Source organism: Gilliamella sp. B3127 (assembly GCF_026536935.1).
In the GTDB taxonomy this organism is placed as follows: domain Bacteria; phylum Pseudomonadota; class Gammaproteobacteria; order Enterobacterales; family Orbaceae; genus Gilliamella; species Gilliamella apicola_E.
Genome location: NZ_JAFNNI010000005.1, coordinates 1 through 115,343, shown reverse-complemented (window position 1 = coordinate 115,343; position 115,343 = coordinate 1). Strand labels below are relative to the sequence as shown.

Genomic DNA, 115,343 nt, shown 5'->3' with positions numbered 1-115,343 from the left:
CTGATTCAACGACTATCAGCATTTGATATTTATCAGTTGCGCCTGAGTTTATCGCCTCAATACTGTCATCAATTGATTTCATCACTAATTTTGCATGCTCTGGCTTAGCCAAACGAATCGCAGATTTACGTAGTTCGTCGTTGGCTACAACATCATTAGCAACTAAAATCGTGTTTGCATCCATACTTTCGAACCATGAAACAACAACTTGACCATGCAATAAGCGATGATCAACGCGTAACAATTTAATCATTGGTGTACCTCCTAAGTGAAATCGACCACATATTTGGTATTACTAGCAAACTTATACTCGAGAGCAATCGGTTCGCTATTAGTATCAAAATAGTGATTAGAAATTTTAAATAATGGGTCGTTAATCTGGATTCGAAGTTGTTTAGCGAGCTCGGAGTTGGCCACAATCAGTTGCAAATCTTGTTCTAATTTATCGACTTTTTTCTTGCCTGAATTGATGATTTCGAGCGCAGATAACACTTTGATAATTGAAATTTGAAAATCGGGAAAGTTATTTAATGGCAGGACAAAAATCTCTTTCGTAATACTGTTTTTTGCCACTTCAAGGAAGCTAATGTAATAGATCAGTTCAGCCGGTTTTATTTTTAGTAATTGACTGTAATATGCACCTGCTTGTCTTAAGTAAGCTTCTTTGATTACTTTTTTGTGATTGGGGTAGATGTATGGTTTTATGATACCTGTCATCTCTAAAATATTTTGGGTCGAGAGCGTTGGCGCAACAAACAGACCAACTCCTTTTTTCCTAACCACCATATTTTGATCAACTAATCGATCTATTGCTTTACGGACAGTTGTTCGACTTACATTATAATCTTTTTGCAATTGCCCTTCGGGTGGTAACTCAGCACCAACGCCATATCGTCCGGTATTTATCTGCTCGAGTAATTGAGCGGCAATTTTTTCAAATAGCTTCATTTATGTTTTTCCTCATAATTGAAGATATTTTTGGCCGATAAGTGATACCGAAATCGGTTACCAATCAAATATTGTTCAGTATATTCAAATGGTTGAAAATTATTATCGTAACTATAACTTGATACTTTATAGATAGGTGTTCCTTCGGCAATAGCTAAATACTCTGCTTTATCTTCGGTCGCCGCTTCGTAGGTGATCTCTTCCCGTCCATGGCTTGGTGTAAAATGATAATGCTCTTTAAGGTATTCATAGAGCGAAATGTTATTTAAGTCCTGTTTTTCTAAATCGGTAAATTTTTCTGAAGGGAGATAATTGATTTCATAAGAAAGCGGTATTTTCCCCAATAGACGTTGTCTGATAATTCTAATTAGTTGCTGGTTAGATCCGAAAAAGGTACGCAATTGTGCGGGCATTTTTATAATTTGATTGGACAATACTTTTATTTCAATTTGAGCATTTTCTTCTTTTTGGATCTCTTCACTAAACGAAGACATTTTTAGCATATTGATTTCAAAAACATTGTGTTCCGGGCTGTAGTTATCTGTTTGAAACATATAACTTTCCATAGCTAAATCATGCAAGGCTTTCCTGACAGTTGTTCGGCTTACCTTAAAAAATTCCGCAAGTCCTCGCTCAGTCGATTTTTCCGTAATAATTTTAGGATTTGCTCTTATTTGCTCTTCAACATCGGTTTTAGACGCAATATCACGATATTCCAAAGTTCACTCTCCATTACTGGGCTTTTTTAATTCACAGATATATCTTAAATCACATAATATAGCTCAAAAAATAGATAAAAAAATACATGTTGTCAATTTTAAGTACCAAAAGTGTAAGGGAGATCACAAATTTTATGATAAATTTAATAAAATCAATTAAATGAATATTAATTAGGGTTGACAGTGGGGTAAAATAGCAGCAGATAATGCGTTAAATAAACACTATAAAGCAACTGTTTATATGCTATTGCTGAGAATACAAGCGATAAAGTGGATAATAAAAAAGCCTACTCATTGAGCAGGCTTTTTTATATAAGATTGGTCGGCGAGAGAGGATTCGAACCTCCGACCCACTGGTCCCAAACCAGTTGCGCTACCAAGCTGCGCTACTCGCCGTTAGATGTTTCATACTTTGCATAAATGGGGTGGCTAATGGGATTCGAACCCACGACAACTGGAATCACAATCCAGGGCTCTACCAACTGAGCTATAGCCACCATATGAAGTAGGACGAAATATTACGCATAAAAAATAATATTGTCCAGTATATTTTTTAAAAATAATGCTAATTGGTTATATTAAAAGCGCTTAAAGTCTATTCTTTTACCATCAGGGATAACATTAGACTTTATGCGACATAATATCAATTATCTGAGTATCCAATGCTTTCATACTATTACTTGCAATCGCCCCTAGATTATTAATGGTCGTTTCAACACTATCACAAACAATGCCTTCATTACCGGTTACTCGAATCCGATTTAAAGCCATCAATACAGCTTTAAATCCAGATGAAACCGATGTTGACACTTTCATTGCACAACTATTTGACGCACCATCACATATTATTCCAGACAAATCACCAACCATATTGCATATTGCCATATCTACTGGCTCATATTGCTCTTTTCCAAGCAACCATGCCATACCAGCAGCAGCTCCCATTGCAGCCGTTGATGCGGCACAAAGTGCTGATAAAGGTGGGAATTTGCTATGTATATAGATCGCAATAGTATGAGATAAAATTAATGCTCTAGCTAATTGCTCTGGCGTCGCATTTAAATAATCGGCGACAACAACTACCGGCATAGTTGCTGTTATCCCCTGATTACCCGATCCGGAGTTACTCATTGCAGGTAAAGTCGCACCACCCATTCGTGCATCAGATGCTGCTGCGGTGCGAATCATCACTTTGGACAGCAAGTCATCTGCTAACAATCCTGTTTTTGTTTGTTCATACAATGTTGCAGCAATACTTAAACCATATTCTCGCCTTAATCCTTCTTGTGATAAAGCATTGTTTAATTCTGCCGAATGTAAAATAAATTCGATATCATCAAAATTAGCTTGCGTTGCAAACTCATATATCTGTTTGACTGACATATGGTTTATGATCGACTCTTGTTTAGATTCACCTTGTGTTCTTTTATCTGCTTTGAAAATAGTTTCACCATTTTTTTCGATCAAAATTACGTTAGTATGTGAGTTTTCGATGCATACCCTAACATGATCGGTATTCGTATAAATATTGGCTTCAGAATAAATAGCAGTATTATTATCAGCAATTTGTACATTAACTTTATGTTCACTAATTAACGTTTTAGCCTGATTAATTTGTTTTGGTTTAATATTTTTTAATACTTCAAGGCCAGCTTGAGCATCGCCACCTATTGCCCCAATTGCTGCGGCAATAGGTAATCCAACCATACCGGTACCTGGGACAGTAACACCCATGCCGTTTTTCATTAAATTTGGCGAAACAAAAGCCTCAATACGATTAATATTATTTTTATCAATATATTTAGCTGCAACAGCAGCAGCCAAAGCAAGCGAGATAGGCTCAGTACAACCAAGAGCCGGTAAAACTTCGTGTTTCACCAATTGAATTAATTGTTGCCAAGTTAGTTCCATTTATTATCTCCATATAGCTAACAATAAGTACTGAAACCTTCAATTTATAAATAATGCGACTATTTTATTCTATTTAACTTGAAAACTGAATGTACTGCTCACATATTACATAACAAGTTAGTTAAAAAATATTAATGAAACATAGCTTTTATTAATAAATTACATCACTACTAACAGTTCCTTATTCAATCGTTTTTTGATTGAAATATACACTATAAAAATAGAGTAAATCTAAATTTCTATACTTAGTTGCATAGTAAATAAATTAATCAGGAATAGTTCAAAATATGTAATATTTTAGTAAATCCACCTGACTTTTTTTTTATTATTGCAATAATGTAACTATCTAAAATTAAATAATAATGGCGACGTATGATAAATATTTTATTAATTGATGATGATGTAGAATTATCACAAATGCTTAGCGAATATTTAACCAATGAAGGTTTTAATATTAAAAGTGTTTATTTGGGTAAAGATGGTATTGATGAAGCGCTTTCAGGTAAATACCGTGTAGCAATTTTAGATGTAATGTTACCTGATATTAATGGAATTGATGTCCTTAAAAGCATTCGTCAACAATGTAATATGCCAGTAATTATGCTAACGGCTAAAGGTGATAATATTGATCGCGTGTTAGGGTTAGAATTAGGTGCTGATGATTACATTCCAAAACCATGTTATCCACGTGAATTATTAGCTAGATTACGAGCGGTTTTACGTCGTTTTGATGAACGTTCGGTTGAATTAGTCGATGATAAAAAATATCACTTTAATGGTTTAACCTTAGATATTCCTCAGCGATTATGCACTTGGAATGGTCAACCTATTGATTTAACGTCTACCGAATTTAACTTATTAGTTTTACTTGTGAAACATAGTGAGCGAGTGGTAACTAAAGAAGAATTATCTGAAATTGGGCTTGGTCGTGCACGAGAGCTTTATGACCGTAGTGTAGATGTCCATATCAGTAATATTCGCCAAAAATTACATCAAGTCGCACAAAATGATGTAACCATTGAAACGATAAGAGCCGTTGGTTACCGTATTCGTTAATGTAGGTTTGACATGAATCGTCGATTATTTTGGAAAATTCTGATTATCTTTTGGATAATCTTTTATCTTACTTTCCAATTAACTTGGATTGCTTTCTCTTATTATATAGAGAATAAAAATCAACGATTCTTAAATCATATGCCAACTAAAGTGGATATGATTGCACAATTACTACATGTTGCTGGTGAAGATGAGACTCTCAATTTTATCGCACATCTCCCCGAACGTGAGCGAGTTTTATTGTCGATAAAATTGGTCTCTCCTCAAAATGATCAAGTCAATATCATCACAGATGAATTAGAATCAACCAGTTATTTATATCAAAGGATGGCGGTTGCGCCAGACGGAACACTTTACTCGGTATCATTTAAAGACGATAAAACAGATCATAGCAATAATAGGAAAACTTTATTCAATATGCCAACTCCCATTGTACTAATGGGGATATGTGTTGGGTTAGTATTCAGCCTATTTTTAGCATGGAACTTAACCAGACCAATGAAGTTATTAAGGCAAGGGTTTTTTAGAGTTTCTCAAGGCGATCTTTCTGTCCGCCTATTCAAAAAATTAAAACCTCGTCGTGATGAACTTAGCGAATTAGGTAAAGATTTTGACATGATGGTTGAACAGCTCAATATCTTAATTTCTGATCGCCAAGCACTACTCCATGATGTTTCACACGAACTTAGAACGCCACTGGCCCGTTTGCAGCTTGCCATCGGCCTTGCACAGCAAAATAAACAAAACATAGATACTTCATTAGCTAGGATTGAGTTAGAGTCGGAACGCCTAGATCAATTAATAGGTGAAATTTTGAATTATTCACGCGCAGAAATGAATAATCGAACCGATGAATATTTTGACTTAAAAGAGTTAATTGGTGTTGTTGTTAATGATGCTAACTATGAAGCAAATCATCAATCTATTGAAGTAGTATTTAGCATATCATCGATTTCACATTCTATTGTTAAAGGTAATTCAGAACAAATACGACGAGCGATTGAAAATATTATTCGTAATGCTATCCGCTTCTCTAAAGCCGGTCAGACTGTTGAAGTATCGTTAAAAGAAGCTGGAAAATATTTACAAATAGAGGTTAAAGATCGCGGTCCTGGTGTAGATTCAAGTAAATTATCAAGCATTTTTGAACCTTTTGTCCGTATTCAATCAGCACAATTAGGTAAAGGCTATGGACTAGGCTTGGCGATTGCAAGAAAGACCGTTATTATGCATAACGGTACTATTCAAGCTAATAATCGAGATGGCGGTGGTTTAGTGGTAACAATAAAACTACCTTATTGGCGAAAGCACTAATAACATTCTGAATTAACAGTTAAAACATACTCTTTTACAAGGCTTTCAAGTGTAATTTTATCATAGCCAGTAAAATTCAAATTTTTCATAATTGTTTGTGGATTAGTTTCAAGTATCGCCTTATATTCAGCTATATATTGCTTAGCAATTGGTTTATAAGACCAGTGCCACTCTTCTGGTAAATATCCACCCTTTCTTCCTTCATTAAATGGCTGGCAAAAACCATATTTTGGTAAGTTTTCACGAAGCCATTGATACAAAATAATACCCTTTTTATCATTTTTAAAATATTCAGATGACACGCTGGTAATATCAATATCTGTTCCCCAATGATGCCTTGATGTGCCAGGCATTGAAGATAATTTTAAAATTTCTTCGGCAATTTTTTGTGGCACTTTTAACTTAGGTAATAAGGCGTCCCATTTACGTTGCCAAATGCCATTTTGATACGTGTAATTACGTGTTGCACTCACAACTATAAACGGAATATCTGGATAAGATTTTTTAAAATCGTTATAAGCTTTAATTAGCTGCTGAGTGGGCTCTTTTTGAAGATACATGCCTTTTTTATTTACTGGTAATATTGTTGAATCCAGAGCAATAAAATCGCTGTCTTTTTTCTCATCAAATTGGCCAGTAAGTTTATTTAATGGAATTGATTGTGCCATAGCAAATGTTGAACATAAAAGTAGAGTTAAAGTTTGAGTAAAATTGGCAATTGTCTTTATTATTTTTTTCATCATTCAAATTGTAATTAATATTATATTAGCCAGATAAGGTGAAAAACAGTATAATCCTTTCCCTAAAAATTGAAATAGCCATAATGTGTAAAAACGAGGCAATATGTTAACACCAGCTACACAAAAATCGTCTGGCGATTGTTCAGATGTGACAACCAATCAAAACACCACAAATCCAACCAACGAAAAAATTAACTTACTTAACTTCACTAGACAGCAGTTAAGAGAGTTTTTTATTTCCTTAGGGGAAAAACCATTTAGAGCTGATCAAGTGATGAAATGGATCTATCATTTTGGGATAGATGATTTTGATCTGATGACCGACATTAACAAAAAGCTCCGTGAACAACTAAAAAAATTAGCTGAAATTAAAGCACCTAAAATTGCTCTTGAACAGCGATCATCGGATGGTACCATTAAATGGGCGTTAGATGTGGGTAATAATCAGATGATTGAATCGGTTTATATCCCTGAACGTGATCGAGCAACTTTGTGCGTATCATCACAAGTGGGCTGTGCGCTTGAATGTAAATTCTGTTCAACTGCCCAGCAAGGTTTTAATCGCAATTTAACCGTTTCTGAAATTATTGGCCAGGTTTGGCGAGCATCAAATGCGATTGGTGTCACAGGCAAATTAGCCGATCGGCCTATCACGAATGTTGTTATGATGGGTATGGGTGAACCTTTACTTAATTTATCTAATGTTGCACCAGCAATGGAAATCATGTTAGATGATTTTGGTTATGGTTTATCAAAAAGACGGGTCACACTTTCAACCTCTGGCGTAGTACCAGCATTAGATAAATTGGCAGGAATGATTGATGTTGCTTTAGCTATTTCACTTCATGCACCAAATGATGAAATCCGAAGTGAAATAATGCCAATTAACCAAAAATATAATATGGCAATGCTACGTGATTCAATTTTACGTTATCTATCAACATCAAATGCTAATCACGGTAAGGTGACAATTGAATATGTTTTACTCAATCAAATCAATGATAGTGTTGAACATGCGCATGAACTGGCAAAATTCTTAAAAAATGTGCCTAGTAAGATCAATTTAATTCCATGGAATCCATTCCCTGGAGCACCTTATTCTCGTTGTTCAAATACCCGAATTGATCGCTTTATGAAAACATTAATGGGTTATGGATTTACGGTTATTGTTCGTAAAACACGCGGTGATGATATTGATGCGGCTTGCGGGCAACTTGCTGGAGAAGTGGTTGATCGTACTAAACGCACACTGTATAAGAAACAAAACCTTATTCAACAATAAAAAGGAGTTGTGGATGAAAAGCGTATTAATTGCATTAATTAGTATGTTAATACTAGCTGGCTGTCAAACAAATGCTCGTGAAGAATTTGATCCTGAAGCAGCGGCACTCGCTAGAATGCGATTGGGGTTAGGCTACTTAACTAAAGCCAATGAATCCGAGGATAATGTTAAAGCTGCACATTACAATCTAAAATTAGCCGCTCAGTATTCACCCAATAATCCACAAGTGATGCTAGCAATGGCAATGTTTGATCAGCATGTTGGTGAATATAATGAAGCAGAAATGATCTACAAACGTATTACATTAATGCAACCTGGTAATGGCTTATTTCATGTCCATTATGGATCCTTTTTATGTGGCAGGAATCGTTATCAAGAAGCCAAAGAACAATTTAGCAAAAGCCTAGAATTTGATCGACACCGCTGGAAAGCCGATACCTATGAGCAATATGGTTATTGTGCGATTCAAAATGGAGATACAAAAACGGCAGACCTTATGTTCAAACAACTTTTTGAATATGATTCAAACCGCCGAAATAATGTAATAAAAACAGCAGAATTTTATAAAAATAAAGGCGATAAAAAGATAGCTAACTATCTATTTTTAATATCAAAAAAATAAATTATAAAAATTAAAATAAAAATCATTAGAAGCAAGAGTAAATATCATGAGTTTTTGGGCTATTTTATTATTAGCATTAGCCATGTCGACTGATGCATTTGCGGTAGCGGTTTGTCGTGGCGTTTCGCTTAAATCAACACCCTTTTTCGGTGCATTAAAAGTAGGCGTTTTATTTGGCTTTATCGAAGCTATTACCCCTATACTAGGCTGGTTTATTGGCTATATTGCACTTCAATATATTGAAAACTGGGATCATTGGATCATTTTTGCCGTCATGCTTTTGTTAGGTCTTAATATGATTTATCATAGTTTTAAAGAAGAAAACGATGAAAATGACGACCAAAAACCCCTCTCCTCAAAATCATTTCTAATATTAGTCCTTACGGCTATTTCAACTAGTATTGATGCTTTTGCAATTGGTGTTGGATTAGCCCTTGCTAGTGTCAACATCTACTTCGCTTCAACAATGATCGGGTTAGCGACTTGTATTATGGTTACCATTGGGTTATTGCTAGGTAAAAAAATTGGTTGTTTAATTGGGAAAAAAGCATCATTTATTGGCGGTATAGTGCTTATCATCATTGGTTCAATAACACTTTACCAGCACTTAACAAGTTAATTTTGAATATTTTATATAATCAATCGCTTTAGGTATAAAAAAACCACTCACATAACGGAGTGGTTTTTATTAGGAGAAACAGCAGAATTACATCATTCCGCCCATTCCACCCATGCCGCCCATACCTGCAGCAGCACCTAAATCAGCTTTATCATCTTTAGGTAGATCAGTAACCATACATTCAGTTGTGATCATAAGACCAGCAACAGATGCAGCATATTGTAATGCGCTACGAGTTACTTTAGTTGGATCTAAGATACCCATTGCGATCATATCGCCGTACTCTTCAGTTGAAGCATTGTAACCATAGTTACCTTTACCACCTTTAACTGCGTTAACAACAACAGATGCTTCTTCACCACAGTTAGTCACGATTTGACGTAATGGCGCTTCCATTGCACGAAGGGCAACTTTAATACCTACGTTTTGATCTTCGTTTGCACCTTTAAGGTCTAAAATTGCAGATGCAGCACGAACTAACGCAACACCACCACCGGCAACCACACCTTCTTCTACCGCTGCGCGAGTTGCATGTAATGCATCTTCAACACGTGCTTTTTTCTCTTTCATTTCAACTTCAGTTGCTGCACCAACTTTAATTACTGCAACACCACCTGCTAATTTAGCTACACGTTCTTGAAGTTTTTCTTTATCGTAATCAGAAGTTGATTCTTCGATTTGTTTACGAATTTGTTCAACACGTGCACTGATTAAAGACTCTTCACCAACACCATCGATGATAGTGGTATTGTCTTTATTGATAACAACACGTTTAGCTTGACCTAGATCTTCTAAAGTTGCTTTTTCAAGCTCTAAACCAATTTCTTCTGAAATTACAGTACCAGCTGTTAAAATAGCGATATCTTGTAACATTGCTTTACGACGGTCACCAAAGCCAGGTGCTTTAACTGCGGCAACTTTAACAATACCACGCATAGTGTTCACAACTAAAGTTGCTAATGCTTCGCCTTCAACATCTTCAGCAATGATTAATAGTGATTTACCTGCTTTAGCAACTGCTTCTAATACTGGTAATAATTCACGGATGTTAGAGATTTTTTTATCCGCTAATAAAATATATGGGCTATCTAATTCAACCGTTGCTGTTTCTGGCTTATTGATGAAATATGGTGATAAATAACCACGATCAAATTGCATACCTTCAACAACATCAAGCTCGTCTTGTAAACCAGTACCATCTTCAACAGTGATAACACCTTCTTTACCCACTTTTTCCATTGCTTGAGCAATTAAAGTACCAACAGTTTCATCTGAGTTAGCAGAGATTGTACCTACTTGAGCAATCGCTTTAGAATCAGCACATGGTGAAGATAATTTTTTAAGCTCTTCAACTGCTGCAACAACTGCTTTATCGATACCACGTTTTAAATCCATTGGATTCATACCCGCAGCAACCGCTTTTAAACCTTCATTAACAATAGCTTGAGCAAGTACTGTTGCGGTAGTTGTACCGTCACCAGCGGCATCGTTTGCTTTTGAAGCCACTTCTTTAACCATTTGTGCTCCCATGTTTTCGAATTTGTCTTCTAATTCGATTTCACGAGCAACTGACACACCATCTTTAGTAATAGTTGGTGCACCGAATGATTTATCTAATACTACGTTACGTCCTTTTGGACCTAAAGTTACTTTAACTGCATCAGCTAATACATTGACGCCTTTAAGCATTTTAACGCGAGCGTCATTACCAAATTTTACATCTTTAGCTGCCATTTTGTATTTCTCCTAAATTCTGTCTATAAATTAAATTATTTGCCAATTACGCTTGAACAATGGCTAAAATATCGCTTTCAGATAAGATAAGCACTTCTTCGTTATCAATTTTTTCTGTTTTAACGCCATATCCTTCATTGAAAATAACGATATCACCAACTTTTACATCTAGTGGTTGAACTTGACCATTTTCTAAAATGCGACCATTACCAACAGCTAAAACTTCACCACGTGTTGATTTACCCGCAGCTGAGCCTGTTAAAACAATACCGCCAGCTGATTTTGACTCTACTTCTTTGCGTTTAATGATCACACGATCATGCAATGGACGAATTTTCATTAGTTATCTCCTAGCACTAATATAAATTAAATAATTATTAACAATAAATCATAAAATTATGATCTATATAATATAGTGAACATTAAATGGGGGTTGTTTTAAATTCTTCAAGAGAATAACATTAAAAAATTTTTTAATTGATTAATTATTAGTCATCTTTACGCTCAAATTCACCCTCAATTACATCATTAAGTTGCGCATTGTTGCTAGAAGAAAATGATCGAACTTTGAAAGGAAATTTTTTAACAATAAAGCGAACAATATAATCTTGAACGCGTGGAATTAACAAAATCCCGCCAAGCATATCGGTTAAAAAACCAGGAATTAGCAATAAAAAACCCGCAAAGAGTAAGGACACACTCTTAATAATTTCATCTTTAGGGTTTTGATTATTAGCGATTTTTTGTTGCATAATACTTAGGTTATTTAAACCCTGCTTTTTAATTAAAGAAAACCCAATAATCGAAGTGGCAATAATACCAATTAAAGCAAGAAAAACACCTATTGAATCAGCAACTTTTATAAAAAAGCTGAGTTCCAAATAAGCATAAATAAAAAAAACAATAAATCCAAAGACTCGCATATAAAATTCCTCTAAGTATAGAGTGATATTATGTCATAATAAGTTACTAATATAGTAATAACTAGTTAAATTTCAACCAAACAGTAGAGTTTTTTTAAAATATCTTATAAAAAGGATTGACGGATAATCGCGAATCGTGTTTAATACACCTCCATTGTTGCCCGGATAGCTCAGTCGGTAGAGCAGGGGATTGAAAATCCCCGTGTCCGTGGTTCGATTCCGCGTCCGGGCACCAATTACGAAAAAGGAACACCAGCGAAAGCTGGTTTTTTTGTGTCTGAAATTCCGCTAAATAAATATATTCTCTATCTTTTTTAAGCATTTCCGTTGTATTACCAGTGATAGTTATGATGCTAGATAGCTTGCTTTTATAAATCAATTAAAAAAGTATATGAATTAAGAACTGTCTTGAGCTGATTATAAACTCCAAATAATAGATTTTGTTTGTAATATGATAGTTTGAAAGATTGTGTAACGACGATTTACAATCGTTGTATCGTAATACAATGGCACATCTAAGATCTGCTCAAAGAATATCTGCTTGAATTATTTTTTATACCCAAAATCTCGCCACTCTCATCTTCCTCCACACCTATATATCTATTTTTGTTATAACTAAATGCAAAATAATCGTTTTCGCATCTCACCATAATTTGGTCTAATTATTTCATATTTTTATCATTACTAATCCAATACATTAGTAGCGTAGCATGAGGTGTCGAGTGAAAAATTTACCTCTTTTTCAAAAATTATATAGGCATGGGATCAGCTTAATCTTATTGGCAATTTGCACTTTTATGCATCAAGCGCAAGCAATTGAATTACTTAATGTGTCTTATGATCCCACGCGAGAGCTTTATAAAGCATATAATCAGGCTTTTATCGAGTATTGGCAGCAGCAAACCGGTGAACGGTTGACGATAAATAATTCGCATGGTGGGTCTGGTAAACAGGCACGTTCGGTCATTGATGGTTTGCAGGCTGATGTGGTTACGCTTGCGTTAGCGAGTGATATTGATGCGTTAAACCGTTATCAAACTAACATATCACCTGATTGGCAAGCTAGGTTGCCAAATAATAGTGCGCCTTACCATTCAACTATTGTCTTTTTAGTGCGTAAAGGTAATCCAAAACAGATTTATGATTGGGGTGATCTCATAAAAGATGATGTTGAGGTAATAACACCCAATCCCAAAACCTCGGGTGGGGCTCGTTGGAATTTTTTGGCGGCTTGGGCTTATGCTAAAAGTACCTATGGTAACGATGAACAAGCTCAAGACTTTGTCACCAAATTATATCAACATGTTCCGGTTTTAGACACAGGTGCCAGAGGCGCAACCATTAGCTTTGTACAGCGAGGCTTAGGTGATGTTTTAATTTCTTGGGAAAATGAGGCTTATTTGGCGTTAAGAGAGCAAGGTGGCGATCAATTAGAAATTATTATGCCCTCATTATCCATTTTAGCTGAGCCGACTGTGGCTTTAGTCGATAAAGTTGTTGATAGCAAAGGTACACGTAAGCAAGCGCAAGCTTATTTGGAATACTTATATAGCGATCCGGCACAACACATCATTGCCAAGCATTTTTACCGTCCTGTTAATCCTGATGTCCTTAAACAATATGCTGATCAGTTTCCTACTATTAAGTTAGTTACGGTTGATAACGATTTTGGTGGATGGCAAACAGTGCAAAAAAAATTTTTTAGTGATGGGGCCATCTTTGATGCAATTTATGCTGAGATAAACTAATTACTACTTATTCTGGCGATGTTATGTGTGTGCTCACTTAGCTTTGCGGTATAAAGGTGAATGTTATGAAAGTTGCAAGCATTAAACAACAACGGATCATCCCAGGTTTTAGCTTAACGTTAGGTTATACTTTAACCTTTCTTAGCTTGATTGTGCTTATTCCGTTATTAGGTTTGTTTCTTTATTCAACAAAGCTGTCTTTTGAGGAGTGGCATCGGTTATTAGTCAGCAAACAGTTTTTATTGGCATTAACTCTTTCATTAAGTACCGCATTTATCAGCGCCGGTTTAAACAGCTTTATTGGTTTACTATTGGCTTGGGTACTGGTGCGTTATCGATTTCCAGGACGTAAGATAATGGATATCTGTATTGATATCCCGTTTGCCTTACCAACAGCCGTTGCTGGCATTGCGTTAACCGCAATTTATGCCAAAAATGGGCCAATTGGGCAATGGTTCAGTTTTAAAATTGCTTATACCCCCATTGGCATTACCTTAGCGCTGTTATTTGTTACATTGCCGTTTGTTGTGCGTACTTTGCAACCGGTGATGGCTGATTTACCACGTGAACAAGAAGAAGCGGCGAGTTTGCTTGGTGCATCGCCTAGGCAAATTTTTATGCATATTATTTTACCTGCCATTTTACCTGCTTGGCTAACGGGGTTTACCCTCGCTTTTGCTCGTGCTATTGGCGAATATGGTTCAGTGGTCTTTATTGCCGGTAATATTCCATTTAAGACCGAAATATTACCGTTATTAATTGTCTCAAAACTTGACCAATATGCTTATGATGCCGCTGCCGCGATTGGCGTAACGATGTTACTAATTGCTTTTGTATTGTTATTAATTATGAACAGTTTACAGCGAAAACTTAACCGCAAGATTAATAAAAACCATTAATATAAGATTATGCCGATATTACAATCAATAACAGAAAAAAAGAGAGTAACCCGTTTACAGCTATTGCTAATCTTGTTGGCGGTATTGCTGTTTTTCGGACTTTTATTGTTGCCACTAGTTGTGGTGCTCGCGCAGGGGCTAGCTAATGGTGTAAATGCATTTTGGCAAGTGATTATTGAGCCAGATACCTTATCCGCTTTTAAATTAACACTGATTGCCGTTGGTGTAGCGGTGCCATTAAATGTGATATTTGGTGTATGTGCAGCTTGGGTCATAACTAAATATCAATTCAAAGGCAAACAAATATTAGTCACATTAATTGATTTACCGTTCTCGATTTCCCCCATTGTTGCGGGTTTAATCTATGTATTGCTATTTGGCGCACAAAGTGCGTTGTATCCGTTTTTGCAGGCGTGGAATATTCAAATTGTCTATGCGATTCCAGGAATTATCTTAGCAACGATTTTTGTATCCGTTCCTTTTGTGGCAAGAGAACTCATTCCGATAATGGCGTTACAAGGTACTCATGAAGAAGAGGCCGCCAGCGTCCTTGGTGCAAATGGCTGGCAAATTTTTTTCCACATTACTTTACCCAATATTAAATGGGCCTTAATGCATGGTGTTGTTCTTTGCACCGCTCGCTCACTCGGTGAATTTGGCGCGGTATCGGTTGTTTCTGGGCATATTCGTGGTTACACCAATACCTTACCGCTTCATGTTGAGATTTTATACAATGAATACAATATTGTTGCCGCATTTAGTGTCGCTATTTTGCTATTAATTATGTCGCTTGCGTTACTCTTGATTCGTCAATGGATTGAAAGGCGCTTAGCCAATGAATGTCATTACGGGAACTAAGAGGTAGATATGAGTATTACACTACACAATATCAATAAAAGTTTTGAACACGTTAATGTCTTAGAAAATATCAATTTCAGCATAAAAAAAGGTGAATTAGTTGCACTATTAGGCCCATCTGGTTGTGGAAAAACAACTTTACTGCGCATTATAGCGGGTTTAGAAACTGCCAGTTCAGGGCAAATCTATTTTGCTGATAGGGAAGTAACTAAGCTGAGCGCCAAGCAACGAGATATTGGTTTTGTCTTTCAAAATTATGCGTTATTTCGGCATATGAATGTAGCTGAAAATGTGGCATTTGGACTAAAAATGAAACCAAGATCTGTACGATTAAATAAAACAGCAATTGATGAACGCGTTAATCAATTACTCGAATTAGTGCAACTTGACCATTTTGCCAAACGTTATCCAGACCAACTGTCAGGTGGTCAGCGTCAGCGAGTTGCGTTAGCGCGTGCGTTGGCTTCGAAACCTAATGTGTTGTTGCTTGATGAACCATTTAGTGCTTTAGATGCTAAAGTCCGTAAAGATTTAAGGCGTTGGTTGCGTGATTTTCATCATGAACTCAATGTTACCAGCATCTTTGTTACCCATGATCAAGAAGAAGCACTGGAAGTTGCTGATAGAATAATTTTAATGAATCAAGGTCACATAGAACAAATAGGTACCCCTGCCGAAGTCTATAAGCAACCAAAAACCGCCTTTGTTGCGCATTTTCTAGGGGATGTTAACCTTTTATATGGTTATATTGAAAATAATACATTAATCATTGGTGATTTTCACAAAGATATGAAGGAACAAGGTACCTGGCCTGATCAGTCTGCTATCGCTTATGTTCGACCTCACGAAATCAGTATTGCTAAAATTGCCCGAAAAAATGATATCCAAGGAGAAGTTGTACGTATACATACTGCTGGTCCAACCGTCTTTCTGGAAATTGCTGTAGCCGGACAACCAAAGCATATTGATGTATCTATTAGCTATCGACAATATGAACAACAGCAAGTTGAAATTGGTGATACTGTCTACTGGCAACCTGCACTCGTTAATATTTTTATGCAAGATGAACTATTAGAGTTTATGATTTAAGGAGAATGATTCCTATAAATTAAATCTGATAATCAAGTATTTTGGAATGAGTTTGCTCAATTAATGCATGACTTTTGATATCTTCCAGTGACAACTCTTGATTGCATAATTGAATAAAGCGCCAAATATAATTACGTTGTAATTTATGTCGTTTTAATCCTAGCCATGTAACATGTGATTCAAACAGATGTTTCGCATCCAATTCAACTAAATTGATATCATGATCAGGGTTATACATTTTATTACCTAAAATACCAATCCCTAAACCTAACTCAACATAAGTTTTAATAACATCAGGCTCCTGAACATTGAGCGAGATATTGGGTGTCAATCCGATAGCTGAAAAGGCTTTATCAATACTTTTACGAGGAAATATTCCTTGACGATAAGTGATGATAGGTAATGTTTGTAACATATCTAACGTCACTTTATCGACTTTAGTCAAAGGGTGATCTTTAGGAGTAACTATAGAGTAATGCCAACGATAAAAAGGGTAAATAGCAAGTGAACTGTTATCCACTCTTTCATTATCAATACCAATATCTGCTTCGCCAGAAAGAAGCTGAGAGATAATTTCACTAGATGATCCCTGATTGATAATGATATGAACTTTAGGAAAAAGCATTCTAAAAGATTTTATAATATTTGGGAGAATATAACGGGCCTGAGAGTGGGTGGTCGCTATCACTAATGAACCTTCATCAGTATTAGAAAAAATGGTTGATAACCGCTTAATATTATTAATTTCATTTAAAATTCGCTCGGCAATAACCACCAATTCTAAACCGGGTTCAGTCATGTTAATCAAGCGCTTACCTTGACGAATAAAAAGATCAATATTCAGCTCTTCTTCTAGCTCTTTGATATGTCGGCTTACACCAGACTGAGATGTGTATAAAGAATTTGCGACTTCGGTTAAATTATAATTACAACGCGCAGCTTCGTGAATAATCCTTAATTGTTGTATATTCATGACGATCTTCCTAGTAAAAATTACTTTATTCCCGTTATATAGTTGTATTATTTATGTGTAAGTTGCTGTATATAATTAATAACTAAAAAGTGAATTATTTAAAAAATTTCAGACCGCAAGCAAGCATAAGCAATATGATGAAACTGGTTATAAGCATTTTGTCTAATTTATAAATTATGCTTATTCGTAATTTTATTAGTAAAATTATGTACTTTGATAAGTAATTTCAGTATAAAAGAACGTATAAAAAAGACAAATATGATAAAGTAATAACCATATGAATTATGGCTATATATGCCTACAGTCAATAAACATAGTTTAAAATTATCAATCAACAACTTTTATACTTATCTCAATTCGCCTCTTGATAAAAATCGATCGCTGAATTGAGTACCGGTTTCACAATCTCATGACGAATAACAAAATCACCAAATCCTTCTTCTTTATTGCGATGAATGGACCATGCGGCAATAAGTGGTTCGAGTGCTAATAAAATCTCCTCTACATTCACGTTTTCTTTATATAAGCGAGGAATTCGCGTGCCTTCTCGATTACCGCCAAGATATAAATTGTAGCGACCAGGTGCTTTACCCACCATGCCCACTTCCGCCAACATGGCTCTGGCGCAACCGTTAGGGCAACCGGTTACACGCAAAATAATATAATCATCGGATAAGTGATGCTGACTTAACATCTGTTCTATTTTAGTTACAAACGTCGGTAAAAACCGTTCTGCTTCAGCCATAGCTAGTGGGCAAGTTGGGAAAGACACACAGGCCATGGAATATTTACGTTGTAATGTGACAGTATCGTCAAGCAAACCATATTGTCGTGCAATTTGTTCAATGGCTGTTTTTTGTTCTTCTGGAACATTAGCAATAATTAAGTTTTGATTGGCGGTTATACGCAGATCACCTTGATGAATTTTGGCAATTTCTGCAACGCCGGTTTTTAATGGTTTATTGGGATAATCAAGTAACCGACCATTTTCAATAAATAGCGTTAAATGCCAGTTATCATCAATACCTTTATACCAACCAAATTGATCACCTCGTCGACTAAAGTTATAAGGTTTACTACTTAGAAATTTACTTCCGGCACGTAGTTCAACCTCTTTTTTGAAGTTTTCCACGCCAACACGTTCAAGCGTATATTTAGTTTTGGCATTTTTTCGATTATTGCGGTTACCCCAATCACGTTGGGTGGTCACAACGGCCTCAGCAAACGTCAGTACTTTTTCGACAGGAATAAAACCAAAATCGTCGGCTTTGCGTGGGTAAGTTGTTTTATCACCATGCGTCATTGCCAAACCACCACCAACTAATACATTAAAACCAATCAGTTCGCCTTTTTCTGCTATTGCCACAAAGCTAAGATCATTAGCATGAACATCCACATCATTAATCGGGGGGATGACAACGGCAGTTTTAAATTTACGCGGTAAATAAGTCGAACTTAAAATTGGCTCACTATCGGGGGTAGAAAGCTTTTCACCATCCAGCCATATTTCAACGTAAGCACGGGTTTTCGGTAAAAGATGTTCTGAGATTTTACTTGCCCAATGATAAGCTTGTTGATGAACTTTTGATTCCACAGGATTTGAAGTACATAAAACGTTACGATTCACATCACCGGCAGTGGCAATCGAATCTAGCCCTATCTTATGCAACAGCTGATGAGCAGACTTAAGGCTTCGTTTAAACAGTCCGTGAAATTGGAAAGTTTGTCGAGTCGTGAGTCGAATACTGCCATATTTTGTTGCTTCAGTAGCAAATTTATCGATAGTCAGCCACTGTTTTGGGGTGATGATACCACCGGGCAGGCGGCAACGTAACATCATGGAGATCAGTGGCTCCAGTTTTTGTTCTGTGCGTTCTTTACGAATATCGCGATCATCTTGCTGATACATGCCATGTAAGCGAATTAGCTGAGAATTATCGCTGTTAAAGCCACCCGTTAAACCGTTATTAAGATCATCAACGATAGTGCCTCGCAAATAATTACTTTCTCGCTTAAATCGTTCAGAATCCGATAAAGGCAGATCAGAGACATCATTTTGTGGCGGTGTTAAATTGACTGTTTGAGTCAGGGTAACTGTTTTAGATTTGCTCATATTACATCACTCGATAAATTAATATTAGTTGTTGTATCTGTTTATCATTAGTAAACATCTCGTTGATAGCGCTTTTGACTTCTTAATTCATCCAAATAACTGATAGCTTGTTCTTGACTATATTGTGCTTGAGTCATCAAAATTTGTTGAAGCGCTAAATCAACCGCTTTTGCCATACGTTTAGCATCCCCACAAACATAGATAAAGGCACCTTCTTGTAGCCATTGCCAAATATCACTGGCTTGAGCAATTAATTTATCTTGTACATAGATTTTCTCAGCTTGATCTCGTGACCAAGCAAGATCGATGTGAGTTAACAGACCTTCTTTAACATAGCTCTGCCATTCCACTTGATAGAGAAAATCGGATATAAAATGTGGATTGCCAAAGAATAACCAATTCTTACCGGTAGCACCTTGACTCGCACGCTGTTGTAAGAACGCCCTAAAGGGGGCAATGCCCGTACCGGCAGCAATCATAATGATTGGTGCATGAGTATCATCAGGTAATCGAAAATTATCATTATGCTCAATAAAAATTTTGACTTGATCTTGATCAGCAATTTGATTTGCTAAGAATCCAGATGCGCCGCCCATACGGATCTTATCGTCGACCTGATAACGTACTACATTTACGGTAAGATGAACTTCTGAGCCAACTTCATCTTGCGCAGAAGCAATGGAATAGAAACGCGGAATAAGAGGTCGAAGCAATTCAACAAAGGTCTGTACCTCTATCTTGCCACGATAGCGGTTAAGCATATCAACCAGTGGTAATGTTTGACTCATTTCCAATAAGGCTTCTCGATCGCCAATTAAGGTAAGAAGTTCGGGATGTTGAACGGCTTGAGCGTATTTTTCAATAATGATCGGCGTATTTTGAGTCAATTCAACATATTCAGTCAGAACCGTTTTTAAAGCGATCTGTTGTCCATGATGTTCAACTGGCGTTTCACCTGCAAGCTGGGTGATACTTAGTATCTCCTCCACAAGTTCATTACTATTTTGATACCAAACACCTACCGCATCACCAGGTTGATAATGAAGATTCGAATCGGACAGGTCAAGCTCAATATGACGAATATCACGATCTGAATCGCGTGAGGTGATTTTTTGATTAACGTTAACGGTTGCAATAAATGGATTATCGCGGTGATAAAGGCTACTGTTAACGGCTATACTGGTTGAATTTTCTGTTGGCGATTGTGTGTTTGATAGTTGTAATTGACTAAGTTTATCAATCACTGCCTGTCGCCAAGAGGTACTTATGGTTTGAAAATCTGTATCAGCATCTACGCGTACTAGCAGGCGCTGAGCATCTAATTCAGCGAATCGTTGATCAAAGTCTTTAGCGGCTTGACAAAATTTTGGATAAGAAGCGTCACCTAAGCCAAAAACCGCAAACTGTAAATGAGTTAATTTAGGCGCTTTAGCTGCAAACAGATATTTATAGAGTGACAACGCCTCTTCCGGTGGCTCTCCCTCACCTTGGGTTGAGGTCACCAATATTAATATCTCTTCCTGACTGAGTTTTTTAGCTTTATATTCTCCTGCCGGCAGATGAGTCACCGCAATACCCAAACGTTCAATATCCTGACTTAACTCGTTAGCGACTCGGCGGGCATTACCGGTTTGTGATGCCGATATGATTGTGACTTTTTGCTCCGCTTGAGTCATATTGGAGGGGGGAGTGGTACTCGGTAAAACTTGTTCGACGGAACTTTTTTCCGCCCGTCCCCATAAATAACCCGATAACCAAGCTAGCTGCTTATCGTTGTAATTTTCAATAATTTTTTTTAATTCATCAAAATTAAAAGGAAATTGTTGTGTACTCATACGATGACCTTATCTGATAGCGTTTAGCTATCGTTAAATTGCTATTGGCTCGTAACCTTAACGTGCTATGGTAAATCCAACCAACTTAGATTCACTTACCTTTTGCCAGTAAAGTCTAATGTTGTTTATTTATAAAAAATCAAAAAGTTATTTTATGTAGACCGCACTCTCTACCTTGTGGTCCTTTAGTTGGATCGACGTAGTCCATTTCGTTAGGTAAATTATGTTTTTCGATATAATTCTGCATATCTTGACTCGTCCAATCGAGTATTGGGGCGATCTTAAATAAATTGTCCCCTGCTTTTGTTACAATATTGAGTTCTTGCCTTAGCGCAGATTGTTCACGGCGTAGTGCAGTAAACCACAATGTGGGTTTAAGCGTAGACAAAGCACGGTTAAACGGCTCAATTTTAACAATTTGTGTAAACTCGGTGTGTTCCGGAGTATCAAGTTCAGGTAGCCCGCCATATCGCACATTTAAATAAGCAGTCGTCCTTTGTGGGACAAAAATATGTAGATTAAGATTAAGTTGCTTAGTAATTTCATTGGCTACACGATAGGTTGCATTGGTTGCATAGCCGTTATCAACCCAAACAACCTTAATATTCGGATCGATTTGGGTAACAAGGTGCAAAAGTACTGCCTCATAAGGTCCAAAATGGGTACTGATAATACTTTTAACGGGAATATCTTGTTGTTTTTTCAGTGCCCATTCAATAATGGTTAACGGTGACTGATTTTGCAATTTTTGGTTAACTTTAGTTAAATCTAGCATGGCTTTTCCCTTTATTGATTTATGGATGATTAACTATTTAGCTGATTACTGATTTACCCATTGATATAACTCAGCAACGACTTCTGGCCGACTAAATGTTTCTGGTATCGGCTCTTTGGCTTGTAAACGCCGTCTGACCTCCGTGCCTGAAATAAGAACGTGATCAGCACTACCGTGTGGACAGGTTTTCGTTGATGCCATACCGTCACATTTATGGCAATAAAATGTCCAATCAATTTTAATTGGCTTAATGAGTAAATCGTTGTCTTGCAAATGGCTAAAGATCTCTTGTGCAGCAAACGGTGAGTAAAAATCCCCAACCCCAGCATGATCGCGGCCGACGATAAGATGACTACAACCATAATTTTGTCTAAAAAGGGCATGTAGTAACGCCTCTTTCGGCCCAGCATAGCGCATATCTAAAGGGTAACCGGAATGAATAACGGAATCTGGCACAAAGTAATTATGAATTAAACTATTAATTGCTTTAAGACGAATGTTGGCCGGTACATCGCCGGGTTTTAAGTTACCAAATAATGAATGGATAAGCACACCATCAAAAAGTTCTAACACGGTTTTAACTAAATATTCGTGTGAGCGATGCATTGGATTACGAGTTTGAAAGGCCGCTATTTTTTTCCAACCTAATTGATTAAAGCGTTCCCGTGTCTGTTGTGGCGTTAAAGCATATTGACCAAATTGTGCTTTAAAGCCATTATCGTGGAGAACCCGGACTTTACCACCTAAATTAACCGGTGGTTGAGCCATCAGCATTGCAACACCAGGATGGCTTGGATCTGTCGTTGTAAACACCTGATTAGCTTCATATTGTTTATCTGGACGATAAATGCTATCCACATTCAAAATACCGATTATCTGCCCATCTGGTGTTTTTAAAGCGATTTCATCACCTAATTTTAAGGTATCAGCTTGAGCATCGGTCACAGATACGGTTATGGGAATTGGCCAAAAAACCCCGTTCGCTAAATGCATATTATCGCAAACGCTACGCCAGTCCTCTTCTCGCATAAAGCCATACAGAGGTGTAAAACCCCCGATGCCTAACATCACTAAATCTCCAGTTTCACGACTGGATAAGGTAATGGCTGGTAAATTTTTTGCATATTGTTGCAGGGCTAGCCGTTCATCGTCATTAACCTGTAAAGGTTGTAAACTGTCACTAGCATGAGGCGCGATCAATCCCATAATGATTCCTTACCTATATTTTTATTAAATCTAATTAAAAGCGATTATCGATAAATAAGGAAATATCAATTTTATATACCATTATGCGATTTGTGCATATTCAAAGTTGATGGAAGATGTTATCACTACAATAAGATAAAAGTTATCGGAAGCCCAAAGCTAAAGTGTTATAATTAATTCGCATACATCAAGTTGAACGTATTTAATAAAATAGAAATATTATTAAATTTCTATATATAATTTTTAATCTCTTTTCAGATAACGAATTGTGATGTTGATAGCTTTGTGCTAGTTTTATTATTCATTATTAGTCATACATTCCTCTACCCAAGGTTTACTTATGTCAAATTCATCTGCAAAAAAAGTGGCGTTTGCTGCTTTTATTGGTACTACTATTGAATGGTATGATTTTTATATCTATGCGTTAGCATCGGTATTGATTTTTGGTCAGCTATTTTTTCCTGCTGATAATCAATTCGTGCAGATTTTAGGATCTTTTGCTGCTTTTGCCGTGGGGTTTTTATCCCGTCCTTTAGGTGCTATGTTATTTGGGCATATTGGTGACCGTTTAGGGCGTAAAAAATCACTTATTATCACTTTGCTTTTAATGGGGACGGCGACCACTTTTGTTGGGTTATTACCGTCTTATCAACAAGCAGGTATTTTGGCACCAACGTTATTGGTTGCATTGCGAATTTTACAAGGTGTTGCCGTTGGTGGTGAGTGGGGTGGTGCCGTGTTGATGACGAATGAACATGCGCCGAAAGGGTTGAAAAACTTCTTTTCATCCTTTGCTCAGTGGGGAAGCCCAGCAGGCAATATTTTAGCATTACTGGTTTTTTCTTATATTATTCGTTTACCTGTTAATGAACTGATTGATAGTGGTTATTGGCGTATTCCTTTTTTAGCCAGTGCTATTTTATTAATTATTGGCATTATTGCTAGAGTGACGTTAACCGAATCGCCGGTTTTTGTTGAAGCATCTAAAAAACAAGCGGACTTAAAGCAAGAGTCAGCACCGATTATTGAAGTATTTAAAAAAGCATTGCCATTATTAATATTAGCGATTGGTGCTAATGTGCTGTCATTTAGCGGTATCTTTTCCAATACCTTAATGATTGGTTATACTACTTTGGTACTTGGTGTCGAAAAATCAGTGATAGTCGATGCACTGTTTTGGATCGCTATTGTCCATTTTGTTGCTCAACCGTTTATCTCTTATTGGTCAGAAAAATTCTCGGCAACACGCTTTTTGATTTGTACAGCAATGTTGGCAATGGCATCGGTATTCTTGTTATTCCCGATTATAAATTCAGGCACAAAAACCAGTTTTATTATTGGGATTTCGTTAAATGTGATTTGTTACAGCGGCTTTTATAGTGTAATAGCTGGGTATTTAAGTCGTATTTTCCCTGCCAGAATGCGCTATACTGGGTTATCAATGAGTTATCAAGGGTGTGCGGCTATTTTTGGTAGCTTAATTCCGATGATAGGTGGTTATGTTATTTATACCTTCAAAAGTTTTTGGTTACCCTTAGCCTTGTTTTATTGCGGTTTAGCACTGATATCCATTATCTGCATCTACTTGTTAAGCAAATATCGTTATTATGATGAATAATAAGGTCAATATATGAAAACCGTTTTATCAATTCAGTCCAATGTTGTTTATGGTTATGCCGGTAATAAAGTGGCGACGCTAGCGATGCAATTACAAGGTGTCGAAGTGATGCCAATACACACCGTTCAGTTATCGAGTAATACGGTTTATCCACATTATGACGGCATTGTGCTGGGCGCTCAGCAAATCACTCGAATCGTCAATAGTTTAGAAAAAATTGGCGTATTGTCATCCATTGACGCCATTATTTCGGGCTATATTGGACTTGCCGAACAAGGTGAAGAAATCCTTGAAGCCGTAAAAAAGATTAAATTTTATAATCCTAATGCAATTTATATTTGCGATCCGGTTATGGGGGGCGACATCAATAAAGGCAGCTCTCTGCCACAAAATATTATTGATTTCTTCACTAAGCAAGCAATCAAATACGCTGACTATATCACGCCAAATTTATTGGAATTACAGATATTATCGAATCTGGAAATCAAAACCTTTAACGATGTGCTTAACGCCATAAAAACACTGCAAAATAAGCCGATTCAAGCCATATTGGTTAAAAATCTGCTGCATGCCGGTAAAACGACGGAATTATTTGAAATGATTTTAGCCACACCATCGCAAAGCTATCATCTGGCTCGACCATTATATGATTTTCCACACCGTCCATTGGGCGTGGGCGATTTAATTTGTAGTCTGTTTACTGCCCATTTAGTGAATGGACAATCCCAACTAACCGCCTTTGAACTCGCCGCCAATGCCGCCAATCACGTACTTGATATCACCAAACAACAAAATGCCCGAGAGCTCGCGATTATTGATGCTCAACAATGGATTAAACAGCCGGATTTGCAGTATCGCGGAACACCGCTTGCATTATAAGGCAATTAAGATCGGTATTATTGTCATTGGTCATAATCATTTTAGCTGCAAAATTTAATTAGTTTATTCTTGGCATAGAAAATGCATTCCTCAAAATGTTACTGTTAACAATTGAGGAACGACTAAAATGTGGAAAAGACACCCAATATTATTAAGTTTATTGCTTATTAATCCTTTATCTGGTGCTGCTGATATACCGCTATCAGAGACAGGAAAGTACTGTGATACCCCTTCCCGTTGTCTTAACCCGATAACTACCAATGTCATGGTAACGTCCCCCAATTATTTAGCGACTCAAGCTGGAATTGATATATTACGTAAAGGAGGCAATGCGGTTGATGCAGCGATTGCCGTAGCCTCAACGCTTGCTGTTGTTTATCCTCAAATGAACACCATAGGTGGCGATAACTTTTGGTTAGTCTACAACGCTAAAACCAAAGAACTAAAAGGGCTAAATGCCAGCGGTCGTTCTGGTAGTTTAGCCACGATAGACTATTATAAAAATCAAGGTTTCCATAAAATTCCCTCACGAGGTTATCTGGCAGCCAATACCGTTCCAGGGGTGGTTTCCGGTTGGGATGAGGCGTACCAATATGCATCCAAAAATATGAAAAATGCACTACCGTGGCGCACGTTATTCGCATCAGCAATTGATTATGCCGAACATGGATTTTCGGTTTCACCTAGCTTAAATTATTGGACAACAATCAATATTGATCCAAAAGACAAAGAGTTTCGGGAGTTACAGCGTTTTTCGGAATTTAAAAAAGTATTCTTAAAAAACGATGGGCAAGCTTACCAAATCGGCGAAATCCTTAAACAACCCGATTTAGCTAACACATTAAAAACCATAGCAAATAAAGGCGCTAAGGAATTTTATCAGGGTGATATTGCCAAAAATATTGTCAACGATCTGCAAAGCCATGGTGGTGTGTTAACTTTAGATGATTTTGCTAAGCATCGTGCTACATGGGTAGCCCCGATCCATGTTAATTATCGAGAATATACCGCCTATAATCTACCACCCAATACACAAGGTATGGCATCGTTAGAGATTCTAAATATACTCAATAATTTTGATATAAAATCGCTGTGTAACACCGGCGAAATTAAATCATTTTGCATTATTATTCCCTTTGAAAAACCAAGTATTAAAGTTTAAGGCATTTTGATTTAAATGGGTAGGTTACAGCAAAGATATTTGCAAGGTTTTATTATGGTTGTATAGTTTTTTCGTCGCTTCCTGCGACTCACCCTTCGGACCAACGGGCAAGCCGTTGTTCAAAAATGTTCCAGACACTTTTGTCGCCTCTAAAAGTGCGGATGAATTTATAACATTCGATGCTCAGGCGACCGAGGGTTTACAACGAAACCCTCTGGCTCCCAGTTCCATTTCACGTGGTGCGTAAGGGCGGGTTATTTAAGAGATTTAGTTTTTTTAGTTCATCTATATGCTAATAGCATGAGTTAGGAGCAAAGGTTAATAAATGGGTATTTTTACAGAATATTGTAATTCTTATATTTCAGTTTTTGTTATTTCTGTTCTTAAGATATTTATCACATTTTGACTATAAAACATTAATTCTTGAGCTTTCTTTTTTTGGGCCAAGCTATAATTTAAAGAATATAAGAAACCAGAATATTTTTGGTATAATTGCCGAATTTGCTCTGCATCATCATAAGTTACAATCCATTTATATTTTTTTAGTTTATCAATAGCTTTAAATAAACAGGCGTGATCATTTTCTTCATAGAAGTTAGTATATAAATCTTTACCTTGTTTAAAATAAGGGGGATCAAAAAAGATAAATGCTTTCTCAGTGGGTATTTTTTTTACCACTTTTTTGATGAAGACGGTTGCATCTAAATTTGTAAGCTTTATTTTTTTCTTGAAAGACGCTATTTTTTCTATTTTTTTTATCAAAGCTATTTTATTAAAACGACAGTCTATTTTATAGTTACCTAACTGCTGCCGTCCACCAATTGCACCAGCTTTAATAATTCCTGAGCGATTTGTCCTATTTAGGAAAAATGTTGAAAATCCTAGAGTTAGCATATCAATATTATCGCGTTGTGAGTAAATTTGTTTTTGCCTTTCCCACTCATCAATTGTGATTGATGTATCTTCAATTTTTCTTATAAAAGCGTCATGATTATTCAAAACTGAATGCCAAAATGCATAAATAGCTACATCATAATCATTAAGAATCAACTTATTTACAACTCCCTTTTCAAGTAAAGAAAGAGCAAGACCTGATCCACCGGCAAAAGGCTCAATATAAGTAATATTTTCCATTTCTTGTAAAGCGAAAAGCTCAACAATAAATTTTTCTAATTGTTTTTTCCCACCAGGGTAACGTAGTGGCGATAAACTCGATACCATTCTAATTCTCACAAAATTAAGCACGTTTTGCCTTGTTCAAACAATATGTATTAAGTATTTCTTATAGAATTGATTAAAAACTATAAATTTTTTAGATACTTTTATTCCAATACATTATATCCTTATATTATATATGATTGTAAGTAAAAAGAGATATAACAATTAATTAATAAATTTTAGGATAAATGTATGGGAAGAATCAATTACAGTTCTTGGGCTAGGTTATCTTTATCAGTATCTAATCTTAAACTTGACAAAGAAAATCCACGTATACCCACTTATGTTTCAACAAGAACAACAAAAGATATTTTATCATATTTATTTGAATATGAGAAAGTTGATAGATTAGCTGAAAAAATAGTTGATAAGGGCTTTATTAGCCATGATCCTATTTATGTGGTTAAGGAAAATGGAAGTTATGTTGTTGTTGAGGGAAATCGAAGAGTATCTGCGCTTAAATGTTTACTAGATCCATCTCTCGTTCCTTCTGCGTCTAAGAAGCGAAAATTGGAAAGATTAAAAAATAAATTGGGTCAGGATAAGATCGAAAAAATTGATGTGTATGTGGCTCCCTCACGTAAAGAGGTTCAAAATGTGTTATTTGAACTTCATGCCGAAGGGAAGTTACAATGGAATCGACAACAAAAAAATCAGTTCATTGCCAGCGTGGGAGTAAATAGTAATGAATCTATTGAAGAAATTGCTGCCCGTTTTAATGTTAAACCGTCAGAAATTCAAGATTCTGTTCAGGAATATTATTTGGAGAGATATTTTACTGAATTAAGTCTTCCAACTGATATTGAAGATAGAGCTTTAAATGCAAAGTTTAGTATTTCAATTATGTCTAGGTTAGTTAACTCATCATTTTTTAAAAGTTTGACAGGTTTCAAAATAGAAAGAGGAAAATTACAAACAACAATATCGAAGTATAAATTTGATTATTTACTTCGTAATTTTATAATTGATATCCTTAACAAAAAAATTGATTCTCGAAAATTAAACAAAACCATAGAAATTGAAAGATATATTCAAAGTATTTTTGAGCAAATTTCAGATGAAGAAAGTGATGAACCTGTTGATTATACTCCTCCAATAAATACAAGTTCTGATGTTAAATCAAAATCAAAAAAGAGAAATAAGAAAACTGCTAAAATGCTTATTCCACCAGAAAAACAATATCAAACAGGGCTTCAGAAATTAGATATTTTAATTGAGGAGGCTCAAGGTATGATATTGGATATGCATAAAACAGCCAGTGCATTATTGCTTAGAACGATTTTAGAATTAACTACTGTTAGAGTATTTGATATAAATAATAAAAAGGATCGATGCATTAATGAAAATAATGGGCGAGTCAAAAATTTATCAGATAACTTATCAGCATTAACCAAACAAAGCTCATGGTTTCAAAATCCAGCTTATCTAGCTGACCTTACTCGTTTTATATCTAAAAATAATTCTGATTGGAATAGTCTTGATTCTCTAAATAGATATGCTCATGGAGAATATACATTACCTGATAAGAATATTCTGCAAGCTGTTTGGATAATTACTGAACCACTTGTTGAGATGTGTTGTTCAAAAAATACATAATTTAACGATTGATAGTTTTTTTATTTTTGGGAAATAAAAATTGAATTAATTAATCTTTATTTTCCCAATCAACCCTTTTAACAATAATATCCATAATCTTCGCAATATCTTGAATTGATACACCTTTGTCTAAGAGTGCGGTTGCGGTAGCGAGTTCAAGTTTTTCTAGGCGTTCTTGTTTTTCTTTAGCTTTTTGTTGAGCTGTTTTTGTCTTATCCCTTTCAACCGCCAACTTCTCTTTAGAAATTAACTTTTCTTCTTTTACGAATACGTTCAACCACTTGATAAGTTGGAACATATTTTAGGCTTGGTTCTAACTCGTCCATAAGTTTAGCTCTGCGAAAACTAATATAGGATTTTGGGGTGATGATTAGGTGGTCGATTAGATCGATATTTAGAATACGGCCAACTTGAATGAGGCGATCGGTGATATCTTTATCGGCATCCGACGGCGTCAGCGATCCTGACGGATGGTTGTGAACTAATATCACGCGTGAGGCGTTTTTCATTACCGCAACACGAAATACATTCATCGGTTCAACATCGACCGATTTATAACCGCCAAGCGCAATCAGTTCGATGTACAGAATATAACCAGCTTGATTCATGCCAATCATCCAAAGATGTTCTTTTTCTTGGTCGATTTGGTTATCACGCAATAACACGCGTTGCATAATGCTATACACATCGTCCGTGCCTTCGTCATGCTTGGTGAGTTTTATACCCATCTTATCGCCTTGTAAAATCAGTTAAAAAATAATATAGCATATTCTGTTTAGGCTGGGCAGTTGTTAATTAAACAATTCCAAGAGTTTACTTTTTAGGCTATAGTGTTTGTGAAAATTATTGAGGAGTCTATACCGTTATAAGGAGCGTAATGATGTATCATGCAATTTTACCGAGTAAGCAACAGCCTGCTGCTGAGCGATTTTTGCAACAGTTGCCCAATTTCGTTGCAGCAAATCCTTTATACCAGCGCCTTAAACCGACATTATTGCTGATTGATATTGCTCCGTACACATTAACGGCTCAGCCCCACAGTTTTATTGCAGCTCAGTTCAACCTGTCACCACGATCAGCTCGTAGACGGGATAATGTTATTCGCCAATTGCTGGAACAGCATGAGCCTGACCTTTATCAAGCGGTATTAAACCTTGAGAAAACCACCCCTGACCAGGTCAGTCAGCAAGCGCAAGCATTTAAATCATGGCTTAAAGATTTGCTCAGTACAACCGTCATGCCTTGCGATTATTGCGAATCACCTCTGACGGTTCGTATTGGTCACCGCCTTAATTTTCGTTGCCGAAGCTGTCGACGTACGTTTAATCCGCTCAAAAAATATCAATTAAATCATTTATCTCATTGCGAACTGTGGTTGCCTTTTGTTGACTTATTGCTACAAGGTGAAACCCTCAAAACCGCTAATCAGCAATTAGGGATTAACTCCAATACCGCCGCTAAATGGAAGTCCTGTTTTCTATGGATAATGGAAAAGCAAGGGTTTTCCATATTGGCGAATTATTGCCGAGTAAAGCGACGCCAACGTTATCGGCAAATTTGGTTAGGCATATAAACTGATGTGATTTTTTTACAGATTAGTGAATTAAATTTTAACATTGGCATCAATGATTCTAATGTTAAAATTATTGAGATGTGTATGCTACTTTAATGTAAATAATCATACTTAAGTAACACATTATCAATGATAATGAGTAATATGCATAAAGTACTTCATAAAATTAAGGAATAATGGAAATGGAAAGGGATAGACAAAATTATTTAATCTTCAATTCAAATGATTTACTGAAGTTATCACTAATTTGTTTTACAGTAATGCACGCTATTCGAATATTATTAGAAGCCCCATATGCTTTGCTAGTATTTAATAAGGGAATATTGTTATTTTGTGGTACTTTACTGATTTTAGTTCTAAATATTGTTTGTATAGTTATATCGTTATACGTTTTTTTTCGTGTTATTGTGCAAATATTTATTCCCCAAAGTGATATGAATCAAAATGATCATACTTCGATAACTTTTTTTAGTTTATTTTTATATGCACTAGGTCATTTATTTCTTTTGTTCCTTTGTATCTATTGTACAGGAGATACTGATTTCTTATTTTGCTTGGTTGTTACTTTACCAATATTGTTTTATTCATTTATCAATTTAATTGGTGCTGTATTTATTTTTATATTAAAAATAATTAAAAAAATCATTCTGTTTTTTATTGATAAAGAAGATAAATCAAATAAACGCAAATTTATGTTCACTCATTTTTTAATGAGTAAAAAATTCTGTTATTTCAACAAACTGCTTAATTATATAACGTTTTTTTCAATTTTTTATTTATTAATAGCTACAACTGTATTACCCATTGCTTTGCCATTGATTGGTATAGAATGGTTTATTATTGTTTGTTGGGGTTATCTTTTAAACATTATTGGCGCAATTATTCTTTATATGTTGTTTTGTCTTAGAAACAATCACCACGATGACAGAAATAAGGAAAAACACAACTAACCCAAACTATTCTATTTGTAAAAAATATTGAGGAGTCTATACCGTTTTAATATTTACACTGATTAATTTATTTTGCTAATAAGTAAGCTGTATCAAAAGTAGTTGATCTAAATTATTACAAATTTTAATTAATATGCAGGGGTATTTTTTATAATTGACATTAAATATTAAAAAATAATCAGCTTATAAGTAGATTGTAATCATTATTATCAATCTCTAAGCAATAAGAGTATAAGTGTTTATTTTTATAACAAACACTACACTATTTATCTACCAAACCATTTAATTCAAGAGATTTATTTTGAATCATTCCCTCTTTTTCGATGTATAAATTATAATAGATGCAACCAATACATAGCCTCATAAGGTTGCAACTCCATTTCTGGCTTTAATACAGTTTGGTTTTCATAATTACCTAGCAATCTTTGCCAATGACTATTTTCTAATGCTTTAGGTATTTGCCATTTAACCCTATTTTCGGTCAGATTGGCTATCACAAGTAACGTTTGATTATTCCAATGTCTGACATAGCACCAGCAATCAGCATTATCAGGCGTTAGATCTTGATAGTCACCGAAAATAAAGATCGGGTATGTTTTGCGTAATTTGATTAAGGTTTGATAGCAATAAAAGATTGAATTGGGATCATCAAGCGCTGCTTTAACATTGATTTTCGGGTAATTGTTTGCCACCTCAATCCAAGGTTTACCTTGACTAAATCCGGCGTTGGCGGTGTTGTCCCATTGCATTGGTGTTCGGCTATTGTCCCGTGATTTACTAGCAAGAATCGCTAACATATCAGACTCTGACACACCTTCGGCAATTTTTTCTTGATAAGCATTGATACTTTCCACATCTTTATATTGCGAAATATCGGTAAAATGGGGATTGGTCATCCCGATCTCTTCACCTTGATAAAGATACGGCGTGCCTTGTAGTCCATAAAGAATCATCGCTAGCATTTTGGCTGATTCGCTATGGTATTGGTCTTCATTACCTAAACGTGACACAATGCGAGGTTGATCGTGATTACACCAGAAAATCGCATTCCATGCCTTACCGTGCATACCCACTTGCCAATAGCCAAGTATCTTTTTGAGTTCAAGTAAATCAGGCTTAGCTAGCGTCCATTTTTCTCCATTTGGATAATCAATTTTTAAATGATGAAAATTAAACGTCATGGTCAACTCTTTGCCATCCAATGCGGCATATTTTTGACAGTTTTCAAGCGTAGTGGACGACATTTCGCCCACGGTTTTTAAGTCATTAGGTTGAAAAACATCTCGGCTTAGCTCTTGTAAAAATTCGTGTATTTTCGGGCCGTCCGTATAATATTTTCGCCCGTCACCATTCATGTCATCTGGAAAGTCTTGCTGTTTAGAGATCAAATTAATCACATCAAGCCTTAATGCATCGACGCCTTTATCCGCCCAAAATTGACAGACATTTTTAATCTCTTGGCGAACGGTTGGATTTTCCCAATTGAGATCGGCTTGCTGTTTTGCAAACAGGTGTAAATAGTATTGTTTGGATTGCTCATGCCACTGCCAGGCTTTGCCACCAAATTTTGACCGCCAATTATTAGGTTCTGAGCCGTCAGCTTTGGCGTCTTTCCAAATATAAAACGATCGAAAAGGGCTGGTTTTATCTAAGGCGGATTTAAACCATGGATGCTCTGTTGAAGTGTGGTTAAAGACCATATCCATCATAATCCGGATATCACGTTCATGTGCTTGCTTAACCAATAATTCAAAGTCATGCATCGTGCCATAAGCTGGATCGATATCATAATAATCTGATACATCATAACCATTATCAACTTGCGGAGAGGGATAAATTGGCGTTAACCAAATCGCACTAATGCCCAGATTTTTCAGATAATCTAATCGGCTGATAATGCCTAATAAATCCCCCGTTGAACTCGCACCACTGGCTTGAAAGCTTTTGGGATAGATTTGATAAATAGTACCATTTTGCCACCAAGGGATTTCGTTCGTATTCATTGTTTGCTCTTAATTTTTAATCTGACATGAATTAACCATTCAGTAATCGAATGGTTAACGGTTATTAAATCGTGTTTAGCGAATCTCTAATGTGCCTTTTTTCAATTTCAATTTATAAACAGCTGCTGTTAAAATAATTGGCACAACTATTGCCACCAACATAGCTAAGGCATAAATTCCCCAATAAACGGGTTGAATCGATAAGATGCCAGGTAATCCGCCGACACCAATACCATTTGATAACACACCATATAAACCACAGATTAATCCAGCACTAGCCGCTCCAATCATGGCGCAGAACATTGGGAATTTATAGCGTAAATTGATGCCGTACATAGCTGGTTCAGTTACACCTAGGTAACCTGATATTGCCGCAGGTATGGAAACTTCGCGCTCATTATGTTTTTTACTGATTAGAATGATGCCAACAACGGCTGAGGCTTGAGCAATATTAGATAAGGCAATGATTGGCCAAATCGGTGTACCGCCCATACTTTCTGTCATCTGCATATCGATAGCTAATGTAGTATGGTGAATTCCAGTAATAACCAACGGAGCATAAAAGAATCCAAAAATTGCCGAGCCAATGAAGGCATAATCACCAGTCATTAAATATTTAACCACATAAGCAATACCATTGCCTAACATTCGTCCGATTGGTCCTAAAAGAAAATGTGCAAGGACGACGGCTAATAGTAGTGATACGATTGGGACAATCACTAAAGTTAGGTAATTAGGGACAATTCTACGTAATCGAGTTTCAATCCATCCTAACGCTAAACCGGCAAAAATTGACGGTATAACTTGTGCCTGATAACCAACTTTAGCAATAGTAAACCAACCAAAATCCCACACTTCGGGAACGATTTTCCCCAGATTATAAGCAGTCATTAGTTGTGGGGAAACCAATGTTATCCCTAAAACGATCCCTAACACAGGGGAACCGCCCATTTTTTTGACTGTAGACCAACATATGGCTACCGGTAGAAAATTGAAAATCGCTTCACACGGTAACCAAAGAAAACTATGAATAGGTACCAACCAAGTATAAGTGTCAGTAAGCGGTTTATCGTTGATAGTTGGCATGTCACCAATCACATTACGCAAGCCAAGTAATAAGCCACCAGCAATCAGTGCGGGTAATAATGGGACAAAAATTTCAGCTAAATTTGAGATTAACCGTTCAAACCATGACATATTTTGTTTAGCTGCGGCTTTTGTTTGCTCTTTGGTCGCTTCGTCAATATTTAATTGTTCAATCAATAACTTGTAATAACTATCAACATCCGTTCCAATAATAACCTGAAACTGCCCGGCATTATTAAAGCATCCTTTGACAAAAGACAATCCTTCAATCGCTTCAACATTGGCTAATTTGGGATTAGCAAGCGCAAACCTTAATCTTGTCAAACAATGGGTAACACTAGCAATGTTTTCTTTTCCTCCAACAAGTTCAATCAATTGCATAATTGATTTTGTTGAAACTTTAGGTGCTTTTGCCATTGTTAAGTCTCCTTATTTTCAATTTAAGCCAAAATTTTTTAATTATTTTGACTCTAATTTGGTAACAATTAAGCATAAATTGAATTATTATTTAAATAAATGGGAACGTTCCCTTTTTGTGATAAACCTCACAATTTTAGGCAATATATCACTCAAAAATAGTTAAATGAGTACTTGGGAAGGAACCGTAATAATTTTAGGTTTTGCTCCACTTTGTAGTATTTGCAATAACTCGTTTGCAGCATAAGTACCAGCTTTATCAAAACCAAGATCGACAGTAATCGTTTTGGTAAACAAAAATTTAAGCAGCTCACTACTACCAATGCTAATAACAACAATATTATTGATATTTTTCTCAGATAAGAACTTATTTAGGCCTAAAGCAATTGAATCGGTAGCACAAATGATTGCTGTTGGTGAATCAACCAATACTGACTCGGCAAGCTCATAACCAGAATAATAGCTTAATTTGCCAAGCACCGCATTTGGCTTAAGTTTATGAGTATGACAAAAATTAGTGTACGCTTGGTAGCGTAATTCACCAGTAGTCTGATCTTGTTTAGTAATACCAATATAGCCAATTTTTTTATGCTTTTGATATAAATAGGTTAATGCTTTGTTTACCGCCCCTACATCATCATAACAAATGCAAGTATAATCAGAAAAAGGCCTAGCAATAACCACACATTTATCTTGCCAAAATGCCAGTCGAGAGCTATTCAATCCTGTAAAAGCAAAAATCACTACACCGTCAGCTTGCTTTTCTTTTAACATTGTCAGGTGTTCTTCGACTTTTTGCGGGCTAAATTGGCTCTCAATGATAATCGGATCATACCCATTTGCATAAAAAACAGGCAACATGTTTCTAACTGCATGATTTTCGGATATGGAATCTAGGCGAGTAACAATTATACCAATCACTTTATTACCATAACCACGCATTGCTCTAGCTGATTTGGATGGGGTAAATTGATATTGTTCAACAATTGCCATCACTTTGTTACGTGTCGATTCCTTCACCATTGGGTCGTGATTAATAACTCGCGAAACAGTGGATTTACTTACCCCGCTCAATTTGGCAATATCTTTAATGGTTAAATTCGGTGATGGCTTATTCATAATCAATTTTTAGAATGAAAATCAATTAAATCATAGTAATATAGTTTTAACAAAATGGCGATAGGGTGGCTAGTAAGTTAATATCAAAATTATTAACTATTACTTATTCTTCATTTATAATTGGATTGAGATTTTATAGAGAAATAAAACTTAACTGAATCAACAAAGCATTAATAACCTTATATAGACAATGAATTATGAAAAAATCATATTTACTTTTAGGTTACACGCTATTTTTTTTGAGTTTATCTGGCTATGCGTCTAGTGATGACACGAAGAATATAACAGAACAATTTAGATCAGCTTTATTATGTCAGTCAAAGCCTTTTGCCATAGAAGATAAAAAGATCATTGCTGAACTTGCAAAACAAAAAATTACTATAAAAAAACATGATAGTATAAATGAAATCGAATACTATTTTGGGCAACCTATTAAAGTTAAGAATGTATGGGTTAATATGATTCGTTATGAAAGCGATAATTTTGTCACATCTTTTTATGCTAAAGCCAAAGGTGATATGTACAAGTTCGCTAAATTGACTGAGGTTAACCCTATATTACGCAGCTGTGAAGAACCCATTCCTTTGGATGATACCGACATATTCCGAAAGGAAATTACCCCGATTACCGACAATAATCTCTACCCAGATACAATCGTTATTGGTCAGGATAAAGATTCAAAGCCGGATGAATTTTATTTCATATGTTCTAAATTTGAGGCTAATTAGCCATAATTTTTTTGCTTAATGAAGATCATGCTATTAGTTTACTAACATTACTTATGTATAAACCTATTTATTAGCACTTTGTTTTGATTTATAAGCACTTCCCCACGCTAACATAGCATCATGCACTTGTTTTAAACTTTGCCCGACATCGGTCAATGTGTATTCCACTTTAGGTGGTACTTGGGCATAGACTTTGCGGCTGATTAAGCCGTTTTTTTCCATTGTTCTTAGATGTTCGGTTAAGACTTTTTGAGATATACCGTTTAGTGATTTTTTTAATTCTCCAAAGCGTTTTGTACCTGTTAATAAATCACGAACGATTAAGACTTTCCATTTATCACCCATTAACATAAGGGTAATTTCGACAGGGCAAGGAGGTAAAATTACGTTGAGTGACATTAGTTAAAAATCCTTTAAATTCAATAATAGTATCATTTCGGTAACTATATTACTGCTTGGTACCTACTTTACAATAGATACTTAGAATATTAACCTAAAAATATCAAATTGTTAAAAGATTTTTCCAGTTTAAAACCTGAATCAAACAATACTTATAAATTAATAAAGGAGTAAAAAATGAAAATTGCGGTTATTGGTGCTAGTGGTAAGTCAGGTAGTCTGATAGTTAAAGAAGCAATTGCGCGTGGACATGATGTAACGGCGATTGTTCGTAATCCCAACGCTCATGTTGACCCTAAGGCAAAAATTCTAGTTAAAGATCTGTTTGATCTAACTTATGAAGATTTGAAACCTTTTGATGTCATTATTGATGCTTTTGCAGCATGGACACCAGAAACCCTTCCACAACATCAAACTAGCTTAAAACACTTAACTGATATTTTAAGCGGTAAACCTAATCGTTTATTAGTTGTTGGCGGTGCAGGTAGTTTATATGTCAATCCTGAGCATACTATTCGTTTAGTTGACTCTCCGGATTTCCCAGATGAATTTAAACCATTAGCCAATAACATGGCAAAAGCTTTAGATCAATTAAGAACTTGTAATGATGTAAATTGGACCTATCTAAGCCCAGCAATTGAGTTTATTGCTGACGGACCAAGAACTGGTCATTATATTGTTGGTGGCGAGCAAATTTTGGTTAATAGCCAAGGGAAAAGTCAAATTAGCTATGCTGACTATGCAATCGCGATGATCGATGAAGCGGAGAATGCAAAACACATTAAACAACGTTTTACTGTAGCTACTAAATAATATTTTCAAGGCCTTACATTAGTAGCGATAACCCAAAGGTTAACTTTAATGTAAGGCACATAATCTAATCTTTCTAATGTTTTATTCGATTTTCCTATCTAATCCCCCAAAATAGTGCAAAACAATGAGTCAAACAGATATAAATGGATCATTTTAGTGCAATTCCACTTAAAGAAAACAAAATCATGTCAGTTATGACTTACTTTTTGATTTAGTGGCACGTTTATTGCATAAATATAAAGATTATTATGAAAATTTGATAAAACAAATAATACTGATAATATGAATGATTATGTGTCTAATTTGTAATCAATTTAGTTGGGAAAATTATTATGCAGTACGATCTCATTATTAAAAATGGTCTTGTCATTCTCGAATCTGGCGAAACTTATACCGATATTGCAATAAAAAATGGCAAAATTGCAGCAATTGGCCCTAATTTAGTGCAAGCCGATGAAATTATTGATGCTAATGGCTTAATTGTTAGTCCCGGAATGGTTGATATTCATGTTCATATTAGTGAACCTGGTGGTGTTCGTCATGAGTGGGAAGGCTACATCACAGGAACAAAGGCATGTGCAAAAGGGGGCGTAACAACCTTTGTTGAAATGCCTCTGAACCAACTCCCGGCGACTACTAGTGGCGAAACTCTTCGCACCAAATATGCTGCTGGTGAAGGAAAACTTTATGTCGATGTTGCTTCTTATGGTGGATTAGTTCCTTATAACCTTACCAATAATGGTATTGCAGAACAAGTCGAAGAAGGTGTCGCGGCATTTAAATGTTTTATGGCAACCTGTGGTGATCCAAACCTTGACGGTGATTTTGCCAATGTAAATGATTACGCATTATGGGAAGGAATGCGCCAAATTTCTAAAACCGGTAAAGTGCTAGCTATTCATGCAGAAAATGCTGCAATTACTGATATTTTAGGACAACAAGCTAAAGCACGAGGCGAAAGTAAATTATCACAATATGTAGCAACCCGTCCTGCATTTACTGAGGTTGAAGCAATTCGTCGAGCAATCTTTTTCGCTAAACAAACTGGGTGCCCAATTCATATATGCCATGTCGCTTGTCCAGAAGGAGTTGAAGAGGTTATCAAAGCTCGTCAAGAAGGCATTAATGTGACGTGCGAAACCTGTATCCATTACCTCTATTTTACTACAGACCAATTGGATGCTATTGGACCAATTGCAAAATGTTCACCACCAATCCGTGATCAGCAAGCTCAAGAAGGATTATGGAAATATCTATTTGCTGGCCACATCATCACTGCGGTGTCTGACCATTCACCATGTACTTACGATTTAAAAGACAAAGCCAATGCCTTTGATGCTTGGGGCGGAATTTCTGGTGTTCAAAATAATGTAGATATTATGTTTGATGAAGCCGTACAAAAACGGGGTATGTCATTAAAACAATTTGCCGATATCATCGCTAAAAACCCAGCTGAAAGATATAACTTACCAACTAAAGGTTCAATTCAAGTAGGTAAAGATGCTGACATCATCTTTATTAAACCTCATTCTAGCTATGTATTAAAAGAGCAAGATCTCGAATATCGTAATAAATTTAGTCCTTATGTAGGACGACAAATTGGTGCACAAGTGGTTCAAACATTATTACGAGGCAAAACTATTTATCAAATTAATGCCGGTATTAATTCAACACCAAGAGGTGAATTTATTCGGCGTTAATAATGGAATTGAAACGACAGAAATAAGTAGGGAAGGAAAGTCATGAAGAATAATACAGCACAATCACCAAATACATCGATGCAGATTGATAGTTCTTTATTACCCAAATCTAGCAAAGATCGAACTATGAATCCTTTAGCCTATTCTTTTATGTGGATTGGCGATGGCATGAATTTGGGTAATATGACCTTAGGTGCAAGCTTAGTTGTAGCTGGTGTTGCCACCATGAATATTTTCCAAACTTTTGCCGCAACATTAATTGCAATATTGATTATCACGACAATTTTTGTTTTTAATGATCGCTTAGGATATCGCACAGGTATTCCTTATGTGGTACAACTTCGCATGTCATTTGGTATAAAAGGCGCTATTATTTCTTCATTACTCCGCGGTATTCCTGCTATTGTTTGGTATGGATTTCAAAGTTGGATAGGTGCAACTGCGCTCAATGAAATTATTAGAATATTATCTAATGATGGTTTTAATAATATATTTATCTGTTTTCTTATTTTACAATTTTTCCAAATCGCTTTATCGCTATATGGATTCCATGCAATAAAATGGGTAGAAACGTTAATTTCAATTGTTATTCTTTGTGCGTTAATTTATGTCTTTATTATATTACTCAATAATCATCAAGAGATTATTATAGACAAATGGGTAAATACCGAAGGGACTTGGGGATTACCATTCTGTGGCTTCATTATGATGTTTTTAGGTAATTACGCCGCAATTTTTCTTAGCGCAGCTGATTACTCACGAGAACTAAAAGCTGGCTTTAGTGATAGAAAAAGAGGGCTCCTCTATTTTCTACCAATTTTTGTTGCTTACGGTTTTATTATTACCATTGGTGTGATGTTGGCTTCAGTCACAGGTAACTCTAATCCAGTTAAAGCATTTGCGATTGTAGTAAATAATCCATATATCACCATCGTGGTATCATCCTTTATTGTATTAGGCACCATTGCTGTAAATATCGTTGCTAATATCATCCCACCAGCTTACGTAATTACGTTATTAACAAAAGCTAAATATAAAGTAGCAGTAACCATTACAGGATTATTAGCTATCGCTTCTTTTCCTTGGGTTCTTGTTCAGGATACCTCAGCAAAAGGATTAGGTTTATTTATTCTAATTTACTCCGCATTTTTGGGACCAATTGTGGCAATTTTGTTGGTGGAATACTATCTGTTACGTCGCCAAAAAATTGATGTAAATACACTATATGATAACAACGGTCAATTTGCTGGATTTAACCCCGCTGCTATTCTAGCGATGCTTATTGGATCAGCAGCTGCATTTTATGAAGTGAGCTTAACATGGATTGTCGGCTTTGTTGTTGGTGGTATAAGTTATATATTGCTCACCAAATTCTCATTTAAAAACTCACCTTTCAAAAAAGGGACAATATTTGAAAAAATAGATTAAATGACGATCAATATTGTGCAGTAAATTTATCATAATTCACTGCCAATTTGATATGTCACTTGGATCTTTCGGTTATCAGGTATTTCTAAATTAGATAACACGGCTAATTGAGGAAAATTAGGTCTTAAAAACTGGGAGAGCATAGCTCTTAATGTGTGATTAACCAATAAAACAGGCGGCGCTCCCATTGCATCTTGCTGATTTAATGCTTGTTTGAGTTGTTGAAGAATATGTTCTGCTAGTCCCGGTTCAACATTACTAGTATTTTGCAAAGCTTGCAGTAATATTCTTTCTAAATCAATATTTAATCCAATTACTCTTATCGGTTCCGTCCCAGGAAACCATTGTTGGGTAATCACACGCCCTAGCGCTATTCTAACAATACTGAGTAAATGATAGGCATCATTTTGATTTGGTGCCTGTTCACAAATCGTCTCAATAATTGTGCGCATATCACGAATCGACACTTTTTCAGAAAGTAAGTTTTGTAGAATTTTATGAAAAGTAGTTAAAGGCACTACGTCAGGAATAAAATCTTCGACTAATTTAGGAATATCCTGCTTTATTCGATCCAATAATTCTTGTGTCTCTAATCGTCCCAATAAATCACTGGCAAATTGATGTAACAAATGATTGAAATGGGTGGCAATCATGGTACTAGTATCAACAACAGTGTAACCCAATATTTGTGCATTTTCTTTGTCATTTTCATCTATCCAAACAGCAGGTAAACCAAAAGCTGGCTCAATAGTTTCAATGCCTTCGATAGTTTCGGTTACTGTGCCGGGGTTGATCGCTAACCATTTATTATTCATTATTTCGCCTTGACCAATTTCACCACCTTTTATAAAAATTTTATATTGATAAGGTGATAACGAGAGATTATCGCAAATATGAACTTGAGGCGGTAAAAAACCTAATGTTTGCGCAAACTTTTTACGCAAACTACGAATTCGACCAAGTAATTCACCATTTTGGTTTTGATCAACCATAGGAATGAGCCCGTATCCAACTTCCATCGCTAAGATATCTTCAATATTGACATCAGACCATGAAGCGTCAACATTTGTTGGCGCTACAACACTTTTTGGTGGAGTAGCAACTGTTTTTTCAACTTTCTTTTGTTTGGTTAACCACCAAGAAATTACTGATAATACCGCAGTAAACATTAAAAATACTAAATTTGGCATCCCTGGAATAAGTCCAAGCAAACCAATAACAACCGCAGTTAATATTAATACTTGAGGATTATTAAATAACTGTTTGAGCATTTGATCGCTAATGTTTTCTTGTGAGGTAACCCGAGTCACAATTACACCCGCAGCGGTAGAAATAATCAGTGAGGGAATTTGTGCAACTAGACCATCACCAATAGTCAATAATACATAGGTTTTACTCGCATCTGAAAATGTCATACCATGCTGCATTACCCCAACTAATAATCCACCAACAATGGTTATGGCCATAATTAGTAATCCAGCGATGGCGTCACCACGTACAAACTTACTTGCACCATCCATTGAGCCATAAAAATCGGCTTCTTGTGTAACTTCCGCACGCCGTGCTTTGGCTTCATCTTCACCAATTAATCCAGCATTGAGATCAGCATCAATTGCCATCTGTTTACCCGGCATACCATCCAACGCAAAGCGAGCACCAACTTCAGCTATCCTACCAGCACCTTTAGTGATTACCATGAAGTTGATAATCACTAAAATAATAAAGACAACAATACCAATAGCGAAATTACCGCCCACTAAAAAATGCCCAAAAGCCTCAATAACTTTACCTGCTGCATCACTACCAGTATGACCTTTTAACAGTACAACCCGAGTTGAAGCAACATTTAGAGATAGTCGTAATAACGTTGCAAAAAGCAGAACTGTAGGAAACGCTGCAAAATCTAAAACCCGCTTAGTAAACAAGGCAACAATCAAAATTATAATTGATAATGCAATATTAAAAGTAAAAAACAGATCCAATATAAATGCAGGTAAAGGTAATACCATCATTGAAAGAATCAATAAAATAAGCATTGGCCCTGTTAAAATTCGATAGTGACCACTTTTTGATAGATTTACTGATAATAAATTGGCTAATTTTGATTTCATCATAGAGATTTACTTTTACTCATTCACGGATAAAGATTCAGGGATCGGTATATTCGTTGGTTTTTGAGGCTTATCACCACCATGTTTATGCCAACGTTTTAATTGATAAACCCAGGCTAAAATTTGCGCAACGGCAGCATAGAGTTCGGCTGGAATGGTTTGTCCTATTTCACCATAGCGATATAAAGCCCGAGCGAGAGGAGGAGCCTCTAATTGTGGAATGCGGTGCTCTTGGGCAATTTCTTTAATTTTGATAGCGATATTGTCGGTACCTTTAGCTATCAGTTTAGGGGCAGACATAGTTTTATCATCATATTGTAGTGCAACAGCATAATGAGTTGGGTTAGTGATAATAACATTGGCTTTTGGTACATCTTTCATCATTCGACGTCTTGCTATTGCTTGTTGCATCTGGCGAATGCGGCCTTTAATTTGTGGATTACCTTCTTGCTCCTTGAACTCGTCTTTAATCTCTTGTTTAGACATTCTTAATTTTTTTAAATTACTCCAGATTTGATAAAAAATATCAAATCCAACCATAGGAATTAAAGCTAAAATAGTTAATATTCCTGAATAAATAAGCAGTTGCATAACGTTAGATAATGCACTATTTAAATACATATTTGGCAGCGAAAGCATATTTGGAAATTGATTGATTAGAAACAATGTCACGGCAAAACCGATTAAAACAACTTTAAGCAGGCTTTTAAATAACTCTGAAAAAATTCGAATACTAAACATTCTTTTAAATCCGCTAATCGGATTCAATTTACCAAAATTGGGTTTAATTGATTGCAAACTAAAAAGTAAACCACCAACTCCCATAGGTGCAATGATGGCAATAATGACTAATCCGAAAAAAATAGGTAAAATCGACCAAAATCCAGCGGTTAATAAATTAATTAAATTGAAAATAATTTGTTTATCATCATCTGTTCGGTATGCAACCAACATAGCGTGTTGAATAATTGTTTTTAAATTAGCAACAAAATTACTACCCATCATCCAAAATAATAGGATACTAACCAACAAAATAATTAACGATGTTAACTCGCGAGATCGTGGGATTTGTCCCTTTTCCTTGGCTTTTTTTAATTTGCTATCGGTGGGTTGTTCGCTTTTATCTAGATCACTATCATCAGCCATATCTTAATTAAATCAATTTTATTGCCTAATTACCGTTTACAGCACAGTATGAACGCAACTTGAGAAAGTTATTGGCTTAATAAGACCCTAATTTAATAGTTATTTATCTCGTTTACCGTGAAACAACTTCAAAATGATTAAACTTTAGCGCGTTTAGATGAAATAGTTTCTGGTTGTTGATAACCATTATGGGTATAAACAGCAGGATTATTCATGCCTTTCAAATAATTTATTGAATGTTGCGTTACGTTCATTCGGTTTTGAATAAGCACTCCGTTTTCCCGATTGATTTGAGCTAATCGCTGAGTCATTTTTGTGATAGCTTGCCATTTTAATGCTAACTCTTGTTTTTCACTATAAGGTGACTGAATATTGCATTGCTGACTAACTTTTAGTCTTTTTTCATCCAGTAATTTTAACTCAATGAGTAATTGGCTTTTTTGGTTTATAATCTCACTCAATTGATTTACTGAATTATTTTTAAATAATATTTGTTGTTCAGCTTCTAAAATATCTGACAGGGCTTGTAACATAACTGTTACATTATTAAAAATGTTATCTAATTCTAACATGACGACATTCCTTCAAAATCAATTAGATTTCAATATTTTCAAAAGTTTGCTTAATAATTTCATCGGCAATTTTATTTGGATTGATCACTAATCTACCTTCAGTAATGGCCTGTTTTATCTTTTCAATTTTACTAATATCGATATCATTTTCAGTTGAATGCAACATTGCTATAGTATTTTGGCTTAACTTAACATTTAACGTTAAGTTACTTGAGTTTTGCACAGATGCATTAGTTTTTTTATTTTGCTCATTTATACGATTAAGTACCCCTGATACGGCGGTAACCATTTTTGTTGCATCTATACTCATAAAATTCCTTCAATTAACGTTGAGGTTTATAGGGGAGGTTTAATCTAATTATCGGCAAAAATCAGAAAATCATTAATTTTATTTGTTTAAAATTGTGATACCTTTTTCTGTAACAACACCCTGAACAATATTGCCTGTATTAAGTTTGATATTTATTAATTCACCCAAGGCACCATTGCTTAGTGTTTTGCCATTAGCAGCAATTGAATATCCCTCACCATTAACAATTACTTTTACTGTTTGACCTGCTTTAACATGCCAATTTTTCTGTAACATTGAATTTTTAATAGGCTCACCATTATTAATATTTCTTAAAGCAATATGATTGATAACCTCTGATTTATTCAAAATTACAGCAGGTGGTAATTTATCTAACCGCCCAGATTGCATTTTCACTTGCTGCTCTGTCATTAATGTTCCTGCACTTATCGGCTGATTCGCCATAACATAACTCCCAGTAACAGCAACATAAACTTGAATATATTTAGTAATGTTTTCACATTTAGCAGTAATAGTTAAATTACCCCACTGCTTATTTTTATTTAAAATCGCAAATGTTGGTGAATCACAATTTAACTGAGGTTTCAAAGTGAGGTAATCAATAGCAATATTATCAATATTAGCTTCGCTAATTTGTTGATAGATTAGATTGCTAATCTGTTTTTCCATTGAGTTAGCCAAAGCTATTTTTGAGCTACACAACACACCTAAAAGGCTTATATATTTTATAAACTGAGACATATTTGTTCACAACATTATTGGTAACTAAATTTTACTTTATCAGCTAATTTATTGAATGTTGAAATAAGGGCAATTTTTATCGTTATTTATACGATGATTTTTTTTTGATTTGCTTAAAATTCTCTACATAAAAAAAGATGAGATGATTTTATGCTAAATAAATTAGATACTTTTGTTAACTTTCATCAACAAGCATTAAATGTTCGTGAAAAACGACAAAATATACTTGCGACCAATATTGCCAATAGTGATACGCCTAATTATCAAGCTAGAGATATTGATTTTAATATTGAATTAAAAAAAGCTATCAATAATCAACATACGCTTAATAATATAAAACTTAATATAACATCAGCAAAGCATATCCAAACCATCGGCTCAGCTGATTATCAAATTCTGTATCGTATTCCTTATCAATCATCTGCTGATGGTAATACTGTTGAAATGGATCAAGAAAGAACAGCTTTTATGGATAACAGTATCCATTATCAAAGTAATTTAACATTTTTAGGTGAACAATTTAAAAATGTAGTATCCGTATTACAGCAAGGATAACCATTATGAGCTTCTCTATTTTTTCTATCTCTGGTTCTGCCTTAATAGCACAAACTCAACGAATGAATGTTAGTGCGAGTAATTTAGCAAATGCTGATAGTGTTACAAGTACTTCAGGTCAAGCTTATCGAGCTAAACAAGTTATTTTCCAAGTCGATGATAACAATTATCCTAATAGCATAGCTGGAGTAAAAGTATCTGAGGTCATCGAAGACCCATCACCAATGAATTTAGTCTATGACCCTAAGCACCCTTTAGCTGATGAGAAAGGTTACATTCAAAAACCTAATGTAGATGTAGTGGCAGAGATGGTCAATACCATTTCAGCATCTCGTAGCTACCAAGCAAATGTGGAAGTCATTAATACCGTAAAAAGCTTAATGCTTAAAACACTTACCTTAGGGCAATAAAGGGGCTTAATTCATGGGTATTTCGAATGTACCAGTTTCAGAATCGTCAAATATGGCTAGTCCACAAGCAGTGAGGAAAGGTTCATCTGATGGTAATTCTAGTCAGGAATTACAAGATAACTTTTTAACATTACTTATTGCCCAAATGAAGAATCAAGATCCAACTAATCCAATGGATAATAGTCAGTTAACCTCGCAATTGGCGCAAATTAATACGCTAGCAGGCATTGAACGACTTAATACAACGTTAGGTATGGTTTCAGGCCAGATTGACGATAGTTTATCTGTCAATGCGAGCAATATGATTGGTAAAGGCGTTATGGTTCCTGGTAATAAAATATTAGTCGCAACTTCAGAAATAGATGGTTCAAAAAGTGATAAAGAGACCATTACTACGCCGTTTGGTTTTGAACTTATGCGTGATGCTGATTCGGTTGTTATCACCATAAAAGATGAAAATGGTAATGTTGTACGAGAAGTCGATCTTGGATCCATCCCTGCTGGTGTTAGCTCTTTTACTTGGGATGGAGAACTTAACGATGGAACTTTAGCTCCAGATGGTAGCTACACGTTTTCAGTTAATGCTACTTACGAGGGGCAAAAAGTCACATCAACACCATTAGCTTACTCTGTTGTTTACGGAGTAATTAATAGCAAAGTTAATAATAAAGTATTACTTGATTTAGGGATACTTGGTTCAATTAGTATTGACGAAGTACGTCAAATTCTTTAAAGGGGAATAAGTTTATATGGGATTTTCTCAAGCAATCAGTGGTATGAATGCCGCTTCTAAACAATTAGATGTTATTGGTAATAATATTGCCAATTCTGCAACAGTTGGCTTTAAAAGTGCTAGTATTTCATTTGCTGATATCTATGCCGGTTCAAAAGTAGGAATGGGTGTTAAAGTTGCTGCTGTTATGCAAAATTTTAATGACGGCACAACAACTTCAACCAACAACAGTTTAGATGTAGCGATTTCAGGTAATGGATTTTTCAGATTAGTTGATAGTAGTGGACAAATCTACTATACCCGTAATGGTCAGTTTCAATTAGATGCTGAACGTAATATCGTATCTGCTGACGGTTTCAATTTGACTGGTTATCTTGCGACAGGTACTCCACCACAAATTCAACAAGGTTCAGCACCGGGTCCATTAAAAATTTCACAAGAAATGTTAAATGCATCAGCAACCAATAAAGCTGCTTTGCAAACAAATCTAAATTCAAATAGTAAAGTTCCTGAAAAACAACCGATTAATGCAACAGATGCTGACACATTTAATTATTCAACTACTATCACCACTTATGATTCATTAGGTAATCAACGCAATGTTCAGCTTTTTTATGTAAAAACAGCAGATAACCAATGGGATGTTCATTACCTTGATAGTAGCGATCCTAATGCAACCCTACAAGCATTAGGAAAAATGGAATTTGATTCATCAGGCAAATTAATCAGCGATCCCGAAATGACTATCAATATTAATGGCATAAATGGATCAGAAGATAATAGCTTTACATTATCACTTGCAAACAGTACGCAACAAAATATGGGTAAAGAAGTCGGTAGCATAAAAACGCCTATCGTAGATGGTTATGCAGCAGGTGATTTAGTTGGTTATAGTATTAACAATGATGGCACTATTTATGGTGTTTATTCCAACCAACAAACCATGTTATTAGGTCAAATTGCCATGGCTGATTTTGCCAATGTTAATGGATTAGAGTCAGCAGGGAATAATAACTGGCGTTCAACACTTAATTCTGGTGGTGAAGTATTAGGCTCAGCCAATACAGGTACTTTTGGATCATTAGCCAGTGGTGCCGTTGAATCATCTAATGTCGATATGAGCCAAGAATTAGTCAATATGATTGTTGCTCAACGTAATTATCAATCTAATTCTCAAACCATTAAGACACAAGATCAAATTCTTAATACATTAGTTAATTTGAGATAATTTAAGGAATATTTATGGATCGCGTTATTTATACTGCCATGTCTGGTGCAAGCCAAACATTAAATCAACAATCCATAACCAGTCATAATTTAGCTAATGTATCAACAGTAGGCTTTCGTGCTCAATTAGCGGCAATGAAAGCCGTTCCTATTGTGGGTAATAGTATGCCAACAAGGACCATGGTTGCAGCAACCACGCCTACCTATGATTCAACAATGGGTGCATTTAATTACACTGGGCGAGATTTAGACGTTGCTTTATCAGAAGATGATTGGCTAGCTGTACAATTAGCTGATGGTAGTGAAGCATATACACGTAATGGTGCCATTCAAATTGATGAAAATGGCACGCTTAATATCCAAGGTCATCCATTACTTGGTGATAATGGCGTATTAACAGTTCCTCAGCGTTCACAGGTTAGTATCAGTGCCGACGGAACTTTATCAGCGTTAGGTGCAGGTGATAAACGCACAACCATTGCTCAAGTTGGAAAAATAAAGAAAGTTCACCTTGAACCTAATGAGTTGGTACGTGGCGATGACGGTTTTTTTCATGCAACACCTGTTAACAATCGTGGTGCAGTATTACAAGATAATCCTAACGCAAAGCTGATGTCTGGAGTATTAGAAGGCAGTAATGTTAATCCTGTTACTGCAATGGTGAATTTGATTAGCCATTCTCGTCAATTTGAAATGCAGATGAAGCAAATTACTACAGCAGATGAAAATGCACAAAGAGCCAATCAAATATTATCGTTAACATAATTAAAATAGGGAAAAGCAATGATTAAATCATTATGGATTGCAAAAACTGGGCTAACTGCACAACAAATGAATATGGATATAATTTCCAATAATTTAGCCAACGTTAGTACTGGTGGCTTTAAACGCCAACGTGCTGTTTTTGAAGATCTGTTATATCAAACTATTCGCCAACCTGGCGCTCAATCATCTGAACAAACAACACTACCTTCTGGATTACAAATTGGTACCGGTGTTAGGCCTGTAGCTACCGAACGAATCCATAGCCAAGGAAATTTAGAATTAACTGATAATAGCAGTGATATCGCTATTAATGGACAAGGTTTTTTCCAAGTTCTGATGCCTGATGGAACACTAGCTTATACTCGAAGTGGCGCTTTTCAAGTTAACCAAAATGGTCAATTAGTTACTGCTGCTGGTTACGAAATTCAACCAACCATCAACATTCCATCAAATGCGATAAAAATGACCGTGGCACGGGATGGTATTGTTAGTGTGACTTTAGCCAATCAATCAACTCAAGTGCAAGTTGGTCAATTAACATTACATACTTTTATTAATGACACTGGATTAGAAAGTGTTGGTGAAAATCTCTATTTAGAAACCGAAAGCTCTGGTGCTCCAACTGAAAATACACCAGGATTAAATGGTGCTGGATTGCTGTATCAAGGTTATATCGAAACCTCTAACGTAAATGTTGCAGAAGAGTTAGTTAACATGATTCAAGTACAACGTGCTTACGAAATTAACAGTAAAGCAATATCAGCGTCTGACCAAATGTTGCAACGTTTAAATCAGTTATAAAACTATGATAATGAGATATCTTTATATTTTAGTAATGATGTTATTAGTTGGTTGTAGCCAATTACCTAAAAAAGCATTAGTTGAAGGGCAAACCAGTATTGTTCCTCAAATACCAGAAATTGTTAATTCAAGTGGCTCAATATATCAAGCATCACAACCAAGTAGTTTTGGCTATCAACCAATGTTTGAAGATCGTAGACCTCGCAATATTGGTGATGTATTAACTATTGTATTACAAGAAAATGTGAGTGCGAGCAAAAGTTCATCTATTAATGCTGGCCGTAATGGTGGGGTAAATTTAGGTGTAAAAACTGTTCCTCACTTTTTAGATGGGCTAGTTGGTCGAGGCAAAGTAGATACTGATATCTCAGGCAGTAACGATTTTAAAGGTTCTGGTGGCGCTAATGCAAAAAATACATTTAGTGGAACCATCACCGTCACCGTTCAAGATGTCATGATTAATGGCAATTTAAAAGTAATAGGTGAAAAACAAATTGCAATAAATCAGGGAACAGAATTTATTCGATTTTCAGGCGTTGTTAACCCAAGGACAATAAGTGGTAACAATACCGTTATTTCAACTCAAGTTGCCGATGCTCGCATTGAATATGTAGGTAATGGCTACATTGATGAAGCTCAAACTATGAGTTGGTTACAACGCCTGTTTTTTAATCTTTCACCATTTTAATGAATCTGATTATGCTTAATATATTACGAACTTTTATTATTTTAATAATGATAGTGGGCACACCCTATAGTTATGCCGAACGAATAAGGGATTTAGTAACTATTCAAGGCGTGCGTGAAAACGCCTTAGTAGGCTATGGAATTGTTGTTGGGCTAGATGGTACTGGAGACCAAACTTCACAAACACCATTTACCATTCAAAGTATAACCAACATGCTTTCGCAATTAGGTATTACCGTACCATCAGGTAGTAACATGCAATTAAAGAATGTTGCTGCGGTAATGGTTACTGCTAAATTACCATCTTATGCACGAGTTGGGCAACAAATTGATGTTGTTGTCTCTTCATTAGGTAATGCCAAAAGCCTTCGCGGTGGCACATTGATTATGACGCCATTGAAAGGTGCCGACAATCAAGTTTATGCCATTGCTCAAGGTAATCTTTTTGTTGGTGGTATGGGCGCAAGCAGCAAAGGCAGTAGTGTAACAGTTAATCAAATGGCTGGTGCAACTATCCCGAGTGGAGCGACAATTGAGAGGGAATTAACAACCCGCTTAGATGAAAAAAGTTCCATTCACTTACACCTTAACCATTTTGACTTTACCATGGCATCAAAAATCGCTGAAGCAATTAACAAGGTACAAAAAAATATCGCAGTTGCTTTAGATGGTATGACGGTTAAATTGAACATGCCACAAGATAGTCAGGCAAGAGTTAAATTATTATCGAAGATTCAAAACCTACAAATTAGTGCTTCACCAATTTCAGCAAAAGTAGTCATTAATACACGCACTGGCGTGGTGGTGATGAATCAAAAAGTTCAATTAGACAATTGTGCCGTTGCTCATGGTAATTTGTCTGTGGTGGTCAATAACAAATTAAAAGTTAGCCAGCCTAACACTCCGTTAGCCGGAGGACAAACCGTAGTTGTTCCTGATGATGAGGTTAGCATCGAACAAGATGGCGGAGCATTACATAATTTAGCTTCTGGCGCTGATTTAAACCGAGTAATTAGCTCACTTAATTTATTAGGCGCAAATCCAACAGAATTAATGTCGATACTTGAGGCATTAAAAACCGCTGGTTGTTTGCACGCTGCATTAGAAACGATTTAAAGCATAATTATTATGAAAAACCTAGTTAATCAGTCTATTAATCGCTTTGCTTATGATTTTTCGAGCATTGGCCAATTAAGGCGTAACGCTGTTAGTGGATCAAGTGAAAGTGTCAAGCAAGTTGCCGATCAGTTTGAAACACTATTCGTCAATATGATGATGCAATCTATGCGAAAAGCCGTTCCTAATGGTGGATTATTTAATCAATCTGCAATGCAGTTATTTACTTCAATGTTTGATCAGCAAATTGCTCAACAGGCTGCCGGTAAAGGATTAGGTCTTGCCAATATTATTGCCAAACAATTAAATAATCAGCCAAATAGATCTATTACCCCACAATCTCAGGCTAATAATATAGAATTAGCACAATCTTTATTTAGTGATTCAAATTCATCGCCTGCGGCATTAGGTCAAATGCTTTACCAGCAAACGAATAAATTAACGAATACTAACGTCAAACCATTACCGGCAGCAGTTAATGATTCTGATAAAGACCATATCACGCAATTTATAGTCGAGTGGTTTGAACCAGCTAAAAAGGCATCCAAAATGTCAGGTATTCCTTATGAGGTTATCATTGCACAAGCGGCCTTAGAAACAGGTTGGGGTAAAAAGCAGATAAAAACAGCCGACAATCAACCAAGTCATAACTATTTTGGCATAAAAGCGACATCATCATGGAAAGGCAATTCAACTCGGTTAACAACACGAGAATTTTTAAATAACAATATGGTTAAGATTCAAGATGAATTTAGAGTTTATAAAAGTAAACAACATGCATTAACAGATTATCTTGATTTACTTACCAAAAGCCCACGTTATCGTGCCGTTGTTAACGCACCTGATGCAAGAACCGCAGCCAAAGCACTGCAAGATGCACACTATGCAACCGATCCTAACTATAGCGAAAAGTTAATTCAAATTATTAGTCGAATTGAAGAAATTGCTAGAAATACACCGCAAAAATCAATATCAGGTTTTAGACAAATTGCCTTTAAATAATAACTAAATAAATTAACTAAATTTTAATGAAGTTAATAAATAGGAGGCATAAGCCTCCTGTTTATTAACGATTTAAATAAGTGATGACAGAAAGTTATTTCATTTGAAATAAGGACATATTTTGCATATTCATAAAAGTATATTGAGCTGCTTGTAAATTCGCCTGTAACATCACATAATCTGCAATGGCTTCATACCAATCAACATCTTCAATTTGGCTAATTTGTGTCTGAAAATCAATGTCCAAGGTTTTACCTAGTGCAGTTAATCGTTCAACTTCCGACAACACATTACCACCTGCAGCCCTAACTGTTGAGATATTTTCAAACGAATTATCAACGCCTTGACTAGCTTTCGATAAACCTTCTCTGAATTGCGTAATCGCATCAGGGTCATTATCATCTAACCCGATTTGCAGTACTTCTAATGCATAGTCAATGCTAGCAAAAACATCACTTTCCACAGAACTATTGGCGCCTGACATAAAAATCTGATCACCAGTAAAACTTAATGACACTTCACGCGTATCATCAATAAAAATATTAATCGTTGTAGAACCACCGACATAATTAACTTTACCTGATTCATCCACAACAAAAGGAGGTGTATCATTTTTATTTCCAGCAAAGATATAATTGCCATTAGTGTCTTTAGCATTAGCTAACGAAATTAATTGATCTTTTAGTCCTTGTAATTTATTGGCTAAGTCACGTCTATTTTCATCGTTTAATGTCTCATTACCCGCATAAACTAGTGTCTCTTGAATTGATTGGATAACAGTATTAGCTTCTTTTAGTACTGTATCTTGGCGACTTAACGAGTTATTAACACTTTCACGAGCTGATTGATACTGAGTATTTCTTGATTGAGCCTGTTTTAAAATTAATGCTTGCGATGACCCCATAGGATCATCAGAAGGTGATAAGATTTTTTTACCGGTTGCTAAATGCAATCCTGATTTTTGCCATTTACTATTGGTATTTAAAATACTCGTTAAATTTTTTTGATACATTGCATTAGTACTAACACGCATATTTAAACCCTTCTATTATTTAGCTAAACCTAAAATGGTATCGAATATTGTGGTTGCCGCATCAATAATCTTTGCATTAGCTTGGTAATACTGCATATAAACCTGCATAGAGATATATTCTTCTTCAATATTAACGCCTGATATTGATTGATTTTGCTCATAAATTTCTTGAGTAATATTATGACTAGATTGCGCTGAAATTTTAGCTGTTTGCGTTTCACTTCCCACATAACTAACTAAGGCGTTATAAGCACTATTTAACGTTTTAGTGCCATTAATTAATTTTTCATTTTGTATATCAAGCAATTTAGCTACATTACGATTATCGCCATTACCATTTTCATCATCATTAATACCTGTTGCTAGTTTATTAACATCCTTAACTAGTAGCTGGAGTGATGATGCTACATCTGCAACAGGTTTAAGTAAGATACTATCACCCGCTACTGGATCACCATTTATTTCAATAGATAATCCATCAAACAATAATTTACCATCTTCAACTTGTGGGGTAATTTGCTTGTTATCAGATAATCTGGTTACGACCCAATCGTTACCATTAAACTCAATTTTATAATCAGATGCTTTGACGTCTGTCACTGAATTATAGTTAATTTTAGCAGTGGCATTACCTTGATTTTGGGCGTTAGCAATACTAGTTGGGCTATGATAATCAAATAATTTCTGACCTGGTTCGCCATTAATATCAACCCCTGACATGTGTACTTCATTAAATCGTTCTGCTAGATTTAACGCAATCAAACCTAATTGGTTGCGAGCTTCTAGGAGTGGTCCATCACGAAAAGCTAATAATCCATTTAATCGGCCTGATGCGATATTTTGACTTGATAGTTCTTGAGTCGCACCAGAATTATGAGTGTAAATAATTGTATTTAAAGCAGGATCATCTTTAGACGGCTGTACAGATAACTGAGTTGCCGATGACCCTTGCACTAAACTTAAACCATTAGGTAGTGAAATATTGTATTGTCCATTTTGCTCAGTAACGGTGATGCCTATCATCTCGCTTAATTCATTAACCAGTTGATCGCGTTCATCAAGCAATGCATTCGGCTCATGGCCACCACTTACTGCCTGTAATCTTGCTATTTTTTGGTTAAGATCAGCAATTTGTTGGGTATAAGAATTAATAGTATCAACATTATTAACAATTTCAGTATTGATATTGGCAATCTGATTTTTTAAATTCAATTCCGTTTTATTAAACTGACTGACTAACGAGCTAAGATCATTTATTACTGTTTGCTTGGAAGCGGCATCACCCGCATTTGAAGAAAGTTTATTTAAACTTGCAAACAGACTATTTAGTTGCGAGGAAATACTATTATCATTCTCCGCTAATAAATTATCGACTTTTGACAACTCATTGTAATAAGCCTTTATAGAGCCATTTTGTGATTGAGATTGACGTAATTGACCAACCACAAAACTATTATATGCCCGATTAACTGATGATACAGATACACCGTTACCAACAAAACCATAATTATATTTAGTGCCATTTGCTTGTTGCAAAATTTGTTGTTGACGATTGTAACCAACGGTATGCGCATTACTGATATTATTGCTTATAACATTAAGCATATTTTGCGCAGCATTTAATCCACTAATACCGGTATTCATCAATGAATTTGACATAAAAGCTCCTAAATATATTTAGTCAATAATCAAATTATTAACTTAAAGGGTTATTCTTATATCGGATAAAAAAGATAAAACTTTAGTTATTTTTAGAAAATAATTGAAATTTAATTTTTTAACAGGCTTAACCTGTGTAATTCCAATGCTATTTTTCAGATTTAGTTGCTTGTTTTAAAAAATCTATTCCCGTCATTGTATTTTCATCTTCAATATATTTTTGAGCTGACTTATTCAAAATTAAAATACTAATACGGCGATTAGCATCTTTACTATAATTAGGATTGTTTAAACCTACCGTATCAGCTAAACCAATAATTCGAATAATTTTGCTTGAATCTAATCCAGCAGCGATAAGTTCTCGTCTTGACGAATTTGCTCTATCAGCAGATAACTCCCAGTTACTATAACCTCTATCACCTGTTATATATTGACGCTCATCAGTATGCCCAGATAAGGTCATCTTATTGGGTAAATCGTTTATTATTGGTGCTAGAGCGTGAAGAATTTCTTGCATATTAGGATGAATAACTGCACTACCAACATCAAACATTGGTTTATCATCAGTTGCTAAAATCTGAATTCTTAACCCCATTTCAGTTAGTTCAACAATAAGATTAGCCGCTAATTTTTGCAGTCGAGGATCAAGTTCAAACGCCTCATAAATTTTACGAGCAGTTTCGATCAATTGATTTCTTTCAACTACATTGGGATCTATTGGTTGTTCATTTATTATGCTCTGTTGCTCTTCACCCAAACTTTTACTGACATCATCGCCACCACCAGGAATAGGGCTTTCGCTATCGCTAATATTTTTACCACCATTTTGACCTAGTATTAATGGCGTTCTGAAATATTCGGCAATTCCTTGTAATTCTTGCGGGCTGGATTTGGCTATCAACCACATGACTAAAAAAAGTGCCATCATAGCAGTCATGAAATCTGCATAAGCAATCTTCCACGAACCACCATGATGGCCACCGCCATGCCCTGACTTTTTTTTAGAAATAATTATTCTTACTGGCTTATCTTTCATTATTCATTATTTTCTGTTGGGTTAGCATTTTTATCTTTCACTTCTTGAATATATTTTTCTAATTCAAAGAAAGATGGTCGCTCATGCGAAAAAATAGTTTTTCGACCAAATTCAATACAAATCTGTGGAGCATAATCATGCATGCTGGCAATAAGAATAACTTTAGTACATTCTAAAATTTTTACTGTATCAGCATTCTTCTGTCTTAATAAAGCAGCTAGTGGCGAAACAAACCCATAAGCCAGTAAAATTCCTAAAAAGGTTCCAACCATAGCATGTGCAATAAGTTCACCCAACTCGCTAGCAGGCCTATCTGCTTGTGCTAATGTGTTAATCACTCCCATAACCGCAGCCACAATCCCAAAAGCAGGTAACCCATCGCCCACACTAGAAATCGCATCTGCAGGTTTTTCTAACTCATGGGTATACGTCTCAATTTCTTCATTCATTAATGCTTCAATTTCATAAACTTCCATATTTCCGCTAATCATTAAACGTAAATAATCAGTGATAAAATCGCATATTTGTGGATTGGCAAGAATAAGTGGATACTTTTTAAATAACTCACTCTCTTTTGGATTATCAATATCTTCTTCAATAGATAACCCCCCATTTTGACGTATCTTAGTTAAAATGGTGTACATTAAATTAATTAATGTTAAATAAAGAGTTTTATTATATTTTGATGTTTTAAATAAACTACCTAACGATTTAAGTGTAGCAATTATTGCTTTCTTTTCATTACTTACAATGAAAGCACCAATAGCTGTACCACCAATTATCAGAAACTCTAATGGTTGAAAAAGTACTGCCAAATACCCTCCACTTAGCACATAACCAACTAAAGCAGAAGCGATAACAACAATATATCCTATAATTATTAGCATTGGCTTTCCTTTATCTCTATAAAATGTAACTAAACTTTTTTAATTAATTGCTTATCTAAACCGTTACCTGATTTGCGGTGACTAAGTTGAATGCACTAGGTATTGATAAAACTTGTAAGCATTTTGCTTGGCTTTCTTTATGCGTTTTATTATTTTTTTCGGCCCTTGACGGCGGTTGGCATAAACTGCAAACAAAACTATTATGAGGCTGGTAAGCGTGTGTAATAAATCGCCCTTTACACTCTTTGCAACACGATTGCTGCATAACATTACTTTCAACAAATTTAACTAAAATCCATGCACGAGTTAAGCCTAAAACCGGCTCTTCATCGTGATGAAGAGAACATTGCTCTAAATAAAGTTGATAAGCTTTAACAATTGCATGAACTCCAGATTTAGTACCATGCTTGACTAAAAATCGGTAAGCATTATAAAACATGCTTGAATGAATATTAGGCTCCCAAGTCATAAACCACGTGGTAGAAAAAGGAAGTAAACCTTTAGGTGGTGGGCATCCTTGGATTTCTTTATATAATTTAATCAGCTTTCCACGGCTTAAATTGGTTTCACTCTCCAACATTTGAATTCTAGCGCCGAGTGTAATTAATCGAATAGCTAATTGGACTTCTTTATATTTTTGGATAATGCTTTTGCTACTCATTTTTATCATTTACCTACTTATTAATAGAATCTAAAAGTAAGCTTGATAGAAGGATCCCTGTATGCATCTGCTTTATATCACTAACGCGAGACTCTTCAGTTAATTTTTCCATCATTGCTGAATTTTTAAATCGAAATTGAAACGTTAATTGATTGGTTTCAGATAAAACCAACATTTGAGAAGCACTTAAATTACTCAAAATATCAGCGGTTTTTTCATCAATTCCTAATCGATACATTGCCATCACTTTATCTTTCTCTATCATCCTTTGGCTTAATAAAAGCGTTGAAAGATTTAAATGATGTATACATTTCAAAATATCGTCTTCTTGTATATTTCCCAATTTACTCACCAAAATTTATATTTTTCTCGCATAAAAAAATGCAAAATTAGTAAAAAACATCTTAATTCGTTTTTTTTCACTTAAAGTTACATTTTTAAAAGCAAAAGGTCAATAAAAAAATCATTTCGATTTATTTTCAATTTATTTTTTCATGTTTTACTGTTTTATTCTGTTTTTTATATATTAATTTTACTTTGTATTCGTTTTATTGCTTGGCTATGTAATTGACTTACGCGAGATTCGCTAATATCTAACACTTTTCCAATCTCTTTTAAATTCAACTCTTCTTGATAATAGAGCGCTAAAACCATTTTTTCTTTTTCAGGTAAGTTATCAATTTGTTGAACAATAATATTGCGAATTTCATCATTAATAATAAAAGCAAAAGGATTGTTATCGGAATCAGGCTCAATCAACGCATCCAAATTATCGCCGAGTTTTTTTTGTATCTCATCGTAAGAACAGATTTGGCTATAATTTGAATCTAATAACACCTTGCGATATTCAGTAAGAGACAATTGCAGATGTGCAGCTATCTGGTGATCATTAGGTGGGACACCTAAAATTTGTTCCAATTCATTAATGGCGTTAGTGACATCTTTAATTTTTTTTCGGGTTTGCCTTGGTAGCCAGTCACGACTACGCAACTCATCTAACATTGCTCCCTTTATTCTAGGAATAGCAAATGTAGTAAAAGTATAACCTTGTGCTGCATCATAACGTTTTATGCATTCTAATAAACCGATATAACCAACTTGTAACAAGTCATCAAGCTCAATCGTCGTTGGTAAACGAACAGCTAATTTCAACGCTTCATTACGAACTAAATAGATATATTGTTGCCAATCGATTTGATTCACTACACCCTGAGAGTTATACAGGTTATCACTCATTTCCTAAACCATTGTAAAAAATGCTAAGGAATATTATGACGATAATTGACTGAGTTAATGGCAAGAATAAAGTATTAAAAAATAGGTAATTAACATTATTAGCAATAATGGTATTAAAAAATACCATTATTACTATAGTATAAAAATTAAAGTAAAATTTTAGAGATATACTTTATTGTAATAAAGACAGTACAGATTGAGGTACTTGGTTAGCTTGTGCTAATACTGAAGTACCTGCTTGTTGTAAAATTTGACCACGAGTCATATTAGAGACTTCTTCAGCATAATCTGCATCTTCAATACGGCTACGCGCTGAGCTTAAGTTATTTACTGTATTGTTGATGTTAGTCACAGTTGACTCAAAACGATTTTGTACCGCACCAAGCTCACCACGTAATTCATCAATTTTTGATAATGCAGCATCAAGTGTTTTTAAAGGATCTGCTGTTGGGCTTGAAGAAACATTAAATGAAGCTAAACCGAGTTCAGTACTGTCAATTTTTTTCAAATTGATTTCAATAGTTTCACCATCATTTGCACCCACTTGTATTTTAAGTGTTTTATCAGCAGATAATACTTTAGTACCATTGAAATCAGTTTGTTTAGATACACGGTCTATCTCTTCTAAACGTTGATCAATTTCGTTTTGAATTGATTCTAAATCGCTTTGAGAGTTTGTACCATTTGCCGCTTGAACAGTCAATTCACGAATACGTTGAACGTTGTTATTAATTTCGTTTAATGCACCTTCAGTTGTTTGAGCTAAAGAGATACCGTCATTTGCATTACGTGCAGCTTGAGTTAAACCACGAATATTTGAAGAAAAACGATTAGCGATTGCTTGACCTGCTGCATCATCTTTAGCGCTGTTGATACGCATACCTGATGATAGACGCTCAATTGCAGTTCCAAGAACACTTTGAGAATTATTCAGATTGTTTCTTGCCATTAAAGACATAGTATTGGTATTAATTACCTGTGCCATTTTTATCTCCTTTAATATGATTAGTTAGATCAACGAGATATTGAAAATATTATTCAATACTTTTGCTGATGATTTAGTTATCGGTATTAAAAAAAGAAACTTTAATATTTTTTTAATTTTTATTTTATGTCGTCGAATAAAACCGAATAACTAATTAAGTTTGATAAAACGATCAGAGGTCCTAATACATTTTTATATGTAAATTAATCGGTAAAAAACAGTTGATAGCCTTATTTAATAAAGGCCGCGGCAAAAGTGCATAACCTACTATCTATTTAAATAATTGCAATATATTTACTAATAATAGAAATTATATTAGAAAGATCACTACTTAATTTTATTTTTAAATTACGACTGCCATCCTTAAAACCATTTAGAAAAACATTTAGCTTTTAACACTCTAAAATATCAAAGTTCATTGATTAAAAAGATAATTTATAACTCCAGTAGCGATATGTCACCTACATCTTTTTACAGTGCAAAATTGATATGGATATAACATTTATAATTGAATAAATAACTGGTTTTTGAATAGATAAAATCGTCTAGCAATATATGCATTGCCAAAACCTAATTATTTATTAATAAAAATATCTAAACTTTTTATTACATCAGTCGATAAAACAAGAGATGAAAGAATTTATAATAGGATAATAAAACATGGCAATGAGTATATTGGGGATTGGTTCTGGTATTGATTTAAATGAAGTATTAGATCAATTAGAAGCGGTAGAAAAAAACCGTCTTACGCCAATAAAAGCACAGCAAAAAACAATTAATAATAAAATAAGCGGTTTTGGCAAATTAAAAAGTGCATTATCAACATTTAATAGCGCAACAGCAAAACTACAAAAAAAAGAGCTGTTCCAAGCTAGAACGGTATCGGGCAATGACAACTACTTTACTACTAACGTAAGTAGCAATGCTCAATTAGGTAATTATGCAGTGAGTGTGCAACAACTTGCTAGCGCACACAGCGTTGCTACTAATACAATAAACGATAAACAAACAGCGTTAGGTAACAATAATGAAACGCGAACAATCACCATCGAACAAGCTAATGGTCAAAAATTAAATGTCACTTTAGGTAAAGATGAAACATCCTTAGAATCAATCGCAAATGCAATTAACCAAGCTAAAGTGGTTAATGAAGATGGCTCAATCAGTGAATCTCCCGTTAATGCAACAATTGTTCGTTCAGGAACCGATAGCTATCAACTGGTTATCACATCTAAAGAAACAGGTGAACAACAAACTATAACTTCGATATCATCCGATGATGAAAAACTCAATTCATTAGTTGGTTTTGATATTAATCAAGCTGATTCATCAGCAATGAGCGAAGTCGCTAAAGCGCAAGATGCTAAATTTAGTTTTAATGGTATTACCGTCAATAGTGCATCAAATACCGTTAAAGATGTCATCCCTGGCGTTGATATCACTTTAAAAGCAGTAACCACCACATCGCAAAATTTAACTATTAACGCAGATAACGAAAAAACCCAAGAGGCACTTAAAGAGTGGGTGGAGGCATTTAATCAATTACAATCAACGATATCAACCTTAACTCAATTTACTGCTAGTGATGCCAATTCAGATGAATTAAATAGTAATAATGGACCACTGGTTGGTGATTCAACACTACGTAATATAGATCAAAGTATCCGATCTATCTTTTCGAAAGGTCAAGCTGGTGAAATCTCTGTATTGGCTCAAATCGGTATCAATATGGATAGTAATGGCAAGCTAATTATTAAAGAAAACGAATTAGAAAAAGCCCTCAAAGAAAACAGTGAAGCAGTCGCCATGCTATTTATTGGTGATGGTGAAACGACAGGCATAGCTAACGAAGTATGTGCCAAAGTGAGTAGCTTCATTGATAGTGATGGCATGATTGATACCGCAACTAACGGCTTAAACTCAACCTTAAAATCATTAGATAAACGCTATGATCAAGTTAACAACTCTATTGACCAAACTATTGAACGTTATCGTGTACAGTTTACTAAATTAGATATCTTGATCAATGAATTAAATGGTATGAGCAATTACTTAACCACACAATTCGAAATGATGGCGAACATGAAAAAATAAGGAATATAAAAATGGGAGTTCAAGCTTATAAGCAAGTTAATTTAGAAACGAGTGTTAATCAGGCTTCGCCACATCAGCTTATTGTTTTATTATTCGAGGGCGCACTTAATGCTATTCGTTTAGCTGAGTTATATATAGAAAAAGGGAATATTGCAGGCAAAGGGCAAGCCATTTCGAAAGCAATTAATATTATAGATAATGGACTTAAGAGTTCACTTGATCTAGAGCAAGGTGGTGAAATTGCCGAAAATTTAGATCAATTATATCAATACATCAGTCAGCAGTTGGTTTTAGCCAATTTACATAATGATAAAGACAAACTGCAAGTCTGTTTTAATTTGCTTGATAACATTGCTCAAGCTTGGCGGGAGATAGCATAGTTATGGGAATATCAGTTTTAAATAATAATTTATTATTAGAACAATATGAAAAGCTTAATTATGTTGTTGAGCAAATGCTAATTAATGCACAAAAAGAAAACTGGGAATTATTAATCAGCTGGCAAGCTCAATACCACCAATTATCTAAAGATATCCAACTAATTGATACGATACCATCACCACAGCAAGATATGATTCGAATGTATATCAATAATATTTTGGGTTATCAAGAGCAATTAGAACAATTAATACATCTACGGCATGATGAACTTACCAGACTCATTGGCGAGCAGGTTAATTATCAAACTAAAATAGACAGTTACCAAAAAATTGCCAACCTAGCATAATTCACTAAGTAATCAAAAAAATAGACTAAAAATAATTGAGGAGCGGGGTTTTTAGCGATTTTAAAGTGCCAAAAACCCCGCTCCTCAAACTTTTTTTATTATTAATTTAAACTGGATAAAGTTATAAAAGGTGAATAATAGGCTGACTTTTTAACAGTCTTTTTAACAAAATAGATGAAAGCCAATTTTTGATAAAAATTGGCAGTTGATGAATGACGATTTTTAAACAAATAGAATAATTAATAAATTAAACATTCATATTCATGATTTCTTGATACGCCGCTACTAACTTATTTCTAACTTGTACGCCAAATTGCAAAGAAACCGAAGACTTTTGCATATTAACCATTACTTCATTTAATGAAACATTAGGTTCACCCATTTCAAAAGCTTTAGCTTGCTTACTTGCCTCAATTTGAGTTTGGCTAATTTTATCTAAAGCCATTTTTAATTCAGCAACAAAATTTTGCTCTTTACTTACCTGTTGATTCGAAGAAAAATCCAATTTAGTTGCCGGATTAAAAGCCTCGATACTGTTCATCATATTAATTATATTCATCTTAATAAAATTACCGCTTAAATTATCACAAAGATAACAATCTAAAAGCGATAACTAAAGGGTAAAGCATGTGCTTTTTTAGCTATTGATTTTTATAAATACACAGATAATAGACCCTAGAATTAATCTAACCTGTTTAGAATTAGGATACATATGGATAGCCAGTCAGTGGGTAACAAAGGCGAATCAATATTGAATAAGTTACCATTTATCAATCAATTAAAACAAAATCGAAAAATGCTGCTCCTTATTGTAGGAGTGATCGTAATTGCTATAAGTAGTATCACCTATTTATGGCTTAAGAGTGATGCTTACGGTGTGCTATTTAGTAATTTGAATGATAAAGATGGCGGTGAAATCATTAGCCAACTTGATAAGATGAATATTCCATATAAGTTTTCATCATCCGGTACAACGATCTTAATTCCCGAAAATAAAATTTATGATACTCGCCTACGAATTGCTCAACAAGGTTTACCTAAAGGCGGAGCTATCGGTTTTGAACTGCTTGATAAAGAAAGTTTTGGAATGAGCCAGTTCAATGAACAAATCAATTATCAACGAGCATTAGAAGGCGAATTATCCAGAACAATTTCAATCATTAGTAGTGTTGATGATGCCAGAGTGCATTTGGCTATGCCAAAACCCTCTTTATTTGTTAGAGAAAGAAAATTCCCTTCTGCATCAGTCGCATTAACTTTATTACCGGGTCGCTCGCTATCTCAAGGTCAAATTGACGCTATTATCCACTTAATTTCAAGTAGTGTGCCGGAATTACAAGCGGATAAAGTCACTATCATCGATCAAAACGGTAATTTATTGACTGGAGAAAAATACCGCGATACTAACGTTAATGTTGCCCAATTAGAATATAGTGAACGAATCGAAAATTTGGTGCGTGAACGCGTAGAAAAAATCATTATACCGATTTTAGGTAAACAAAATGTTAAAGTTCAAGTTAATGCTGACATTGACTTTAGCCGTCAGGAATCAACATCCGAAATCTATGATCCTAATAGCGATGTTAACAATCAAACCATTCGCAGTAAGCAGCAAGTTGAAAACCGTCAATTAGCATCAAGCAATGTTATTGGTGGTGTACCAGGGGCTTTATCTAACCAACCAGTACCAACACCAAGTGCACCAATTGATGGAGAGAATGAAGCAAAAGATAAAGACGACAAGCAAAAAATGTATCATTTACAATCCAATAATACGTTGAACTTTGAAGTTAATCGTCAAATTATTCATAGCAAAATTCCTGAAGGTCGTATCAAGCGCTTATCTGTCGCGGTTCTAGTTAATTACAAATTTGCGACAATCAATGAAGTTGCATCGTCAAATGAAGAAAATCAAAAAAATGAAGCGGTCGAAAAATGGGTAAAACTCGATAAAGAAGAGCTTACTCATATTGAGGCGCTAGCACGTCAAGCTATGGGATTTTCAGACTTGCGTGGTGATTCATTAACGGTGGCAAATTTGAAATTTACAGATCAAATAGATGATGAAAATGACGCCATCACCTTTTTACAAAAACATGAAGTTTACGACATGCTGAAAACGGCAATTAAATATCTAATTTATATCTTAATAATATGGTATGCATGGCGAAAAGTACTGCGTTCGGTATGGATTAAGATTCAAAGACAATACCTCAATACGGATAAATCTGACGGCACGATGGGCGCTGAAGATAAGCTTGATTATAAAGCACACAGTAAACTGCAACAGAAAATTTTTGAAGATAATATGCAACAACAGCAATACATCCGAAAAATTGTCGAAAAAGATCCTCGTGTAATGGCTCTCATTATTCGTGGTTGGATGAACAAGAAGGACACCGAGTAATGAATTTAAGTGAATCTCAAAAAGCAGCGACAATTTTAATGATTTTAGGTGAAGAATTAGCTGCAAAAGTAATGCAATTTTTAGACCATAAAGAGGTACAACAAATTAGTAGTGCCATGATGGGATTGCCACAATTAACACAAGAACAACTCAAAAATATTCTTAATGAGTGTCAAACCACACTTGATGATTGTGCCGTATTAAATACCGATACTAATGGCTATCTACGAAAAGTTCTCGAAAAATCAATTGGTAGTGATAAAGCCAGCCGTCTACTTGATGAACTATTAGATACCGATATTGAAGATACTACCGATGGCTTAAAAATGCTTAACTTTGTTGATGCGGCCAGAGCTGTTGATTTGGTTAAGAAAGAGCATCCACAAATTATCGCCACAATTTTAGTTCACTTAAATCGTGACTTAGCTGCTGAGATATTAAATCTATTTGATGATGATCTGCGTAATGATGTAATGCTACGTATTGCAACCTTCGGTGGAGTAGAGCCTTCAGCGTTAGAGGTATTATCAACATCGTTATCAACTTTACTACATGGACAAAATATTAAGCTTAATAATATGGGGGGTATCCGCACCGCAGCAGAAATCATCAACCTGATGAAATCACAACAAGAAGAATTGGTTATCAATGCATTACGTGATTATGACAATGAGTTAGCTCAAAAAATCATTGATGAAATGTTCTTATTCGAAAATCTGGTTGATGTGGATGATAGAAGTATCCAACGTCTACTCAAAGATGTGGATAATGAAACCTTAATTATTGCCCTGAAAGGTGCGACAGAACCATTACGGGAAAAATTATTATCGAATATGTCGCAACGTGCTGCATCTATATTACGTGAAGATTTAGAAAACAGACCACCAGTGCGCTTGTCACAAGTTGAAACCGAACAGAAGAAAATTTTGGTTATTGCTCGTCGTTTAGCTGAAACCGGTGAGATGATCTTAAGTAGCGGTGATGATGAATATGTATAATCAAGCTAATACCTTAACTTGGAAACCATTACACTTTCAAGATTTAGCAGAATCATCACCACTCATTCCTGAAACCGATGAGCAAGAAGAGTGTGAACCAGAACTTGAAATAGTCGATGAGGCCGATACCAATTTTATTGATATTAATAGCCCTGAAATAACGCTAGAACTTGAAAATATCAAACAACAAGCACGAGAAGAAGCCTATCAAGAAGGTTTTAATCTAGGTAAAGAAGAAGGTTTCAATATTGGTAAACAAACAGGGTATGAGGAAGGGTTAACAATAGGCCAACAAGAAGGCCTGGAGAAAATAGAACAACAGATAAACGAAGAAAAATTAAATACTGTTGAATCCATCAAAAATCTAGCAATTCATTTTCAGCAGTCAATTAATCAAATTGATGAAAAAATTGTACCAAAGCTATTTGATCTCGCTTTACTTGCCGCTGAAAAAACTGTTGGTTCGTTATCCAAAGTAAAACAAAAACAATTAATGCATTCGATCAAGTCATTAATTGAACAAAATACAATTGCACCGATTGTGGTTCGAATCAATCCGAATGATTTTTTATGGCTAGAGCCACAACTAGATGATCAACTAAAAAATGAATGGCAATTTATTGCCGATGCAAATATAGAATTAGGTGGCTGCAAAATATTTACTGAAACAAATGAGATCGACGCAAGTATAACCAATCACTGGCAAATTATTTCTGACACAGTGCATGGAGATGAGCGTTAAGGTGAGCTTTTGTACGCAATGGGCAACTAAAATTGATAGTGCTAAACAGAAATTAGAGTCTGCATCTTTAATTCGTCAATATGGTCGATTGGTTAAAGCGTCTGGTCTTGTTCTAGAAGCTATTGGTTTAAAACTACCATTAGGATCCAACTGTTTTGTTGAACGACAATTAGATGGCAAAATCCAAGCGGTTGAGTGTGAAGTAATTGGTTTTAAAGGAAAAACACTATACCTCATGCCGTTTGAATCAACAGACGGTATATTACTCGATGCAAGAGTTTATACATCACAATATGATTTAACACATTTTAGCCACAAAGTTTTACCAATTGGTATGGGGTTATTAGGCCGAGTTGTCGATGCAATGGGAAAACCTCTCGATGGCAAACCATTACCTGAAGATATCGAATATGAAGGATTAATTAATAAAACACTAAATCCGCTAACCCGAACACCAATTCATCAAGTTCTCGATGTTGGCATTCGTGCAATCAATGCATTATTAACCGTTGGTCAAGGTCAGCGAATGGGGCTTTTTGCAGGTTCAGGCGTTGGTAAAAGTGTTTTACTTGGCATGATGGCAAGATACACCAAAGCCGATATTATTGTGGTTGGTTTAATCGGTGAGCGAGGTCGAGAAGTAAAAGATTTTATTGAAAATATTTTAGGTGAAGAGGGCTTAGCTCGATCTGTTGTTGTTGCCGCGCCTGCTGATGTATCGCCATTATTACGTCTACAAGGTGCAGCCTACGCGACTAAAATTGCTGAAAAATTTCGTGACCAAGGATTTAATGTATTACTCATTATGGATTCATTAACACGCTACGCCATGGCACAACGTGAAATAGCCTTAGCCATCGGTGAACCACCAGCGACTAAAGGATATCCTCCTTCAGTATTTGCAAAATTACCAGCATTAGTTGAAAGAGCCGGTAATGACGCTGAAGGCAAAGGCGCTATTACCGCTTTTTATACCGTGCTAACCGAAGGTGATGACCAGCAAGATCCTATCGCTGACTCAGCTAGAGCAATTCTCGACGGACATATTGTTTTATCCCGTTCTCTTGCCGAATCAGGTCATTATCCAGCTATTGATATTGAAGCATCAATAAGTCGCGTGATGACAGAACTAACCAAAGACGAAAAAAAATCACGGTTATTTAAGCAATTATTTTCAAGTTTCCAACGTAATCGTGACTTAATTAATGTTGGCGCTTATGTAGCAGGAACCGATCCTTTATTAGATAAGGCAATAACGCTTTTTCCTGCTATGCAACAATTTTTACAACAAGGAATTTATGAACATTGTAGTTATCAAGACGCTTATCAACAGTTAGCAAGAATTGTTGATTCAAACTTAGGAAAGAACAATGGCCAATCAATATAATGGTAAATTTGCCTTTTTAACATTAAAAAAGTTAGCTGAAAAATCAGTCGACGACAAATTGATTAAATTAAAAAATGCGCATGATAATAAGCGTAATGCTCAATCACAACTAAATGTATTGAATGATTACTATAATGAGTACCAACAGCGCTTAAATAAAGCGTTATCAGTTGGCATTACAGGATCAGAACTGAACAATTTTAATGCTTTTATTACTGCTATTGAGCAAGGGATCACACAACAAAAAAAGTTATTGTTAACTTTAGAAATTAAACAAAAACAGATTACCAATGAGCTAAATCAATCACAAAAAAGTCTCAATACTTACACCACATTATTGGATAAACAAGATAAAAAACGACTGCTACAGCAAAGCCGTTTACAACAAAAATTAACCGATGAATTTGCACAGCAGCAGTTAGCAAGGAGAATGTTGAATGAATATTAATCAATTTAGTGATATCCCATTAATATCACCTATAGAATTGAATGAAGTATCAATTATTGAAGACGATTTTTTTCAGCTTTTATTACAGTTTAATGAAAAACAAGAGTTAGGCGAAAATAATAGCCTAGCCAAAGCTAATATTTTCGAGAACAAACTCGATCATCAATTAGATGATCAAGAAGAGGAAGATAGTGATGAATTATTCACACTATTTCCACTAACTTTGCAAGTCGAAGAACAGCCTATAATTAATAATGAGCATAATTATACTGAACAGCCAGCAATACGTGAATTAAAAATTAATACTACAGCTAATGATATACTTTTAAAGTCACCAATTTCTGATGATATCAATGTAGATGAAAAAGCAGCAGAAATACTCACTATTATTAATAGTAGTGAACAAGTGATCATTAAAGCAAATGAACAAACAAGCTTGCTAACGAATGATGAACATTATATATCAACCAATATAAATTCAGTTAAAACCTCAAATCAACCATTACCAACTCTTACTAATACTCAAAATAATAATATCGATTTACCTATCACCAATTTTGATATTAACCACTTTGAACAAGAACCTACATTACTAGTCCATAGCCCAAATCAATTAACCACATCAACACCATTAATTGAAAGTCAAAAAACGTTAAATATAAATTTACCTATGCCAATGGATATTACTGAATGGCAAAAAACATTAAACGAAAAAATTAGTCTCGTTTGTCGTCAAGGTATCCAAAATGCGGAAATCAAATTACATCCTGAAGAATTGGGTTCGCTGCATATTAAATTGGCAATAGTTGATGACAAAATGAACCTTCACATGGCTGTTGCACATAATATGGTTAAAAGCGTGTTAGAATCAGCTTTACCGCAATTAAGAACTTCATTGGAAGAACAAGGTATTATGTTAGAGCAGACCGATATTAGTGATTTTTCAATGATGAATGACTCCTCATCACCTTATAAACAAGAGTTTGAAATAGAGCAATTAATGGACGATAAAAATCAAACACTTCATGAACTTGATCATCCATCAAACATTGTTCAATCAGGATTAAGTATTTTTGCCTAAATAATAGTATTTGAAACAGTACTATGTTTTGATAGCTAGAGATTAAAAAGGTTGAATAGGTCATATTTTTACTGCCTATTCTTCCAATTAATTCTCAAAGCATGATTTATTATTTTGGTAATTTTTGGCTATTTAAATAGACATTTCATTAATTTTCATTGAGACAATAATAAATATGCAAACTACCAAGAAAAAAATAAGTATTTTAAATCTAGTACTTATTTTAATTACCCTTTTAGCAACAGGTTTTGCTGCTTATTTATGGTTACAAGATTCTCCTAAAACGACGCCCCATGTAGAACCAGAAGTGTTATCACCGGTTTTTTTAACATTAAAACCTTTCACAATTTCACTTCCACCATCTAAAGAAAATTTAGAAATCAATAAAATTCTATACGTTGGTATGGTGTTACGCGTCGCTGATGAAGAACAAAAAACCGTTTTATTAGATTATCTTCCTGAAGTAAGAAGTGACGTACTTTTGTTAACTTCAAAACAGTACGTTAATAATTTAAAGAAAGAGTCAGGCAAACTTGAATTACAAGAGCAGATAAAAATGGCATTATCTCGCCAATATGATGCAAAACACTCAGTAAAAATTGATGAAGTTCTATTTACTGATTTCATTGTAAGGTAATTATCATGTCTGATAAGCTTCAACCTAATACCGATAAAAGTGAATCTTTGCATTCACAAAATAATTCAGCCAGCATAAAAAATGATGCTGAGCAAAATTATCATTTACAACAAAGTAAACGGACTGAAGTTAAGCCTTATGATATATCAGTTAAACATAGCTTTATCCCTGAAAGACTAACCGCGTTAGAGATTATTAATGAACGCTTTGCACGTCAATTTAGAATTGGATTATTTAATTTATTACGCCGAAATACTGATGTTATAACCTCACCCATTGAACCCAAAACGTTTAAAGAGTTTTCACATGTTTCAGCAACCAATCATTTAAATTTAGTTCATCTTAACCCTTTGCGGGGAAGTTGCTTATTTTCATTTTCACCTGAATTAGTATTTATTGTTGTTGATACTCTTTTTGGTGGGGATGGCCATATTACTAATGTTGATACTGAAGGACGAGAGTTTACTCATACTGAGCAAGAGATTATTCGACGAGTATTAAGTCTTGCTTTAACAACTTATCAAAGCTCCTGGATTGATGTATACAATATTGAAACCGAATACATCCGCTCTGAAGTAGAAAGCAAATTTACCAACATTACCAGCTCGCCTGACGATGTTGTGTTAACTTCATCATTTTTAGTCGAAATTGGTAATTTTAAAGGAACATTTTGCATATGTATTCCTTATGCAATGGTTGAACCAATTAAAGAGCTATTAATTAAACCACCGATAGAAAACCAAACTCACCAAGATGATAACGTGTGGATGAGCTCACTGACGAGTGGTATTAAACAATCAACCGTTGAGTTAGTCGCAAACTTTACAAACATTCAAACAACTGTTGCCAAATTATTAGCATTAAAAGTCAGTGATATTTTGGATATCGAAAAACCAACAAGCCTTGATGTCACCATTGGCGGTGTACCAGTATTAAAAGGTCATTATGGTAGCGTAAATAAACAGTATGCAATCCAAGTAGATCAGATAAGCAATCCAGTTTTAGAACAATTGAATGAAGGAGTGTTCAATGAGTGATATACCAAGTGATGATAGCCAACTAAATATTAGTGATGAATCAGTAATGAAAGAAGCTATTTTCGAAACCCTTTCACCACAACCAACAGACGTAAAAAAGCAAGATATTAACCTTATCCTAGATATTCCAGTTAATCTAAGCGTAGAACTTGGTCGAACCAAAATGGCCATTAAAGATCTTTTAAATTTAACTCAGGGTTCAGTTATAGCCTTAGACGGTTTAGCTGGTGAACCTTTAGACATCCTTATTAATGGCTATTTAATTGCGCAAGGTGAAATCGTTGTAGTTGGCGATAATTATGGAGTACGAATTACCGATATTATTACTCCATCAGAACGTGTTCGTAGATTAAGCCGTTAAAAATGAGATAACCATGACCCAAACTTTATCCGCCATTCCTGTAGAATCAAGCCTATTTAGCCAGATCGGCATGGCATTTTTTTGTGTAATTGCTGTTATCTTATTTTTAGCATGGATAATAAAACGAATTGGTTGGAAAAAGTCTACGAAACAATTCATTGATATTAAAGCAACTTATAATATAAGTGCTAAAGAGCGAATTCTTCTGGTTTATGTTGATCATCAATTACTGGTAGTTGGTGTTACTGCACAACAAATGACATTACTGCATACCATAAATGAACAACGCACTGAAATGTTATTAGCTGAGCCCGCTGAGGTTGAGCAATTGTCAAAAAGTAACCTGTTTAATCAGATATTACAATCTGTGTTAGACAAGAGGTAAGATAGTGCGGTTAATACATATTATTTTGCTAAACGTACTGTTTTTTAGTCAATGTAGTTTTGCTCAATTATCACCATTAACAATTGTTTCTCAAACACCATATCAAGAAGGACAAAGTTGGTCTTTACCTGTTGAAACCTTAGTCTTTTTAACTTTACTCACTTTTATCCCTATTATTCTACTACTAATGACGAGTTTTACTCGGATCATTATTGTATTAGGATTATTGCGAAGTGCACTTGGCACACAATCTGCACCACCTAATCAAGTGATAATAGGCATTGCGTTATTTATGACATTTTTTATCATGTCACCAACACTCGATAAAATATATCAAGAGGCGTATGTGCCTTATTCGAAACAACAAATCACCATGCAAGAAGGGTTAAATGAAGCAACAAAACCGCTTCGTGAATTTATGCTCTCTCAGACTCGTGAAAGCGATTTAGGGTTATTTGTAAATATGTCTCATACGAATGAAATTCAAACTCGTGAAGATATCCCACTACGAATTTTGGTGCCGGCTTTTATCGTTAGTGAACTCAAAACCGCTTTTCAAATTGGCTTTACACTGTTTATTCCTTTCTTAGTAATTGATTTAGTTGTCGCCAGTACCTTAATGGCGTTAGGGATGATGATGGTCCCACCCGCAACGGTATCTCTACCATTTAAAATTATGTTGTTTGTATTAGCTGATGGCTGGCACTTACTATTAGGTTCGTTAGCACAAAGTTTTTTTAGTTAAAGTAAAGGAATATAATGCCATCTGAATATATTAGCCATTTCGCCATACAAGCCATCAAGGTTGCAGCATCGCTTGCTGGTCCTTTATTAATAGCGGCACTGGTCACAGGATTAATCATCAGTTTACTACAAGCAGCTACCCAAATTAATGAGATGACGTTATCTTTCATCCCAAAAATTTTGGCTGTTATTCTAGTATTAATTATTTTAGGTCCATCAATGCTAACCACAATGATCGACTATATTCGCCTTGTCATCACTAGCATTCCCAACCTAACAAGTTAACCTTAATGGATTTAGCTATTGTCGATCTATTGAATATTGATTTTTTTGCTTGGGTTCAATCAAGTTTTCTCCCTTTTGTTCGTATTTTAGCTTTAATTATGGTCGCACCAATCACTGGCGAAAAAGAAGTACCAAACCGTGTAAAAATAGGTTTAGCAATACTTATTGTCATTGTGTTACCTTTACCAAAGTTAGACGACAACCTTACCCTTTATTCATTAATGGGCATCTGGATTATTGCTCAGCAAATCATGATTGGCATCCTAATTGGTTTTGCAATACAACTTACCTTTATGACGGTTAGATTTTCGGGGGAGTTAATTAGTATGCAAATGGGATTAGGAATGGCCACTTTTTATGATCCTATCAGCGGTCCATCAACCTCGGTATTATCACGTTTAATTAATATTATTGCTATGTTGATATTTCTTAGCTTAGATGGTCATTTATGGTTACTTTACGGATTAGCTAACAGTTTTGATATCATTCCTATTACGGTCTATCCTTTAAAACAAAACGGCTATTTAGCCTTAATCGAAATAACGGGTCTATTATTTAATAACGGTATTATGTTGGCATTACCATTAATGACATTATTACTTATTATTAATCTGTCATTGGGCTTATTAAATAGATTTACACCACAACTATCAATTTTTGTGGTCGGCTACCCGCTTACATTATTATGTGGGCTAACGATGTTATCGTATCTATTTTCTGCTTTACCATTGTTTGTCGAATCAATTTTAGAACAGATCTTTTTAACAATTTCTCGAATCTTAATCTATCTTGCTGATGTATCTACTTAGTAAAAAAAGTTGAGGAACGGGGTTTTTGAACGCCTAAATTAGAGATAATTAACGCTTGATAAAATCAAATTTTGCTTAAAATAAAAAACCGCTGCGTAAACAAAAGTCACACAGCGGTTATTAAGAAAAAATTAATTAAATAATTTATGGAATTGTAAACATATCCAATCCCAAATGCCGCCGAAGAATCCAGTTTCCTCAATATTTTCAAGCGCAACTAAAGATTGTTCATTGATAACTTTATCATCCAATAAAAATTGAATTTTACCAACCGAGGTTCCTTTGGTTATTGGTGCATAAATATAATCATCAATGGTATATTGCACTTTAACATCTGCTGAACGACCTTTCGGCACTGTGATATAAGCGCCATTGATCGCACCTAATTTAACTTTATTTTCATCACCATACCAAATTGACTCAATCGCGAGTGGATCATTGGGTTTTACTGGATTTGCCGTTTCAAAGAATCTGAATCCCCACGTAAGTAATTTTTTACTTTCTTCTTCACGACCTTTAAATGTTCGACCACCCAATACCGCTGAAATTAAACGTGTATTACCATCAACAGCAGAAGCAACAAGGTTATAACCGGCTGCGTTAGTATGTCCAGTTTTAATGCCATCTACATTTAATGTAGTATCCCAAAGTAATCCATTACGATTCATTTGAGGTTTAGAAAGATTGTAGGTAAATTCTTTTTCTTTATAAATTGCATATTCTTTTGGTAAGTCACGAATTAAAGCCTGACCTAACAACGCCATATCTTTAGCTGTGGTATATTGACCCGGTGCATCAAGCCCGTGCACAGTTTCAAAATGAGTGTGTTGTAATCCAATTTTTTTCGCATATTCATTCATCAAATTAACGAAAGCACCTTGGCTACCTGCAACATGTTCAGCCATAGCAATACATGCGTCGTTACCCGATTGAATAATGATACCTTTATTTAAATCAGAAACCGAAACAGTCTTACCGACTTCTAAAAACATTAATGATGAGCCTTTTAATACTGGGTTACCTGTTGCCCAGGCATCTTTACTCACTAATACCATATCATCATTTTTAATTCGGCCTGATTCTAAGGCTTGACCAACAACATAACTTGTCATCATTTTAGTTAAACTTGCTGGATCACGTTGTTGTTCCGCATTATATTGCGCTAAAATTTCGCCAGATTTTGCATCCATTAAGATATACGCTTCAGCATCTAGTTGTGGAATAGCCGGTATAGGAAAAGCCATTTCCGCAGAAGCAGAAGAACATATTGCGAGCACTAATAATCCAAAAGATAATTTAAATTTCTTTTTCATTTATAAAAATTCCGTTAAATGTTTTTAGATAACATATATCGATGAGTGTGAATAGACATCATAATGCCAAAACTTGCCATTAAAACGACTAATGATGAGCCACCATAACTTATTAGTGGTAATGGTACACCAACTACTGGCAATATTCCACTGACCATACCGATATTAATAAATACATAGACAAAAAAGACCAAAATTAAACCACCAGAAAGGATTCGGCCAAAAGTCGTTTGTGCTTGAGAAGCAATAATCAAACCTCTAATTATTAAGCATAAGAATAAGACCAGCAAAATAATCGAGCCAATAAAGCCAAACTCTTCTGCGATGACTGAAAAAATGAAATCAGTATGGCGTTCAGGTAAAAATTCTAACTGTGACTGGGTACCTTCTAGCCAGCCTTTGCCCCATATTCCACCTGATCCAATTGCTGTTTTAGATTGAAGAATATGATAGCCAGTACCATTAGGGTCACGTTCAGGATTAATTAGCGTTAATACTCGTTCACGTTGATAATCATGCATTAAGTAGAACCACATAATCGGTACAAAGATAGCCAACAATATCAAAGCAACAAGAATAAATCGCCAATTAATACCAGCCAAAAAGATAATAAAAATACCAGACATGACAATTAAAATAGCAGTTCCCAAATCGGGTTGCATTGCCACTAATAGTGTTGGCACACCGATAATAGCTAATGTTTGTAAGGTGGTTTTTAGCGGTGGAGGGCAACCATCACGATGAATAAATTTAGCTACCATTAAAGGAACAGCAATTTTAGCAATTTCTGAGGGTTGAAAACGAATAACTCCTAAGTCTAACCAGCGTTGAGCGCCTTTACTGGTGTAGCCAAAAATATCAACCAATAGTAATATAAAAATACAGGCAATATAAAGATAAGGTGCCCACTGTTCATAACTTCTTGGTGAAAACTGTGCAAAGACAATCATCACAAAAAAACCAAGTAATATTTGGATCACTCTTTTTTGCATCATATCTATATCTTGGCCGCTAGCACTCCATAGAATATAAAGGCTATAACCAAGTAGTAAAGAGATAAATAAGCAAAAAAGCGGATCGATATGTATCTTTTGCCAAAAAGATTTCTTAATATTATTCATCATTAATCTTCATGTCCTGTATTAGGTGATTCATCGTTTAATTCCGTTGAGTTATCACCTTCAAGATAATAATCTAGTATCTTACGTGCGACTGCACCACCGTTGGAGCTTCCTCCTCCACCATTTTCCAGAACAATCGCTAAGGCTATTTTCGGTTTATCGTAAGGTGCGTAAGCAATAAATAAAGCATGATCGCGTAAATGTTCAGGTATTCTATGTGCGTTATAGGTTTCGTTTTCTTTTAAACCATAAACTTGAGCAGTACCTGATTTACCCGCGGCTTGATATTTAGCGCCTGCATAAACTTTACGCGCGGTGCCTCGAGCACCAAACATTACTCGGTGCATACCTTCTTTTGCTAATGCCCAATAGGTTGGATTAACATCAACAAGACTGTTTTTTTCAATATATTTTGATGGATCAATCAGTGGTTGATTTTGATTGGTATTGATAATGTCGCTCTTTTTATATAATAAAAAGTGTGGTGTATAGGTTTTACCATTATTAATTAGTGTAGTTAATGCTTTAGCCATTTGCATTGGCGTTGCTGTCCAATAACCTTGACCTATACCGACAGGAATAGTGTCTCCTTGTAACCAAGATTTTTTATGGCGTTTTAATTTCCATTCACGACTTGGCATGACAGCTCGTGTCTCTTCACTAGGCGAGATATCAATGCCTGTTCGCTGGCCATAACCAAACTTAGTCATCCATAAATTTAGGCGATCTATCCCCATGTCATATGCAACTTGGTAAAAATAGGTATCTACTGATTCTTCTATCGCTCGTAATACATCGACATGACCATGCCCCCATTTTAACCAGTCTCGATAACGTCTTTCAGTACCCGGTAATTGCCACCAACCCGGATCGTTAACCACACTTTTTGGTGAAACAACGCCTTCACTTAATGCTGCTATCGAAATAAATGGTTTAACAGTTGAAGCTGGGGGATAAGCACCGAGCAATGCACGGTTAAATAGTGGTTTACTTGGATCATTAAGTAACTCACTATATTTCTTACTTGAAATACCACCTACAAAGTCGTTTGAATCATAACTTGGGCTTGATACCATTGCTAATATTTCACCATTATTTGGATTAATAGCAACAACCGATGCTTTACGGCCAGCAAGCAGTGATTCAATATAGAGTTGTAATTTGAGATTAATGGATAAATAGATATCTTCACCCGCTTGTGGTGGATGTTGTTCAAGTAAGCGAACAATACGGCCTCGGCTATTGACTTCAACCTTTTCGTTACCCGCCGTGCCATGTAAAACATCTTCGTAATATCGTTCAATCCCCATTTTTCCAATATTAAAGGTAGCCACATAATTGCTAGCTTTATTTTCTTCTTCTAGACGTTGCTTATCTTGACTGTTTATTTTAGATATATAACCAAGAATATGGGTAAGTGAAGCACCGTATGGATAATATCGATGTTGAATTTTTACAATTGATACAAAAGGAAATCGATGCTGATCAACAATAAACCGAGCAATTTGTTTTTCGGTTAAGTTTTCTTTAAGTGGTACAGGACGATGAGATCGATAATTTCGTCGCTCCTTTTGGAAGTTTTCAATATCTTCATCAGTTAAATCAACAATCTTTTTTAATTGTTCAAATTGCTCATTAAGGTTTTTAGTTTTGTCAGGAACAATATTAAGTTGATAGGTAATATTATTTATCGCTAATGGCGTGCCATTACGATCATAAATCATACCGCGACTTGGAGGAATAGGGATAATTTCAATACGATTATTGTTCGATTTGGTGCTGTAATAACTAAAATTCGATATTTGCAAATCAGCTAAATTGGCTAATAATACAAAAATTAGTAGTATAATTACGACAAATGCAAACAGTGCTCTACGCAAAAATAAGTTTGTTTCTGCGGAGTGATCGCGAATATAGCCTTTTTTTGTTTTACCTGAAATAGAGATAATCTAACTCCTCTAAATTCTGTTTATAGATGTTCTTTTTGTTCCCATTTTTCATAAGCATTAACAATTCTTGCTACCACAGGATGGCGAACTACATCTTCACTCTTGAAAAAATTAAAACTAATATCTTCAACTTCATTTAATACTTCTATTGCGTGACGTAACCCAGATTTTTGATGACGAGGTAAATCTATTTGGGTTATATCACCCGTTATTACCGCTTTAGAATTAAAACCAATGCGCGTTAAAAACATTTTCATTTGTTCTATCGTTGTGTTTTGGCTTTCATCAAGAATAATAAATGCATCATTGAGTGTACGCCCACGCATATAAGCTAACGGTGCAACTTCAATCACACTTTTTTCAATTAGTTTTTCGACTTTTTCAAAACCAAGCATTTCAAATAAAGCATCGTAAAGCGGACGCAAATAAGGATCGACTTTTTGGCTTAAATCACCTGGTAAAAAACCCAATTTTTCACCGGCTTCAACTGCAGGGCGTGTTAATACAATTCGTCTAACTTGTTGTTTTTCAAGTGCATCAACTGCGGCAGCTACAGCTAAATAGGTTTTACCTGTACCAGCAGGACCGATACCAAAAGATATATCATAATCTAATACATGAGCAATATATTGTGCTTGATTAGGCGTGCGGGGTTTTATTACTCCTCGCTTGGTCTTTATCATCACTTGTTTGCTACCATGCAGATCAACATAACTAGGTGCGTGTTCATTAGCTTTTTCTAACGCACCTGATTCTTTAATAGCTAAATGTATCTGCTCTGGTTCTATATCGACAATACTGTCTTTTACTTTAGTTTGTTTATACAGCGATTGTAAAATCTCAGTTGCCGCTTTTGCACAAATTATATCGCCAGTAATAGCAAATTGATTACCCCGATGGTTTATTTCTAATCCTAATCGTCGTTCAAGTTGTTTGATATTGTCATCATAAGGACCACAAAGACTATTAAGCCGCTGATTATCTGCTGGTTCAAGCATTGTTTCATATGTCGTAATATTCAAAGATATGTCCCCAAATCGTTTATTTTAAACACGTTCTTTTGAGCCAAAATTTATCAACATGTTATATATTATTATTTCAATCATTATTTAATTATGGTTGATAGATAGCCACACCTAAATCGTTTTCTTTACGGGTACGAGAGATGACCGATATTGGTGATTCGCTCACACGTAAATTCATCTGATCCTCTGTTCTTACTACTTTACCACGCAATGAGTTAGGATAAACATCGGTAATTTCAACATCAACAAATTTACCAATCATATCCGGACTACCTTCAAAATTAACAATACGATTATTTTCTGTTCGTCCAGTTAATTCCATAAGATCCTTTTTAGAAGGGCCTTCAACTAAAATACGTTGCACAGTATTTAACATGCGACGACTAAATTGCATTGCTTGTTGATTGATTCGTTCTTGGAGAATATAGAGCCTTTGTTTTTTCTCTTCTTCAGAAACGTTATCTTCCATTTCAGCAGCAGGTGTACCTGGTCGTGCTGAATAGACAAAGCTATAACTTAAATCAAAATTAACATCAGCAATGAGTTTCATGGTTTGTTCAAAATCTTCTTGGGTTTCACCAGGGAATCCAACAATAAAGTCTGAACTAATTTGAATGTCAGGACGAACTTTGCGTAATTTGCGAATGATTGATTTATATTCAATTGCTGTATGAGTGCGTTTCATTAAATTTAACACTCGGTCAGAACCACTTTGTACCGGCAAATGTAAAAAGTTAACCAGTTCTGGCGTATCACGATATACATCGATGATATCATCAGTAAATTCAATTGGATGGCTAGTTGTAAAGCGAATGCGATCAATACCATCAATAGCAGCAACTAAGCGTAGTAGTTCAGCGAAAGAACAAATATCACCATCGAAAGTTGGCCCTCGATAAGCATTTACATTTTGACCCAGTAAGTTAACTTCGCGTACACCTTGTTCAGCAAGTTGAGCTATTTCATAAATTACATCATCACAAGGTCGGCTCACCTCTTCACCACGGGTGTAAGGTACCACACAATAAGTACAGTATTTATTACATCCTTCCATAATTGAAACAAAAGCTGTTGGACCTTCACTGCGAGGTTCGGGTAAACGGTCAAATTTTTCAATTTCAGGAAAACTAACATCAACCACATGATGACCATTACCACTACGAATTTGTTCAATCATCTCGGGTAAACGATGAAAAGTTTGTGGTCCAAAAATAATATCAACAAAAGGAGCACGCTTACGGATATGTGCACCTTCTTGTGATGCTACGCAACCACCTACACCAATGATGATATCAGGGTTATGTTGTTTTAAATTTTTCCAACGGCCTAGTTGATGAAAGACTTTTTCTTGGGCTTTTTCTCTAATAGAGCAAGTATTTAATAGTAAAATATCTGCTTCTTCGGCATTTTCTGTTAAAGTTAAACCATGGGTGGATTCAAGGAGATCTGCCATTTTTGTTGAATCATATTCATTCATTTGGCAACCCCAAGTTTTGATATGTAATTTTTTGCTCATCAATAACTCAGCTATATTTAATTGTTAAAATGAAAACGGGTTTAAATCCGTGATTTTAGCGTGCCATATTGTAATCCTTTGTGATTGTAGGGTCTATAATAAATATAAAAAACTATATTTATATGCTTTATTTAGAAAATAATGTCTAATTAGTAATTAATCTATCGAAAAAACAACTGATTATGATAATCATTCTTTTTAATATCGTTTTATTTTATGCTATTATTCTTGGCCTATTAATATTACTAATATAAAAGTGTCTAGGTATGTCGAAAACTTTTAGTCCAACAAAGCGCTTTTTGATCAAAGGCATTATTGCTACTTGTCTATTATCTGTTACACGAGTTGGCTTTGCTGCGGCAATGGCTCAAGTTGTGGCTGTGCGTGTTTGGCCTTCATCAACCTATACACGAATAACGTTAGAATCAAACGTTAAGCTTAATTATAAAAGCGCACAATTATATAACCCTGATCGTATGGTGATTGATATTGATAATCTCAATTTAAATCCAATATTAAAAGCCGTTTCGACAAAAGTTTTAAGTCGTGATCCTTTTATTAAATCTATACGTGCATTACAGTTAGATCCTAAAACTGTACGTATTATGATCGAATTAAAACAGGGTATTGATCCTAATACGTTTACATTACCACCAATTGCTGAATTTAAACATCGATTAGTCGTTGATCTTTATCCGTCTAAACCGGCTACAGCTAATGATGATCCTTTACTTGCTCTTTTAGAAGAGTATCAAAAAGGGGATCTAAATAAAAAACAAGCGCAAATAAAATCGCCAACGAATAAAAATAAAAACTCGCCTATTATTGTTATGCTCGATCCTGGTCATGGTGGTGAGGATCCTGGTGCGATTGGCTACAAAAGAACACGAGAAAAAGACATTGTTTTGCAAATTGCCAGACGAACATATAGTTTGCTAAAAAAAGAACCAAATATAAAAGTTTATATGACTCGTAATGAAGATGTTTTTATTCCATTAAAAGTTCGAGTAGCGAAAGCGAGATCTTTACATGCGGATCTATTTGTCTCTATCCATGCTGATGCTTTTGCGAGTCGATCTGTTAGAGGGTCATCTGTATTTGCTTTATCAACACGTGGAGCTAGTAGTTCTGCTGCAAGTTATTTAGCCCAAACTCAAAATGATGCAGACCAAATAGGTGGTGTTAGCCGAAGTGGTGATAAATATTTAGATAACACTATTTTAGATTTAGTGCAAAAAACAACCCTTTCTAATGGTGTATTATTAGGAAGTGCTATTTTAAATCGAATGAAAAATGTGAATAAATTACATAAACCATCGATAGAAAAAGCAGGTTTTGCAGTGTTAAAAGCACCAGATATTCCATCAGTTTTAGTTGAAACAGCCTTTATTAGTAATATAGCTGAAGAGCAAAAACTTAAAACAGCAGCCTTCCAAAATCAAGTTTCTAAAGCCATAGTTGATGGTATTAAGGATTATTTGAAAAGACGTAAAAATTGATCTAAAAAGTGATTAGATCAATTTGTTTTTTATTCAATGATCATTAATCGTCTTTCAGCATTCAATTCAGGTATGGTAAGTTTTATATCTTGTTTAAGCGTAAATCCTTCAGGGATCGGATCAAGATCACTGCCTTTTAACGCATAAAATAATCCTTGTTCATTAGGAAGATGTTTACACCAGGTTAACATATCTTGTAAAGAAGCAAATGCTCGGCTTATTACCCCATCAAATTTTTTTTGATTATATTCTTCAATACGGCTTTGAATTGGTTGAATATTTGCTAGCTTTAATTCAAATTGAACTTGCTTTAAAAAACGAACCCTCTTACCTAAACTGTCAACGAGATCAAATTGTTTGTCTGGATTGATAATTGCTAAAGGAATCCCTGGTAATCCAGGGCCTGTACCTACATCAATAAACGTGCTACCAACTAAATAAGGTGAAACAACTAAGCTATCCATAATATGTTTTATTAACATTTCATTAGGATCACGTACCGCTGTTAGGTTGTAAGCTTTATTCCATTTATTAAGCATTTCAACGTAATTGATCAGTTGATCAATTTGCTGACAATTGATTGAAAGATCCGTTTGATCAATAAGATTAATGAGTTTCTTTTTTAACATAGTTCTTCTTTTTTAAATAAACTAATAACATTGAAATTGCAGCTGGTGTAATACCTGAAATACGTGAAGCTTGACCAATTGAAACCGGCTTATGTTGTTTTAATTTAGCAACAACTTCGTTAGATAACCCTGATATTTCAGCATAATCTATATGCTCAGGTATAAGAGTTTCCTCATTTCGTTTTTGTCTTTCTATTTCTTCAATTTGTAGTTTTATATAGCCGTCATACTTAACTTGAATTTCAACTTGTTCTGCTGCTTGATCATCACTTAGCCCTGGTGCAAATAAAGACAGGGATTGTAGAGTTTTGTAGCTCATTTCAGGGCGTTTAAGCAGCTCTTCTCCATTGGCTTCTTTGGTAAGGTTAGCGCTTAATACCGCATTAACTTCATCAATTGTTTCAATGTGAGGATGAACCCAAATGTCACGAAGACGTGCTCTTTCTTGCTCAATAGCTTCAAATTTTTCGTTAAAACGTTGCCAACGGTAATCATCAACCATTCCAAGTTGTCGTCCAATTTCTGTTAAACGAATATCTGCATTATCTTCACGTAACATTAAGCGATATTCAGCTCGTGAAGTAAACATACGATAAGGTTCATTAGTACCTAAAGTACAAAGATCATCAACCAAAACCCCTAAATAAGCTTGATCACGCGTTGGATACCATTGATCTTGATCATAAACAAAACGAGCTGCATTTAATCCTGCCAGCATACCTTGAGCAGCGGCTTCTTCATAACCTGTAGTACCATTGATCTGTCCTGCTAAAAACAAGCCTTTGATCACTTTACTTTCAAGAGTTGGTTTGAGATCACGAGGATCAAAGTAATCATATTCAATCGCATAACCTGGTCTGACTATATTGGCATTTTCCAGTCCTTTCATACTGCGAACAAAAGCTAATTGTGTGTCAAAAGGTAAACTTGTTGATATTCCATTTGGATAAATTTCATTGCTGTCTAAACCTTCCGGTTCTAAATAGATCTGGTGCGAATTACGATCAGCAAAACGCATTATTTTATCTTCGATTGATGGACAATATCGTGGACCTACACCTTCAATAACACCTGTATACATAGGGCTACGATCTAAGCTGTTTCGAATAATATCATGTGTGGTTTCATTAGTACTTGTTATATAACAAGGAATCTGTCTAGGATGCTGTTTAGCATCACCTAAAAATGAAAATACAGGCACAGGATCATCACCGTATTGTGTACCTAATTTAGAAAAATCTATGGTTCTTGCATCGATACGAGGTGGCGTTCCTGTTTTTAAACGACCCATTCTAAATGGGTATTGATGCAGCGATTTGGAAAGACCTATCGAAGCAGGATCACCCGTTCTACCGCCACTATAATTATCAAGTCCTATATGGATTTTGCCATCTAAGAAAGTGCCAGTAGTTAATACAACAGATCTTGCTTTAAATGAAACACCCATTTGTGTAACCACCCCCGTGATCTGATCGTTTTCAATGATCACGTCTTCAACTGATTGTTGAAATAACATTAAGTTTTCTTGGTTTTCAAGGGTTGTTCGTATTACTTTACGATACAAAGATCGATCCGCTTGAGCTCGTGTTGCTCTTACAGCAGGACCTTTGCTGCTGTTTAAGATCCTAAATTGGATCCCAGAAAGATCAATAGCATGTGCCATTAATCCACCCATTGCATCAATTTCTTTTACCAAATGTCCCTTACCAATACCACCAATAGCAGGATTACATGACATTTGTCCTAACGTATTGATATTATGGGTTAAAAGTAATGTTTTTCGGCCCATTCTTGCTGATGCCATTGCTGCTTCTGTTCCGGCATGGCCACCACCAACGACGATGACATCAAAAAGATCTGGATAAAACATATAAAGCCTCGTTTTTTATTTTACAGATAGATGATCATTATTTTGATCAGGTGATTTGGTTTTATTTAGCGTAAGGAATTTTACTCATCTTTTTTATTACGTCAAATGATCTATTTTGATCATCATTTAAATTAAATAAGATCTTTTTGTGATCTTTTTTATTTTTACTATTATTAGTTTGGATCATTTTTGTTGATAACTCTTTTTTATGATTATTTTATAGGATCTTAATGATCGTCTAATGCTGTTAATTGATCGGATCTTTTTTTAGTTAATCCTGTTTATAATTCTTATTTTTATCCACAACCTTTTTTGCTTTTAAGGTTATTAATATGATTATAACAGCTTATATAGTGGGTTTATCACAGAGTTATCCACAAAAAATAAATTTGTTTGCTTAAATTTTATCTTTTATTGTCTATAATTTAATCTTAATTATTTAGATCATTCTGGTTAAAAAAGTTATACATCTTAAATATTATGATCAATAAAAAGGTAATTATGAGTTTTAATGATCATTATAAAGTTCGAAATATGATCTTTGATCATACTTAGCGACATTAATATTATTAATTTAAATTTTAAAAATACCTAAGAATAGGGTAATTAATTATCATTTTATTATTTTTTTTCAAATACCTAAAAAAGATATTTTTCTAAAAGATATTGGTGTTTTTAGTAGAAAGCTAATGTTTAAAAGTAGGATTATAGGTGTTTGTTTCTTTTAATTCGGAAGTGCTGTGAGGTGGCAGTATCATCATCACTTAAAATAATAGTACTTATTAAAAGCTATTTAGGAAAAAGTTAAAATGTTTTTTTAAGTATTAGATAATAATAATATGGATTAATTTCTATATCTAAATGAATTTTTAATTCTGTTATTATTTAGTTTTTTAGAATTGATATATTAATTTTTGATAGTTACTTTCGTTAACTTATTTGTTTGCTGTAAAAGTGATTGATTTTTGTAAAAGCAAATTTATACTTAGTAAGATTATATTTTTATTGTGAGGTTATTTTATTACTCTTTCACAGTTGCCTTTACCTTTTATATTACCTAATAACGAAACATTTGATAGTTTTTATGTAGGTAATAATCAATTATTGTTTGAATCTTTGCAAACCTTACTTGATAAGGAAGGCTTCAACGTCTTTTATATATGGTCAGCAAGTGCCGCTGGTCGTACTCATCTATTACATGCTTCATGTCAAAATAAGTTAGCAAGCTATATTCCTTTAAAACAGCATGTTCTACTTGTACCTGAGATTTTACAAGGTTTAGATAATTATGATTTGGTTTGTTTAGATGATATTGATGCTATAGCAGGTCATCGTGATTGGGAAGAAGCAATATTTGATCTTTTTAATCGTTTAACCGAAAAAAACGTTAGTAAATTATTGATAACTGCCAGTGCCCCTCCAAAACAAGTTCCTTTTATACTACCTGATTTGGTATCAAGGTTAACGTGGGGGCAAGTTTATCAGTTAAAAGAGTTAAGTGATGAGGATAAACTAAAAGCTTTACAACTTAGGGCTAAGCTAAGTGGATTTGAGCTATCAACGGAAGTTGGATTATTTTTGTTAAAACGTGTTAATCGCGATATGCGAACTTTATTTTCTTTAATGGAAGAGTTTGAAGTAGCTACGTTAGCTCAACAACGCAAATTAACCATTCCTTTTATTAAACATATTTTGGATTTATGAAATGAAAAAGAAACCTGAAGCTATTGTTTTTTTCGATTTAGATGGAACCTTATTTAATAAAGATATAGATGTGTTACCTAGTTCTTATGATGCAATTAGAAAACTAAAACAAAATAATATTGTACCAATAATTGCAACTGGTAGAACACCACCTGAAGCGGTTGATTTGATGAGGGATACTGGTATAGATTCAATTATTGGTATGAATGGCCAAGTAGTTATTTATGAAAAAGAGGTCGTTTTTACAAATAATATTGATAAAAATCTCATTACTCGATTATATGAATATTCAAGAGAAAAGATGAATATTCCATTATCTTTCTATAGCTATAAGACCATGCGAGTGAGTGAAAATAGTCTTCCAGCTCAAAAATTCTATACTTCTTTAAAACAACAAGTACCTCCTGTTGATGATCAAATTTACTTAAAAGAACCGATTCAAATGTTATTACTGCTTTGTGAACAAGGCGAATCACCTTATAGAGAAGTTTTTCCTGAATTGACGTTTATCCGTAATACACATTATTGTGTTGATGTTTTTAATCATGGCGGTTCTAAAGGTAATGGAATTAAAGAATTATTGGAAATTAAAGGTTTTAATGACGTACCTACTTATGCATTTGGTGATGGTATGAATGATTTTGAAATGTTCCTAACCGTTGACCATCCTGTAGCAATGAGCAATGCGGTTGATCAGCTAAAAGAAAAAGCTGAATATGTCACTGATACCAATAATAATGATGGCATAGCGAAGGCATTGAAAAAGTTTGGATTAATTTAATATAAAAAAAATCATCTAATTGTTTAGATTAGATGATTTTAAGTTTAATTATATTACTTTTGTTTAGTGGTGTTGTTTAAAGCCTACATTATTATTACCAAAACAGTTGTCATACTCAAAGCCTGTTAACTCTTTAACTAAACTTCTTATTTCTGGTGTTGCATCTTGTTTTTTGCCACCATTTTTTAATCTATCAAGTTCTTGAATAATAAGTGCATGAGTCGATTTATCTAATTTCATACGATATGTGAAGAAGATACCTAATAGTGCCATTCCACACACACCGAAGATTAATACTAAGTTAATTGCAGTAACGGCACTCTCTGGTTGAACAGCATCTACGCCAGACACAAAACCAGAATATTTCAATACAATACCTAAGACAAAGACGATAGTTGCACGCATTAATTTACCGGCCATGGTCATAGCACCAGCATAAATACCTTCGCGACGTCTTCCTGTTAGTACTTCATCGATATCTGCTAAGAATGTGTATACACTCCAAGGAATATAATAAACACCCCCCGTTCCTAATCCAAACCAAATAGTAATACCAATTACAATCCATGTAACATGAGGCATATTAAAGTAGTAGACACCGATATAGCCGATTACCGAAGATATTACTATCAATATTGCAATAACAAATGGTCTTTTGAATCCACGTTTTACACACCAAGCCATGAAAAAGGCAGTTGAGATTAATTGGCAAATACTACTTAAACTGTTCATTTGTGAAACGAAGGTTTTGGGTTGGCCTAAGTTAAATACCACAAAATAAGTAAATGTTGCTGCAAATAACCATTCAGCACCAAAGCCAAATAGATACATACCTAAATGGTTTCTAAAAGTTTTTAAACGGAAAGTTGAAAAAACATCTGAAAATAATTTAACAATACTTTCCCAAAGGCCAGAAGTTGTTTCATCTTCAATTTCATCAACTGATTTTTCCCAGCTATTAAAATAAAGCAAAATTAGTGCTATCGCCATAATAGATGCATAAGTAATACCTGTTAATAAGAATGGTAGTGGAGAGTCTTTACCATCAAATAGATAGAAAAATACACCAGGAATAGCTGCAGCTAAGAAGTTTGCTACTTTACCAAACATCGCTTTGGAACCTGCTAGGTAAGTTCTTTGATCGAAGTTTTTAGTCATCTCTACCGGTAAAGTATTGTATGGAATCATAATCATGGTATAGATGAATTCAAATAAAATATAAGTAGTTAAGTAGTACCAGAAATTCATCCCATCTACCCAAAGTAATGGGTAAATAATCATACATGGAATAGCAAATAGGATGAAGAATCGACGGCGACCAAATCGACGTCCAAGTTTTGTATGGTTAAAGTTATCAGTAATAAAACCCATTAGTGGATTTAAAATTACATCTAAATAGGTAGCTATAGAAAAAATTAACGTTGCTTGAAATGCCGAAAGTCCACAAAATGTTGTATAAAAGTATAGTAACCAAGCGGCACTAATTGCTAGAGCACCACTTCCTATCAAATTACCACTACCATACGAAAATCGAGTGAGTGTGGTTATTTTTTTCTGATTATCAGCCATAAATCTATTTCCTTTAATAATTATGAAATACTGTTTTAAAATTATTATTAGAATAATACTAAATTTATACAAATTAATTTTAATTTTTTTTTAGAAATGTGACGTTGGTAACAAATTATTTTGATTTTTAAGGTATATATATTAATATTATTTTAAATAAAAATTAAATATATCATGTGGTTATTGTTTTTTTTAAATTGTTTTCTGAAACTGTGATCTTATTAACAGAAAAAATTAATAAAATAATAAAAAATATAAAACAGTATTTCAAAAAATAAATTTAAAAATTTAGGAAAACAATAATGAGTCAATTTAAATTAAAAAAAATACCGCTTTTAATGTTTCTGTCTACCTTTCCTATTTATTCTTTTGCTGGTCAAACAACTTTTCAATATGAACATAACTGGAAATCTATGGATAGGATTCATGGGGATACAATTAAGTTAATCCATAAAACCGACGATAATTGGCAATATGAATTTAAATTTGGTGTTACTGAAGGTGGCGGGAACAAACGTGATGTTTTATATGATGATATGCAAGGTGGATCAGGTGGTGTCGTTATTCAAAAAACATTTACGCTTGATGATGGCTGGGGATCGATTATTCCATCATTAGAATTAGGTTTCAGCAAAGATTCAACTCTTTATCAACCAGGATTGAAATATAGTTATAAAATTAATAGTGATTGGTCAACAAGTTTTCGATATCGCTATGAATGGAAAAAAATATCTCACGCTGAACGTTATAAAAGAGCAAAAATAGCTGGCAAACAAGTTAAATATGTTGCTAGTAGTAATATAGGAAGGAATCGTTTAGATTGGGCATTAATGTATTCTGGTATAAAAGCATTTAACTTTGCCTATACCTTTAACTATTATTTTGGTGATTATACTAACAATTCTTATAAAGCATTGAGGAACGGTTTTTCTAAAAATGAATATAAAGCTTATAACAATAAAAAAACTGATTATGAGCAAGAATTTAAAATTACCTATAATTATTCAAAATTGTTCCGTCCTTATTTTTCCATTTCTGATGTATCGAAAAATAAAACCACTAATACTCGACAAGCTAAGTTTAAAGTTGGTTTCAATTACGCATTCGGTCAATCAAATAGCAAAGATTCTAATTTCGCTTATAAAACCTATTTCAAATATGCGCATCATTATGGTTTAACTTCACATTACCATGGTGATAGTTTTGGTCTATATACTGATTTTGATAAAAAAGGCTATGTTGGTCTAAGTGTAAATACCTATAACCAATTAAAAAATAGATTATTCTTTGATGATATTGTTTCTAGCCATTATCAAATTTATGGAGGTTACAATTTTTATTTAGCTGATAATTGGGTACTAACACCAAATATGGAAGTTAGATTCTATTCAGGTGGTGGTTATAAAGCTAAAAGTAAAGAAAACTTACCCCATTATCAGTTAGGTGATGTAAGTGATTTACAACGTCCAGGTGTTCGTTATTCTCCCGCTTTAAAATTGACTTGGTTACAAAGTGATGATCTATCTTTTTATGGCCAATATCGATTTGAATATCGCAAAGTTTCAAGAAGTAAACGCGAAGATAGTGTTCAAGGTTATGTCAATAATCGAGCGCGCAATCGTTTTGATATAGGTACTGATATTAATCTAACTCCTGATTGGAACATTGGCTATCGCTTCTCATACTTAAAAGGGAACTATGTATTACACAATGATAAAAAGCATGATTATCAACAAGAACTGGATATAAATTGGCAAGCAACCAAAGTTTGGCAAGTTAACTTTGCTGCAGAAGATGTGGCAAAAAGTGTTCATTCTGACGCAAGGGAAGCTAAGTTAGCACTAGGATTATCTTATTTATTTTAATTAATAGAAAAAGTGTTAAAAACAGTTAGTGGTGAAAAGATGATAAAGAAAATTTTTTTCGGATTTTTATTGGTTGTCACTTCAATCAATCAAGTATTGGCAAGTACTGTAATACAAGGTTATGTTTATGTTAATAAACCAGTTGTTTCATCGGTGATAGTCCGTGATGTGAATAATAAAATTTTAAAAACTGCGACTAATAGCGATGGGTTTTATCAACAAGATGTTTCTGAAATGACTCCACCACTAATTGTTTTTAGTAATGAAAACTCACTTGCCCGAAAAGCGGATGAAGGGCAAATGTGTAACGGTAATTGTTTGGTTTCATACGTTCATACCTTACAAAAAGATGAAAAAAATACTGTTAATATTAATCCATTAACTGATTTTTTAACTAGTGAACTAGCTAAACAAATCAATCTTCTAGGCCCAGAACAATTTACTGATAATCAATTATCTTTTTCAATAGATGATGCTGCATTAAGCCATGCTTATAAAAATTATCATTTGCTGTTTGATAAAGCATTACGCCAAGTAGGTATTATTGCTAATTCTTTTGATCCACTTACCACCGAAAATCCAGATATTAACAATCTACTTAATGTAATGTACTTTAATCGTGGATACGATTCTTCTACTGGTAAAGTAAGTGGTACTGTATTGTTTGATATGCGTTTAAGACCCATTAGCCAAGATTCACCTTTTGATTATGATCAGGCAGTTAAGCAAAAAGAAAGAAATATAAATGCTAAGCAACGTATTTTTATTTTAGGTGATTCGACTGCGTCCAACTATGATAAAAAAGTTTACCCAAGAATGGGATGGGGCCAAGTTTTTGATCAGTTTATTGATGATAAGGCTGATACGGTTGTCATCAATGGCGCACAGTCAGGCCGTTCAAGCCGTAGTTTCAAAACTGAAGGATGGTTCGATTTACTGATCCCTTTAATGAAAAAAGGCGATTATATGATCATCGCTTTTGGACATAATGATGAAAAATGTAACGGTAACAATCCGAAACGAGGTAAAGTGGATGTTGCTAATTTATGCACTTATCCTAATGATGATAATAACCAAAAACAGTATCCATCAACGCAAGAAAATATGTCATTCCAATCCTCTTTAGAAGGTTATCTCTCTGTGGCAAAAGCGTTGGATATGACGCCAATTTTAATGACACCAGTCACCCGTTATAAAGATAAGAATAATAACATTGCTTATCAAAATCAAAATACTAATCCTGTTAGTCATATGCATTATACCGCCAATAAACCAGGTTTTGCTTATTGGGGAGATTATTCGAATACGATTAAACATACGGCAAAAGTTAATCAAGTTGCTTTAATTGATTTGGAGTCATTTAGTATTGATTTTGCGAACCAACACAAAGATGACTGGCAGTCTTACTGGTTAGCTGTAGATCCTAATGATCCTAAATATCCTTATTATAAAAATCAAACTTCTGGCGTGATTAACAATCCTGATGCTACGCATTTTCAAGAAAAAGGCGCATTAGCTATTGCCAAAATTATTGCTAATGCCATAAACAACGATCCTTGGTTACAGCAAGGAATTACTTTCGATCAAACTCAGATTAACTAATAAAAAGGTATTTGTTAAATGAAAAAATTAATCATTGCGCTATTAGTTCCTTTGGCAATTAATTCATCTATTGCTGCATGTCATGCATTATCTCCGTCTCCTATCAAAATTAGAGAAGCTCGTGATGTTGCACCTAGAGACGGTTTTGGTGGTTATGATTTAGCGACAAATACGGGCACGATCGGTGGCGCTAAAGCAAATGAAAAAATGATCTTTATGGTGAATAACAAAAAAGATCTTTTAGATGCGATTGCGATCAATAAAAATCAGCCTCGTATTATTCAAGTCTCTGGGATTATAGATATTAGTGAAGGCAAACCTTACAAAGACTTTGATGATCAAAAATCTCGTTCGTTGATCAAAATTCCTAGTGATACCACATTAATTGGTGTTGGTAATAATGCTGGTTTTATCAATGGTTCACTTATGTTGTCTAAAGTAAATAATGTCATTATTCGAAATTTAAAAATTGAAGCACCAATTGATGTTGCGCCAAAATTTGAAGAGGGAGATGGATGGAATGCTGAATGGGATGGGATAAATATTATTACCTCAACTTATGTTTGGATTGATCATGTCACTCTAACTGATGGTAAATTTACCGATGATATGTACCAGGAAAAAGATGGCTGGAAATATGTACAACATGATGGTTTATTGGATATTAAGCGTGGTAGTGATTTCATTACTATCTCTTATTGTCTATTTGAAAACCATGATAAGACTATGTTAATTGGCCATAGTGATAAAAATGCTGATCAGGATGAGAATAAGTTAAATATCACGCTTCATCATAATGTTTTTTTAGACATCACTCAACGCGCACCAAGAGTAAGGTTTGGCAAAATCCACATGTATAACAACCTGTTTAAAGGATCGGTTAATAAATCTAAAACTGTATACCCATATCAATACTCTATTGGCTTAGGCTATAAAGGTAGTGTGCTTTCGGAAAATAATCAATTTATGATTGATGGTTTAAAAGATAACTGCAAAGTAGCTAAACAGTTTAAAGGCGATAACCTTCGGGATAATAATTCTCTATTTAATCAATCTAAGTTGAAATTATCATCATGTGGTTTTGTTGATAATTTGAATTGGTCTGTGCCTTATCAATATAGCGTGGATGATATTAAGCAATTTAGTAAAAACTATGGACGATTAGTCGGTAGTGGAAAGCTTTAGAATTATTGAAATAAACAAAAATGTTAGGACCCATAATGAAAAAAATATTAACTTCAATACTTTGTCTGTCTTCGCTTTATGTTAGCGCAGCTTCTGCACAAGAGTGGAAAGCGATAGCATTTGGCCAATCGACTGACTTAAATTTTGCCTCACTTATCAAGCCTGAAAAAGTAGGAACCAATAATGCATGGATAGCTGGTCAAAAAGATTATTTAGTTCCAAATCAACCTTATCAATTGCCGTCAGATTTCTATTTAGAGAGTCGAGGCGGTAAAATTGCTAACTCGCATGATGGAATGGTGGTTTTTTATACTCAATTACCCGTTAATCAAACTTTTACTTTAGAAAGTGATGTTACCTTAGAGCAAATAGGACCTGAAGTGGATGGAAAAACGCCTGCCGCTCAAGAAGCGGTTGGTTTATTTGCTCGTGATACTATTGGCGTTGCTAGAAGTGATCCTCAGCCGGCTGGTTATGAGGAGTTTCCAAATGCTTCAAATGTAATAATGAATGCATTAATTACTCAAAATCAAAAAAATGATAATTTAGTAAAAGTAACCGGCTTAGTACGTGATGGTGTAAAAAAAGCATGGGGTAATGAAGGCATATCAATTGAGAAAGTTGGTTATGTTGAAAATGTTAATTATGTTGATGTTAAAAGTATGCATTTAACAATGACCAGAACGGCAGATCAATTTATCTTATCGATGAAAAATAATGCGACTGGTGAAGAGAAACAGTGGGCAACTAATGATTATTCAGGATTCTTAAATCAACAAGATAACAAAAATATTTATGTCGGCTTTTTTGCTTCTAGAAACGCAAAAGTTGAGTTCAAAAATTCTAAATTAACCCTCAGTGATGTAACGGTTGATTATGATAAATTACCCGCTAAACCTGAGGTAATTGTTGATATTAAACCAACGTTAATTTTATCATCACCGAATGATGTATATAGTAAAAATTATACATTACAATTTTTCCCAAATACTTCAGGTACCGTATTTGTTAAAGAAATTAATAAAACGTTGAATGCGGAAGTTGGTAAGTTATTACAGTTTCCAGCTCAGCTAAAAGATGGAAGTAACACCTTTACTGTTGAATTTACAGCTAATGCTAAAAATAATACTCAAATTTTTACAATTAATCTAAATAAATCATCGATTGAAAATTTATCTAATATTATTGTTTCGCCAGAAGGTAAAAAGGATAATAAAGGTACCAAACAATCACCGGTTGATTTCGAAACGGCTGTTAATAGCGTTGAACCGGGCGGTGTTATTCATTTGATGGATGGTTATTATGACGGCATAACTCTTCCGGCTCAATTAAGTGGATTACCCGGTAAATTAAAAACCATACAAGCCATTAATAAGCATAAAGCGATTTTTATTAACACTACGTTTAATTTAGATAGCAACTATTGGGCTATTAAGCAGGTTATCTTTGATGGAAATATTGATGATAAAGATAATAAACCAGCTTATTTAAGAATTTCGGGCAGTCATAATGTGATTGATCAGGTTATTACACGTAATAATAGTGATACCGGTTTGGCAATCTCAGCTAAAAAGAAAAATCAAAATCGAATTTATTGGCCATCTTATAACTTAATTCTTAACTCTGATTCTTATAATAATATGGATAAATCAGGTAAAAATGCTGATGGTTTTGCCGCTAAATTGGGTGTTGGTAAAGGGAATGTATTTAGAGGGTGTATTGCTCATAATAATACTGATGATGGTTTCGATCTTTATAACAAGATTGAAGATGGCCCAAATGATCCGGTATTAATTGATAGTTCTGTTACATATTCAAACGGTTTTCCTTTTTCAAAACCCAATATTGCTAAAGGAAGTATAGGTAATGGTTTTAAATTAGGAGCAGAAGGTCAACCTGTAAATCATAAAATTATCAATTCAATTTCCTTAAATAATAATATGGATGGCTTTACTGATAATTTTAATACTGGTTCTTATATCATGAAGAATAATCTTTCGATCAATAGTGCGAGGTATAATTATATTTTACGCGCTAATCCTTATGAATTTTTAAAACCAGTGGTCATTTTTGAACACAATTATTCTATTCGTGATAGCTGGCAATCAGCGATAAAAGATTCATTTGGACCACAGATTAAAAGTAAAGATTTTAAATCTGTAACCAGCAATCAATTATGGAAAGGAAATAGTGACTTTAAAATCACTCGAGATAAAAACGGTAATATAGTGTTACCAAAAGAGCTAAAAACGCTAATCGAAAAAAATAAAGCTAAATAATTAAAATAATAGAGTGCTAGATCTAGTAAGATTTAGCACTTTTAATCTTTTCAATCAGCAATCTCATTCCTCTATTTTTAAATTAAATCGGTTTAATCATTTGTTAATGAAAAATACATTAGAATTTATTCTATTAAGTTAGAAACGATTAAAAATAGTGAATTGAGCCATTTCACCAGTTAAGTTGAAATGGCACAAAATTGACGGATGTAGTAAACTCTAAATTAAGCTAGTAAGCTTTTGATGTAATTGGTTATTTCAGAATCTTGACTATTTTCAAATAAACATTTTTGGAAACGCTCACCTCTGATCGCATCTTTAAGTAATGATTGATCAATTGACTTCAATGCTTCAATTAAACTTTTTCCTGCTGCATTTTTCATATCATTTAAAATTACAGCATTAGCATTTTGAGATTCACGACGCTCAGGTGGATAACCCAATCCTTTTTCGCCATCAAATGCTTTTTCAAAAATATAACGAGCATTGAGTTCTGCACCCCAACCAAAGCCTTTAGCAAATGCAAGTGATAACGCATTACCGTTATTTACTTGTGCAAATAAATAGGCATCAGTAGGTTCAATACAATAACCACAGTTAACACCTGGGAATGCATTTAACGCCATTAATGCGCCTTGTCCTGTACCACATCCTGTGATAACAAAATCAACGGCTTTACTGTTTAATAAAATAGCGCTAATAATACCTAAATGAACATAAGTTAATTTTTTATCATTGTCGCCATCCATGCCAACGTTAAAAACAGTATGTCCGTATTTCTCAGTTGCATTTTTCAATTCATTTAAAATAATTGGATTTTTAGCTGCTTGGCTAAATTCGTTCATTAGTGCTATTTTCATGATTTTCCTCTATTTTGATAGAAATAATAACTAATTATATATTAGTACATTTCGTTTTCATTATAAGCTCACCCAAAAATATATCAATTTTTTTAACTAAAATAAAACGATGTTTTAATAAATTTATTGCAATGTGATGAAAGTCACAAAAACGTCTTAATTTTTATATTACTATATTTAATAAATGAAAATCTTTTAAACATTTAATTATATTTATATTCAGGGAGTTCATATGGCTAAGGGGAATATCGTAAGGCTATCATATTCATCATTTACAGATGAAGATTCAAAAAATGAAATTATTCGGTTAACGCCAGAAGGTATTTTATGCCACCGTAATTATTTTTATCAAAAATGTTTTACCAATGATGGTCAAAAATTACTTTTTGCTGGTGAATTTGATACTCATCGTAACTATTATTTACTCGATATTGAAAAACAAACAGCAAAACAACTTACTGAAGGACCTGGCGATAATACTTTCGGCGGTTTTTTATCACCAGATGACAAATTTTTATACTATGTTAAAAATGAACGTAACTTACAACAAGTTAATCTTGAAACATTAGAAGAAAAAAATGTTTATACTGTTCCTGATGAATGGGTTGGTTACGGCACATGGGTTGCTAATAGTGATTGTAATGAAATTGTTGGAATTGAAATTGATAAAAAAGATTGGACGCCACTTACCGATTGGACAATATTTAAAGCATTTTATGATAAGAATCCACACTGCCGTTTAATCAAGATTGATATTGAAACAGGTGTAGCTAAAACAGTTATTGATCAGAATGTATGGTTAGGTCACCCAATTTTTAGACCTTTTGATGATAAAACTATCGCATTTTGTCATGAAGGTCCTCATGATTTAGTTGATGCAAGAATTTGGTTGGTTGATCGTGATGGTAAAAATGAACGAAAAGCGCATGATAATTTACCTGGTGAAAGTTGCACTCATGAATTTTGGGTTCCAGATGGTTCTGGATTAGCTTATGTATCTTATATGAAAGGGCAACAAGAACGATATATTCGTCTTTATAATCCGGTAACTGATGAAGATAAAGAAATCATGGAGATGCCAGCTTGTTCGCACTTAATGAGTAATTTTGATGGAACACTTTATATTGGTGATGGAACAGGCAGTCCTGTAGATGTAATTGATACAAGTGGCTATAAAATTGAAAATGATCCATGGCTTTACATTTTAGCACCTAAAACAAAAACAGCTCATAAGTTGGTTAAGCATAATAGTACATGGCGAGTTTTAGATGGTGATCGTCAAGTTACTCACCCTCATCCATCATTTTCACCTGATAATAAATACGTTTTATATTCATGTGATGCACAAGATGAACCTGCACTTTATTTAACCAAAGTGCCAGCTAACATATTAGAAGAAATGTGATAGACCTTTTGTCTATCATAACTATAACGGAGAATATAATTATGTCGATTTTAAATAAATTTTCACTCAACAATAAAATAGCGCTGGTAACGGGCGCTTCTTATGGCATCGGTTTTGAGATAGCAAAATCATTAGCCGGTGCCGGAGCGAAAATCGTATTTAATGATGTCGTGCCTGAAAATTTACAAAAAGGACTTGATGCTTATAAAGCAGCTGGTATTGATGCCCATGGTTATCTATTTGATATTACGGATGAAGTTGCTGTTGAAAAATCGATTGCTCAAATTGAAAAAGAACATGGTGTGATTGATATTTTAGTCAACAATGCTGGTATTATTCAACGCAAATCAATGCTTGAAACAAGTGCGGCTGATTATCGTAAAATTATTGATATCGACTTAACAGGTCAATTTATTATGGCAAAAGCAGTCCTTCCTTCAATGATCAAAAAAGGAAGTGGCAAAATTATCAACATCTGTTCAATGATGAGTGAACTTGGTCGTGAAACGGTTGTTGGTTATGCATCGGCTAAAGGTGGTTTAAAAATGTTAACCAAAAATATCTGTTCTGAATTTGGTCATGCCAATATTCAATGTAACGGTATTGGTCCAGGTTATATTGCCACTCCTCAAACTGCGCCATTACGTGAAAAACAAGCAGATGGTTCTCGTCACCCATTTGATCAGTTCATTATTGCTAAAACACCGGCAGGCCGATGGGGAACTCCTGATGATTTAGCTGGTGCAGCCGTATTTTTAGCATCGGAAGCATCAAATTTTGTTAACGGCCATATTCTTTATGTTGATGGTGGTATTTTAGCTTATATCGGTAAACAACCTTAATAAAATAAGGTTAAAAATTAGATAATTTAAGAGATAATAAAATAAAAGGATATTATTTATTATCTCTGTTTTTTTTATAAATTTAGGAGTAATGTCATGTTTTGTTTTAATTCAGATATTGAATTAATTGATTTAGGAAATGGGGTTAAACGTAAAATTTTAGCTCATGATGGTAATATGATGGCGGTTGAAGTTCATTTTGAAACTGGCGCAATTGGTGCGATGCATCATCATCCACATGAACAACTAACCTATGTTTTGTCTGGTGAATTTGAATTTACTATCGGTGATGAGACTAAGATTGTTCGTGCTGGTGATACATTATATAAAAAACCCAATATTGAACATGGTTGTGTTTGCAAACAAGCTGGCGTTTTGCTTGATATGTTTACTCCTCAAAGATTAGATTTTTTATAAAATAGCTAGTTCATTATTAATTATGATATACTTTCGATAATTTTGATTTGTTCTAGTTGATCATTTAATAATAGAATAATGACTAATTTTTAGTAAGGAGATGTGCTAATAATGAATGATAGCTCACCAGAATCGGTTGCTTCGGTTTTAAAAGTTTTCGGAATTTTAGAAGCTTTATCCGAATCTAAAGACATTGCTATATCAGAATTATCGCAAAAAGTAATGATGCCTAAAAGCACTGCCTACCGTTTTTTACAAACCATGAAATCATTAGGTTATGTTAATCAAGAAGAAGATTCAGATAAATATTCTCTTAATTTAAAATTACTTGATTTAGGCAACCGTGTACTTTATCACCAAAACTTTTTAGCTATTGCTGATTTAGAAATGAGAAAGCTAAGGGATAAAACTAAAGAAACGATCCACTTAGCTGTTCGTGAAGGTGACCAAATTATTTATATTAATAAAGTGGCATCTGAACAGTATAGTCTTTGTTTAACCTCTAAAATTGGTAATCAAGCAACTGTACATGCCAGTGGATTAGGTAAGGTTTTATTGGCTTGGTTAGATGATGAAAGCAAAAAAAGTTTAGTAAACGGCATTAATTTTGTTCAATACACACCTAAAACAATCACTAATAAAGAGGCATTTTTTGCTGAACTTGATGAAGTTAAACGTTTAGGTTATGGCAAAGATGATGAAGAATCAGAGCTTGGTTTACGTTGTTTTGCTGTGCCAATTTATAATCGTTTAGGTAATATTATTGCAGCCTTAAGTTTATCAACCTCTATCTTTAGATGTAATACAGCAGAAGATGAAGCTAAACTTGTCGGTGAAATTAGCCAAGCTGCCGCTAAAATATCTGAACTAATTGGTTATAATAAGCAATCAAAATTATCAGATTAAAGGTTATTATTGATAAATAACTCCTAAGCTTACCGCTTGGTTTGCTCCAGTTACTTCTGGAATATTAGATGGAATATTATTCATCCTACAATATGCAAGCCAAGCGAAAGCAATCGCTTCCATATCGTCACTGCTTACCCCTTTCACATCTGTGGTCAAAACTTCCCATTTTGGTAATAATGCTGACAATCGTTTCATAATCAGAGGATTTTTTGCTCCTCCGCCACAAACTAGCAATTGACAAGGTAAATGAGCATTTATTGATAATTTATTAATCTCATGAGCAACAGTGGTAGCAGTAAATTCAACGAGTGTTGCTTGAATATCTTGAGCGTTTAGATTGACGTTACTGAGTTTTTGGTTAAGCCAAGTTAAGTTAAATAATTCTCTACCAGTACTTTTTGGGGCTGGTAGTTGAAAATAATTTTCATCACATAACGTATTTAATAAACTTTGATCAACTTTTCCTGATTTAGCCCATAAGCCGTCTTTATCGTAGTTTTTCCCTAGATTTTTATTTATCCAACTATCAAGTAAAACATTGCCTGGCCCAGTGTCATAACCAATTACAGGTTGGCCTGGTATTAGAACGGAAATATTGCTAATACCACCAATATTTAAAACAACACAGTTAATTGACGGATTTAAGAATATCGCTTTGTGAAAAGCCGGAACTAATGGTGCTCCTTGGCCACCATAAGCCATATCTTTACGACGAAAATCAGCAATTGTTGTAATGCCTGTTTTAGCAGCAATGATATTGGCATCACCAATTTGCATAGTAAAGGGATGTTGGCTATTAGGAGAATGATAAATAGTTTGCCCATGGCAACCAATGGCTTTAACTTGTTTTTTATCAATATGATTTTGCTTTATAAACTGATCAATGCTTATTGCGTAAAGCATACCAAGCTGGTGATCAAGCTCACCGAGCGCTTGTAATGTAGTTTGCTTACTATTACAAAGCGTTAATAATTGACTTTTAATTTCAGTTGGCATTGGGTAGCAATCACTAGCAATCGAAGTAATATTCCCATCAGTAATATCAACTAATGCAATATCAACACCATCCATACTGGTACCTGACATTACGCCAATGTATAAATTTTGCATAATATTATCCTTGTCGAATGATAGTACCAGTTTGGACATCCCGGATGATTGATGGTTGTGAACGCTCACCGGTTTTACCATCTAAAATTGGAAAAAATTGACCAAATTGGTTTGCAACTTCTATTGCTGTTTTACAAGATTGATGACCAGAAAGGTTGGCACTTGTCGAAACTAATGGCTTACCAAATAAATCACAAAGTTTACATACTAATGGATGATCAGTAACGCGAACGGCGATAGAATGATATTTTCCGCTCAAAAAATTTGGTGTATTAATATTTTTCGGAAAAACCCAAGTATTAGGACCGGGCCAACTATCAATAGCCATCTGTTTTTGAACTTGAGTCAAAGCCGATTGATCAATATAAGGGATCAGTTGTTCATAGTGACTCGCAATTAAAATTAAACCTTTTTCAACTGAACGTTGTTTTAATTTTAACAATTTAAAAACTGCTGATTCACAATCGGGATCACAACCTAAACCAAAAACAGCTTCAGTTGGATAAGCAACCACTTCACCTTTTTTTAATAATGAATTGATTTCTAAAAGACTTAATAAGTTTGCCATTAAATTTTGTATGTTTACCAACTATTGTTAAAAATTATATTAAACTGAGGTAAGCCTATTTGCAAATTGAAGATGGTAGCAGTGATATTAAGATAAATACCGGTTTAAGATAATTAGTCAAATTACTCCCAATTCATTTGTGGGAAATAGTTAACAGTTAAATCAACAACCTGCTGCATACTGATTATTTTTACTCTTGGATCTATTAGTGAAGCTAAATTACGAGCATTAATATCATTATCAAGCACAAAACAATTTTGGGTATTTTGTAAAATAGCCTTCAATATGGGATTATTTTGACAAGCTATAATTACGCCATTTTGCCAGAAAAGTACTGCATCTTGCGCTGAAATTAGCGTTGGATCAATTGTTGATTGGTTATTTGTTGTGATGGTATGTAGCATTTGTTACCCTTAAATTACCCTTCAAAAACCCCGTTCCTCAACTTTTTTTGATATAAATTAGAGTTAATTTTACTTGGTACATCTTTATTAGTATATAATAAGGACTATTTATTGAGCAAAGAATTCGTCATGAAACCTATTATTTTAGCCAATGAACAAGAAACAATTTTGTTTGGTCAACAATTGGCTGAGCAGTGTTTAAAATATTTGTCTAATCATGATAGTGCAATTGTTATCTATCTGATAGGCGATCTTGGTGCTGGTAAAACAACGTTTAGCCGTGGCTTTTTGCAGCAGCTCGGGCATGTCGGAAATGTTAAAAGTCCGACTTATACTCTTGTTGAACCTTATCAATTTGATATGTTTTCAGTATATCACTTTGACTTATATCGATTAGCTGATCCAGAAGAGTTAGAGTTTATGGGGATTCGTGAATATTTTTCATCGAAATCAATTTGCTTAATTGAGTGGCCTATGCAGGCTGAAGGTATTTTACCTCCAGCCGATATTGAAATTCATTTGGCTTATTTGGCGCTTGAACGCACAGTTTGTTTGCAAGCAAACAGTGAAAAAGGGCAAGCTATTATTAACCAATAAAATTAGCGAAAAAAATGAAAAAAATACTCACTTTTTTTATATTATTACTGCTTTGTGGCTCAGTTTATGCTTCACAAGTCGTTATTGCTGTTGATGCTGGTCATGGTGGTAAGGATTCTGGTGCCGTTGGTAAAAATAAGTTATACGAAAAAAATGTCACCATTTCGATAGCAAAAAAATTAACTAATTTATTGAATAAAGATCCTAACTTCAAAGGCGTATTAACACGTAGCACGGACAATTTTATTTCTGTACCTCAACGTTCTGATATTGCCCGTAAAAGTAAAGCAAACTTATTAATTTCTATTCATGCAGATGCTGCACCTAATCGTAGCGCGTCTGGTGCATCAGTTTGGGTATTATCTACTAAACGCGCCGATACAGAATTGGGGCGCTGGCTTGAACAAGATGAAAAACAATCGCAATTATTAGGTGGTGCAGGTGACGCATTAAGTGATGATCATGACCAAAATTTAAGCCAAGCAGTATTAGATTTACAATTCTCTTATTCTCAGCGGGTTGGCTATGAATTAGCCACTCAGGTTTTAAAAGAGATGAAAGGTGTCATTAAATTGCATAAGAATAGGCCTGAGCACGCAAGTTTAGGTGTATTGCGTTCACCTGATATCCCTTCAATATTAATTGAGGTTGGATTCATTACTAACGAAGCTGAAGAAAGTTTGTTATCAAGTAATGCTCATCAAGATAAAATTGCTAAATTGATTTATCAAGGTATAAAAAATTATGTCAAACAGAACCCTAATTTTGGGAAACAGCATTAATGGCTATTCATATATTATCTCCTCAATTAGCTAACCAAATCGCTGCTGGTGAAGTGGTTGAACGACCAGTATCGGTGATCAAAGAGTTAGTTGAAAACAGCATTGACGCTGGTAGTACTCAAATTGATATCGATGTCGAACAAGGTGGCAGTAAATTAATTCGTATTCGTGATAATGGTAATGGTATTGCTAAAGATGAATTGGCATTAGCTTTAGCTCGCCATGCAACCAGCAAAATTAATACGTTGGATGATTTGGATACCATAATGAGTTTGGGGTTTCGTGGTGAAGCGCTGGCAAGTATCAGTTCTGTTGCTCGGTTAACCTTAACTTCACGCACAGCCGATCAGTCTGAGGCATGGCAAGTTTATGCTGAAGGTCGTGAAATGAAACCAACAATTAAACCGGCTGCACATCCTGTTGGAACGACGGTTGAAGTTCTTGATCTGTTTTACAATACGCCTGCTAGACGTCGCTTTCTTAAAACTGATAAAACAGAATTTATGCATATTGAGGAGTTTGTTCGTCGAATTGCACTTGCTAGACCTGATATTACTTTTAATTTGCAGCACAATGGGAAACTCGTCAAACAGTATCGAGAATCACTTCTTGAAAAACGTGTTGAATTAGTTTGTGGACGTACATTTGTTCAAAAAGCGATAAAATTAGATTGGCAACATAATGATTTATTCATCCAAGGATGGGTAAGTAGCAGTGAAGTGAGTGAGTTGCAATATTTTTATGTTAATGGGCGGGTAATAAAAGATAAATTAATTAATCATGCTTTGCGTCAAGCTTATAGTAGCCGAACTAATGAACAACAGAGTTATGTCATTTTTTTACAGATCGACCCTAAACAAATTGATGTGAATGTTCATCCTGCTAAGCATGAAGTGCGTTTTCATGAAGCAAGATTGGTGCATGACTTTGTTTATCAAGCTATTGTCATGGCGCTTGAGTCAAACCAACAACTTGCCAATGACGAAAATGTGCTAATGATGCCGAATCGGCAAGCAGCTGGTGAGAATATTTTTAATAATAAAACTGAGAATAAAACTTATTCACCAACTAGCGCATTACCTAAAAAAGCTATTAATCATGTTAAAGAAAATAGACTATATGGGCAATTGGTTGATACTAAGTTAAAAGGAGCAATAGAAAAAACGCTCTTAAAATCTTTTGAATTATCGGATGATGATAGTTCTATAACTGCACCACAACAAGCGGTTATTGAGGGATTGTTTCCTAAACGAAATGTACCTTTGCAATCACTACATCAGCAAATTGATAGATCTTCACTAGTACAATTTGGTAAAGTATTAACGGTTATTCAACCAGATATAGCCTTAATTGAAAAATCAGAAGATAATCAACAAAAGTTCATGTTAATGAAGTTGTCGGTTGCTCAACAGAAAGTAAATTCAGTTAAATTATTATCTAACGAGTCAGAAAGATTACTCATTCCATTGACAATTTTAATTAATAAGAAAGAACAAAAAGTATTAAATGATTATCAAGAACAATTGAAGTTTTTAGGCTTTGATTTTTATATTGATAAAGCAAAATTGCATTTGCATAATGTGCCAAAAATGTTAAGAACTACAAATTGGCAAAAATTATTACCAACTTTAATTTCGTTTCTTTTATCATCCGGTAAGGATGTGCTCGATCCAACGCAAATTATAGCTTGGTTGGTTGAAAATTGTGGAGATGATTCTGTTGAAAATTGGAATATAACTAAAGCTATCGAGTTATTAGTACAATTAGAACAGATAGATATTAATTTATTACAACAAGATAGCTTTTTATATCCGATTGATCTTCAATCTTTTTCACAATCAATTTTATCATGAATAAACCAAAAATTATTTCGTTAATGGGGCCAACCGCATCGGGTAAAACTGCTTATGCCATGGCGCTTTACGACAAGTATCCTATAGATATTATTAGTGTTGATTCCGCACTTATTTATCGAGGTATGGATATTGGCAGTGCAAAACCAACTAAAGAAGAACAACTTAAATATCCACATAAACTTATTGATATTTGTGACCCTGCAGAAAGTTATTCTGCTGCTAACTTTAGGCATGATGCTATTGTAGAAATTGAAAAATCATTAAGTAATGGCCGAACGCCATTATTAGTTGGTGGAACAATGTTGTATTTTAAGGCGTTAATTGAAGGACTTTCTCCTCTTCCTGCGGCAAATAGTGATATTCGCGATCAAATTGAGGAAAAAGCAAATCGATTAGGTTGGCAAGCGATTCATGAGGAGTTAAAAAAAGTTGATCCTGTATCAGCTCAGCGAATCCATCCCAATGATCCACAACGCCTTAATCGAGCATTAGAGGTTTATCTTATTACTGGTAAAAGTTTAACTGAATTAACTAAAGAAAGTGGTGATGCATTACCTTATGATATTATGCAATTAGCTATCATGCCGGAAGATAGAGCAGAATTACATCAACGAATTGAACAACGCTTTTTACAAATGCTAGATCAAGGCTTTGAAGATGAAGTAAAAAAACTTATGCAGCGCCCCGATCTTCATTTAAATCTACCTTCTATACGTTGCGTAGGGTATCGTCAAATGTGGGAATATTTAAATGGCGATACTAGTTATGATGAAATGGTTTTTAAAGGAATTTGTGCTACTCGCCAATTAGCAAAAAGGCAAATTACATGGCTTAGAGGTTGGAAACAATCGATAACATGGTTAAATAATGATAATATAGATTCAGTTTTTAATCAGATTTTTTAAGTTACAAATAGTAGTAATAGTTTTTGGTATTTTTTCTATTGGTTATTATAATACGCTAAATTTTTTCATTTCTTAAAAAAATTTCTACTTTTCTTAACGATTAAGGTTACTTGTTTGTATAAATTTCGTTAATTTATTAAATTTTTAGTTATTTGTGCATAAATTACTGTTGATTAGTTTAAGAGCTGAGTTTTTTATGTTATTTTGGTAAATACTACATAAGTATTTCATATTGCGATCAATTAAATTATTATGTTGATTGTAAACTTATTTTATCTTTATATTTTTATTTCATCTTAAAGGATAAACTCATGTCAAAAGGGCAGTCATTACAAGATCCTTATTTAAATTTGCTTCGTCGCGAGCATATTCCTGTATCTATTTATTTAGTTAACGGTATTAAATTACAAGGACAAATTGAATCATTTGATCAGTTTGTTATTTTATTAAAAAATACTGTTAGCCAAATGGTATATAAGCACGCTATCTCAACTGTGGTACCATCAAGACCAATTTCTGGATTGATATCACAACCTGAAGAGGACAGCGAAAGCTAATTAGTTGGGTGGAGAATGTGATTGTTTGAGCGATATAAAGGTGGTGAATCTGCCTTATTAGTCCATGTATTCTTCCCTCAAGAAAGCGATATCGAGGATTTAAAAGAGTTTGAAGTGCTTGTTTCTTCTGCTCAAATTGAAATTCTCGATATTGTGACAACCTCAAAAAAGTCCCCACAAGCTAAATATTTTATTGGTGAAGGAAAAGCATTAGAAATCGCCGATAAAGTAAAAGAACTTAATGCTTCAGTCATTTTAGTTAATCATACTTTAACACCGACCCAAGAACGCAATCTTGAGCAATTATGTGAATGTCGCGTAGTAGATAGAACTGGATTAATTCTCGATATTTTTGCTCAGCGCGCTAGAACACATGAAGGTAAATTACAAGTTGAATTAGCACAATTGCAATATTTATCTACTCGATTAGTTCGTGGTTGGACTCATTTAGAACGCCAAAAAGGTGGAATTGGCCTTCGTGGACCTGGTGAAACTCAGTTAGAAACTGATAGAAGATTAATTCGCCATCGTATTCAATTAATTTTATCAAGACTTGCTAAAGTTGAAAAACAGCGCAATCAAAATCGTCAATCTAGAAGTAAAGCAGATTTATCAACGGTATCATTAGTTGGTTATACAAATGCTGGTAAATCGACTCTCTTTAATGCATTAACTAATGCTGAAGTTTATGCTGCCGATCAATTGTTTGCGACGCTAGATCCTACTTTAAGACGCATTAATGTTGAAGATGTTGGAGAGGTTGTTTTAGCTGATACAGTCGGATTTATACGTCATTTACCGCATGATCTTATTGCTGCTTTTAAAGCAACTTTATTAGAAACACAGGAAGCATCACTACTATTACATGTTGTTGATGCAGCTGATCCTAATATATTAGATAATATTCATGCCGTTGATGAGGTATTACTGGAAATTGATGCACATGATATTCCTACTTTGTTAGTGATGAATAAAATTGATTTAATAGAAGGTAAGGAACCGAGTATTGATCGGGACGAAAATGGTGTACCAATTCGCGTTTGGATTTCAGCTCAAAATAGTTTAGGATTAGATCTTTTATTTACCGCATTAAAAGAGAGGCTCTCTGGGCAAATTCAAGTTTGCCAATTAAACTTACCTCCTTATTTAGCTAAACTTAGAAGTCGGCTATATAAATTAAATGCAGTGGAGAATGAAGTCATTGAAGATGATGGGAGTTTTCACCTAAATATAAGAATACCTTTAATTGAATGGAATCGCCTCTGTAAACAAGAGCCAGATCTGTTATACTTAATCAATACGCAAAATAACAACTAATTGTTAAATGGAGCATATAAAATATGGCGTGGAATCAGCCCGGCAATAACGGACAAGATAACGACCCATGGGGAAATAACAAAAAACCTTCCAATTCTTCGTCGGGAGGAATATTTGATCAAATTAAAGATCTCTTAAAAAGAGGTGGATCAAGTAATAATCGAGGTTCCTCAGATATTAACTTGAGTTCTTCTAAAATTATTATGTCGATGATTTTAGTGCTTGCTTTGATTTGGGGGGTAAGTGGTTTTTATACCATCAACCAAAACCAACGAGGTGTAATAACTCGTTTTGGACAAGTTCAACCTGAAATTATCCAACCTGGTTTAAATTGGAATCCAGCATTTATTGATACAGTTTATAAAGTAGATACCCAAGGAACTTATAACTTTAATGTTCAGGGTGATATTATAACGACTAGTTATAACGGTGAAAATCTAGTCTTTGTTGAAATGAATGTTCAATATCGAATTAGTGATCCTATTAAATATTTATTTAATGTAACTAATGTTGAAGATAGCTTACGTCAAGCAGCAGATAGTGCGCTTAGAACATCTATCGGGAGCTCTAATATTGATGCAATTATTTCAGATGGACGCTCAGTTCTAGAGAACAGTACAAAAGAAGAACTCATCAATGTTATTTCTCATTATGATATGGGTATTACTATTGTCGATCTTAACTTCCAAGTAGCGCGTCCTCCTGTCGAAGTGCAAGATGCTTATGCTGATGCTATTCGAGCTCAAAATGATAGTGAGCGGGAAATAAAAAAAGCTGAAGCATATAAAGTGCAGTTAATTCAGCAAGCGGAAGGTCGTTCTGCCACTATTTTAGAAGATGCAAATGCTTATAAAGTACAAGTTGAATTAGAAGCAGCTGGTGATGTTGCACGGTTTGAAAAATTATTACCACAATATAAAGCAGCGCCTGAAATTACTAAAGATCGTTTATATATTGAAACAATGGAAAAAGTATTAACTAAAACCCAAAAAGTGATTGTTAATGATAAGAGTGGTAACTTATTGGTATTGCCGTTAGAAAAATTAGTGAAAAATAAAATTGAACCTGAATCAGCAAACTTATCAAATTTAAGTAGTGATGGCAATAACAACCCGCCAGCAGCTTCAGAAACAGTTGATAGTACTTCTCAAAATAACAATGAAGCACAAAACGCTACAACTGATAACACTACAACTAATAACACTGCAACTCAAAATAATAGTTCTATTAATCGAAGTAACCGAGCTATGGGTCGATAAGGAGAGAAAAATGCGAAAATTATTGATTCCTATAGTTTTAATTTTAATTGTTGGGCTTTATTCAAGTGTTTATGTGATTGAAGAAGGCACGCGTGGTGTGGTTTTACGTTTTAATAAGATTATTGGGTTATCTCAACCGGGTCTCCATTTTAAAATGCCTCTTGTTGATAGCATTAAAATAATCGACGCTAAAATACAAACCACTAATAGCTCAAATAATAATAACGAAAAGCGTTTTTTTAACGTTCATAAGAAAGAGTTAATAGTCGATTATTTTGTGCAATGGAAAATTGTAGATTTTAATCGTTATTATGAAACTATTGCTGGTGGTAATGATGTTAATGACTTAATCTTGGCTCGTTTAAATGGTCGTTTGCGTTCTGAAATAGGTAAATTAAGTAACCGAGATATCATTAATGATACTAATGCTGATACCAAATCAAGAAATTCATTAATGGCAAGTGTTAAAGATGCATTAAATGGTTCACCGCAAGATGTTGAAGAAAATTTACCAATCGATAAATTGGTCAATGATGCGAAAAAAGATCCTGAAAATAGTAAAGCCAGTTTGAGGTCCTTTGGGGTTGTTGTGATCGATGTTCGAATCAAACAAATCAATTTCCCTGCTGAAGTGTCAGGATCAATTTATGCTAACATGCGAGCTGAACGTGATATTATTGCGCGTGAAAAACGATATGAAGGTGTTAAAAAAGCTGAAGAAATAAGAGCGAAAGCTACATTTGAAAAAACTAAAATAATATCGGAAGCTGAGCGCCAAGCTCGATCTATTCGTGGTGAAGGTGATGCAAATGCAGCTAAACTTTATGCAGAAGCTTTTGGTAAAGATATTGAATTTTTTAGTTTTATTCGTAGTTTGAAAGCTTATGAACAAAGTTTTACAGGTAATGATGTTATGGTCATTAGTCCTGATAGTGAATTTTTCCAATATATGAAACTAAAGTCTAACAAATAATACAATGAGTAAATAAACTATGAGTAATAATGTTGTTGTGCTAGGTACACAATGGGGTGATGAAGGCAAAGGAAAAGTTGTTGATTTACTCACAGAAAAAGCAAAATATGTGGTACGTTATCAAGGCGGACATAATGCTGGCCACACCTTAGTTATTAATGGTGAAAAAACAGTATTACATTTAATTCCATCAGGTATTTTACGTAATGATGTCATTAGCATCATCGCAAATGGCGTTGTGCTTTGTCCTGATGCTCTTATGAAAGAGATGAAAGAGCTTGAGGAAAAAGGTATCCCTGTTAAAGAGAGACTTCTAATTTCAGAATCATGTCCTTTAATATTGCCTTATCATATAGCATTAGACCAAGCTCGAGAAAAAGCACGTGGTAATAAAGCGATAGGCACCACAGGTCGAGGTATCGGTCCTGCATATGAAGATAAAGTCGCTCGTCGTGGATTGCGTGTAGGTGATTTACGTGATCGCCAAGCATTTGCTGAAAAATTGAAAGAAGTTATGGAATACCACAACTTTCAATTAGTAAATTACTATAAAGTTGAAGCGGTTGATTATCAAAAAGTCCTTGATGACACATTAGCGATTGCAGATATTTTAGTGGCTATGATTGCAGATATTCCGACACTATTAGAAGATGCTCGGAAAAAAGGCGAAAGAATCATGTTTGAAGGGGCGCAAGGTACTTTACTTGATATTGATCATGGTACTTATCCTTTTGTTACCTCTTCAAATACTACTGCTGGCGGTGTAGCAACAGGATCAGGCTTTGGTCCTCGTTATGTTGGTTATGTTTTAGGTATTGTTAAAGCTTACTCTACTCGTGTCGGTGCAGGCCCTTTCCCAACTGAATTATTTGATGATGTGGGTGAATATCTTTGCAAACAAGGTAATGAATTTGGTGCAACAACTGGTCGTCGTCGTCGTACTGGTTGGCTTGATGCGGTTGCTGTACGAAAAGCCGTACAACTAAATTCAGTTTCTGGTTTCTGTTTAACTAAACTTGATGTTTTAGATGGTCTTAAAGAAGTCAAAATCTGTGTTGGTTATCAATTACCAAATGGTGATGTCATCAAAAATGCACCAGCTGCTGCTGAAGATTGGAGTTTAGTAAAACCTGTATATGAGTCTATGCCTGGTTGGAGCGAGTCAACGTTTGGTATTAAAAGTTATGATGCTTTACCACAAGCAGCCAAATCCTATATCAAACGAATTGAAGAATTAACCGAAACACCAATTGATATTATATCAACAGGTCCGGATCGTAGCGAAACCATGATTCTACGTGATCCTTATCAAGCGTAATTGTAAATAAAAAATCGGGTGCGTTTTCCCGATTTTTTATTTTTAGGATATTAAAAATAGTTAACTGAGTATGAGGACATTATGGCTAAATTAGGGACGCCGTTATCACCGACTTCAACCAAAGTTATGCTGTGTGGCGCAGGTGAATTGGCTAAAGAAGTTGTGATAGAGCTACAAAGGTTTGGTTGTGAAGTTATTGCTGTTGATCGCTATGCTAATGCACCAGCAATGCAAGTTGCTCATCGTTATCATATTATTAATATGCTAGATGGTAATGAACTGAGAAAAATTATTGAACAGGAAAAACCGGATTTTATTGTTCCTGAAATTGAAGCCATTGCAACACAAACTTTAGTTGAGTTAGAGCAAGAGGGATTTACGGTTATTCCCACTGCAAAAGCAGTCGCGTTAACCATGAATAGAGAAGGAATTCGTCGCCTTGCTGCTGAGCAACTAAATCTACCAACTTCACCTTATCGGTTTGCTTCAACCGAAATAGAATTTAAAGATGCTGTAAAAGAGATTGGTTATCCCTGCTTAGTTAAACCAGTGATGAGCTCTTCCGGTAAAGGGCAAACATTATTACGCAGTGAAGCTGATCTTCAATTAGCCTGGAAATATGCACAAGAAGGTGGTCGAGCTGGTGGCGGTAAAGTTATTATAGAAGGTTTTATCGACTTTGATTACGAAATTACCTTATTAACAGTTAGGCATATCAATGGTGTTTCTTATTGTGAACCGATTGGGCATCGTCAGGAAAAAGGCGATTATCGGGAATCTTGGCAGCCTCAACAAATGTCTTGTAACGCTTTAGAGCAAGCAAAAGATATTGCAACTAAAATAACTGAAGCATTAGGCGGGCACGGTTTATTTGGTGTTGAACTGTTTGTTAAAGGCGATAAAGTTTGGTTTAGTGAAGTATCGCCTCGTCCTCATGATACCGGAATGGTAACTTTAATTTCCCAGAATCTATCTGAGTTTGCCTTACATGCCAGAGCCATATTAGGTTTGCCTATTCCACTTATTGAACAATATCATGCTAGTGCATCTGTGGTCATAATGGTTGAAGGTGAATCAAAACAGGTATCGTTCACAAATATAGATAACGCATTAAGTCAACCAAATACTGATTTACGTTTATTTGGCAAACCACAAGTTGAAGGTTGCCGTAGAATGGGGGTTGCACTTGCTAGTGCTGTAACAGTGGAAGAAGCAATAAATAAAGCCGATGCTATCGTAAAACAGTTAAAAATAACCCTATAAGACGTTGCTTTGTGTAAAAAGCAATCACTTAATCCAAAAAAAGCAAATTTTGCAAAATAGGGGTTGACGTAAACATGTGAAGTGAGTAACATACGCAACCCTTGAGACAGCAAACTAAAACAACAAAATGTTTAGTTGAATTTAAAGCTGTCAGCTCTTTAAAAAGAAGAAACAGACAATCTGTGTGGGCACTTGCGAGACGAAAAATTAAAAGTCTACGGACTCA

The 115,343-nt window shown here is 34.7% G+C and carries 109 protein-coding genes, 3 tRNA genes and 2 pseudogenes (1 of these 114 running past the window's edge); 66 read left to right on the top strand and 48 right to left on the bottom strand.

Annotation, left to right across the window (positions count from 1 at the left end):
- From J3U00_RS09145 to J3U00_RS09120, 6 genes are all read right to left on the bottom strand, one after another.
- Positions 1-253: the 5' portion of a PTS sugar transporter subunit IIB gene (locus J3U00_RS09145; protein ID WP_065562744.1), read on the bottom strand. The gene continues 215 nt to the left of window position 1, outside the view; the window shows 253 of its 468 coding nt (coding positions 1-253); it begins with the start codon at positions 251-253; its stop codon lies off the left edge, out of view.
- 11 nt (positions 254-264) lie between these two features.
- Positions 265-948 (bottom strand): GntR family transcriptional regulator, encoded by a 684-nt coding sequence (locus J3U00_RS09140; RefSeq protein ID WP_065562745.1) that lies wholly within the window; start codon positions 946-948, stop codon positions 265-267.
- Positions 945-1,667 carry a GntR family transcriptional regulator gene (locus J3U00_RS09135; protein ID WP_267332212.1) on the bottom strand — a complete coding sequence of 241 codons (723 nt, stop codon included), beginning with the start codon at positions 1,665-1,667 and terminating at the stop codon, positions 945-947. The genes J3U00_RS09140 and J3U00_RS09135 overlap by 4 nt, the downstream gene beginning before the upstream one ends.
- 319 nt (positions 1,668-1,986) lie before the next feature.
- A tRNA-Pro gene (locus J3U00_RS09130) sits at positions 1,987-2,063 on the bottom strand.
- A gap of 25 nt (positions 2,064-2,088) precedes the next feature.
- Positions 2,089-2,164, bottom strand: a tRNA-His gene (locus J3U00_RS09125).
- 124 nt (positions 2,165-2,288) lie between these two features.
- Entirely contained in the window at positions 2,289-3,578 is a 1,290-nt protein-coding gene (locus J3U00_RS09120) for a serine dehydratase subunit alpha family protein (RefSeq protein ID WP_267332211.1), read from the bottom strand.
- Between the two features lie 375 nt (positions 3,579-3,953).
- On the opposite strand from J3U00_RS09120, the gene J3U00_RS09115 reads away from it, so the two are divergent.
- Entirely contained in the window at positions 3,954-4,634 is a 681-nt protein-coding gene (locus J3U00_RS09115; RefSeq protein ID WP_065562775.1) for a response regulator transcription factor, read from the top strand.
- Between the two features lie 12 nt (positions 4,635-4,646).
- Positions 4,647-5,948 (top strand): ATP-binding protein, encoded by a 1,302-nt coding sequence (locus J3U00_RS09110; protein ID WP_065562747.1) that lies wholly within the window; start codon positions 4,647-4,649, stop codon positions 5,946-5,948.
- Here J3U00_RS09110 and J3U00_RS09105 read toward each other — a convergent pair.
- Complete coding sequence (locus J3U00_RS09105) at positions 5,945-6,688, bottom strand: M15 family metallopeptidase (protein WP_065562748.1); 744 nt, start codon at positions 6,686-6,688, stop codon at positions 5,945-5,947. The genes J3U00_RS09110 and J3U00_RS09105 overlap by 4 nt on opposite strands.
- Positions 6,689-6,791: 103 nt before the next feature.
- On the opposite strand from J3U00_RS09105, the gene J3U00_RS09100 reads away from it, so the two are divergent.
- The 3 genes from J3U00_RS09100 to J3U00_RS09090 are packed head-to-tail and all read left to right on the top strand — an operon-like array spanning position 6,792 to position 9,211.
- Entirely contained in the window at positions 6,792-7,970 is a 1,179-nt protein-coding gene (locus tag J3U00_RS09100) for a bifunctional tRNA (adenosine(37)-C2)-methyltransferase TrmG/ribosomal RNA large subunit methyltransferase RlmN (RefSeq protein WP_081303311.1), read from the top strand.
- A gap of 13 nt (positions 7,971-7,983) precedes the next feature.
- Positions 7,984-8,592 (top strand): hypothetical protein, encoded by a 609-nt coding sequence (locus J3U00_RS09095; RefSeq protein WP_267332210.1) that lies wholly within the window; start codon positions 7,984-7,986, stop codon positions 8,590-8,592.
- A 46-nt stretch (positions 8,593-8,638) separates the two neighbouring features.
- Positions 8,639-9,211, top strand: a complete 573-nt coding sequence (locus J3U00_RS09090) for a manganese efflux pump MntP family protein (RefSeq protein WP_267330808.1) — start codon at positions 8,639-8,641, stop codon at positions 9,209-9,211.
- Between the two features lie 87 nt (positions 9,212-9,298).
- Here the strand turns inward: J3U00_RS09090 and groL are convergent, their stop codons facing one another.
- From groL to J3U00_RS09075, 3 genes are all read right to left on the bottom strand, one after another.
- The gene (gene groL / locus J3U00_RS09085; protein WP_065562751.1) at positions 9,299-10,945 is read right to left on the bottom strand and encodes a chaperonin GroEL; all 1,647 of its coding nucleotides are present in this window, start codon (positions 10,943-10,945) and stop codon (positions 9,299-9,301) included.
- Positions 10,946-10,991: 46 nt separating this feature from the next.
- On the bottom strand, positions 10,992-11,285 hold the full coding sequence (locus J3U00_RS09080) for a co-chaperone GroES (RefSeq protein ID WP_034915350.1): 294 nt from the start codon (positions 11,283-11,285) through the stop codon (positions 10,992-10,994).
- 148 nt (positions 11,286-11,433) lie between these two features.
- Entirely contained in the window at positions 11,434-11,868 is a 435-nt protein-coding gene (locus J3U00_RS09075; RefSeq protein WP_267332209.1) for an FxsA family protein, read from the bottom strand.
- Between the two features lie 159 nt (positions 11,869-12,027).
- Between J3U00_RS09075 and J3U00_RS09070 the strand changes: the two genes are divergently transcribed.
- From J3U00_RS09070 to J3U00_RS09050, 5 genes are all read left to right on the top strand, one after another.
- A tRNA-Phe gene (locus J3U00_RS09070) sits at positions 12,028-12,103 on the top strand.
- Positions 12,104-12,665: 562 nt separating this feature from the next.
- The gene (locus J3U00_RS09065; protein ID WP_416379906.1) at positions 12,666-13,616 is read left to right on the top strand and encodes a sulfate ABC transporter substrate-binding protein; all 951 of its coding nucleotides are present in this window, start codon (positions 12,666-12,668) and stop codon (positions 13,614-13,616) included.
- 80 nt (positions 13,617-13,696) lie between these two features.
- A complete protein-coding gene (cysT, locus tag J3U00_RS09060) occupies positions 13,697-14,515 on the top strand; it encodes a sulfate ABC transporter permease subunit CysT (RefSeq protein ID WP_370634074.1) in 819 nt (272 codons plus the stop codon).
- Between the two features lie 9 nt (positions 14,516-14,524).
- Positions 14,525-15,373 (top strand): sulfate ABC transporter permease subunit CysW, encoded by an 849-nt coding sequence (gene cysW / locus J3U00_RS09055; RefSeq protein ID WP_267332208.1) that lies wholly within the window; start codon positions 14,525-14,527, stop codon positions 15,371-15,373.
- 9 nt (positions 15,374-15,382) lie between these two features.
- Positions 15,383-16,462 (top strand): sulfate/molybdate ABC transporter ATP-binding protein, encoded by a 1,080-nt coding sequence (locus J3U00_RS09050; protein WP_267332207.1) that lies wholly within the window; start codon positions 15,383-15,385, stop codon positions 16,460-16,462.
- A 19-nt stretch (positions 16,463-16,481) separates the two neighbouring features.
- On the opposite strand, the gene J3U00_RS09045 is transcribed toward J3U00_RS09050, so the two are convergent.
- The 5 genes from J3U00_RS09045 to sat all read right to left on the bottom strand — a co-directional run bounded on the left by J3U00_RS09045 (position 16,482) and on the right by sat (position 23,364).
- Positions 16,482-17,435 carry a LysR substrate-binding domain-containing protein gene (locus J3U00_RS09045; protein ID WP_065562756.1) on the bottom strand — a complete coding sequence of 318 codons (954 nt, stop codon included), beginning with the start codon at positions 17,433-17,435 and terminating at the stop codon, positions 16,482-16,484.
- Positions 17,436-17,787: 352 nt separating this feature from the next.
- Positions 17,788-19,548 (bottom strand): assimilatory sulfite reductase (NADPH) hemoprotein subunit, encoded by a 1,761-nt coding sequence (gene cysI, locus J3U00_RS09040; RefSeq protein WP_267332206.1) that lies wholly within the window; start codon positions 19,546-19,548, stop codon positions 17,788-17,790.
- Positions 19,549-19,595: 47 nt separating this feature from the next.
- Positions 19,596-21,383 (bottom strand): assimilatory sulfite reductase (NADPH) flavoprotein subunit, encoded by a 1,788-nt coding sequence (locus J3U00_RS09035; protein ID WP_267332205.1) that lies wholly within the window; start codon positions 21,381-21,383, stop codon positions 19,596-19,598.
- Between the two features lie 139 nt (positions 21,384-21,522).
- Positions 21,523-22,158, bottom strand: coding sequence for a phosphoadenosine phosphosulfate reductase family protein (locus J3U00_RS09030; protein WP_065562758.1), 636 nt, complete (start codon positions 22,156-22,158; stop codon positions 21,523-21,525).
- Positions 22,159-22,203: 45 nt separating this feature from the next.
- Entirely contained in the window at positions 22,204-23,364 is a 1,161-nt protein-coding gene (sat, locus tag J3U00_RS09025; protein ID WP_267332204.1) for a sulfate adenylyltransferase, read from the bottom strand.
- Positions 23,365-23,704: 340 nt separating this feature from the next.
- Here sat and J3U00_RS09020 point away from each other — a divergent pair, with 340 nt between their 5' ends.
- From J3U00_RS09020 to J3U00_RS09010, 3 genes and pseudogenes are all read left to right on the top strand, one after another.
- Entirely contained in the window at positions 23,705-24,982 is a 1,278-nt protein-coding gene (locus J3U00_RS09020) for an MFS transporter (protein WP_267332203.1), read from the top strand.
- Positions 24,983-24,994: 12 nt separating this feature from the next.
- A complete protein-coding gene (gene pdxY / locus J3U00_RS09015) occupies positions 24,995-25,861 on the top strand; it encodes a pyridoxal kinase PdxY (protein ID WP_267332202.1) in 867 nt (288 codons plus the stop codon).
- A 265-nt stretch (positions 25,862-26,126) separates the two neighbouring features.
- Positions 26,127-26,954 (top strand): annotated as a pseudogene (locus J3U00_RS09010) (gamma-glutamyltransferase family protein); the annotation flags it as partial.
- 423 nt (positions 26,955-27,377) lie between these two features.
- On the opposite strand, the gene J3U00_RS09005 reads toward J3U00_RS09010, so the two are convergent.
- On the bottom strand, positions 27,378-28,244 hold the full coding sequence (locus J3U00_RS09005) for a DNA adenine methylase (RefSeq protein ID WP_267332200.1): 867 nt from the start codon (positions 28,242-28,244) through the stop codon (positions 27,378-27,380).
- A 189-nt stretch (positions 28,245-28,433) separates the two neighbouring features.
- Here J3U00_RS09005 and J3U00_RS09000 point away from each other — a divergent pair, with 189 nt between their 5' ends.
- Positions 28,434-29,837: a ParB N-terminal domain-containing protein gene (locus tag J3U00_RS09000; protein WP_267332199.1), complete on the top strand. Its 1,404-nt coding sequence runs from the start codon at positions 28,434-28,436 to the stop codon at positions 29,835-29,837.
- A gap of 49 nt (positions 29,838-29,886) precedes the next feature.
- Here the strand turns inward: J3U00_RS09000 and J3U00_RS08995 are convergent, their stop codons facing one another.
- On the bottom strand, positions 29,887-30,069 hold the full coding sequence (locus J3U00_RS08995; RefSeq protein ID WP_267332198.1) for a hypothetical protein: 183 nt from the start codon (positions 30,067-30,069) through the stop codon (positions 29,887-29,889).
- A 7-nt stretch (positions 30,070-30,076) separates the two neighbouring features.
- Positions 30,077-30,565 carry a JAB domain-containing protein gene (locus J3U00_RS08990; protein ID WP_267332197.1) on the bottom strand — a complete coding sequence of 163 codons (489 nt, stop codon included), beginning with the start codon at positions 30,563-30,565 and terminating at the stop codon, positions 30,077-30,079.
- Positions 30,566-30,714: 149 nt separating this feature from the next.
- Between J3U00_RS08990 and J3U00_RS08985 the strand changes: the two genes are divergently transcribed.
- Together J3U00_RS08985 and J3U00_RS08980 are read left to right on the top strand one after the other, a co-directional pair.
- Positions 30,715-31,410: a hypothetical protein gene (locus J3U00_RS08985; protein ID WP_267332196.1), complete on the top strand. Its 696-nt coding sequence runs from the start codon at positions 30,715-30,717 to the stop codon at positions 31,408-31,410.
- Positions 31,411-31,586: 176 nt separating this feature from the next.
- On the top strand, positions 31,587-32,360 hold the full coding sequence (locus tag J3U00_RS08980) for a hypothetical protein (RefSeq protein WP_267332195.1): 774 nt from the start codon (positions 31,587-31,589) through the stop codon (positions 32,358-32,360).
- Between the two features lie 332 nt (positions 32,361-32,692).
- Here J3U00_RS08980 and treC read toward each other — a convergent pair whose 3' ends face one another.
- The 3 genes from treC to treR all read right to left on the bottom strand — a co-directional run bounded on the left by treC (position 32,693) and on the right by treR (position 36,985).
- Entirely contained in the window at positions 32,693-34,363 is a 1,671-nt protein-coding gene (gene treC / locus J3U00_RS08975) for an alpha,alpha-phosphotrehalase (RefSeq protein WP_267332194.1), read from the bottom strand.
- A 75-nt stretch (positions 34,364-34,438) separates the two neighbouring features.
- Positions 34,439-35,866 carry a PTS trehalose transporter subunit IIBC gene (treB, locus tag J3U00_RS08970; protein ID WP_267332193.1) on the bottom strand — a complete coding sequence of 476 codons (1,428 nt, stop codon included), beginning with the start codon at positions 35,864-35,866 and terminating at the stop codon, positions 34,439-34,441.
- Between the two features lie 162 nt (positions 35,867-36,028).
- Positions 36,029-36,985, bottom strand: a complete 957-nt coding sequence (gene treR / locus J3U00_RS08965) for a trehalose operon repressor TreR (protein ID WP_267332192.1) — start codon at positions 36,983-36,985, stop codon at positions 36,029-36,031.
- A 197-nt stretch (positions 36,986-37,182) separates the two neighbouring features.
- Here treR and J3U00_RS08960 point away from each other — a divergent pair, with 197 nt between their 5' ends.
- The gene (locus J3U00_RS08960; protein WP_267332191.1) at positions 37,183-37,713 is read left to right on the top strand and encodes a hypothetical protein; all 531 of its coding nucleotides are present in this window, start codon (positions 37,183-37,185) and stop codon (positions 37,711-37,713) included.
- A 63-nt stretch (positions 37,714-37,776) separates the two neighbouring features.
- Here J3U00_RS08960 and J3U00_RS08955 read toward each other — a convergent pair whose 3' ends face one another.
- Positions 37,777-38,112, bottom strand: a complete 336-nt coding sequence (locus tag J3U00_RS08955) for a winged helix-turn-helix transcriptional regulator (protein WP_267332190.1) — start codon at positions 38,110-38,112, stop codon at positions 37,777-37,779.
- 177 nt (positions 38,113-38,289) lie between these two features.
- On the opposite strand from J3U00_RS08955, the gene J3U00_RS08950 reads away from it, so the two are divergent.
- The 3 genes from J3U00_RS08950 to J3U00_RS08940 all read left to right on the top strand — a co-directional run bounded on the left by J3U00_RS08950 (position 38,290) and on the right by J3U00_RS08940 (position 42,053).
- Positions 38,290-38,925: an NAD(P)-dependent oxidoreductase gene (locus J3U00_RS08950; protein WP_065562515.1), complete on the top strand. Its 636-nt coding sequence runs from the start codon at positions 38,290-38,292 to the stop codon at positions 38,923-38,925.
- A 332-nt stretch (positions 38,926-39,257) separates the two neighbouring features.
- A complete protein-coding gene (gene allB / locus J3U00_RS08945) occupies positions 39,258-40,625 on the top strand; it encodes an allantoinase AllB (protein ID WP_267332189.1) in 1,368 nt (455 codons plus the stop codon).
- A gap of 42 nt (positions 40,626-40,667) precedes the next feature.
- Positions 40,668-42,053 (top strand): NCS1 family transporter, encoded by a 1,386-nt coding sequence (locus J3U00_RS08940; RefSeq protein WP_267332188.1) that lies wholly within the window; start codon positions 40,668-40,670, stop codon positions 42,051-42,053.
- 29 nt (positions 42,054-42,082) lie between these two features.
- Here J3U00_RS08940 and flhA read toward each other — a convergent pair whose 3' ends face one another.
- The 5 genes from flhA to flgA all read right to left on the bottom strand — a co-directional run bounded on the left by flhA (position 42,083) and on the right by flgA (position 46,861).
- The gene (gene flhA, locus J3U00_RS08935; RefSeq protein WP_416379907.1) at positions 42,083-44,164 is read right to left on the bottom strand and encodes a flagellar biosynthesis protein FlhA; all 2,082 of its coding nucleotides are present in this window, start codon (positions 44,162-44,164) and stop codon (positions 42,083-42,085) included.
- Between the two features lie 15 nt (positions 44,165-44,179).
- Positions 44,180-45,310 (bottom strand): flagellar biosynthesis protein FlhB, encoded by a 1,131-nt coding sequence (gene flhB / locus J3U00_RS08930; RefSeq protein WP_267332186.1) that lies wholly within the window; start codon positions 45,308-45,310, stop codon positions 44,180-44,182.
- Positions 45,311-45,447: 137 nt separating this feature from the next.
- Positions 45,448-45,882 carry a flagella synthesis protein FlgN gene (locus J3U00_RS08925; protein WP_267332185.1) on the bottom strand — a complete coding sequence of 145 codons (435 nt, stop codon included), beginning with the start codon at positions 45,880-45,882 and terminating at the stop codon, positions 45,448-45,450.
- A 22-nt stretch (positions 45,883-45,904) separates the two neighbouring features.
- Positions 45,905-46,192 (bottom strand): flagellar biosynthesis anti-sigma factor FlgM, encoded by a 288-nt coding sequence (gene flgM, locus J3U00_RS08920; protein WP_065562520.1) that lies wholly within the window; start codon positions 46,190-46,192, stop codon positions 45,905-45,907.
- 78 nt (positions 46,193-46,270) lie between these two features.
- Positions 46,271-46,861, bottom strand: a complete 591-nt coding sequence (flgA, locus tag J3U00_RS08915) for a flagellar basal body P-ring formation chaperone FlgA (RefSeq protein ID WP_065562521.1) — start codon at positions 46,859-46,861, stop codon at positions 46,271-46,273.
- A 222-nt stretch (positions 46,862-47,083) separates the two neighbouring features.
- Between flgA and flgB the strand changes: the two genes are divergently transcribed.
- The 9 genes from flgB to flgJ are packed head-to-tail and all read left to right on the top strand — an operon-like array spanning position 47,084 to position 54,229.
- A complete protein-coding gene (gene flgB / locus J3U00_RS08910) occupies positions 47,084-47,488 on the top strand; it encodes a flagellar basal body rod protein FlgB (protein ID WP_267332184.1) in 405 nt (134 codons plus the stop codon).
- Between the two features lie 2 nt (positions 47,489-47,490).
- Complete coding sequence (gene flgC, locus J3U00_RS08905; RefSeq protein WP_416379908.1) at positions 47,491-47,898, top strand: flagellar basal body rod protein FlgC; 408 nt, start codon at positions 47,491-47,493, stop codon at positions 47,896-47,898.
- Positions 47,899-47,950: 52 nt separating this feature from the next.
- The gene (gene flgD / locus J3U00_RS08900) at positions 47,951-48,631 is read left to right on the top strand and encodes a flagellar hook assembly protein FlgD (protein WP_370632648.1); all 681 of its coding nucleotides are present in this window, start codon (positions 47,951-47,953) and stop codon (positions 48,629-48,631) included.
- Between the two features lie 16 nt (positions 48,632-48,647).
- The gene (gene flgE / locus J3U00_RS08895) at positions 48,648-49,859 is read left to right on the top strand and encodes a flagellar hook protein FlgE (RefSeq protein WP_065562525.1); all 1,212 of its coding nucleotides are present in this window, start codon (positions 48,648-48,650) and stop codon (positions 49,857-49,859) included.
- A gap of 14 nt (positions 49,860-49,873) precedes the next feature.
- Positions 49,874-50,623, top strand: coding sequence for a flagellar basal body rod protein FlgF (locus J3U00_RS08890; RefSeq protein ID WP_220225464.1), 750 nt, complete (start codon positions 49,874-49,876; stop codon positions 50,621-50,623).
- An 18-nt stretch (positions 50,624-50,641) separates the two neighbouring features.
- Positions 50,642-51,424 (top strand): flagellar basal-body rod protein FlgG, encoded by a 783-nt coding sequence (flgG, locus tag J3U00_RS08885; protein ID WP_065562527.1) that lies wholly within the window; start codon positions 50,642-50,644, stop codon positions 51,422-51,424.
- Positions 51,425-51,434: 10 nt separating this feature from the next.
- Positions 51,435-52,112: a flagellar basal body L-ring protein FlgH gene (locus J3U00_RS08880; protein ID WP_267332182.1), complete on the top strand. Its 678-nt coding sequence runs from the start codon at positions 51,435-51,437 to the stop codon at positions 52,110-52,112.
- A gap of 11 nt (positions 52,113-52,123) precedes the next feature.
- Complete coding sequence (locus J3U00_RS08875; RefSeq protein ID WP_220225465.1) at positions 52,124-53,227, top strand: flagellar basal body P-ring protein FlgI; 1,104 nt, start codon at positions 52,124-52,126, stop codon at positions 53,225-53,227.
- A 12-nt stretch (positions 53,228-53,239) separates the two neighbouring features.
- The gene (gene flgJ / locus J3U00_RS08870) at positions 53,240-54,229 is read left to right on the top strand and encodes a flagellar assembly peptidoglycan hydrolase FlgJ (RefSeq protein ID WP_267332181.1); all 990 of its coding nucleotides are present in this window, start codon (positions 53,240-53,242) and stop codon (positions 54,227-54,229) included.
- 94 nt (positions 54,230-54,323) lie between these two features.
- Here the strand turns inward: flgJ and flgL are convergent, their stop codons facing one another.
- From flgL to J3U00_RS08830, 8 genes are all read right to left on the bottom strand, one after another.
- On the bottom strand, positions 54,324-55,262 hold the full coding sequence (gene flgL, locus J3U00_RS08865) for a flagellar hook-associated protein FlgL (RefSeq protein ID WP_267332180.1): 939 nt from the start codon (positions 55,260-55,262) through the stop codon (positions 54,324-54,326).
- A gap of 15 nt (positions 55,263-55,277) precedes the next feature.
- Complete coding sequence (gene flgK / locus J3U00_RS08860; protein ID WP_220225468.1) at positions 55,278-56,921, bottom strand: flagellar hook-associated protein FlgK; 1,644 nt, start codon at positions 56,919-56,921, stop codon at positions 55,278-55,280.
- A gap of 148 nt (positions 56,922-57,069) precedes the next feature.
- Positions 57,070-57,957: a flagellar motor protein MotB gene (gene motB, locus J3U00_RS08855; RefSeq protein ID WP_267332179.1), complete on the bottom strand. Its 888-nt coding sequence runs from the start codon at positions 57,955-57,957 to the stop codon at positions 57,070-57,072.
- Positions 57,957-58,844, bottom strand: a complete 888-nt coding sequence (gene motA, locus J3U00_RS08850; RefSeq protein ID WP_065733614.1) for a flagellar motor stator protein MotA — start codon at positions 58,842-58,844, stop codon at positions 57,957-57,959. Before motA ends, motB begins: the two co-directional genes overlap by 1 nt.
- A gap of 55 nt (positions 58,845-58,899) precedes the next feature.
- Positions 58,900-59,505, bottom strand: a complete 606-nt coding sequence (gene flhC, locus J3U00_RS08845; RefSeq protein ID WP_081299485.1) for a flagellar transcriptional regulator FlhC — start codon at positions 59,503-59,505, stop codon at positions 58,900-58,902.
- 13 nt (positions 59,506-59,518) lie between these two features.
- A complete protein-coding gene (gene flhD, locus J3U00_RS08840) occupies positions 59,519-59,839 on the bottom strand; it encodes a flagellar transcriptional regulator FlhD (protein ID WP_141673924.1) in 321 nt (106 codons plus the stop codon).
- A gap of 185 nt (positions 59,840-60,024) precedes the next feature.
- Positions 60,025-60,741, bottom strand: coding sequence for an RNA polymerase sigma factor FliA (locus J3U00_RS08835; protein WP_065562536.1), 717 nt, complete (start codon positions 60,739-60,741; stop codon positions 60,025-60,027).
- Between the two features lie 172 nt (positions 60,742-60,913).
- Positions 60,914-61,726 carry a flagellin gene (locus tag J3U00_RS08830; RefSeq protein WP_065562537.1) on the bottom strand — a complete coding sequence of 271 codons (813 nt, stop codon included), beginning with the start codon at positions 61,724-61,726 and terminating at the stop codon, positions 60,914-60,916.
- Positions 61,727-62,386: 660 nt separating this feature from the next.
- Here J3U00_RS08830 and fliD point away from each other — a divergent pair.
- Genes fliD through fliT form a run of 3 tightly spaced genes read left to right on the top strand, consistent with a single transcriptional unit; the run spans position 62,387 to position 64,547 of the window.
- Positions 62,387-63,820: a flagellar filament capping protein FliD gene (gene fliD, locus J3U00_RS08825; RefSeq protein ID WP_220225471.1), complete on the top strand. Its 1,434-nt coding sequence runs from the start codon at positions 62,387-62,389 to the stop codon at positions 63,818-63,820.
- Positions 63,821-63,831: 11 nt separating this feature from the next.
- Positions 63,832-64,200: a flagellar export chaperone FliS gene (gene fliS / locus J3U00_RS08820; protein WP_065561862.1), complete on the top strand. Its 369-nt coding sequence runs from the start codon at positions 63,832-63,834 to the stop codon at positions 64,198-64,200.
- A 2-nt stretch (positions 64,201-64,202) separates the two neighbouring features.
- Positions 64,203-64,547, top strand: coding sequence for a flagellar protein FliT (gene fliT, locus J3U00_RS08815; RefSeq protein ID WP_220225472.1), 345 nt, complete (start codon positions 64,203-64,205; stop codon positions 64,545-64,547).
- A 247-nt stretch (positions 64,548-64,794) separates the two neighbouring features.
- Here fliT and fliE read toward each other — a convergent pair whose 3' ends face one another.
- Entirely contained in the window at positions 64,795-65,088 is a 294-nt protein-coding gene (gene fliE / locus J3U00_RS08810) for a flagellar hook-basal body complex protein FliE (RefSeq protein WP_416380056.1), read from the bottom strand.
- 171 nt (positions 65,089-65,259) lie between these two features.
- On the opposite strand from fliE, the gene fliF reads away from it, so the two are divergent.
- From fliF to fliR, 13 genes are all read left to right on the top strand, one after another.
- Positions 65,260-66,954: a flagellar basal-body MS-ring/collar protein FliF gene (gene fliF, locus J3U00_RS08805; RefSeq protein WP_267332178.1), complete on the top strand. Its 1,695-nt coding sequence runs from the start codon at positions 65,260-65,262 to the stop codon at positions 66,952-66,954.
- A complete protein-coding gene (fliG, locus tag J3U00_RS08800; RefSeq protein WP_065561866.1) occupies positions 66,954-67,952 on the top strand; it encodes a flagellar motor switch protein FliG in 999 nt (332 codons plus the stop codon). Before fliF ends, fliG begins: the two co-directional genes overlap by 1 nt.
- Positions 67,939-68,694 (top strand): FliH/SctL family protein, encoded by a 756-nt coding sequence (locus J3U00_RS08795; RefSeq protein ID WP_267332177.1) that lies wholly within the window; start codon positions 67,939-67,941, stop codon positions 68,692-68,694. Before fliG ends, J3U00_RS08795 begins: the two co-directional genes overlap by 14 nt.
- The gene (gene fliI / locus J3U00_RS08790; protein WP_267332176.1) at positions 68,684-70,081 is read left to right on the top strand and encodes a flagellar protein export ATPase FliI; all 1,398 of its coding nucleotides are present in this window, start codon (positions 68,684-68,686) and stop codon (positions 70,079-70,081) included. Before J3U00_RS08795 ends, fliI begins: the two co-directional genes overlap by 11 nt.
- Positions 70,065-70,529 (top strand): flagellar export protein FliJ, encoded by a 465-nt coding sequence (fliJ, locus tag J3U00_RS08785; RefSeq protein WP_220225476.1) that lies wholly within the window; start codon positions 70,065-70,067, stop codon positions 70,527-70,529. The genes fliI and fliJ overlap by 17 nt, the downstream gene beginning before the upstream one ends.
- Positions 70,519-71,610, top strand: coding sequence for a flagellar hook-length control protein FliK (locus tag J3U00_RS08780; protein ID WP_267332175.1), 1,092 nt, complete (start codon positions 70,519-70,521; stop codon positions 71,608-71,610). The genes fliJ and J3U00_RS08780 overlap by 11 nt, the downstream gene beginning before the upstream one ends.
- A gap of 175 nt (positions 71,611-71,785) precedes the next feature.
- Positions 71,786-72,247, top strand: coding sequence for a flagellar basal body-associated FliL family protein (locus J3U00_RS08775; protein ID WP_065561871.1), 462 nt, complete (start codon positions 71,786-71,788; stop codon positions 72,245-72,247).
- A gap of 5 nt (positions 72,248-72,252) precedes the next feature.
- Entirely contained in the window at positions 72,253-73,284 is a 1,032-nt protein-coding gene (fliM, locus tag J3U00_RS08770) for a flagellar motor switch protein FliM (protein WP_267332174.1), read from the top strand.
- 46 nt (positions 73,285-73,330) lie between these two features.
- Entirely contained in the window at positions 73,331-73,645 is a 315-nt protein-coding gene (fliN, locus tag J3U00_RS08765) for a flagellar motor switch protein FliN (protein WP_370632649.1), read from the top strand.
- Between the two features lie 13 nt (positions 73,646-73,658).
- Complete coding sequence (gene fliO / locus J3U00_RS08760; RefSeq protein WP_267332173.1) at positions 73,659-74,030, top strand: flagellar biosynthetic protein FliO; 372 nt, start codon at positions 73,659-73,661, stop codon at positions 74,028-74,030.
- 1 nt (position 74,031) lies between these two features.
- Positions 74,032-74,775: a flagellar type III secretion system pore protein FliP gene (gene fliP, locus J3U00_RS08755; RefSeq protein WP_267332238.1), complete on the top strand. Its 744-nt coding sequence runs from the start codon at positions 74,032-74,034 to the stop codon at positions 74,773-74,775.
- A 14-nt stretch (positions 74,776-74,789) separates the two neighbouring features.
- A complete protein-coding gene (gene fliQ / locus J3U00_RS08750; RefSeq protein ID WP_065561876.1) occupies positions 74,790-75,059 on the top strand; it encodes a flagellar biosynthesis protein FliQ in 270 nt (89 codons plus the stop codon).
- Positions 75,060-75,064: 5 nt separating this feature from the next.
- Entirely contained in the window at positions 75,065-75,868 is an 804-nt protein-coding gene (gene fliR, locus J3U00_RS08745; protein WP_267332172.1) for a flagellar biosynthetic protein FliR, read from the top strand.
- A gap of 131 nt (positions 75,869-75,999) precedes the next feature.
- Here the strand turns inward: fliR and J3U00_RS08740 are convergent, their stop codons facing one another.
- From J3U00_RS08740 to miaB, 5 genes are all read right to left on the bottom strand, one after another.
- On the bottom strand, positions 76,000-77,181 hold the full coding sequence (locus J3U00_RS08740; RefSeq protein WP_065561878.1) for a serine hydrolase: 1,182 nt from the start codon (positions 77,179-77,181) through the stop codon (positions 76,000-76,002).
- Between the two features lie 14 nt (positions 77,182-77,195).
- A complete protein-coding gene (gene mrdB, locus J3U00_RS08735; RefSeq protein WP_267332171.1) occupies positions 77,196-78,302 on the bottom strand; it encodes a peptidoglycan glycosyltransferase MrdB in 1,107 nt (368 codons plus the stop codon).
- A 2-nt stretch (positions 78,303-78,304) separates the two neighbouring features.
- The gene (gene mrdA, locus J3U00_RS08730) at positions 78,305-80,242 is read right to left on the bottom strand and encodes a penicillin-binding protein 2 (RefSeq protein WP_370632650.1); all 1,938 of its coding nucleotides are present in this window, start codon (positions 80,240-80,242) and stop codon (positions 78,305-78,307) included.
- Positions 80,243-80,271: 29 nt separating this feature from the next.
- Complete coding sequence (locus J3U00_RS08725) at positions 80,272-81,273, bottom strand: PhoH family protein (RefSeq protein ID WP_065561881.1); 1,002 nt, start codon at positions 81,271-81,273, stop codon at positions 80,272-80,274.
- Between the two features lie 91 nt (positions 81,274-81,364).
- Positions 81,365-82,792, bottom strand: a complete 1,428-nt coding sequence (miaB, locus tag J3U00_RS08720; RefSeq protein ID WP_220225482.1) for a tRNA (N6-isopentenyl adenosine(37)-C2)-methylthiotransferase MiaB — start codon at positions 82,790-82,792, stop codon at positions 81,365-81,367.
- Between the two features lie 266 nt (positions 82,793-83,058).
- On the opposite strand from miaB, the gene J3U00_RS08715 reads away from it, so the two are divergent.
- The gene (locus J3U00_RS08715) at positions 83,059-84,291 is read left to right on the top strand and encodes an N-acetylmuramoyl-L-alanine amidase (RefSeq protein WP_267330855.1); all 1,233 of its coding nucleotides are present in this window, start codon (positions 83,059-83,061) and stop codon (positions 84,289-84,291) included.
- A 29-nt stretch (positions 84,292-84,320) separates the two neighbouring features.
- On the opposite strand, the gene rsmG is transcribed toward J3U00_RS08715, so the two are convergent.
- Both rsmG and mnmG read right to left on the bottom strand, forming a co-directional pair.
- The gene (rsmG, locus tag J3U00_RS08710; protein ID WP_267332170.1) at positions 84,321-84,920 is read right to left on the bottom strand and encodes a 16S rRNA (guanine(527)-N(7))-methyltransferase RsmG; all 600 of its coding nucleotides are present in this window, start codon (positions 84,918-84,920) and stop codon (positions 84,321-84,323) included.
- The gene (mnmG, locus tag J3U00_RS08705; RefSeq protein WP_065561885.1) at positions 84,898-86,790 is read right to left on the bottom strand and encodes a tRNA uridine-5-carboxymethylaminomethyl(34) synthesis enzyme MnmG; all 1,893 of its coding nucleotides are present in this window, start codon (positions 86,788-86,790) and stop codon (positions 84,898-84,900) included. Before mnmG ends, rsmG begins: the two co-directional genes overlap by 23 nt.
- 1,020 nt (positions 86,791-87,810) lie before the next feature.
- Here mnmG and hda point away from each other — a divergent pair.
- On the top strand, positions 87,811-88,494 hold the full coding sequence (gene hda, locus J3U00_RS08700; protein ID WP_065561886.1) for a DnaA inactivator Hda: 684 nt from the start codon (positions 87,811-87,813) through the stop codon (positions 88,492-88,494).
- A gap of 1 nt (position 88,495) precedes the next feature.
- Positions 88,496-89,275: a Cof-type HAD-IIB family hydrolase gene (locus J3U00_RS08695; protein WP_267332169.1), complete on the top strand. Its 780-nt coding sequence runs from the start codon at positions 88,496-88,498 to the stop codon at positions 89,273-89,275.
- 63 nt (positions 89,276-89,338) lie between these two features.
- Here the strand turns inward: J3U00_RS08695 and J3U00_RS08690 are convergent, their stop codons facing one another.
- The gene (locus tag J3U00_RS08690; protein ID WP_065561888.1) at positions 89,339-90,844 is read right to left on the bottom strand and encodes an MFS transporter; all 1,506 of its coding nucleotides are present in this window, start codon (positions 90,842-90,844) and stop codon (positions 89,339-89,341) included.
- A gap of 302 nt (positions 90,845-91,146) precedes the next feature.
- Between J3U00_RS08690 and J3U00_RS08685 the strand changes: the two genes are divergently transcribed.
- The 4 genes from J3U00_RS08685 to J3U00_RS08670 are packed head-to-tail and all read left to right on the top strand — an operon-like array spanning position 91,147 to position 97,775.
- Complete coding sequence (locus J3U00_RS08685) at positions 91,147-92,709, top strand: oligogalacturonate-specific porin KdgM family protein (RefSeq protein WP_267332168.1); 1,563 nt, start codon at positions 91,147-91,149, stop codon at positions 92,707-92,709.
- Positions 92,710-92,748: 39 nt separating this feature from the next.
- Entirely contained in the window at positions 92,749-94,311 is a 1,563-nt protein-coding gene (locus J3U00_RS08680) for an SGNH/GDSL hydrolase family protein (RefSeq protein WP_267332167.1), read from the top strand.
- Between the two features lie 18 nt (positions 94,312-94,329).
- On the top strand, positions 94,330-95,496 hold the full coding sequence (locus J3U00_RS08675; RefSeq protein ID WP_065735265.1) for a pectate lyase family protein: 1,167 nt from the start codon (positions 94,330-94,332) through the stop codon (positions 95,494-95,496).
- Between the two features lie 35 nt (positions 95,497-95,531).
- Positions 95,532-97,775: a right-handed parallel beta-helix repeat-containing protein gene (locus tag J3U00_RS08670; protein ID WP_267332166.1), complete on the top strand. Its 2,244-nt coding sequence runs from the start codon at positions 95,532-95,534 to the stop codon at positions 97,773-97,775.
- 224 nt (positions 97,776-97,999) lie between these two features.
- On the opposite strand, the gene J3U00_RS08665 is transcribed toward J3U00_RS08670, so the two are convergent.
- Positions 98,000-98,635: an RpiB/LacA/LacB family sugar-phosphate isomerase gene (locus J3U00_RS08665; protein WP_065561893.1), complete on the bottom strand. Its 636-nt coding sequence runs from the start codon at positions 98,633-98,635 to the stop codon at positions 98,000-98,002.
- Between the two features lie 232 nt (positions 98,636-98,867).
- Here J3U00_RS08665 and J3U00_RS08660 point away from each other — a divergent pair, with 232 nt between their 5' ends.
- The 4 genes from J3U00_RS08660 (at position 98,868) to kdgR (ending at position 102,205) form a co-directional block, all read left to right on the top strand.
- A complete protein-coding gene (locus J3U00_RS08660) occupies positions 98,868-100,040 on the top strand; it encodes an oligogalacturonate lyase family protein (protein ID WP_065561894.1) in 1,173 nt (390 codons plus the stop codon).
- 47 nt (positions 100,041-100,087) lie between these two features.
- Positions 100,088-100,882, top strand: coding sequence for a gluconate 5-dehydrogenase (locus J3U00_RS08655; RefSeq protein WP_416379909.1), 795 nt, complete (start codon positions 100,088-100,090; stop codon positions 100,880-100,882).
- A gap of 96 nt (positions 100,883-100,978) precedes the next feature.
- Complete coding sequence (locus J3U00_RS08650; RefSeq protein ID WP_065561895.1) at positions 100,979-101,299, top strand: cupin domain-containing protein; 321 nt, start codon at positions 100,979-100,981, stop codon at positions 101,297-101,299.
- Between the two features lie 111 nt (positions 101,300-101,410).
- Positions 101,411-102,205 (top strand): DNA-binding transcriptional regulator KdgR, encoded by a 795-nt coding sequence (gene kdgR / locus J3U00_RS08645; RefSeq protein ID WP_081299433.1) that lies wholly within the window; start codon positions 101,411-101,413, stop codon positions 102,203-102,205.
- 6 nt (positions 102,206-102,211) lie between these two features.
- Here the strand turns inward: kdgR and J3U00_RS08640 are convergent, their stop codons facing one another.
- The 3 genes from J3U00_RS08640 to tusB form a co-directional block, all read right to left on the bottom strand.
- Positions 102,212-103,318: an anhydro-N-acetylmuramic acid kinase gene (locus tag J3U00_RS08640; RefSeq protein WP_267332164.1), complete on the bottom strand. Its 1,107-nt coding sequence runs from the start codon at positions 103,316-103,318 to the stop codon at positions 102,212-102,214.
- A 4-nt stretch (positions 103,319-103,322) separates the two neighbouring features.
- Positions 103,323-103,886, bottom strand: coding sequence for a Sua5/YciO/YrdC/YwlC family protein (locus J3U00_RS08635; protein ID WP_065561898.1), 564 nt, complete (start codon positions 103,884-103,886; stop codon positions 103,323-103,325).
- 122 nt (positions 103,887-104,008) lie between these two features.
- Positions 104,009-104,290 (bottom strand): sulfurtransferase complex subunit TusB, encoded by a 282-nt coding sequence (gene tusB / locus J3U00_RS08630; protein WP_267332163.1) that lies wholly within the window; start codon positions 104,288-104,290, stop codon positions 104,009-104,011.
- Between the two features lie 129 nt (positions 104,291-104,419).
- On the opposite strand from tusB, the gene tsaE reads away from it, so the two are divergent.
- The 10 genes and pseudogenes from tsaE to purT all read left to right on the top strand — a co-directional run bounded on the left by tsaE (position 104,420) and on the right by purT (position 115,117).
- A complete protein-coding gene (gene tsaE, locus J3U00_RS08625) occupies positions 104,420-104,887 on the top strand; it encodes a tRNA (adenosine(37)-N6)-threonylcarbamoyltransferase complex ATPase subunit type 1 TsaE (protein WP_065735269.1) in 468 nt (155 codons plus the stop codon).
- Positions 104,888-104,955: 68 nt separating this feature from the next.
- Positions 104,956-105,648 (top strand): annotated as a pseudogene (locus tag J3U00_RS08620) (N-acetylmuramoyl-L-alanine amidase); the annotation flags it as partial.
- Between the two features lie 20 nt (positions 105,649-105,668).
- Positions 105,669-107,522: a DNA mismatch repair endonuclease MutL gene (gene mutL, locus J3U00_RS08615; RefSeq protein WP_267330864.1), complete on the top strand. Its 1,854-nt coding sequence runs from the start codon at positions 105,669-105,671 to the stop codon at positions 107,520-107,522.
- Positions 107,519-108,430: a tRNA (adenosine(37)-N6)-dimethylallyltransferase MiaA gene (gene miaA, locus J3U00_RS08610; protein ID WP_267332161.1), complete on the top strand. Its 912-nt coding sequence runs from the start codon at positions 107,519-107,521 to the stop codon at positions 108,428-108,430. The genes mutL and miaA overlap by 4 nt, the downstream gene beginning before the upstream one ends.
- A 311-nt stretch (positions 108,431-108,741) precedes the next feature.
- Positions 108,742-108,987, top strand: a complete 246-nt coding sequence (gene hfq, locus J3U00_RS08605) for an RNA chaperone Hfq (protein ID WP_065561904.1) — start codon at positions 108,742-108,744, stop codon at positions 108,985-108,987.
- A 21-nt stretch (positions 108,988-109,008) separates the two neighbouring features.
- Positions 109,009-110,304, top strand: a complete 1,296-nt coding sequence (gene hflX, locus J3U00_RS08600; protein ID WP_065735273.1) for a ribosome rescue GTPase HflX — start codon at positions 109,009-109,011, stop codon at positions 110,302-110,304.
- 23 nt (positions 110,305-110,327) lie between these two features.
- Positions 110,328-111,563 (top strand): FtsH protease activity modulator HflK, encoded by a 1,236-nt coding sequence (gene hflK / locus J3U00_RS08595; protein WP_267332160.1) that lies wholly within the window; start codon positions 110,328-110,330, stop codon positions 111,561-111,563.
- A gap of 10 nt (positions 111,564-111,573) precedes the next feature.
- The gene (gene hflC, locus J3U00_RS08590; RefSeq protein WP_065561907.1) at positions 111,574-112,536 is read left to right on the top strand and encodes a protease modulator HflC; all 963 of its coding nucleotides are present in this window, start codon (positions 111,574-111,576) and stop codon (positions 112,534-112,536) included.
- A 19-nt stretch (positions 112,537-112,555) separates the two neighbouring features.
- A complete protein-coding gene (locus J3U00_RS08585) occupies positions 112,556-113,854 on the top strand; it encodes an adenylosuccinate synthase (protein ID WP_267332159.1) in 1,299 nt (432 codons plus the stop codon).
- Positions 113,855-113,935: 81 nt separating this feature from the next.
- The gene (gene purT, locus J3U00_RS08580; protein ID WP_267330867.1) at positions 113,936-115,117 is read left to right on the top strand and encodes a formate-dependent phosphoribosylglycinamide formyltransferase; all 1,182 of its coding nucleotides are present in this window, start codon (positions 113,936-113,938) and stop codon (positions 115,115-115,117) included.
- The last annotated feature ends 226 nt before the right edge of the window (positions 115,118-115,343 follow it).

What these genes read in the sequence shown, in the direction of transcription:
- J3U00_RS09140 (WP_065562745.1), bottom strand. Translation starts at nt 948, where the DNA reads ATGAAGCTATTTGAAAAAATTGCCGCTCAATTACTCGAGCAGATAAAT.
- J3U00_RS09120 (WP_267332211.1), bottom strand. Translation starts at nt 3,578, where the DNA reads ATGGAACTAACTTGGCAACAATTAATTCAATTGGTGAAACACGAAGTT.
- J3U00_RS09110 (WP_065562747.1), top strand. Translation starts at nt 4,647, where the DNA reads ATGAATCGTCGATTATTTTGGAAAATTCTGATTATCTTTTGGATAATC.
- J3U00_RS09105 (WP_065562748.1), bottom strand. Translation starts at nt 6,688, where the DNA reads ATGAAAAAAATAATAAAGACAATTGCCAATTTTACTCAAACTTTAACT.
- J3U00_RS09100 (WP_081303311.1), top strand. Translation starts at nt 6,792, where the DNA reads ATGTTAACACCAGCTACACAAAAATCGTCTGGCGATTGTTCAGATGTG.
- J3U00_RS09095 (WP_267332210.1), top strand. Translation starts at nt 7,984, where the DNA reads ATGAAAAGCGTATTAATTGCATTAATTAGTATGTTAATACTAGCTGGC.
- J3U00_RS09090 (WP_267330808.1), top strand. Translation starts at nt 8,639, where the DNA reads ATGAGTTTTTGGGCTATTTTATTATTAGCATTAGCCATGTCGACTGAT.
- groL (WP_065562751.1), bottom strand. Translation starts at nt 10,945, where the DNA reads ATGGCAGCTAAAGATGTAAAATTTGGTAATGACGCTCGCGTTAAAATG.
- J3U00_RS09080 (WP_034915350.1), bottom strand. Translation starts at nt 11,285, where the DNA reads ATGAAAATTCGTCCATTGCATGATCGTGTGATCATTAAACGCAAAGAA.
- J3U00_RS09075 (WP_267332209.1), bottom strand. Translation starts at nt 11,868, where the DNA reads ATGCGAGTCTTTGGATTTATTGTTTTTTTTATTTATGCTTATTTGGAA.
- J3U00_RS09065 (WP_416379906.1), top strand. Translation starts at nt 12,666, where the DNA reads ATGCATCAAGCGCAAGCAATTGAATTACTTAATGTGTCTTATGATCCC.
- cysW (WP_267332208.1), top strand. Translation starts at nt 14,525, where the DNA reads ATGCCGATATTACAATCAATAACAGAAAAAAAGAGAGTAACCCGTTTA.
- J3U00_RS09050 (WP_267332207.1), top strand. Translation starts at nt 15,383, where the DNA reads ATGAGTATTACACTACACAATATCAATAAAAGTTTTGAACACGTTAAT.
- J3U00_RS09045 (WP_065562756.1), bottom strand. Translation starts at nt 17,435, where the DNA reads ATGAATATACAACAATTAAGGATTATTCACGAAGCTGCGCGTTGTAAT.
- cysI (WP_267332206.1), bottom strand. Translation starts at nt 19,548, where the DNA reads ATGAGCAAATCTAAAACAGTTACCCTGACTCAAACAGTCAATTTAACA.
- J3U00_RS09035 (WP_267332205.1), bottom strand. Translation starts at nt 21,383, where the DNA reads ATGAGTACACAACAATTTCCTTTTAATTTTGATGAATTAAAAAAAATT.
- J3U00_RS09030 (WP_065562758.1), bottom strand. Translation starts at nt 22,158, where the DNA reads ATGCTAGATTTAACTAAAGTTAACCAAAAATTGCAAAATCAGTCACCG.
- sat (WP_267332204.1), bottom strand. Translation starts at nt 23,364, where the DNA reads ATGGGATTGATCGCGCCTCATGCTAGTGACAGTTTACAACCTTTACAG.
- J3U00_RS09020 (WP_267332203.1), top strand. Translation starts at nt 23,705, where the DNA reads ATGTCAAATTCATCTGCAAAAAAAGTGGCGTTTGCTGCTTTTATTGGT.
- pdxY (WP_267332202.1), top strand. Translation starts at nt 24,995, where the DNA reads ATGAAAACCGTTTTATCAATTCAGTCCAATGTTGTTTATGGTTATGCC.
- J3U00_RS09005 (WP_267332200.1), bottom strand. Translation starts at nt 28,244, where the DNA reads ATGGTATCGAGTTTATCGCCACTACGTTACCCTGGTGGGAAAAAACAA.
- J3U00_RS09000 (WP_267332199.1), top strand. Translation starts at nt 28,434, where the DNA reads ATGGGAAGAATCAATTACAGTTCTTGGGCTAGGTTATCTTTATCAGTA.
- J3U00_RS08990 (WP_267332197.1), bottom strand. Translation starts at nt 30,565, where the DNA reads ATGGGTATAAAACTCACCAAGCATGACGAAGGCACGGACGATGTGTAT.
- J3U00_RS08985 (WP_267332196.1), top strand. Translation starts at nt 30,715, where the DNA reads ATGATGTATCATGCAATTTTACCGAGTAAGCAACAGCCTGCTGCTGAG.
- J3U00_RS08980 (WP_267332195.1), top strand. Translation starts at nt 31,587, where the DNA reads ATGGAAATGGAAAGGGATAGACAAAATTATTTAATCTTCAATTCAAAT.
- treC (WP_267332194.1), bottom strand. Translation starts at nt 34,363, where the DNA reads ATGAATACGAACGAAATCCCTTGGTGGCAAAATGGTACTATTTATCAA.
- treB (WP_267332193.1), bottom strand. Translation starts at nt 35,866, where the DNA reads ATGGCAAAAGCACCTAAAGTTTCAACAAAATCAATTATGCAATTGATT.
- treR (WP_267332192.1), bottom strand. Translation starts at nt 36,985, where the DNA reads ATGAATAAGCCATCACCGAATTTAACCATTAAAGATATTGCCAAATTG.
- J3U00_RS08960 (WP_267332191.1), top strand. Translation starts at nt 37,183, where the DNA reads ATGAAAAAATCATATTTACTTTTAGGTTACACGCTATTTTTTTTGAGT.
- J3U00_RS08955 (WP_267332190.1), bottom strand. Translation starts at nt 38,112, where the DNA reads ATGTCACTCAACGTAATTTTACCTCCTTGCCCTGTCGAAATTACCCTT.
- J3U00_RS08950 (WP_065562515.1), top strand. Translation starts at nt 38,290, where the DNA reads ATGAAAATTGCGGTTATTGGTGCTAGTGGTAAGTCAGGTAGTCTGATA.
- allB (WP_267332189.1), top strand. Translation starts at nt 39,258, where the DNA reads ATGCAGTACGATCTCATTATTAAAAATGGTCTTGTCATTCTCGAATCT.
- J3U00_RS08940 (WP_267332188.1), top strand. Translation starts at nt 40,668, where the DNA reads ATGAAGAATAATACAGCACAATCACCAAATACATCGATGCAGATTGAT.
- flhA (WP_416379907.1), bottom strand. Translation starts at nt 44,164, where the DNA reads ATGAAATCAAAATTAGCCAATTTATTATCAGTAAATCTATCAAAAAGT.
- flhB (WP_267332186.1), bottom strand. Translation starts at nt 45,310, where the DNA reads ATGGCTGATGATAGTGATCTAGATAAAAGCGAACAACCCACCGATAGC.
- J3U00_RS08925 (WP_267332185.1), bottom strand. Translation starts at nt 45,882, where the DNA reads ATGTTAGAATTAGATAACATTTTTAATAATGTAACAGTTATGTTACAA.
- flgM (WP_065562520.1), bottom strand. Translation starts at nt 46,192, where the DNA reads ATGAGTATAGATGCAACAAAAATGGTTACCGCCGTATCAGGGGTACTT.
- flgA (WP_065562521.1), bottom strand. Translation starts at nt 46,861, where the DNA reads ATGGAAAAACAGATTAGCAATCTAATCTATCAACAAATTAGCGAAGCT.
- flgB (WP_267332184.1), top strand. Translation starts at nt 47,084, where the DNA reads ATGCTAAATAAATTAGATACTTTTGTTAACTTTCATCAACAAGCATTA.
- flgD (WP_370632648.1), top strand. Translation starts at nt 47,951, where the DNA reads ATGGCTAGTCCACAAGCAGTGAGGAAAGGTTCATCTGATGGTAATTCT.
- flgE (WP_065562525.1), top strand. Translation starts at nt 48,648, where the DNA reads ATGGGATTTTCTCAAGCAATCAGTGGTATGAATGCCGCTTCTAAACAA.
- J3U00_RS08890 (WP_220225464.1), top strand. Translation starts at nt 49,874, where the DNA reads ATGGATCGCGTTATTTATACTGCCATGTCTGGTGCAAGCCAAACATTA.
- flgG (WP_065562527.1), top strand. Translation starts at nt 50,642, where the DNA reads ATGATTAAATCATTATGGATTGCAAAAACTGGGCTAACTGCACAACAA.
- J3U00_RS08880 (WP_267332182.1), top strand. Translation starts at nt 51,435, where the DNA reads ATGAGATATCTTTATATTTTAGTAATGATGTTATTAGTTGGTTGTAGC.
- J3U00_RS08875 (WP_220225465.1), top strand. Translation starts at nt 52,124, where the DNA reads ATGCTTAATATATTACGAACTTTTATTATTTTAATAATGATAGTGGGC.
- flgJ (WP_267332181.1), top strand. Translation starts at nt 53,240, where the DNA reads ATGAAAAACCTAGTTAATCAGTCTATTAATCGCTTTGCTTATGATTTT.
- flgL (WP_267332180.1), bottom strand. Translation starts at nt 55,262, where the DNA reads ATGCGTGTTAGTACTAATGCAATGTATCAAAAAAATTTAACGAGTATT.
- flgK (WP_220225468.1), bottom strand. Translation starts at nt 56,921, where the DNA reads ATGTCAAATTCATTGATGAATACCGGTATTAGTGGATTAAATGCTGCG.
- motB (WP_267332179.1), bottom strand. Translation starts at nt 57,957, where the DNA reads ATGAAAGATAAGCCAGTAAGAATAATTATTTCTAAAAAAAAGTCAGGG.
- motA (WP_065733614.1), bottom strand. Translation starts at nt 58,844, where the DNA reads ATGCTAATAATTATAGGATATATTGTTGTTATCGCTTCTGCTTTAGTT.
- flhC (WP_081299485.1), bottom strand. Translation starts at nt 59,505, where the DNA reads ATGAGTAGCAAAAGCATTATCCAAAAATATAAAGAAGTCCAATTAGCT.
- J3U00_RS08835 (WP_065562536.1), bottom strand. Translation starts at nt 60,741, where the DNA reads ATGAGTGATAACCTGTATAACTCTCAGGGTGTAGTGAATCAAATCGAT.
- J3U00_RS08830 (WP_065562537.1), bottom strand. Translation starts at nt 61,726, where the DNA reads ATGGCACAGGTAATTAATACCAATACTATGTCTTTAATGGCAAGAAAC.
- fliD (WP_220225471.1), top strand. Translation starts at nt 62,387, where the DNA reads ATGGCAATGAGTATATTGGGGATTGGTTCTGGTATTGATTTAAATGAA.
- fliS (WP_065561862.1), top strand. Translation starts at nt 63,832, where the DNA reads ATGGGAGTTCAAGCTTATAAGCAAGTTAATTTAGAAACGAGTGTTAAT.
- fliT (WP_220225472.1), top strand. Translation starts at nt 64,203, where the DNA reads ATGGGAATATCAGTTTTAAATAATAATTTATTATTAGAACAATATGAA.
- fliE (WP_416380056.1), bottom strand. Translation starts at nt 65,088, where the DNA reads ATGAACAGTATCGAGGCTTTTAATCCGGCAACTAAATTGGATTTTTCT.
- fliF (WP_267332178.1), top strand. Translation starts at nt 65,260, where the DNA reads ATGGATAGCCAGTCAGTGGGTAACAAAGGCGAATCAATATTGAATAAG.
- fliG (WP_065561866.1), top strand. Translation starts at nt 66,954, where the DNA reads ATGAATTTAAGTGAATCTCAAAAAGCAGCGACAATTTTAATGATTTTA.
- J3U00_RS08795 (WP_267332177.1), top strand. Translation starts at nt 67,939, where the DNA reads ATGAATATGTATAATCAAGCTAATACCTTAACTTGGAAACCATTACAC.
- fliI (WP_267332176.1), top strand. Translation starts at nt 68,684, where the DNA reads ATGAGCGTTAAGGTGAGCTTTTGTACGCAATGGGCAACTAAAATTGAT.
- fliJ (WP_220225476.1), top strand. Translation starts at nt 70,065, where the DNA reads ATGGCCAATCAATATAATGGTAAATTTGCCTTTTTAACATTAAAAAAG.
- J3U00_RS08780 (WP_267332175.1), top strand. Translation starts at nt 70,519, where the DNA reads ATGAATATTAATCAATTTAGTGATATCCCATTAATATCACCTATAGAA.
- J3U00_RS08775 (WP_065561871.1), top strand. Translation starts at nt 71,786, where the DNA reads ATGCAAACTACCAAGAAAAAAATAAGTATTTTAAATCTAGTACTTATT.
- fliM (WP_267332174.1), top strand. Translation starts at nt 72,253, where the DNA reads ATGTCTGATAAGCTTCAACCTAATACCGATAAAAGTGAATCTTTGCAT.
- fliN (WP_370632649.1), top strand. Translation starts at nt 73,331, where the DNA reads ATGAAAGAAGCTATTTTCGAAACCCTTTCACCACAACCAACAGACGTA.
- fliO (WP_267332173.1), top strand. Translation starts at nt 73,659, where the DNA reads ATGACCCAAACTTTATCCGCCATTCCTGTAGAATCAAGCCTATTTAGC.
- fliQ (WP_065561876.1), top strand. Translation starts at nt 74,790, where the DNA reads ATGCCATCTGAATATATTAGCCATTTCGCCATACAAGCCATCAAGGTT.
- fliR (WP_267332172.1), top strand. Translation starts at nt 75,065, where the DNA reads ATGGATTTAGCTATTGTCGATCTATTGAATATTGATTTTTTTGCTTGG.
- J3U00_RS08740 (WP_065561878.1), bottom strand. Translation starts at nt 77,181, where the DNA reads ATGAAAAAGAAATTTAAATTATCTTTTGGATTATTAGTGCTCGCAATA.
- mrdB (WP_267332171.1), bottom strand. Translation starts at nt 78,302, where the DNA reads ATGAATAATATTAAGAAATCTTTTTGGCAAAAGATACATATCGATCCG.
- miaB (WP_220225482.1), bottom strand. Translation starts at nt 82,792, where the DNA reads ATGAGCAAAAAATTACATATCAAAACTTGGGGTTGCCAAATGAATGAA.
- J3U00_RS08715 (WP_267330855.1), top strand. Translation starts at nt 83,059, where the DNA reads ATGTCGAAAACTTTTAGTCCAACAAAGCGCTTTTTGATCAAAGGCATT.
- rsmG (WP_267332170.1), bottom strand. Translation starts at nt 84,920, where the DNA reads ATGTTAAAAAAGAAACTCATTAATCTTATTGATCAAACGGATCTTTCA.
- mnmG (WP_065561885.1), bottom strand. Translation starts at nt 86,790, where the DNA reads ATGTTTTATCCAGATCTTTTTGATGTCATCGTCGTTGGTGGTGGCCAT.
- J3U00_RS08695 (WP_267332169.1), top strand. Translation starts at nt 88,496, where the DNA reads ATGAAAAAGAAACCTGAAGCTATTGTTTTTTTCGATTTAGATGGAACC.
- J3U00_RS08690 (WP_065561888.1), bottom strand. Translation starts at nt 90,844, where the DNA reads ATGGCTGATAATCAGAAAAAAATAACCACACTCACTCGATTTTCGTAT.
- J3U00_RS08685 (WP_267332168.1), top strand. Translation starts at nt 91,147, where the DNA reads ATGAGTCAATTTAAATTAAAAAAAATACCGCTTTTAATGTTTCTGTCT.
- J3U00_RS08680 (WP_267332167.1), top strand. Translation starts at nt 92,749, where the DNA reads ATGATAAAGAAAATTTTTTTCGGATTTTTATTGGTTGTCACTTCAATC.
- J3U00_RS08675 (WP_065735265.1), top strand. Translation starts at nt 94,330, where the DNA reads ATGAAAAAATTAATCATTGCGCTATTAGTTCCTTTGGCAATTAATTCA.
- J3U00_RS08670 (WP_267332166.1), top strand. Translation starts at nt 95,532, where the DNA reads ATGAAAAAAATATTAACTTCAATACTTTGTCTGTCTTCGCTTTATGTT.
- J3U00_RS08665 (WP_065561893.1), bottom strand. Translation starts at nt 98,635, where the DNA reads ATGAAAATAGCACTAATGAACGAATTTAGCCAAGCAGCTAAAAATCCA.
- J3U00_RS08660 (WP_065561894.1), top strand. Translation starts at nt 98,868, where the DNA reads ATGGCTAAGGGGAATATCGTAAGGCTATCATATTCATCATTTACAGAT.
- J3U00_RS08650 (WP_065561895.1), top strand. Translation starts at nt 100,979, where the DNA reads ATGTTTTGTTTTAATTCAGATATTGAATTAATTGATTTAGGAAATGGG.
- kdgR (WP_081299433.1), top strand. Translation starts at nt 101,411, where the DNA reads ATGAATGATAGCTCACCAGAATCGGTTGCTTCGGTTTTAAAAGTTTTC.
- J3U00_RS08640 (WP_267332164.1), bottom strand. Translation starts at nt 103,318, where the DNA reads ATGCAAAATTTATACATTGGCGTAATGTCAGGTACCAGTATGGATGGT.
- J3U00_RS08635 (WP_065561898.1), bottom strand. Translation starts at nt 103,886, where the DNA reads ATGGCAAACTTATTAAGTCTTTTAGAAATCAATTCATTATTAAAAAAA.
- tusB (WP_267332163.1), bottom strand. Translation starts at nt 104,290, where the DNA reads ATGCTACATACCATCACAACAAATAACCAATCAACAATTGATCCAACG.
- tsaE (WP_065735269.1), top strand. Translation starts at nt 104,420, where the DNA reads ATGAAACCTATTATTTTAGCCAATGAACAAGAAACAATTTTGTTTGGT.
- mutL (WP_267330864.1), top strand. Translation starts at nt 105,669, where the DNA reads ATGGCTATTCATATATTATCTCCTCAATTAGCTAACCAAATCGCTGCT.
- miaA (WP_267332161.1), top strand. Translation starts at nt 107,519, where the DNA reads ATGAATAAACCAAAAATTATTTCGTTAATGGGGCCAACCGCATCGGGT.
- hfq (WP_065561904.1), top strand. Translation starts at nt 108,742, where the DNA reads ATGTCAAAAGGGCAGTCATTACAAGATCCTTATTTAAATTTGCTTCGT.
- hflK (WP_267332160.1), top strand. Translation starts at nt 110,328, where the DNA reads ATGGCGTGGAATCAGCCCGGCAATAACGGACAAGATAACGACCCATGG.
- hflC (WP_065561907.1), top strand. Translation starts at nt 111,574, where the DNA reads ATGCGAAAATTATTGATTCCTATAGTTTTAATTTTAATTGTTGGGCTT.
- J3U00_RS08585 (WP_267332159.1), top strand. Translation starts at nt 112,556, where the DNA reads ATGAGTAATAATGTTGTTGTGCTAGGTACACAATGGGGTGATGAAGGC.
- purT (WP_267330867.1), top strand. Translation starts at nt 113,936, where the DNA reads ATGGCTAAATTAGGGACGCCGTTATCACCGACTTCAACCAAAGTTATG.